This window comes from Yersinia intermedia, assembly GCF_900635455.1.
GTDB classification, from domain to species: Bacteria; Pseudomonadota; Gammaproteobacteria; order Enterobacterales; family Enterobacteriaceae; genus Yersinia; species Yersinia intermedia.
Map to the genome: position 1 here is coordinate 2,595,088 of NZ_LR134116.1, position 115,343 is coordinate 2,710,430.

The window sequence follows — 115,343 nt, forward strand, 5'->3', positions numbered from 1 at the left end:
AACATGAAGCCAAGCCAGAGTAATGCATTAGCGCTTGTTACGATTACGATGCATATCGATGGCGACGGCACTGACAATAATGATGCCTTTGATAATGTCCTGAATGTAGGAGTCCACACCAATAAAAGTAAAACCACTCTTAATCAGTCCTAAAATCACAGCACCAATTACCGTACCGGTAATACGACCAACCCCACCCATCAAGCTGCTACCACCAATAACGGCAGCCGCGATCGCATCCAACTCGTAAGATTGGCCCATGCTTGATTGCCCGCTACTGACGCGCGCTGCCAGCACCACGCCAGCCAAGCCAGCTAATCCCCCGGCAATGGTATAAACCGTTACCAGATATTTATTAACGTTAATACCAGAGACTTTTGCTGAAATCATATTCCCGCCGATGGCATAGACATATTTACCATAACGGGTGTGTTTCAGTGCAATATGGAATATCACTGCAATAACCAAAAAGATGATAACGGGCATGGCACCTTGCCCAATCGCTGTAAAATCATCAGAGAGAAAACTTACCGGATTGCCTTTAGTGTAATATTGGGCAAGCCCTCTGGCAGAAACCATCATCCCTAATGTAGCAATAAAGGGTGGAATACTTGTACGGGTGATCAAAAAGCCATTAATAAATCCGCACAGTATCCCTACCCCTACTCCAGCAGTAATGGGAATAGCAGCAGGTAAATCTAATAAGTGCGGATACATAGGCGAAATACTTTCTGATGTCTGAGCCAGGCTCGCAGCGACGACAGCAGTTAATGCGATTAAAGAGCCTGATGAGAGATCAATACCGGTAGTGATAATAACTTGTGTCACCCCGACGGCAATAATACCTATAATAGACACTTGTAGAACGATTAATAATAATCGATTAGGGTTCAATAAAAATGATTGGTCGCGAATAAACCAACCAAGAAACTCAAAAATCAATGCAATACCGATCATAACAATAAAAATACCGGTATCTTTAGGTAATCTCCCTTTAAATCCAGATATGAATGAATATGCTTTTGTTGACTCAACCGTTAATGATTTCTCAATTTTAACATTACTCATTATCGTTACCTCCCAGTAATTATTCTGAGGCCAGTGCCATTATTTTTTCTTGGCTAGCATCTTGCTTATCGAGTATTCCAGTGATGTGTCCACTGTGCATAACCATGACTCTGTCGCTCATGCCCAGAATTTCAGGTAACTCAGAGGAAACTAAAATAATGGCAACACCACGGTTTGCCAGTTCGCTAATCAAACGGTAAATCTCTGATTTTGCCCCGACATCAATACCTCGCGTAGGTTCATCCAGAATAAGTATTTTTGGCTGAGCTAATAACCAGCGTGCTATGAGCACTTTTTGTTGATTACCACCGCTTAGATTATTAATTATTTGATCCATCGTAGGTGTTTTGATATTTAATCTTTTAATTTGATCCATACAGTCTTGGGCCATTTGCCCGTGACTGACAAACCCTTTTTTATTAATGTACTCCGAAAGATTCACAATGCTCATATTCTCAACTACAGACAAAACTAAAAATAAGCCTGATTTCTTTCGGTCTTCGGTAAGGAAAGCCAGTCCTTGTTCGATAGCCTTTGACGGGGAGTCAATATTGACTGGAAGACCCTCGATAAAGATCTCGCCGCTGTCTGCGGGATGCATGCCAAATAAACTTTCCATAACTTCACTACGACCAGCACCAACCAAGCCAGCAACACCCAATATCTCGCCTCGTTTTATGGAAAAGGAGATATCGCGAAATAACCCATCTCGTCGTAACCCACTAACCCGTAACACTTCTTCACCAATATTATTATTAAACTTTGGGAACATATGGGTGAGTTCACGACCAACCATCATCGTAATTAGTGACTGTTTTGTCAGGTTTGCAGTTTTATCTGTGGCAACAAACATACCATCTCTAAATACACTAACCTCATCAGTAATTTCGAATATTTCATCCATCTTGTGGCTGATATAGATAATGCCTTTCCCTTGCTCTTTTAACTCAGTAATAATTGCAAACAGATGAAAAACTTCACCTTCAGTCAGTGCCGATGTTGGTTCATCCATGATTAAAATATCTGCATCATAAGAAACCGCTTTAGCAATTTCCACCATTTGTTGGCTAGCAATATTCAATTCACCAACCAATATGTCTGGTTTCAAATTTATATTTAAATGTTTTAATAAATCCTTAGTTTTGCTGTTGAGCAAATCATGGTTAACAAAACCATAATGAACAGGCTCACGCCCCAGCCAAATATTTTCTGCCACCGTCATATGAGGGACTAGATTTAGCTCCTGATGAATCATTGCAATACCGGCATGGAGTGCATCTAATGTATCACTGAAGGTAATCGCTTCACCTTTTACTTTTATTGTTCCTTCATCGGGATGATATATTCCTATCAGACACTTCATCAAGGTTGATTTCCCTGCACCATTTTCTCCCATTAATGCATGGACACTTCCTGCTTTTATTTTAATGCCCACTTTATTCAACGCTTTTACACCAGGAAATTGCTTGCTGATGCCTTCAGCCTCGAGAATGTAAGGATGCATATCATCATCTCCGGGGTCATTATAATACGTTTAGTTAGTAAGTGCCGTATTTATCAAATAAATGACAATGATAAATACGGCACAGTCTACTTATTAAAATAGATTTGATTAATGTTTTACTTATTCATGTATAACAGCCGAGTTTCAAGAAATTAAGTTATTCCCTGTGTTTTTATAATTAACTATTCGTCTGGGGAGTAGCGGATATTTTCATTTTTTATTCGCGAAATCTTGATAATTATCTTTCGTGATAAGCTGGTAAGGAATCATAACACTGCTTTCAACTTTTTGGCCGGCAACTAATTTAATCGCGGTATCTACAGCCCCTTCCCCTTGACCTTTAGCATCTTGGAAAATACTAATACTCAAGTCGCCTTTCTTAATAAACTCAAGTGCATCGGGTGTGCCATCAATACCTCCAATCACTACGCCTTTTTTCTTCGCTTGTTTTAAGGCTAAGATAGCACCAATAGCCATTTCATCATTATTTGACGCAATGGCATCTATTTGTTGCCCAGACAAAACCCAATCAGTAGTAACATCCACTGCTTCTTTGCGGAAAAATTTTGCAGTTTGCTTATCAATAATATGAATATCTGGATACTGAGCGGCAACTTTCTCTACTCCCCGAGTTCTATCGCGAGTAGCCTCACTAGAGAGTTCCCCCATCAGGATCATTACGTTACCTTTACCACCCATCAATTTTGCTAATTCCTCCATCTGTAGGCGACCAGCAAGTTCAGAATCTGAGCCCACATAGGCCATACCAGCCGGTAACGTTATTTCAGGACGGCGATTTACAAAAACCAAGGGGATCTTCGCCTGTTCAGCTAATTTGATCATTGGCTTTACACCTTGAGTGTCGACCGGATTCAGAATAATGGCATCTACCCCTTGGCTGACAAAATTCTCTACCTGCTGAATTTGTTGGGCAATATCCCCTTTTGCATCCTCGAATTGGCCAGTGACATTTCCTTCCTCTTTCATTTTGTTTTGCATGGACTGACGTAATATTGTCAGGAAGTTGTCATCGAAGTAAGCCATAGAAACGCCAATTTTTAGATCTTTAGCATAAGCACCCAATGGCAACATACAAATAGCGAGTGAGGTGATAATGATTTTTTTCAGCTTCATGGTCTATATCCTTCAAAAATGGAATGCATTAACATCTCAGTGCCACTTATTGAAAATAATTTTTTACAACTGCCTAACTCAGCAGGAGGTAAAAATAGTTACTGTAGGCACTTCAATGCGCTCCCGTGAATGCAACTGCACCATCCCCGGCCTATAAATCACCAATAACCATTGTTAAACAATAAATTAACTATCTCTTACATCCTACTCAAGCTAACCTCCTTTTTTTAAATGTTTATTTCATAATTAAGATTATTGAAATTTTTAACACCAAACAATCGAAATGTGTGTTTTGCACAGAGCAAATAACAAAAATATGACAGGGATCTAACAAATGCTCGTAATTTGAACACGGAGAGTGACCAAAGACACACCTTGGTAATGAGGAAATCGTCTTAGCTGCAGTTTGAGTGGGAGAGGGATACAGTCAAAAGCATTTGAGTGATGCTCACAGTATCTATGTGAGCATCAGTTATAGGAATCTTGTATGTGATGAAAAGAAATAATCTCAAAAAATTTATCACTTTAGTTTTAATGAAAATTAGCAAAGTGACGGTTTTACCTACAAGGGAATAAATCTACCCATAACAGCATGCTATCCGCAGTAAGAGGCTGCAATTGCCCGCCCTTAATTGCAGGCAACCACCAACAGCCTTGCGAAGCAGTAAGCTGGTGCGTTTCCGTATGGCAAATAAGCCAGTTCCCCTTCACAACGTAGATCAACCCACCATGAGATGTGGGCAGTTCTTGTACTGAACTTACTGACAAAACCGTCGCCTGCCAGCAACCACGCCGTGTCATAATGTTAAAGTCTTGGCTACTTCCCCCTAACAAACGCGCGTGAATAGGAATGTCGCCAGGGAAAGCAAACGGCTGTAATTGCTGGGAAAGAGTATGAGCCTCCCAGCCGGGGCTGGAGAGTTCAACCCCATCACCTGAGAGCAACGTAATTGACCGATCGATATCCGAAAACATTGAGAATGGACCATCTCTTTCAATAGTAGCAATGCTGGCGCGCCAGGCAAAATCATCGCCGCCAACGGGCCAACATGCTATTTCACGGGTTTCGCCGCCACCATTTCGCCAACGACTAACGGGTAAGCTGGCAAAATCAAAAAGGGTAAAGCTCATCAGACCTCCTGTTGACAGGCTTTCAATACCGTCAGAAAATCCTGTGCAGATTGCTGTTGCATTGGATGATATCTATCCACTATTACCGCTTTACCTGCCATATAAACATCGCGAATTTGCGATTTGCCCCCCGCAAATAACCACCGATTCAACAAAGATGCCGATTTTGTACCCGCAATATAGGGATCATCACCATCCAATACTAACCAGTCAGCGCGGTATCCTTCCGTTAACTGGCTAATTTTGCTGGCACAAGCCTGTCGCCCCCCCGCTAAAGCTTGGCTATAAAGTAAGTCAGCAACAGCAGGATGTTGTTCATCAGTCAGACGATTGCGGCGTTGATCTCGCAGGCGCTGCCCATATTCTAACCACCGTAACTCTTCCACTACATCTAACGAGACATGGCTATCTGAACCGATACCCCAGTGCCCCTGACGATGTACATAATCAACACCTGGAAAAATGCCATCCCCAAGGTTAGCTTCTGTTGTTGGACATAATCCTGCCACCGCCTGACTTTCAGCCAAGCGGATAAGCTCGGATTGATCCAGATGTGTAGCATGAACCAAACACCAGCGGCTATCGACAGGCAAATGGTTATACAACCATGCCACGGGGCGCTGGCTACTCCACGCCAGACAATCGTTAACCTCCTTTTGCTGCTCAGCAATATGAATATGTACCGGTAATTGATTATCCGAAGCTTGCAGGATCTCCTGCATTTGGCTTAACTCTACGGCACGCAATGAATGGAAGCATAAACCTTGGTTTTGTAATGGTTGATTAACCAATTGTTTACTAATGATCTGCTGCTGTTTGAGGTAGCTATCCGTGTTCTGAATAAAGCGGCGCTGCCCCTGCTGAGCAGGCTGAGCGCCAAACCCCGCGTAACTGTAAAGTACAGGTAACAACGTCATCCCAATACCGGCCTCTTGCGCAGCCTGACTCAATTGAGCAGTCATTTCACCGGGGCAATTGTATGGATTACCCTCAGGATCATGGTGTAGATAGTGGAACTCTGCAACTTGGGTGTAGCCGCCTTTCAGCATCTCGATATACAGTTGGCGGGCAATCACGCCAACATCTTCCGGTGTTAATTGCTGAACCAAGCGGTACATCAGATCTCGCCAAGTCCAGAAACTGTCCTGCGGATTGCCAGCGACTTCAGCTAATCCTGACATCATGCGCTGAAAGGCATGGGAGTGAAGATTCGGCATACCCGGCACTATTGGGCCGGATAAAACCTGACAACCAGTACCATTGCTATCGGTCACAATGCGCTGAATATACCCCTGTTCGTCAACAGTAATCTGTACGTTATCAGCCCATCCATTCGGTAAGAAAGCACGCTCGGTAAAATAAACTGGCATGGCGATATCCCAATATTTTGTTCAGAGTCAAACCCGCTAAGCAGCAGCGGCGTCAATTAATTAAACCACCCACTTGTATAGACATATACATACGCTAAATTCAACCGTAGACTTAGCATATAAATTTTTTATTTGACGAGGTTAACGCCATGGCGGAACAACAAAAAGTCTTACAATTAAGTGCCGCAATGGACGATACTCCTGCGCCGATTTATCAACGGGTTAAGTTGGCTATTATCCGCCAGATCCGAACCGGGGTCTGGCTGCCCCATCAGCGAGTTCCCTCAGAAAGCGAGCTCGTCACAGAATTGGGGGTTAGCCGTATGACCATCAACCGTGCATTACGTGAATTAACCAATGAAGGTTTCCTTATCCGTATGCAAGGCGTGGGAACTTTTGTTGCTGAAGCAAAAGCGCACAGTGCCTTACTTGAAGTTCATAACATTGCTGACGAGATAACCGCTCGAGGTCATCGTCACAGCAGTAAAATTCTGCAATTAGAAGCTCGCCCGGCAAGCCCTGAAGAAGCGATAGCGTTAGGAATTCAGCCCGGCCAACAGTTGTTCTATTCACAAATTGTGCATTATGAGAATGACTTCCCCGTTCAAGTCGAAAATCGCTGTGTTAACCCAAGCACTGCCCCCGACTATATGAAGCAGGATTTCAATCACATAACCCCTTACAGCTATCTCACACAAGCCGCTCCTCTTACCGAAGGTGAACATATTGTTGAAGCCGTGATCCCGAGCCAGACTGAGCGACAATTACTCCAACTGGATGAGCATGAGCCTTGTCTATTAATTCGCCGCAGAACTTGGTATGGAAAAGCAATCGTCACCGCTGCGCAATTACTGTATCCAGGTTCACGCTATCAACTCTATGGTCGTTTTACCCCACAAGGTACTGTGACGTCCTGATCAATTTTATTTCTCTTTGAGAACTGCGAAGTGTTACGCAATTGTTTAAATCTCTATCTTGCTGATAATGACTTTATGCGCTAGGTTGTCCATGATTGTATATACAACTTAATTTCGCTGCATACTCGCATTGCTCATGCTACAGCAACAAATGAATGAATCTCGGAGCACTGACTCACGTCAGTGATTCAATTGGTGAGCATCGCTGTGGCGTCGGATACCAAGGTATAGCTTGAAGGAGTGAGATGGTGTCAGTAATTCACTGTGACAGTTTGTGGTACGGTGCCGATATCGTGACCATGTGTGGAGGGGAATATCATCTGATACCGCAAGGGGCAATAGCGGTCACAGGCGGTAAAATAGTCTGGATTGGGCCACATAAAGAGTTGCCCGCATTCCATGCCTCACGTGAGGTTGTCTTTCAAGGTGGTCTGATTACCCCTGGCCTAATTGATTGCCATACGCATCTCGTCTTTGGCGGTGATCGCAGCGCTGAATTTGAGCAACGCCTTAACGGGGTTAGCTATGCAGAGATTGCCGCCAATGGTGGTGGAATTATTTCGACGGTTAGGGCAACGCGGAACGCCAGTGAAGAACAATTGCTCGCACAAGCTTTATTTCGGCTAAAGCCTCTACTTGCGGAGGGTGTAACCTGTATTGAGATTAAATCCGGTTATGGCCTTAGTCTTGAAAGTGAAATAAAAATGCTGCGGGTTGCCCGCCGTTTAGGTGAGTTACTCCCCATTACAGTTAAAACAACCTGTTTGGCAGCACATGCTTTACCGCCTGAGTTTGCCGGCAGGGCTGACGACTACATTGACTTCGTTTGTAATACCATAATTCCTAGGGTAGCCGAAGAGGGGTTAGCCGATGCCGTTGATGCATTTTGTGAGCACCTTGCATTTTCACCGGCACAGGTCGAGCGAGTATTCTTAGCCGCCCAAAAAGTGGGTTTGCCGATCAAACTGCATGCCGAACAACTGTCAGCACTTGGTGGCAGTACTCTCGCAGCAAAATTTAAGGCATTGTCGGCCGACCATCTTGAATATGCCACGAAGTCTGATGTTCAGGCGATGAGACAGGCGGGTACAGTGGCGGTGCTGCTGCCGGGGGCTTATTACCTGTTACGTGAAACTCAATGTCCCCCTATTGACCTGTTTCGCCAGTATGGTGTGCCAATGGCCTTGGCCAGCGACGCTAATCCAGGAACCTCCCCTGCACTCTCTTTGCGCTTGATGCTCAATATGGCTTGCACATTATTCCGCATGACACCAGAAGAAGCGCTGGCTGGGGTCACTTGCCATGCTGCTCAGGCACTTGGCCTGCAAGAGACTCAAGGCACATTAGAAATAGGCAAACAGGCAAACTGGGTTCATTGGCCACTATCCCGCCCGGCCGAGTTAGCTTACTGGCTAGGTGGCCAATTACCCGCGACGGTCGTTTTCCAAGGAGAAGTTCGCTCATGAATCTCACCGAACCGCTAAGTTTCCACTCTGGTAAACTGCCTTTATTAATCAGTATTCCTCATGCAGGGACTCAGCTAACACCCGTTGTTGAGGCCGGACTAACGGATGCCGCTCGCCCTTTATCAGATACTGATTGGCATATTCCTCGTCTCTATGACTTTGCCAGAAATATGGGGGCCAGCTTACTAATCGGTAATTACTCCCGCTTAGTCGTCGATCTTAATCGCCCAGAGGACGATCAACCACTGTATACCACCGCGACAACCGGTTTATTCCCCGAAACGTTGTTCGATGGGCGAGCTTGTTTTATCTCAGGCAAAACACCGTCGCCTCAGGAACGTCAATCCTACCTGTCACATATCTGGCGGCCTTATCACCAGCAACTTCAATCAGAATTGGATCGGCTTAAAACACAGTTTGGTTATGCGTTGCTGTTAGATGCACACTCAATTGCATCAGTGATTCCAAGATTATTTGAAGGACAATTACCCGATTTGAATTTTGGTACCAATAGTGGAGTTAGTTGTGACCTTTCATTAAGCGATCAATTAATTGAATGTTGCCAACATCAATCTACCTTCAGCCATATATTGAACGGGCGCTTTAAAGGTGGTCACATAACGCGATCATATGGTCTTCCCCAAAATCAACAACACGCCGTGCAACTGGAGCTATCACAGTTAAACTATATGTCCGAAACTGAGCCTTATCACTACCTGCCTGAACGGGCAGTGCATTTGCAGCAGTTACTCGAACAGTTAATTCATACTATGTTGTCCTGGGGCGAACAACGCTATCAACGCTGAAACGTCACATCCCACTCACTGAGTCTCAGTCGGTAAGAAATGCAAAAAAGGCGGGGTTAATCCCGCCTTTTTAATTCACCTATTTCCGACACAGAAAAGGGTAATAATTGCTGCTAAGTTAACTTAGAAACGGTAAGTCAGGTTAACTGCAACAGTATCATCAGTGCCCAGACCCAGTGGGTTGTTGTCTTCATCCAGCAAGTTAATCTGGTAGTCAACATAGGCAAACATGTTTTTGTTAATATAGTAAGTCACACCGATTTCAGCATATTTCAGTAAGTCTGCATCGCCAACAACGGCCAGTTCTTTACCTTTAGACTGAACATAAGCGATGGACGGGCGAATACCATTTTCGAACTGGTATTGAGCAACCAATTCAACGTTCTGGGTTTTATTTGCAATCAGTGCTTTATATGGCGTCATGTTCAGCGTTTCGCCGTACATTGCTGCGATATAAACTTGGTTTGCATCATATTTCAGCGCAGTAGCCCAAGCCTGAGCTTTATCACCTGTCGCACTGCCAGCCAATGTTTTCTGGCCTAAGGTACGATTGGAAGAAGAATATGCACCTGCGAAGCCGATACCGCTGCCTTCAATGTCTTGGTAATCAACGGACAGACCAAAACCATCGCCATTGGCTTTCTGGATTGCGCGCTCGTTCTTAGTGGTATCACCGTCGTCATTACGGCCTTGATACTGAGCAGCAACATTCAAGCCTTTAACCAGGCCGAAGAAATCAGAGTTGCGGTAAGTTGCCAAACCGGTAGAACGGCCAGTCATGTAGTTGTCGGTATAAGCAATTGAGTCGCCACCGAACTCTGGCAGCATGTCGGTATAGGCCAGCGCATCATAAACTACACCATAGTTACGGCCGTAGTCGAAAGAACCAAACTCAGCAAATTTCAGACCTGCAAAACCCAAACGGGTTTTATTGCCTTTATCGCCCTGAGATTCTGCATTTTTAGCAGCTACGTTATATTCCCACTGGCCGAAACCGGTCAGTTGGCTATTAATCTGTGTCTCACCCTTAAAACCGAAACGCACATAAGTATCGTCAGCGTTATTATGGTTTGAGAAAAGATATTTAGCGGCTACACGGCCATAAAGATCCAGCTTATTGCCGTCTTTATTATAAATTTCTGCTGCGTTTGAAAGAGTAGGAATGATACTCAAGGTGACCGCCAAGGCCAGTACACTGCGCTTCATCATTATTTTTCCTTTAAATTTTAATAAAACTAACCCGCCGGACTGAATTAAATTTTCAGCCTCATAAAAGTTAGCTTTTAATTTTTTATAATTACCTGTCTTGTAAAGCGAAGAGACATTATCACTAAGCACGAAAAGTTAAAACGATAAAATTGAAGAAATACAGGTATAAACAGGTAATCAATTGTAACAAAATATTTTTAATGGAACTTTCCATAACTTACTGATTATCTTTATTTTTAAGCAATTACATATAACCAAAATAGTGCATACGCACCAAAATGGTGCAAATTCATTTCAGCTTGTTTCTTTTTTGTTCTATTTGGGCATCATATTTGTGACATGGGGCGAATATCACAGCTCTAATGTACTTTTTTATATATCCAAAGTGATTAGATGACTATTTAAAGTATAAATAGAGAGTGTTGTCGTATCAGCTTTGGTGCAATAACATAAAAGTTAAACATTAAGTGTGTTAATAGGATTATAGAAAGTATGGGTTTGTCTGGTTATTAATTATCGGAATTTTCATTGGAAGTGGATTTTTTATAAAAATCGCAATAAGAAAAACTTTAATTTAATGCATAAGAAATGAGCTGCCATGGCTAAAAGCTCATTTCTTATAGGTTAGAAACAATATACTACTTAAAATTTGGCTTAAGTCGTAGTTCTGGTGGTGATATTACCCCAAGTAACTATCTATGGCGGGATTGGTAACACAGCCTTATTTATACCGTTGGTATCTCACTCTTATCCATTCGTACCAACATAATCCCTGCACGTAACCCCAAGGCTACTTGAGGGTTTGGAAACAAGATCCACTCCTCGTTATGTTTAACACGATAATGCTCACCTGATTGCTCTGCCAACAATGTTCCTTGGCTAAAACGAGTAAAGTTAACTGTCTCCTCGTCAACCCACAGTTTAAAATCAGGATGCTGTTTTAGCAGTGATTGCACCACGCGATAAAACACCATTCCTCCAGAGGGTTGCACAGGCAATGGTTCTTCGCTAACTAATGAACGTAATCCACCGATGATATGCGTAAATTCAGCAAGCTGATTTTCGCCAAATGGCAGCGCTTTTCCCAACTCAAGGGTACAACTTGCTGCCTGACAGTGCTCACTACTGAAGTGAGCAAAAGTCCCTCCAGCCGAGGTATGCATCACTAATGCATCCAGTTGAATATCTTGTAACCACCGCAGCATTGCTGCGCTATATGGTGTTGTTTGATAAGGCAACAATCCAAATCGAGTATGATGAGATCCGCGAATTGCCGTGTGTAAATCGTAATGCTGACGCGTCAATTGAGACTCTGCCTGGAAAAACGCCAACACAGCTTGCTCAACAATTTCAACCCGTCGGGTTTCATTACCTGGAGGATAACGCCGGTGCCGCCCACCAAACATACGGTTGATATCCGCTGAGAGATAACGTTTCCCTGCACTTATCGCCGCTGGATTGCCAAATATGACTAACAAACGGACGGCCAGCGTTAATTCACCAGCTAACAAATCTGATACCAATTGATTCAAGATTTCAATCGGAGCCGTTTCGTTTCCATGGATACCGGCAGATAACACCACCGACTGAGTACAATTGCCAACAGGTGTCAGCATCAGTATCCCTTCATCGAGCCATTGCCATTCAATACCCGGTGTCGCACCTCGGGTCTGTTTTGGCGGATGGCCTGAAAGTGTTATCGCCAGGAGATCTAGCATCATTGTTCCTTTTAATTCTGCTGGAACGGATATACCGAGCCAATATTAAGTATCCGTGTCAATTCATCTAATGCTTGCCGCCCTTCTTGCAATAACTGAGGGTCAGCCAAGTCTTTAAATTGCAAATGATCACGATAATGTTGGTCAACCCAGTTATTCAGCGTCACAAACAGCGCGGGTGTCATCATTACTCGACTATTAACGGCTTGCAATTCAGTATCGTTTAAGGCAACGCGTAAGCGTAAGCAGGCAGGGCCTCCTCCGTTACGCATGCTCTCGCGCAAATCGAATACCTTGACACTATCAATCGGACCACCGCTATTGATCAATTCCGACAGATATCGCCACACGGCCGGATTGTCTTGTGCTTCCTGCGGGATAACCAACAGCATTTTGCCGTTCGGTTTACTCAATAATTGGCTGTTAAACAGATAGCTTGATACCGCATCAGCAACAGACACCTCAGCGTCAGGGACCTCGATACTGATCAGTTGCTGTTCAATGTTACCCATTTTACGGCGAATCTCATCCATAGCTTGAATGCCAGGGACAAATGCATGCTGATGATGGAATAACACATTCTGATTGCTGACAGCGATGACATCATTGTGAAAAACCCCTTGGTCAATCACGGCGGGGTTCTGTTGCACAAAAACAGTTCGGTCTGGCGCCAGTTGATGCAGCCGAGCCACTGCTTCGCTGGCCTCTCGCGTTTGGCGAGCAGGGTATCGGCTAGGGCTTACTCCGTTTTCCAGCGCGTTGCGGCCATAAACAAAGACCTGAACCGCCGGCGAGTCATACTCTCCCCCCAGACGATTATGATTAGCCGCACCTTCATCACCAAACAATTCCACCGCAGGTAACGCATCGTGATGAACAAAGTGGCGATGGTTATTGAAAACGCTTTTGAGCAAAGCCGACGTAGTTTCCGCCTCAATTGCCCGGTGAAATTTGTTATTTAAATTGGCCACAGTAAAATGAACCCGCCCATCCGCGCTATCCGCAGAAGGTGATACCGTCGCCGCATTCGCCGTCCACATTGATGATGCGGAACTTACCGCAGATAACAGGCGTGGAGATTTACGCGCCACTTCACTCAATACTTGTTCATCTGAACCACTAAAGCCCAACTGGCGCAAAACGCTTATGGCTGGTCGCTCCTGTGGTGGCAAAATGCCTTGCTTATAACCTAAATCGGCTAATGCTTTCATTTTTAGCAACCCCTGCCGCGCAGCGAGACGAGGGTTGGAAATACTATTTTGATGCGCCGTAGAAGCTTCGTTGCCAAATGACAATCCAGCATAGTGATGTGTCAGCCCAACCAATCCATCGAAATTAACCTCATATCCTGCCATCGTATTCTCCGTTCATGGCTCAATGGCTATCGGGCAAATCGAAAGAGATACCCGGTGACAATGTTGCTGGTAGCGTCAAACTTTCGCTTTCGAGTGATGCCATTGGCCAGGCACAATAGTCAGCAGCATAGAAGGCACTTGGTCGATGATTACCTGATGCCCCAACCCCACCAAAGGGCGCAGCACTTGATGCTCCGGTCAACGGTTTGTTCCAGTTAACAATACCCGCTCGGGCTTCCAATAACAGTTGTTCAAATTGTTGCCGGTCCTCAGAAACTAACCCTATCGCCAAACCGAACCGGGTTTGATTCGCAATCTGTAATGCTTGCGTAAAATCACCATAGCGAATAACGCTGACCAGCGGGCCAAAATACTCTTCGTCAGGGACATCACTGATACCGGTAATATCAATGATACCCGGCGTCAGCACCGCACTTTGGCTATCAGGGCGAGTCATGGTTAATAATGACTTACCACCTAAATCCAGCAAATGTTGTTGCGCTGCCAGCATTTTTTCTGCTGCTTGTGATGAAATTACCGCCCCCATAAAGGGTGCTGGCTGCATATCCCAGCGCCCAATACGCAGGGCTTTGGCAATAGCGACAAACCGTTGTAAAAATGCATCGCCTTCAGCGCCAGATTTAACCAATAGACGGCGCGAACAGGTACAGCGTTGCCCAGCCGAGATAAACGCCGACTGAATAGCAAGATTTACTGCCGCATCACAGTCTGCTACCTGCTCAACAATCAATGCATTATTGCCACCCATTTCCAGTGCCAGGATTTTTTCCGGTTGGCCGGCCAGTTGGCGATGTAATTGATAGCCGGTATTAGCGCTGCCGGTAAACAGCAAACCATCAATATCATGTTGTCCAGCAAGGGCTTCGCCCGTTTCACGCCCACCTTGTACTAAGTTTAATACCCCGTCAGGCATACCTGCCTGCTGCCACAATTTGACGGTTTCTTCCGCCGTCTTTGGTGTCAATTCACTGGGCTTAAATACCACCGTGTTACCTGCCAGCAATGCAGGAACGATATGCCCATTAGGGAGATGTCCTGGGAAGTTGTAGGGGCCAAATACTGCTAATACGCCATGGGGACGGTGTCGTAACACAGACATGCCATCAGCCATCGGCATTTGGCTACTCCCAGTTCGGCTTTGATAGGCTTGCAACGAGATAGCCACTTTGCCAATCATGGCCTGCACTTCTGTCAGTGTTTCCCAGAGTGGTTTACTGGTTTCCAAACTGATAGTGCAAGCCAGTTGCTGCTTGTGCCGCTCAAGTAATGCAGCAAAACGCTGTATCACCGCGACCCGCTGTTCCAACGGTGCTCGTGCCCAAGCAGGGAAAGCTTGCCGTGCCGCACGGCAAGCCATTGCGACATCATGGCTGTCTGCGGCGCGCGCCTGCCACAATAATTGCTGATCTATGGGATCAAGTTTATCGAAATGCGCGCCGTTACCGGTGCGCCATTCCCCTTGAATAAACAGTGCTGGGTGAGTCATTTTTTAATCTCCGGGGCAAAAAGGCTGACTATCCGAACCGAATCACCGGCTACGACACCCAGCGCTGCCGCATTTTTAGTCGTTAAATGCAGTAGCTCGTCTGAAAGATGAGTAGTAATCAATATTGAGCGGAAATCTTGATAGTTATCATTAGCCACTAAATAAGCAGTGCCACTCGGGTCAACATCAATGTCATCAATAACCACGATTCGCTTACTACTGTCGCGCACCGCCCGCACTTCATCTGTGTTGGCCTCCAGCGTTGGGCCGCCATCAAAGATATCCACGTATCCCTGATATTGCAGGCCTTCAGTTTCCAGCACTGCACGTGCAGGAGCCGTATGTGGATGGACCTGCCCGATGACTGCCCGCGCCTCTTCTGCCAAAAAATCCACATATAACGGGTGTTTTGGCATTAATTCAGCAATAAACGCTTTCTGCCCGGTACCACTGAGATAATCAGCTTTCGCAAATTCAATGGCAAAGAAGTGCCGCCCTACATTTTCCCAAAATGGCGAACGCCCCTGTTCATCGGTATAGCCGCGCATTTCCGCAATCACTTTGCGGGAGAAATACTGGCGGAATGCGGCAATGAAGAGAAAACGCACTTTTGATAAGAAGGGGCCATTTTTATCTTTACGGTATTCAGGATCGAGAAACAACGTACAGAGTTCGCTATACCCGGTGTGATCATTGCTTAAAAACAGGGTCGGTACCGATTTGTACACATTGAGGGTTTTGGATGCATGAACCAACGTGCCGACACGGAAGTTATACCAAGGGTCATGCAAACCAACGGCCACCTCAATAGCGCTAACGCCCACCACTTTTTCTCGCTCACTGTCTTCCAGAACAAACAGGTAGCCCTGTTCACCCGCAGCCAAAGAACCTTGCCAGGTATTTAACGCACGCTCAATCCGAGCGGCGAGGTGCTCTTCATTTTGTGGCAGTGAAGTCATGCCAACGCCAGTTTTTCCTGCCAACTCAAGGATATCGGCCAGATCACGGCGTTCTACCGGGCGAACTATCATCATAGTCAAGGTCCCTTGCTTACTGCATCAATGTTATGACTTAGCCTGTCGACAAACCTGTTCAATACCCATGGCAAGCCGGGCTAAGCCCTCTTTAATATCCTGTTGAGAAATAATCAGGGACGGAGCAAAACGCACCACATTCGGGCCAGCAATCAGAGCAATAAGCCCGTACTGTGCGGCGGCCTGAACAATCTCTTTAGCCTTCTCGTCATAATCCTTGTGGAGCACACAGCCAATCAGCAAGCCGCGCCCACGGATTTCAGAAAAGATTTTGTAGCGAGCGTTTATTTCAGCCAATCCAGCCAAAAACCACTGATGTCTCTCTTTTACGCCTGCGAGAAGCTCTGGTGTGTTGATAAGGGACAAGACAGTACCCGCCACGGCACAGGCCAGCGGATTACCGCCGTAGGTTGTACCGTGACTGCCGACATTAAGTGCGCTGGCATATTTGGTCGTTGTTAACATTGCCGCAATCGGGAAGCCGCCCCCAAGTGCTTTGGCACTGGTCAGCACATCAGGAATTACACCGTAGTGCATGTAGGCATAGAGTTCTCCGGTGCGGCCAACCCCAGTTTGTACTTCATCAAAAATAAGTAATGCGTTATGACGGTCGCACAAAGCCCGCAAGCCATGCAGGAACTCGCTATCAGCGGGTAGCACACCACCTTCGCCCTGAATCGGTTCCACAATTACGGCACAGGTTTGGTCATTAATCAGTTCCTCAGCCGAGGCGATATCATTGAAAATACCGTGGCTGATCCCCCCCGGTAGCGGAGCAAAGTCTTGCGAATACTTCGGCTGCCCGCCCGCAGAAACGGTAAACAGCGTCCGGCCATGAAACGCATTTCTGAATGCCACAATCTGGTTCTTTTCGCCTGCCAGCCCTGGCTTATTACCAAAATTGTTCAAGGCATATTTACGGGCCAGCTTCAGTGCCGCTTCATTGGCTTCAGCCCCAGAATTACAAAAGAAAACTTTTTCGGCGAAAGTGGCATCAATCAATTGTTTTGCCAGGCGCAGTACCGGCTCATTGGTATAGCCGTTACCCAAATGCCATACTTTGTCGGCCTGCTCAATCAGTGACGCTTTTACTGCCGGATGGCCATGCCCCAAGGCATTTACGGCGATACCACCAGCAAAATCGATATAAGATTTGCCCTGCTGATCCCACAGTGTCGCCCCTTCCCCCCGCACGATAATAAAATCTGCTGGTGCATAGGTTGGCACGATCCATTCATCAAAAGACTGTCGGGTAACGGGGATTGGGTGTTCCATAGTGGCCTCTTTGATCAGCGTAAATATGGGGTTGAGAGACTCATCGTTTGAGGTCACCATGCCTCAACAAAAATCTCTTATTCTGTTAACAATAAAAAATGAAATATATTCACCTGATATAAAGTGTACAGCAGCTTTCATGCCACACCAGATCCAATGTGAATAAATTGTACAAATTCCATTAAAACAATAATTTAAAATGCATAACTATGCAGATTGGTCGCATTCATACTGCATTTTGGTTGATAAACAAGCCGGCCAGGTGGGTTTGAGTAGAAATTATATGCATTTGACATCAATTTTGATTTTTGCTCTGTCAGATCACATTATGGCAACACAAAAATAACAATTAAGGTTTCCAATGCCCTATAAATGGGCAGTGCATGCATCAATTAAGTGCATTTCTTCTGCTAACAAAGCAGGCGATACGAAAGGAATTACGCCGTTTATGCATAATGGAATGAGGGATATTGCAGAAATAGTGGCAGAAGATAATGCTGTTATGGCTCCATTTTCTGGAGCCAGGTAAATAGACTCATAGTGGACATCAGATTGTTATCGACGCGCACGACTATTATCTGTGGCGCTGGTGAGTTGATTAATCAGTTGCGCCAGTATGCGGATGGCTTGTTCGCTTTGTTCCGACCAGGCAAACGAAGCATTCAGGCGGAAACAGTGATCAAACTGATTCCCCGTGGTAAACATTCTCCCCGGCGCGATGCTAACGCCCTGTTCCAAGGCCCGCCGGTATAACTCACTGGCATTAAACGGTGGTTCCAATTCCAGCCAAAGGAAATATCCCCCCGCAGGATGGCTGATTTTGACATTTTTAGGAAAATGCTCAATAACCGCCTGATGCAGCGTATTGAGCCGCTGTTCCATTAAGCGGCGCAGGCGGCGCAGATGAGTGTCATATCCCCCCTGGCTGAGATAATCTGCAATCGCCAACTGAGTTGGCACACTGGCCGAAACTGTACTCATCAGTTGTAAGTGCTGAATTCGCTGCGCATGTTCCCCTGCGGCGACCCAACCGACGCGGAATCCCGGCGCCAGACATTTAGAAAACGATGAGCAATGCAGAATTTGCCGATGCTGATCGAGTGCTTTAGCGGGCAACGGGCGATCCGTGCCAAAGTACAACTCACCATAAACATCATCTTCAATCAACGAGATATTATTCTGCTGTAACAGGGCGACGAGCCGTTCTTTCTGTGACCATGACATCGTGCAACCCAATGGATTTTGAAAATGCGTCATCAGCCAGCAAGCCTTGATGGGATATTGGTTGATCACCTGTTCGAGCGCATCGAGGTCCATACCCTGTTGCGGGTGGGTTGTAATGGCAATCGCTTTTAGCCGCAAACGCTCAATCGCCTGTAATGCACCATAAAATGCGGGTGACTCAATCACTACCCAATCTCCGGGCTGAGTAACCGCCTGTAAACTCAGGCTTAGTGACTCCATTGCGCCCGCAGTGATAACAATTTCTTCGGGAGAGACATTCATTCCACTGGCGGCATAACGCTGAGCAATATTGCGGCGTAAACTTTCGTTACCCGGTGGCAAGTTAGTCACCGAGCTTTGTGGTGATATCTTACGTGCAACGCTGGCCAGCGCCCGTGATAATCGGGGTTGTAGCAATAAACTCGGATCGGGAAATGCCGAGCCAAATGGCATTATTGCTGGATCTTTCCCTGCCTGTAGAACATCAAAAATAAAAGCATTAATGTCTACCTGTTCATCCAGATGCAGTTTTTTCCCTCGCTGTGGCTGGGGTAATTGTGTCGGGCGTGAAGCAACATAATATCCCGACTGCGGCCGGGCCACGATCCAACCCTGGCTTTCTAATAGCTGATAAGACTGCACTACGGTCATCAGACTTAATCCTGATTGTTTACAACTTTCCCGCAATGAAGGCAGCTTGTCACCCGCCTGCCAGACCTTGGATTGTATTTGTGCTCGTATTTGCTGAGCTAACTGTTCATATCGAGTCATAGGCCAACTGTTATAGGTAAGATTGAATTAATTGTCACTATTATAGTCACTTTAACTTATGGTTAACTAACTGCCAAGTTTACACCCCGAAATAATCGCCTGTTGTCACTACCTATTGTCAGGATGACTAATACCGGCGTGATTCATTTTATAGATTGATGAGGCAGTACCATGTTTGCAGCGAGGTCACTATGTTTGGCTTAACCGCTCTTGAGTTGGCCCGAATCCAATTCGCTTTTACCATCTCATTCCATATCATCTTCCCGGCCATCACTATTGGGCTGGCCAGTTTTCTTGCGGTTTTGGAGGGTTTATGGTTAAAAACCAAAAATGAAGATTATCGCGACCTTTATCATTTCTGGTCGAAAATCTTTGCCGTTAACTTTGGTATGGGTGTGGTGTCCGGCCTGGTCATGGCTTACCAATTTGGCACTAACTGGAGCTTTTTTTCCGAATTTGCCGGCAGTATCACCGGCCCGTTGCTGACATATGAAGTGCTGACTGCGTTCTTCCTTGAAGCCGGTTTCCTCGGGGTGATGCTTTTTGGCTGGAACCGCGTTGGGCCTGGTTTACATTTCTTTGCAACCTGCATGGTGGCATTAGGCACGTTGATGTCTACCTTCTGGATACTCGCCTCCAATAGCTGGATGCAGACCCCACAAGGCTTTGAAGTTATTAACGGGCAAGTGGTGCCTGTCGATTGGTTGAAAGTGATATTTAATCCATCCTTCCCTTATCGGTTACTGCATATGTCAACGGCAGCTTTCCTTGCATCTGCATTCTTTGTCGGTGCCTCTGCCGCCTGGCATTTACTGCGTAAACGGGATACTCCCGCCATGCGGAAAATGCTGTCCATGGCAATGTGGATGGCACTGATTGTTGCCCCACTACAGGCGGTTATTGGCGATGCCCATGGCTTAAATACACTGGAATATCAACCAGCTAAAATTGCAGCGATTGAAGGGCACTGGGAAAACAAACCGGGTGAACCCACACCACTGATTCTGTTTGGCTGGCCAGACATGAAGCAGGAGAAAACCCATTTTGCGCTGAAAATCCCTTATTTAGGTAGCTTGATCCTCACTCACAGTTTGGAGAAACAGATCCCAGCGTTGAAATCTTTCCCAGTGGAAGACCGCCCTAACTCGACCATTGTCTTCTGGTCCTTTCGCATTATGGTCGGATTAGGCATGTTGATGATCTTGGCCGGTTGCTGGAGTTTATGGCTACGCTGGCGCGGCGGCTTATATCAATCGCGCCCTTTCCTCTATTTTGTGCTGTGGATGGGGCCATCTGGTTTGATTGCTATTCTGGCCGGTTGGTTCACCACCGAGGTGGGCCGCCAACCATGGATAGTCTATGGTTTGCAACGTACCAGTGATGCAGTTTCATCTCATGGCGAAATGCATATGAGTATCAGCCTGCTGGTCTTTATTGTGGTTTATGGTTCGGTATTTGGTGTTGGTTACGCTTACATGATGCGGCTTATTCGCAAGGGGCCAAAAGCCCATGAAGGTGCCCAGCAAGAATCCGGCGGCCCCGGTCAGCCCAATACGCCATCACGACCGCTGTCGGCAATAAGTGAGTCATTTAGTTCTGACAACCACCAAAACAGGAGCTAATTATGGGTATTGATCTTCCACTGATTTGGTTTGTCATTATCGTTTTCAGTACCATGATGTATGTGGTTATGGATGGTTTTGATTTAGGTATCGGGATCCTGTTTCCACTGGTAAAACACAGCCGTGACCGGGACTTGATGATGAACAGCGTCGCCCCCGTGTGGGATGGCAACGAAACCTGGCTGGTTCTCGGGGGAGCAGCCTTATTAGGTGCTTTCCCGTTGGCGTATGCGGTTATTCTGGATGCGCTGGCGATTCCCCTAACCTTGATGCTGTTGGGTTTAATTTTCCGTGGTGTAGCCTTTGAATTTCGCTTTAAGGCCAGCGCTGAAAAACAGCATATCTGGGATAAAGCCTTTATCGGTGGCTCATTGATTGCCACCTTTACTCAGGGCATGGTAGTCGGTGCTTTTATTCACGGCTTCCCAGTAACGGGCCGGAGTTATAGTGGCGGCCCATTTGATTGGTTGACACCTTTTGCTCTGTTTTGCGGCTTTGGTCTGGTCATAGCCTATGCACTACTTGGCTGTACCTGGCTCATTATGAAAACCGAAGGGCATGTGCAGCAGGTCATGCATAAGCTAGCCATACCACTGACATTCGTGATGTTATTAGTTATTGCCATCATTAGCCTATGGACTCCGCTTGCACATCCACAAATTGCCGCACGCTGGTTTACTTTACCCAATCTGTTTTTGTTCCTACCGGTGCCATTACTGGTAGCACTGGCAAGTTGGGCATTATTGCGATCAGTTAAGCAAGGTGGGCATTATGCCCCCTTCCTATTGACGTTATTGCTGGTGTTCCTTGGTTATAGCGGCTTGGGTATTAGCATCTGGCCTTATCTTATTCCACCATCCATTACTTTGTGGCAAGCGGCAGCTCCGCCGCAAAGTCTGGGTTTTATGCTGGTCGGCGCACTCTTTATTATTCCTATTATTTTGGTTTACACCTTCTGGAGCTACTACGTATTCCGGGGGAAAATCAATCACGATCAAGGTTACCACTGAGTACCAAGTAGATAATAACGATCATGGGCTAGTTCGCTGGCCCTGATATTTTCTTATAGTGAATATTATAATTTGTATGCATGAGACTTATATGTCTGAAAATAAAACGATAAAATCAACAACACCCTCTTTGCCAACTGAACACGTAAAATTACCTTGGTGGAAGAAAATCGGCTGGATGCTGCTTATTTGGTGCGGTAGCGTACTGGCTTTATTAGCCGTTTCAATGCTGTTTCGTATGATGATGACTGCGGCAGGCATGAAGTCCCACTAACGCTAACATTACGTGATTAAAATGCGGTAAGGTTGCCGCGTTTATTGGTCAAAGGAATACTATGCTATGAAACGTTTCCTCATCCCCTTAGTTAATCAGATCGCTTTGCTGATGATATTACTGGGTTTGCTGGGCCTTGCTGGCATGACTATCTCGTCATGGATGGCACAAAGCATTCAAGGTAACGCGCATGCCATCAACAAAGCAGGATCGCTACGCATGCAAAGCTATCGGCTGCTTTCAATGGTACCGTTGGATGAGCGTGATTTGCCCTATTTGGTTGCACTGGAGCAAGACAAAACCAGTGGCGACTTGCAGCAAGCATTACAGCGAGAAGGTTTAACCAGCCAATATCAACAAATAGAGCGTTACTGGCAAACCACGCTAAAAACACAGTTGCTGCAAGCTAAACATCCCGACGAGGTTGCCGCCAATGTGGCCGATTTTGTCCACCAGCTAGATGCACTGGTATTGGCTATTGACCATAAAACTGAACAACGCTTGTTATTAGTTACCATGATCCAACTGGTATTCATTGTTCTGACAATGAGTTTACTACTGGCTACTATCTATTATTTGCGCCGTCGCCTACTCCGCCCATGGCTGCAATTAATTTCTATGGCGAATGCGATTGGTCGCGGTGATTTCAGCAAGCGCTACACGTTGTCTTATCAACGAGATGAAATGGGGACGCTGGGTACCGCATTGAATCGAATGTCGCAGGAACTTTCATTGATATACAGTGATTTGGAGCAGCGCGTCGCCCAGAAAACGGCTGATTTACAACAAAAAAATCAAGTATTGGCCTTTTTGTATCATAGCAGCCGTCAATTACATACCCACCAACCATTAAGCGAGCGCTTAGTTCCAATTATCGAGCAGCTACAAACACTGACACCGCTGGAAAATGTGCAGATCTGTTTATATGAAAATCATCTTTATCGCGCCCATCTCATAGATAATGCCGATGGTGAGTATCTGCCGCCACAGAATCGCCCAACACAATTAACGATTAGCAGCTCATCTGACGGAGTGAGTAGTGCCGTTTTGCGGGAGTCTCTGAGTTGGAGTCTGAGTGATAAGCTTGGTCAATATGGGTTGCTACTGGCAAAATTACCCACGGATAAATCACTCAATTCTGATCAGCAGCAACTGGTCAATATGCTGGTGGAGCAACTGAGCAGCACATTGGCGCTGGAAAGCCAAGCCCGGCATCAGCAGCAATTATTATTGATGGAAGAGCGTTCAGCCATTGCGCGGGAGTTACATGACTCCATCGCCCAGTCTCTTTCCTGCCTCAAAATTCAAATTAGTTGTTTGCAAATGCAAGCGCCCGACATGCCTGAACCCAGTAAACTTTTAGTACAGCAAATGCGCGATGAGCTTAACATTGCCTACCGCCAGCTACGTGAATTACTGACAACCTTCCGTCTGAAACTAAATGAGGCGACTCTACAAGCGGCGCTTCAAACACTGGTAAATGAATTCAGTGAACGGGCCAACTTGCCCATTACCCTTGAGTTTGACTTGCCATCTGACTGCGTTCCCGACCATCAAGCGATCCACATGGTTAACATTGCCCGTGAAGCACTGAACAACATCTATAAGCATGCTCATGCCAGTATGGCGTTGGTTCGGGTCACTTTTGAACAAGGTGATGTCGTCATGTCGATCATGGATAACGGCTGCGGGATTGGGCAGGACAGCGAGCGGCCAAATCATTATGGTTTGATGATTATGCAGGATCGAGCAAATAGCCTGAATGGTGACTGTAACATCCGCCAACGGGACGATGGCGGAACAGAGGTTCAGGTGCGATTTGCTCCAGATAATGACTCTCTTGACTGATGCTTCCGCCTAAATTACCGGCCTATACTACTTAGTTAGCGCCTAGATCTGGTAATCAATCACCACATCATCTGTTGCCTCTGCCAGCACTTTCTCTTTAATATCATGCAAAGAAAGTGTTGGATTACAGAGCTGTATAAAGAACCAAATAAAGTTACGTTGTAACTGGCCTCTTTTTAGTCCTAGCCAGACAGTATTTGCATCAAACAGGTGTTCTGCATTCAGTCGTACTAACCCTTTATCACGATGTGCCTCATAGGACATATCCGCCAGGATGCCTACCCCCATACCTAATTCAACGTAGGTCTTAATAACATCTGAGTCCTGCGCACTGAGCGCAATATCCGGTGTCAGACCGGCATTTTTGAAAGCATTGTCCAATCGTGAGCGGCCAGTAATCCCCTGACGATATGTAATCAATGGCAACGTACTCAGGGTTTCAAGGCTGATATGAGGTTCTTGTGTTAACGGGTGATTTTCGGGCACGACAATTGCGTGGTGCCAACGATAATAAGGAAATGTTGCGACTGATGCGTCACTCATTAGTAGCTCAGTGGCAATACCAATATCCGCTTCACCCGAATGCAGCATAGCTGCAATTTCTTGCGGGTTTCCCTGGCTAATAACCAACTTAACTTGTGGATATAACAGGCGAAATTCTTTAATCACTCGTGGCAAACTATAGCGGGCTTGAGTGTGTGTGGTAGCAATATGCAATTGTCCGCTATCATTATTGCTGAATACATCAGCCAGACGGCGGATTTGATTGGCATCATTCAGCATGCGTTCAGCTACTGTCAGCAACTCCTTGCCCGGTTCAGTCATCCCCAGCAACCGCTTACCCCGTCGAACGAAGATCTCAATACCCAGTTCTTCTTCTAGCTCGCGAATATGCCGGCTAACCCCCGATTGTGAGGTAAATAAGGTATTAGCCACTTCGGTCAGGTTATAGTTGCAACGGGCTGATTCCCGAATAATTTTAAGCTGTTGGAAATTCACATTTAGCCCCTTTCGATTTCACGCTATTTAATAGATAGATTTACGGGGGAAAATGGTTAACAACAAATACAAAAAAACCGTTGCTTATGTTTTTTTGTGCTAAGTAAAGCTTATGACATATGTTAATTACTATATCGTTGCGATAAAAATTGAAATAACCAAATTTATCAAAATGATAGGCAGATAGATGACCGTCTCGTTTTGAGCGAGGTTTGGGATAAACATTAAAGTCAGCTATATTTAATTACTTTTTAATATACTCAGGGTTGTTGGCATTGCCGATAGACCGCCTGCTATCCCCTGCGGCTTCAGGTAGGATCGCACTTTGCCGTTAGACGCCCTTTTAGCTCGGTGCTAGAATCGCCCAATTAAATTCACCTGCCAAGACTTTATCTCCTTCATATTCATGCCAGGGAGTGAGTTGATATTGATGTTATTCAGCCTTTTTATGTATATGAGGCTGATCAGGAGTTATTCATGCCATTGGCTATTATCGCACTCACCATTGCTACATTTGGCATTGGTACCAGCGAGTTTGTAATTATGGGGTTATTGCCGGAAGTTGCCCATGATCTGGGGGTCAGTATCCCTAAAACCGGGATGTTAGTTTCTGTTTATGCCATGGGTGTAGTAATTGGTGCACCTTTATTGGCTATCGCAACGGCACGAATCCCGCGTAAATCCACACTTTTGGGCTTAATTGTCCTGTTTATTATTGGCAATATCCTGTGTGCATTGGCACAAACCTATAACTTGTTGATGGCTGCCCGTATTATTGCAGCCCTTTGCCATGGCACTTTCTTTGGTTTGGCATCGGTGGTCGCAACCGATTTGGTCCAACCTAACCGCCGTGCACGGGCAATAGCATTAGTCTTTATGGGAGTCACCCTGGCAAATGTGCTAGGTGTGCCGTTGGGTACAGCCGTTGGGCAAGCTTTTGGTTGGCGAGCAGCTTTCTGGGGAGTTAGTGCTATCGGTATTGTGGCAATCATCGCAGTGATCGCCTGGTTACCAAATAATATTCCAATGAAGAGAATCAGTCCTAAGCTGGAATTCAAAACTCTGATGCAGAAAAAAGTGCAAACGGCCTTACTGCTATCAGTATTAACCAATACCAGCCTGTTTACTGTTTTCACTTACATTGCGCCATTACTGCGTGAGGTGACTCGGGTTTCTGAACATGGCGTTACCGTGGTGTTATTGATTCTTGGGATTGGCTTGTCCATCGGTAGCGTAATGGGGGGTCGTTTAGGCGACAAAAATCTGGTGGGATCCATGACCCGGCTAATAGCTATACTGATAGCTATCCTACTAGCACTGCATTACACCATTGGTTTTTATTTACCGGCACTACTGACATTGTTTATCTGGAGCATTGTGGCCTTTGCCTTGTGCCCAATGTTACAACTGTTAGTGGTGGATCAGGCCCGCGACGCCCCTAATCTGGCATCAACCTTTAACCAAAGCGCGTTCAATTTAGGCAATGCATTAGGTGCCTGGTTGGGTGGCACCTTGCTGGCATTTGGGCTGCAGTTACAACAGCTTCCACTGGCTGCAATGGTTGTAATGGCAGTCGCACTGGTCACTATGTTGCGTTTAAGATTGCATTTCCGTCGGACGGCAATTGTGCAACCCATCAATTAAGTAATCAATTCATCTTGCCCTACACTTTTGTCGGGCAAATGAGCCTTTGTATTTATCACACTCCTCTCATGCAAATAATTATCATTAACATTGGTTAATGTTATAGTTTATCCCCTTATAAGCCACAACCTCTGCTGGCTAGTGGCTAAGAGTAAAACACCATAGGATAAGAAGGATAAACTGTGACCACAGGATCAACTGCAGCAAAACCCGCGTATCGCCCAGTTCCGCCACGTCTGGTTCAGGTGAAAAAGGTAGTAGATACCTCGCCGCATTTACGTCGAATCACCTTCCATAGCCCGACATTGCAGAATTATCCATCAGATTGTGCGGGCGCTCATTTGAAAATCTTCCTACCTTTGGCAAGCCAAACTCAACCGGAACTGCCAGTATTGGGCGAAAAAGGTCCGATCTGGCCTGCCGCCGAGCGGCGTCCGATTGTTCGTACCTATTCTGTTCGTGCTGTTCGCCCTGATCTGTGTGAGCTGGATATTGAGTTTGCTATCCATGATCACCGTGGCCCGGCGGTCGATTTTGCCCGCAATGCCAAAGTCGGTGATTGGTTAGGGATTACTAATCCCGGTGGGCCAGAAACAATGTTGCCAGCAGCGGCATACAGCTATCTGGTGGGTGACCCCTCCTCACTGCCCGCCATCGCCGCATTACTGGAAACCCTGCCAGCAAATGCCGAAGGCCATGCCATCATCCGTGTAGATAGTCCGCAAGATGTATTGAACCTGATCAAACCTGCCGGATTGGAGCTAAGCTGGGTCATTGGCGGTACGGAAAAAACAGATGATGTGATAACCCAGTTCTGTGCACTCAATTTGCTGATGGAGGCATCAACATTCTGGCTGGCGGGTGAGGATAGTATGGTGGTGAAATTGCGCCGTTATCTACGCCGAGAAAGGGGATGTGAGCGGCAACAACTCTATGCTGTGCCCTACTGGCGCGAAGGCCTGAATGAAGAAGATTATCACCATAAGCGCCATGAAGTTATGGACAATATTGACGAGTAAGATTAATTAATATCTATAAAATCAATGGACATTACCTGTAGTGTCCATTTTCATGGCCGTTTTTTTTTACCCTTTCCAGTTAAAACCTTGTAAATTTTCTGCGACAATTCCCTGTTATTTGTTAGTCTTAAAGCTACTTAGCCTACAATATGGCACTTAATTATCGTTAAATGGCTCTAACGCCCGTTTAATGCAGTAAAGTTATTAGGAGCGCTCTCGAAATGAAGTCGCAAAATGATCCCGGCCGATCTAAATCCCGCCATCACGAATACTCCCTTATTCTGCCAATCATTGCATTGGTTATTCTTAATATCTGGGGTAATACCAGTAATTTTGCTGCTGTTATTATCATCAACCTGATAGCACTGGTAGGTATCCTGAGCAGTGCTTTTAGCGTGGTACGTCATGCAGACGTACTGGCACACCGTCTGGGTGAACCTTATGGTTCCTTAATCCTCAGTCTGTCCGTTGTTGTGCTTGAGGTTAGCTTGATCTCAGCAATGATGGCAACAGGGGATGCGGCACCCGCCCTGATGCGCGATACCCTCTATTCAATCATCATGATTGTAATTGGTGGATTAGTCGGTGTTTCCCTGCTGCTCGGCGGGCGCAAATTTGCTACCCAACATGTCAATCTGGTGGGTATTAAGCAGTATCTGATGGCTATATTCCCGTTGGCGATCATTGTGTTGGTATTACCCAGCACACTGCCCGACGGTAATTTTAGTGTGGCACAATCACTGGTTGTCGCAGCAATTTCAGCAGCGATGTACGGTGTTTTCCTGTTGATTCAAACCAAAACGCACCAAAGCCTGTTTGTCTATGAACATGAGGATGAAGGTGACGACCCGAGTGACCCTCATCATGGTAAGCCATCCTCACACAGCAGTTTGTGGCACACCTTTTGGTTGCTAATTCATTTAGTGGCAGTAATTGCAGTGACCAAATTTGATGCCAACCCATTAGAAGCGCTGCTAACTGAGTTAAATGCACCCGCTAAATTTACCGGTTTCCTGATTGCCCTGCTTATCCTCTCCCCTGAAGGGTTAGGTGCATTAAAAGCGGTGTTGGCTAATCAGGTACAGCGCGCGATGAACCTGTTCTTCGGCTCAGTGCTGGCAACCATTTCACTGACCGTTCCTGCGGTTACCTTGATTGCGGTACTCACCGGGCAAGAGTTGAACTTTGGTCTGGAAGCACCACATATTGTGGTGATGGTGAGCGTATTGATTTTGTCGCAAATATCATTTTCCACCGGCAGAACCAACGTACTTAATGGTACCGCCCATCTGGCACTGTTTGCGGCTTATATGATGACTATCATGCTGTAGCTTCATGCCATTAGGGATAAGCAAAGGGCAAGCGTTTATCGCGCTTGCCCTTTTTTATCGGGTCATCCATTCATAACACTGAGTTATGAATAGGCATTTAGGGTGTGTTGGCAGAGTGCAGAGCGAACACAATCCTGTTTATCAAAGCGGATGATACCAATCATTTCATCCTCAGCAAAACGCTCCAGCGCATCGCTGAGACCTGATTTCACACCACGCGGAAGGTCGCATTGGGTGATATCGCCATTGACAATGACCGTAACATTTTCACCGAGACGGGTCAGAAACATCTTCATTTGGCTGGCGGTTACATTTTGTGCCTCATCGAGGATCACTACCGCATTCTCAAAGGTACGCCCGCGCATATAGGCGAAAGGCGCAATTTCCACTTTGCCGATTTCCGGGCGCAGACAATATTGCATGAAAGATGAGCCGAGTCGGCGTAGCAGAATGTCATACACCGGGCGGAAATAAGGCGCGAATTTCTCAGAGATATCACCAGGCAAGAACCCCAGATCCTCATCTGCCTGTAATACCGGTCGCGTTACAATTATCCGATCAACTTCTTTGTGAATCAGTGCTTCTGCGGCCTTAGCCGCGCTGATAAAGGTTTTACCACACCCAGCTTCGCCGGTCGCGAAGATGAGCAGTTTATTGTCTATGGCTGATAAGTAATGACCTTGAGCTTCCGTACGCGCCTGAATAACGGAGGTATCACGGCTATCCCGTGCCATACCTATTGATTCAACACCGCCCATTTGCACTAACGATGTCACGTTTTCTTCCTCACGCTGACGATGACTACGTGAATCACGTCTAATTACGCGTTTCGCTTCACGACGAGCTTTGATCACTGCTTTCTGTCTTCCCATAGTGGCACCTTACAGTTTGTTTCACCAACCGCAGCAGCGCTTGCCTGCGCGATTATATCCGCCATACTTCAAGCTGCATGTGTGTTGACTCCCTGCAACTCGAATTATTTTGGGTATATGTTTCACATACGGATGAGGTTTTGGCTTCCTTCGCAGCCAATAATAGCCAATTAAAAATGCGAGTATCCTCAGCACCTAAGCCCCAGAATGACTTGGGTAAAAATAGGACAAAGGTGAGAACAGTATCGCAAGGGGGAGTGTTACGTGACATGAATACTTGAAACAATAACGCTGGGAACAAAAATATAGTAGGAATAGATAATGACAGTACTGCGGGAAAATGAGAGTCGGAGGTGGAGCACTCGTAACAACGAGTTGCTGGAGTAAAACAGTGGTCTTGTCTTAACAGCCCAATCATGGACTCTACCATTAGCGATCCCCGCAGTGATAAACAACAGCCTAAGCTATGCACCGTGTGAAAAATACCGCCAGATGATTACAGTATAATGACACTCTTAAGTTTCGCGATCCCAAAATGTAAAAAAATATAATTTTTTTATTTATTCATTTTTTCCTCTAATTATTTTTTACATCGCGCTATACTATTAAGCCCTGTTTTACCAGCCGCATTAAACAATCTGCATAAATTCGCCTTTACCCTTTTTATTTGAGTTATAAGTAAAGACGAAAATAAAAAACATAATTAATACAACTAAATAAACTAAAATGTAATTTACTGAACCCTGCTAGCGGCTGATTCTTAAATCCTGTAAACGCGCTATTTGCTTACCCTGACTATCAAAGTTTTCCATCGCTAGCCAGTCATTAAATGACTGCTTAATTAATGGCCATTCACGGTCAGTTATGGAGTACCAATTGGTATCTCTGTTGCGCCCTTTAATCACAATGGCCTGCCGAAATTGGCCTTCATATTGAAAACCAAATCGAGCCGCAGCAGCATTTGAAGGTTCATTCAATGAATCACATTTCCACTCACAGCGCCGATAGCCTAATTTATCGAAGACATAGTGTAATAGTAAATATATTGCTTCCGTCCCCGCCGAGTTACGTTTTAAACGCGGCGACCAATTCACTGAACCTATCTCAATAACACCATTAACCTCATCAATCCGCTGCAAACCAACCGTCCCCATTGCAAGGCCAGTTTGTGCATCAATAACCGTGTAGTGGAGCGCCCCTTTCGCCTTGATCAGTGTTTGCAGATAGTGATGAAAGTCAGCTTCATTTTCAGGCCGTTCACAATAAAAGTAAGTCCAGTCATGTGCATCTTCCACCATGTGATATGCCTGGTATAACGATGTTTCATGCTTATCTGCATCAACTGGTGCCAGATAACAAAAATGGCCTGGTAAAATTTCACGTTGAGGTTGTTGCGCTGATTGCCAATCCGGTAATTCAGTGCCAATAGTTTGCCCGAAATGATTTTGCTTCACTGTATGATCCCTTTAAACGCAACTGACAGAGGAATATCAATTATCACGATACTCAATGATTTCGCACGCGGTAATCCCTGCTAAATCATAGCAATATATGAAGCAAGAATGGCAAAAGAAAGTGGCGTTTTTTGGCAGGGAATAGTTGAAACAATAGCAGTTGGGTCTGAATACCCGATATAAGCACAGGATGGCTTATTATCAGGTATTCAGAGGTGTTAGTTGTGGCCCATCACCCCCGGCGTAGATTGACTACCGGTGCAACGGTGGGAAGCTGTAGCCCTTCTTTGACTTCCAGCAATTGCCCATGTTCATCGTTATATAACGTGAGGCAGGAGCCGGCTTTAAGCTGAGCAATCATCTCTGCTGAAAGCTCCATACTGCTAGCCAACTCATCGTCATTCAGGTGTGGCCGGTGCCCACGGCGTTCCACCTGGAAACGCACCTGATTGTATTTGGCCCAGATGATGATGACCACGGCGTTGAATACCGCAATTGCCAGATACAATGCCAGGGTAGTAAGACCGCTAATAATATATATTCTGAACGGAATCGGCCCCATATTTGGCGCTCTGCCAATTATATCGAGAAAACCCTTCACGAACAGAAAGATAAAACCGATCCAAGCCAATGCCGTGATAATAATATCAATCCAGCGGGGTATCAGCCGTTGTTCAGTATGAATAAGAGGAGCACTCATGGTTTAACCCTCCCGATCCCACGGTCAGGGCTAACCCAACGCGCACGTTTACGCTTGGTATTGAGCATAACTTTTGGGAACGAAACCACTGTGGTAAACAAACTCAGCATCCAGTAGACCATGGGATACCAGATAATCCAAAACAGTGAATTACCCAGTTTAGGTTCATAGCGCCGTTCAATAACCAAGCTTATCGCGAACTGCATCAGGCAGGTCAACGCCAGAACCATCCCGGTAAAGGCTGGCGGGAAGACGGTTTGAACATGGATACCTGGCGGCAAAGTAATAACCAATCCCAGCAGGAACAGGATAATACTGAACAGGTAAGTAAACGCCCAGGTTATCGACAGTGAATATTCAAGGAACAGTAACCACATACGGCGATTACGCCAGCGCCACAGCTTAAACATATTTTTCAGGAAAACTTCAGCCCCACCCTGCGCCCAACGCAAGCGCTGCTTCCATAAACCACGTAGGGTTTCCGGCATCAAAATCCAGCACAAACCACGAGGTTCAAAGAATACTGACCAGTGCCTGATTTGTAATTTCCAACTGATATCGATGTCTTCCGTGATCATGTCCGGGCTCCAGTAGCCCACATCGGCCAATGCTCGACGGCGGAATGCAGCAACTACACCCGATACCGTGAAGACTTGGCCATAGACACGTTGTGTCCGTTTAATCAGCCCGATGATAGAAGAGAACTCACCAACCTGTACCCGACCAACTAACGTTGAACGCGTACGGATACGTGGGTTACCGGTAACGGCACCCGTGCGTGGATTCGCAATCAGCGGCGCGACCAAATAAGGCACCGCTTTGCTGTCCAGTAAAGCATCACCATCGATACATACCAGATATTCGCTACGTGCCGCTGCCGCCCCCATACGCAGAGCAATAGCTTTACCCTGATTATGAGCCAGATGAATAACACGTAAACGCGGATCCTCGGCCAACAGGCTATCCAGCACTTGCGCAGTATCATCACTGGAGCCATCGTTAATAGCGATAACTTCAATATTGGTGTAAGTCTGCGCCAACGCCGCGTGGATGGTTTCACGCGCATTCTCCCCCTCGTTAAAACAAGGGATTAAAATAGACACTAACGGATTGCCTTTCAGCTCCGGTGCTGGCACATCATCGCCCCATGGCCAGTGTCTTTCTCGGCGTAGCCAAAAATAGACACCACCGGTTATCCAAATACCGGACATAAAGAGCGGATAGAAGAAAACAAAATTCAGTAACACATCACCGGTAAAGAGCAGGATCATACCCGCAGGTATACTCAGTACCAGGCAGAGGATGAGTAACGCAATAATTCTATCGATCATATAAAGGATACCAGGCAGAAGATAGCACAGGGCGGACATCTTTTAGCGGTGGTTCGCCAGTGATAAAGTTATCCGGATAGTAACCAAAATTTTGCGCGCCATTTAACTGCAACTGGCGCATCCATCCCGCCAGTATCGGGCCGCTGATGGCATTGCTGCCCTCAGGCTTAGTCCAGTCTTTCGATTGCAGTTCAAATACGGTTTTATTCAGGGCTCCAGGGCGCTGTGCAACTTTATTAACCAGTTGCGATAGCCACTCATTAGACTCTGATAACGGCACCTTCTCCATTAGCGGCATTGCCATCGGGGCAACCCAATCATAGTTAGCCAGGAAATCATCAAGATTCTGCGCAAACCATGCTTCACTTTCCGGTTCTAAGATCGGCATAGCAAATATATTACGGGCGGATTTTACTTGCGGGCCACGGATATCACGCACCTGGCGTGTTAACTCATTAGTAAAATCAACCAGATATTTACTTTTATATCGCGTCCAGCGGGCCATGGTTTCCGGGTCTTTACGTATTTCTGCAACAGAGCCTGGGAAACCGGCTTTCTCATATGCGCGGATAGCATCCGGCGATGCATCTTCAAAATCAGACATTACAGCATCGTCATGATAGAGAATCCCGTCAATTGGGGCGCTGTAGGCCATATCGCGATAAATATCGATGATGCGCTGCCTGACTTCCGGGTTAAATGGCGATAGGCGACGATATTGATCCGGGTCGATGCTGGTTTTACCTGTCTTCGGATCAATACGTTTAATCCGAGGTAACGACGGGTCCATCTCAAACGCCAGCACGGGCATCCAGGCATAAACATCCACATCAGGGCGTGATGCCAATTGCCAGGCAACGCGGTTAAACAGATCCTGACGCATTGGTATCCAGCGATTAGGGAAGTAAACCTGACGGATATTGCCGTCCCCTTTTGGATCAGAAAAGGCTTGCAGGAACACGGTCGTGACACGTAGATCAGAAATCCGCTGAACCAGTTTATCGAGATTTTCCTTTTCCTGTACCGGGTCTGGATCGTAGAGATAATCCAAATCGACATGCGCTACCCGCATGATGTCTTTTTCCTGCACGGAGGTAACCAACTGGGCAAAGTCTTTCAACGACGGATTATTACTGATCAGAATACGCGGTATATTCATCAGATCATTGACGTTGCCAATGCCCGGCTCCAGCGTCATCGCCATTTGGTAACCGTGTTGGCGTAAGATATTTATCACGGTTCCATTGGCTGCACCGTATGGCCAAACCCACACTCTCGGCTGTTTCCCTGTAGCCTGAATAAGGCGCTGGGTTATCAAGGTTACGTCTTTTTCCATCCGCTGCTTGAAGGCTGCTTCAGTTTCGTATTTCTTCGTTTTAGGGTCATAAATCAAATTGGCTGCTGCCGGCTCGGTATTGCCTTGTGGATTGGCTATCACACCGTAGTGCGAAGCGTAAGTATGAGCGCCTATTTCAATCAGTTTTGATTTAGCCATTTCACTGATCTGTTTCCAGGTAAGGAAACGATCGCGATCGGTACTCAAACCACCAAAGTCCACCTTTTTATCTGATGGTGTATCTATCCAAGTCCCCACCGGAGCCAGTACTGCGCTCAAATTATTGGCTTCTAACAATGGGTAAACACGGTTATAGAAACTGCTATAACCATCATCAAAGGTCAGCAAAACGGCTTTATTCGGCAGTGGTGCACCGCCATTATGGGCCGCTAGAATTTGATCAACGGACACCACGTTGTAGCGGTTATCCTTTAGCCAGGCCAATTGCTCGCTTAATGCGCTGCTTCTTACCGACAGATAACGTTGGTCTGCGGAGTCATCTTCAACGTCGTGATAAGCGATAACCACAAAGGTATTTTTTTGCCACGGCCTTTCACTTAGCGGCAATGCACGCTCAGCCGGGGGAACAAATACCGGTTTCTCTGCATAGCAGACAGAGGCCAGTACCGTTATCATTCCTACTACAAGTATTCGTATAAAAAATAGTATCTTCACCATGACGCTGATCCCTTAGAAACGGTAATTCAAATCGAAAGCGAGCGAGAGATCGTGCTCACGAGCACCATCATAAGGGCGCTTATCGTAGGTCACTGCCACTCCCGTATCCACGACATCATTCCATTGAACACGCTGCCCATAGCCTGCTGTGGTTACCAGACCATTACCGTAGTTTTTCTCCCAATAACCACCGACACCGAACTGAATTTGTTGGCTCCAGACGGTTTTATAATGGCGATACATGATGTGATTTAAGGTAATGGCAGGGACGTAGGTGAAATCACTTTTCGGGTTATAGTAAATTACGTCTTCTTTGGTGTTATGGCTCGACGCTAACCCTAAGCTAAGATCTGCCGTCAGGTAAGGGCCAGTCCAAATACGCTGGCGTGCATTGAACTCATATTCCCACCGGTTGTTGCCGTCAGAGAAACGTGACGGTGTCACGCTAAATTCAGCATCGCGCCGATCATCCGCTTTCCAAAACACATAAGCTGACGCACTGTTAGCGGATATATTATTTTTCAAGGCACGCAATGGGGTCTCTTTGGCCAATCTCTCAACCTGCCCGCCCACCCGCCAGTGATCATTAAAATCGTACCAAGTCGATAACCGAGCACCGGTTTTGTTACCAAAACCGTAATTCTGATTATTCACTTCGGCCTCAACCCAATGGTCACGGGAAGTCCACTCGCCCCCTAACCGCATAGCACGATTAATGCCTTTTCCTTCTTCAAATTGCGCATTGTCGTAGCTACCACCACCGAATACTCGCCAGTTTTCGGCTATCGGAGGGCTATACAGCAACGTTTCAACGCCAAAGTCCTTGTTGCCACTAATTGGGCTATTAGAAGAAATAGTTCGATTACCGGTTACACGCAATTCATACATGTTATGCACTTTGCGCTGGCGATCGAGTTCCTGAGAGGGGACATCTTCAGGAGAACGGGTAATCACATCATCAGTGAGTAACTCCATCTGATGCCATTCCTGCAAGTCCATCGCAGTTTCAGCTTGTGCGCGTTCCAGAATAAGACTGCGCGGGGCCAATGACTCTATTGCTTTCAACTCTTGTTCAGATTTGCGTGGTAAATCTCTTGCCAAATAAACACTGGCTAATGCAATACGTAAATTCTGGTTAGCAGGCGCGGTACTGGATAGCGTTTCCAGTTTTTTCTGTGCCGCAGGCAGATCATTGAGTGCCACCAGGGATTGAACCAGCAAGGTCTGCCCTTCCATCCAATCATCATTGGGCTCTTTACCCGGCAGGCCATAAACCCCCACCTGATACGGCGTTTGCTCGCTGTAGTTTTTAGCGAATTGATGCGCCTTGTCCAATTGCTCACTTTCATTCAACGCGTAATAGAGATCATCCGCATCAAGCAAATCATCGCTGTTACGGAATGTTTTGCCATCGGCGTAATACAAACTGGTCAGGATCGGTGCTGCTTTTTCTGGCATCCGGCGATCGATATAAGCAGATGCCGCCCAGCGACGCGCATAATCCGGCATTTTGTAGCCTTCGGCTTCCATGCCTTCATATTCTTTAATAAGTTGTTCGGTATTACGGCGAACCAATAATGCGCCTAATCTATCGATGCGCGCACGTTGATAGTCGGCCTGTGCTTCAGGATCTTTGCTCCAGCGGGTTAACAAATCCTGGTAATCAGCCAACGCTTGATCAGCGATGTAGAATCGCTCCGTTTCACTGCGCGTTGGTAACACCGCCATACGGACTTGTTCTGCAGCAGCATCTCGCTCAAGTTGTCGATATTGCTCTGCGGTCACTAATTTTGGATTCTCTTTAGCAAGTTGCAACGCAGGATCGGCAATACGGTTTCTTTGCAGAATCTCAAGGTGATTTTTTAATACTTCCTCAGATTCAGGTGCCAGTCGCACCGCCTCGCTGGAGGCCTGCAAAGCATCGTAATTGCGGTTGGTTGCTCGATTAAGATAAGAAAGGGTCATATAGTTTTTTGCGGAAGGGTCACGCGCAGCCAAGTCTTTTGCCTGCTGTAAAGCTTCACCACCACGCCCAGAATCCGCCTGAGTCATTATCATGCCAGTGATAAGGTCTGGGTTGGTTGGGTCTTTCTTTAAACTGCTTTGCCACAATGCCAACGCCTGATCCCAACGTTTTTCATTGCGATATGCACGTGCCGCAGACGCTAAGCCGCGCGAAGAAAGATTCATTGACGAGTGGTATCTTTCGTAAACTTCAATAACCTCTTGATCGCGCCCTGCCCAACCGGCTATTTGTAACCAGTCGTCGACCTGCCCACTATTGAGAGGGCCAGATTTGGATTCTTTTTGTAAGTAGTCAAGGACCGGCGCGGTATCTCCTGATCTGGCTTGGATGATTAACGAATCATACTGTGTATCCGCCAAAACTGGATTAACTGAAAGGCCGGAAATTAATAGCGCTAATAAAGTTATTCTGTGCCGGTGCAACGGGCGCAGTAGTGTCGTAAATGCGTTATACATTATATAACCCTTAAGCCAGCAACTTGTTTGATAATTAAGGAAAGTTACTTCCCGAACGTCCATTTTTCATTATCGATTATGATGAAATGAAGTCCTTAAAATGTATTACAGCATGTTACATAGGATAGTTGAAAGAAAATACTGTTGTCGAATTATTATAGGATATTGTTATTCCAGCGATTAATGGAGGTATAAATGTGTTATAGCGGTTAATTTTGATGAAATCAAGAATAATCCTAGGTTAAAATTCTGCAAAAAGATAAGATTTAGAGATTAAATTTTTTTACTAAGCCAATCCTGCGATACAGTGTTCTGCAAAGCGCAGCACGATTTGATTTTTAGGCTGGTTTGGCCTGTTTTAGCCAGGTTAGATTTTAAATATCTAACATATTCTTTATATTATAATAAAAATACAAGTCTGCTATTATTAGCAATAATGGATTATTACAGACGTTATCATTAAGAATCAAACTGTCAGAAAACCGAGTATCACGGATAGGATCCTGACAATCAAACCGTAACATACCTTTATATTTTAACTCATCATTTCATATAGTTAATTTCCAGTAACATTTAACTATTTGGTATCCATGTCTTTGACGAAATAAAAATAGACTCTGTTAAAATGGCAAGAGTCTATTTTCAAAGATGAATTTAATTCATATAAAACGCAGTGTTCAGCACAGATCAATCACAACGCTGCAAGCCACGATCGAGTTTACTTAAAAATTCATAACCGTTGTCAGTAATCAGAATCATATCCTCCAACATGATCGAACCGATCCCAATACCGTAATAGGGAGTTTCAAGGCTTAACACCATCCCAGGCTGGAAGGTTTCAGTTGCTGATGTGCTAATAAAAGGGGCTTCTTCTAACCCCAAAAATACACCGTCACCATGCCCAAGATGACCGCGATTATAATGTGGTAGGCCAGATTTCTTGATGACATCCATCGTCGAGTCGAAAACATCTTTTAATTTAACCCCCGGAGCTACCCTCGAGAGCATATGTTCATGACCAATTCTAATGGTGTCATATATTTGCTTTGCTAGTGGGTCCGGCTCTCCCAGAACAAAAGTTCGGGCCAGATCGGCTCCATAGCCTGCAACATCCACACCGCAGTCAAACTTAATTAAGTCTCCCAGCTTGGCTGGGGTGTCATCCGCCTGCATTTTTGGCGAGAAGTTATCGCCAACAGAAATAAGATTGAAACGGGAGAAGTTTGTTTCTGGGAACGTCATCACTGCGGCTTTGAATGCCGCTGTCAGTTGTGCTGCAGTACAACCGACGCGAATTTCTTTCACCGCACTGGCAATACCAAACTCGGTGATCTCAGCACTTTTGCGCAGGTGTTTAATCTCCCACTGGCTTTTAATCATCCTTATTTCATTAAACAACGGAGTCGAGTCAACCAATTTTAGCCCTGGCGCTACTTTGTCCAGAACAGTTTTTCCCCCGTTAGACATGGCATGTAATTCAATGGCAATGGTCTTACCCAGCACTCCAGCATCATCAAGAGCGGCTTTCACTAAACTAAAAACAGCTTCAACTGGCGGGCCTATCGGCCGCTCACGCTTTTTCTGGTGATTAAGCGGATTACGTGGAGAGTCGACATCGACCCACACCGGAAAGGTTTTTAGCACCATATTAGGCATATCAAAGTGGGTGCTGGCTGCTTCAAATTCATTCATGATGATTTGCGAAGGAATTGCCGCATCACGGAACATAATCGCAACCGCCGCACCGGTGTGCCGGAAGGTATACATAAAGAAACTGGCGAACCCAGTGAGATAATAGAAATTATCACATACTGTAACCACCAGAGCGTCGAGCCCTTCTCGCTCCATGACCGTGCGGGCTTTGCGACTTACCGCATCAAGATGTGCAATCTTTTCTTTATTCACCACGTTGTCCTTCAAGATTTACTTTATTTGTGTGTTGAATAATATACCTAAAGTCATTGAAGGTGCAGGTACGGAACCAATACAATTTATCGCCGACTAATCAATAGTGTAATTCACCGACATTACCCCTTTTTTCTCCGAAATAGACTGTATAACAACATGGCCCAACTCACGCAGAGAACAAACATGGGTACCGCCACAGGCATACGCCGGTAATTTGCCAAATCCAATTTCGCGGAAATTACCCTGTATCCGCGTCTGTCTTGGTAAATCCTGGTCAATAAATTGCTCTAAGGCTGTCTGAATAATATTGATATCAATAGGATGTTGCTTCTCGGCCCGCTTAAATGAGACTCGCCCCTCCCCTGGCCAATGATGGGCTTTTATTGGCAACCAACCATAGCTTTCGCCAATATTACCAATCACATGTCCAGCGGAATGCATGCGTGTATTCAAGATGCGCCGTTCACGGTCGACATGCGCAGGCTGTTTACCCAAGGCAACAGGCAGGGCCACATAGTGAACCACTTGATTTTGTTGCTGAACCACATGTAATACCGGACTACCGCCAATTGAACCGATATCGGAAGGTTGCCCACCACCTTGCGGATGGAAAATAGTTTCCTGCAATATTAGGGCGAATTGTTCACCGTCAGGCGTGCAGCTCAGGACATTTACATCCGCAGCCAGTGTATCGTTGTCAAAAAATAGGCGAGTTGTCATAGTCATTGTCCTTTTATCATTTCCATTATGATTATATTGATGTCAGTCTGTCGTGATAATCCATCATGAACTCAAAGGACTGTTGCGTTGTGAGCACAAATCAATCTCTGACTCTGCTAAGTGAGATGGCTGTTTTCGTTAAAGTGGTAGAAACCGGCAGTTTCTCTGTTGTCGCACGCCAGCTAGGTGTTTCACCCTCAGCAATCAGTCGCAGCGTCAGCCGGCTCGAAAAAGCACTGGCAACGCGCTTATTACACCGAACTACACGTAAGTTGCGTTTGAGCGAAAGCGGCGAGGAAGTTTTTAAACGCTGTCATATGATGCTTAACGCAGCCAATTCAGTGATGGAGGTGAGTGGTCAGTACAATCAGGAACCGGAAGGACTCATCCGTATCAGTGTGCCAAAAGCTGTTGGCCGCTTTGTCGTTCACCCGCATATACCTGAATTCTTGCGCCGCCACAGTAAAATAGATGTACAACTGATCTTAGATGATCGCTACGTTGATTTAATTGAAGAAAATGTAGATCTGTCAATTCGCATTACTGACCAACCCCCACCGGGAATGATTGGCCGCCAATTGATGACTATCGAACACTTGCTGTGTGCCACACCCGAGTATCTCTCTATTCATGGAGTTCCCCTACATCCTCATGATTTGGCACACCATAGTTGTATTTATCTCGGAGAAACACCGGGGGATGCCCGCTGGAAATTCCGCCAAGGTAGCAAAGCGGCGACTGTCGCAGTACGGGGCCGCTACGCAGCTAACCATACCGGTGTCAGACTAGATGCCGTCTTACAGCATATAGGTATTGGTAGCCTGCCTTATTTTACGGCCAGAACAGCATTGCAACAGGGGTTGATAGTGCAGGTATTACCGGGGTGGCGCTTTACCAGTTCGTATAGCGGCGGCTTGTGGTTACTCTACCCACCAACCCGCTATTTACCCCCCAAACTCCGCGTGTTTATTGATTATATTGTCAATTGTTTACATGATGAACCCAACTTACCCCCCGCTGCGGTTAAACTACCAGCGATTTAATCTGCTGTATTAACCCCCACTAAGTGGCTGGTTGGGTACCTGCGGTACAATTATCGCTTTTTCGCCAGTAATGTCGCAAAGCGCAATTTTATCCGGTTGCCTTGGGCGTCAGTCTTATGTAATTGCCCAACATCTTCGTTGTACTTGATAATATCCCAATCTTTATAGTAATGACTTAACTCACCTGACTTTAATGTAAAGGAGAACGGCACAGTACAAGGGAAGTCATCGGTAGACATGGCAGAGATAATCAAATTATAACCGCCGGGCAAGGTGCACTCTTGCATATTATTAATAATAGAGGGAATTCTTTCCGGTTGCAGGAACATCAGGACCACGGTCGACAGAATAAAATCATAGCGGTTATCTACACTGGCATCATTAATATTGTAAGTGCTGGCGGTAATATTTTGCAGTTCTTCCTGTGCAATAATTTGCTGCAAGTTACTGATACTGTCGCTATTTTTGTCTACCGCCGTGACATCAAAACCCAACAAATTCAGATACAACGAGTTCCGACCGGAACCACAGCCTAAATCCAATGCTTTGCCCGGTTTAACCGTTCTCACCGCTTCAATAACTTCAGAGTGCGTCGCGGTTAAATCGTATTTTTTATGATAAAAATCTTCCGCCGTGCAATAGAAACTGAGCTGGCATTGCAGATCATCTGAACAGGAGGCAATACGGTGCCAGACTTGAGGGTCAATAAACGGCGGTTGCTGCTCACAAGAGAAGCTATGCCTTGCCAGAGTGTTCCCTGCTTCATCGAGGATCAGAAAATCCATCTCCCCACTTAGGATGGTCAGTTTGGCCCAAGTACCTGCCTTGGTATTGTGTTTTTCCCGAAACATCGCCGGTACAGCGGCGCTGTTCCAGACAGGTAACTCTTTATAACACAGCAGCGCTGATGTATTTTCCATACTGATACTCCTCAGATAACTTAAAGATGCATTTAATATGCAACATATAGTACAGCATTAACATTATCAAATGAAGCCGTCGGAACAAACAAATTCGGCACGGGCTTTGGTTTGTTTAAATCAGTCAACAAATTGAAATAAAAGATAATATTACATCAAGGCATCGTGCGTTTAATCGTTTTTAAACTTTCGATATGGCTGGCCAGTTTTTGAATATCGTCATCCGTCAGATGTGCTTTGGCCTTATTGCCTCGGCCAACAATCTTGCCATCGCGGCGAGCAGTTAGACCATCAACAATCTCATCACGCGATAACGATATCAGTGGCGGCGCTTTATCCAAGCCTTTGCGATCAGCCGAGCGCCCATGGCAACTTGAACAAGTTTGTTTATAAATATGTTCACCGTCAGTGGCTGCCTGAACCGTGACACTGAGCAGCAGAACACCGGCGGTTAACAACAGCACTACCTTCATTATGCACCCGCCGCCCATTGTTGGAACAACGTAACCAGCGCCTGCTCATTACGTGCGCCCTGATGCAGTTGCGTCACTTTACCACTGCGGTCAATCAGGAAAGAAGTGGGGGTGCCAATAACCTGGTAACGTTCTTGTGTGATACCTAATTGATCACGAATGACCGGATAGCTAATATTCCTCTGAGCCAGCACCGGATTGATATCCACCTGCTCAGGATCGGTGTTAATCGCCACAACCACGATATCATTCCGATACTCCTGACTCAGTTTATCCAGCGCCGCCATTTCAGCCAGGCAACCGCCACAGCTAGCTGACCAGAAGTTGAGGTACACCTGCTTACCTTTCCATTGATCAAGTGCTACCGGCTTGCCTTGCAGGTCATAAGCCGCCAATTGAGGGGCAACTTCCCCCACCACTAACTCTTCTTGTTTACATGCGCTAAGTAGCAATAACACACCACACACACCGATAATTTTTAACCGATTACGCCACATGATGACGGCTCTCTTCATTAAGATATTTGCCGTGCTGGAGCCGGATTACCCGATCAGCAACACACCCTAAATCTGGATTGTGGGTGACCATGACAATGGTTCTACCCTGACGATGAATATGATTTAGCAGATCCAGCACCCGCTGTTCATTCTCTTCATCAAGGTTGCCGGTCGGTTCATCCGCAAAAATGATAGGAGGCTGATTAACAAGTGCACGCGCAATACATACCCGCTGTTGCTCACCACCAGAGAGTTGGCTAGGTAAATGCCCCATACGCGGTGTCATCCCGACTTGTTCCAAAACCTGCCGCGCCGCGTCTTCATCAACCACACTGTGATAATGCTGCGCTAACATAATGTTCTCTAACGCGGTCAGGTAAGGGATCAGGTGAAACTGTTGAAAAACCAGCCCTATCTTGTCAGCCCGAAACTGTCTGCGGCCTTCTTCGTCTAAGCCTGCGGCATCAATACCATCAAGTAACACCTGCCCTTCGCTAACGGTATCCAGACAGGTCAGGATATTCATTAATGTTGTTTTACCTGAACCCGATGCCCCCATAATCGCCACAAACTCACCACGATTAATGCGGATATTAATGTCTTCCAGCGCTGTAACTTGCCCAAAACGCTTATATAAATGTCGGGTTTCAATGACGGCATCCGTGGGGTGTTCAGGTTTCACCCGTGTTAGTGGCGATGTCATTTGCTACTCTCCTTTCAGGACTTTAGCGGGTTCAATATGAATAGCCCGGCGGGTGGGAACAATTGCCGCCACGGCGGCGACTAACAATGACAATACCAGGGTCAATGGCAGTACTGGTGCCCGCAAAGCGATTGCCGCACTGAACACCGTCTGACCCAATACTTGCGCCAATACATAGCCAAGCAGAGCACCGCAGACTGCGGCAGCCAGTGATATAATCAGCGTTTCAGTCAGCATCTGACGAATAATATCGGCATCACTGGCACCCAATGCTTTTTGCAGGGCGAACTCTTTCGAACGCTCACCCACTATCGCCATTAAGGTGGTGTTAACGCACAGGGATGACAAAATAAGGATCACTACGGAGACCAGCCCCATCAGCCCTTTTATTTTATCAAGCACCTGACCTTCAGAAGCGGAGACCTTACGGATTGGCCGAATTTCAAGATCAGGATATTGTTCACGCAGATGGCTGGCGAATGTTTCAACCTGCCCCACATCATTACTGACGCTAAGAAGCGCATTGCTGATATGCCCCGGTTGATTGAGCCATTTTTGCGCCAGTTCAAGATTGACGATTAACATGTTATCCGTGGCGTCACCCGCTTCAACAATACCTTTGACCTGTAGACGCTGGCGAGTCGCTCCATTCACTAATGTAATGCTATCGCCTACTTTGACGTGCAAGCGTTCGGCAAGTTTGACACCAATCATGGCATTGCGATCATCAAAACTGACGCCGATCCAGTTGCCGGTTACTTGCCAGTAGGGAACGAGCTGTTGTAGAGATTCAAACCACACCCCCATCAGCACCACTTTTTCTAATTCGGTACGGGCCATACCATAAATATAGGGGCTGGAGGCATTGATAAGCCCTTTTGGGGCCGCATCTATAATCGGTTGAAATCGCTGTTGTTCAAAAGAGTTACCATGCCCTGGGCCGATATAGAAATTGGCACCAAAGGTTCTTAACTCCTGGCTCATCTTGGCATTAATATCGAAATAAACTGCCGACATCGCGGTGACAATTGCCGCGCCAACAGTGAGTGCGGCAAATACCACACTGACCCGTTGCATCCGCAGGCGCAGTGCACGTAATACCAATCGCCAGAACATACTATTACTGCCTTTATGCTGTATTGCGCGATGATTAGCGGCCATAAAGCACCTCCACTGGATAGAGACTGGCAATACGCCGGGCAGGGAACCAGGTACCTATGATGGCAATCAACACGGATATCACCAGCACACAAGGCACCACCATCCAGGCAAAACTAAGCGGAGCGCCGAACAACATCAGGCCAATGGTTTTTGCCAAGCCCCAGCCAGCCAAACAGCCCGCTAAACCACCAATCAAGCCACTGATTGCTGCTTCAAGATAAAACAGCATCAAAATTTGCCACTGACGCGCCCCCAATGCTTTCATCAAACCAATCTCTTTAGCACGTTCCATAATCGTGCTGGTCATCAGCGATGCTATTCCCATTGCCGCAGCTATCAACGCAGCCAGCGTAACCACCGCCAACAGGAGTTGTATTTTTTCAATCACCACGCCTTCAGATGCAGCAACCTGCCAGATAGGCCGCACTACTGAGCCGGAAATCGCCTCCTCCAGTTGGTGCGCAATTGAAGAAACGTAGGCGGTGCAATACCACAGGTCATATTCTTCGGCATTGAGGGCTTCAAGGTTTTCGCGCGCTTTACGCGACAACTCATTTTCCGGCACAGTCAATGCTGAAACCCGCACCGCTTGGATTTTCCCTGGTAGACCGAGTAGTGATTGTACTGCGCTTAGGGGTAACACCAGGCGGCTCTCTTCTTCACCACCACTACTCAGCACCCCACTTATCTTCACCGTTAGTGGGCCAGAGGCACCGTTGAGGTGCAACTCATCACCGACTTTCCAGCCAGTTTGCTGTGCCAGTTGTTTACCTAACAACGCCTCAACCGCTATAGCATCGGCTTTAACTGGCTCCTGCGGCCAGTTACCCTTAACCTGCCAATACGGGCTGATAATTTGCTGACCGGTGTGATAGTCCTCTTCATCGGGTACATCAACCGGCTGATTAAAATAGGTCCCCAGCAGCGGAATAATCTGGCCTTTAACATCAGTTTCACCGCTCAGTAGTGGCGCAAAACCGACAATATTGTTACGCCAAAAAATATCTTTGATATTGGGTAACTCAGCTTGATCAAGGAAATCCTGCCCGCTAAGTGGGTTACTCTGCTCACCGAACAGTGAAGGTAGTGCCACCTGTCCAGCAGGCTCAATCAAAATATTGGCACCATAAGACTTCAACTCACGCGACATTTTATCGCCAATATCTATCGACACCGCCAACAATGACGAGATGAGTCCGGCAGCGAGGAAGACCGTAAATACCGCCAGGGATTTACGCCGGACATTCCTGAACCAAGACTGCTTGAGCATGCGCCATAGCATAATTATGGATTCTCCTGCGTGTCACTGCCTTCACTACTGGCAACGGATGTCACAAACAGCTCCGGGTGTTCGCGGAAACGGTTGTAATTCGCCTCAGAGGAGAAGAAGTAGGTTTTATCGCCATAGCTGTACTTAAATTCTGCCTTTTGATTGGTGAGGCGAGTCTTATCAACCGGATCAATTACATCAAGCGTCACTACCGTGGTGAAGTAATTGACTCCCGCCTCTAAAGAGGCTTTGGGAATCACTAACTCTTTATCATCACTTTTCCAACCCTCCAACGGTATCGGGTTACAGCCCCCTGCTTTACCGATCGACGGAATGAAAATATGCACTGCGCAGGCAACGCAAATAACCTGGTTGCCTTCCATGACATACCCTTGATCACCACACAACAAGCAGGCATCGAAGACCACACTCAGGCGCAGACGATCGGGATAACGGTTAATAATAAAGAAACGCACTGCTTTGCCATCCTCGGCGACCCAGACAAAACGATGCAACTTACCATCGCGTACCTGCTCGACTGGTATACGGACTAAACCATCAGCCGAGAGTGTCACAGGCAAGGCCTCAGACAACTGCGGTGGTTGAGAGGCGACGTTATCCCAGTACAGTTGAGCGCCGGCGACCATAACCCATGCCAGCAAGGAAAAAACAAAGATTCTGCGTACATTACGGTAATCAGCTAAGGCTTTACGGTGAGCAATCGGGTCTAAATTTTCACCGACAACCCGGCGGAAATTACGTAACGGTATCAAGTAACAAAAGGTCGTAAAGGCCAGAAGCAGCGCACAAATGTAACTCAGCCAGGCATGCCCATTGGTAACTAAAGCGACATAGCTGAGTAGTGATTTAGCCAGTGGCACAACCTGTAACTTCATTAATAACAGAATGCCATTGCCACTAAGTGGCAAAATCAGTAATACCGTGATAAGTATCAATAACGGCCAACGGCAACGAGGCAACTGCCTGACCATCATCAGCAATAATACGGCACTGAAAATAACCCAGCCGAATGCCACGACAATAGCCGCCAGATTGAGCAGTAAATCGGTGTTGATGACATGGGTATTGGTAAAGGCACCGAGATTCGGGTTATTGCCCCAATTGAAGGCCGCCCCCAATACCAACAGGGCTTGCCAGGCATAACCTAACGACTGGCGGAGCGTAAATTGACTTAACAAGAATAACAGCAGTGCGAGAAGTTGCCCTCCCGCCAGAACTAGCTGCAATTGCTGCGATTTTGGGTAATGAGTACCGGCCCAAATACCCACGATAGCCATGAGTACCGTTATCCATACCACCCGGTTCAATGCAGGGGCTGGCCTGAATGCCCAACTTAACCCCAATAACAACGCTACCGGTAAAAAGGCTTGTAGCACGGAAACAAAAAAATAACTCATTAGCACACACCTTGGGCAAGAAAATCACAACACCTGCCAGTTATCACTGACCAGCTTTTACATCGCGCTGATAACAATGCTCTAATAAAAACGCTCTAATAAAAACGCTCTGACCGTCTAGCATTAAGAAAAAACCGCGATAACTGTTTAAGCCATCGCGGTCATTGCTATCAATTCAAACCGGTATATTTAAAGTCATAACTCACATCAAACGGTTTCCACCAGCGGCCAACACCGGTTTCGCTATCAGTATGGCGATGTAGCCCAGCTTTAGATGGCTCACTGATGTGGTAAGTGACTTTATAGTTACCTACACCCATCATTTTAATGTTGGCACCGTAGTGTGGACCGTCGCTGGCAACCATCGGCATGAATGTGCCTTCTTGTTTTGCGCCAGTGTCCGTGTTCACCAAGGTATAAGCGATAGTCAGGTACGGCATCCATTCACCCGCACCAAACCCATTTTTATTGCCTTCGGTGGCATGGATATCTGCCTCCAGATGAATGTCAGCTTTCGCGGCTGGCAACCCCATACCACGCGGTTCCATATCGATTGGCTGCAAGTAAACCGCAGCAATTTCCATATCATTAATCTTGATAGGCTCGCCAGCCGGATACTCTTTAAAGGCGAAAGCTGCAGGCGCTGCAAAAATGCTGGCGATAATGCTGCTGGCAATAATCGTTTTCTTCATGGTCATGTAGCACACCCTCTGGTATCAAATGATAATTACATTGTCGTTATTCACACCGGCATCATGCCGGACCATTACGCTAAGACAGTACGACCACGCCGTTGCATTACCCAAAGAGCAACCAGCGCAGCAATCAGTAATATCCCTTGAGGGATCAGGGTTTCCAGATATGGATAGATCCCCAACCAACTGATTTCAGGTATGCCAGCTAGCAGTGTCGGCTCAAATAATTTACCTTCAATTAGTTCAAGGACACTCTTACCGGCAAACACAAACGCCATCAGGTACATAAAACCGCCGGTAAACATAAAGAAGGGTTTAATTGGCAATTTGACGACGGTAAAACGCATGACCAGATAAGCGGCCAACAAGAATACGCAGCCAACGCCAAAACCCGCCAGAATGGACAAGTGGCCGCTGGTGGTGCTGGCATCGCCCATCAGGGCCAAATAGAACAGTACGGTTTCAGCCCCTTCACGGTATACCGCCAGGAAGCTTGTCAGCCATAACCCGACCATCGAACCACTACTGAGTGATTTAGAAAATTTCCCTTCAAGATAGGCTTTCCATTGGCGCGCTTCAGTCTTCGACAGTAGCCAGTAACTCATTGAGAACAGCATCACCACGGCAATCATCATGGTGAAACCTTCTAATAGTTCCCGGCTTTGCCCTGAATTGGCAAATAGCCACTGGAAGACGAAAGCGGTTAGCACGCTGGCGATTAAGGCCACTACGACGGATTGGCGAATGAGCGGCAATTTATCCTGATGGTTGTTTTTCACCAGATAAGCCACTATTGCTGCAACAATAAGTAAGGCCTCCAGACCTTCACGCACAATAATCAGCAGGCTATAGATGAACAGACTCCAGTTAGTTTCATCCCCCCCACCCAGCATCTCTACAGCGCTGGCCAGATCCTTTTGCAACGTGACGGCTTCAGCTTGTAACTGTTCGACTGGCTGACCGGCTTTCATCAGACTAACTAAACGGGTGAAATGCCCTTCTAACGTCGATTTAAACGCAGCATCACGTGAACCAACTTTATTCTCCATGCCACTGGCTTCGAACAAATCAAAGTAGGTATCCTGCACCGCCATCATTGCGGGTGTGGTCTGGCCCTTTTGGTACTGACCGATAGCCCGGCTAATTGCCTGATCTATTTTGCTGGAAACCGCCGCCCAATCCGCATTCGCTTGCCCATCAGCATTGGCATCTGACGCCGATGATTGCCCAACATTGGCTTGATCTGCGGTGACTTGTTGTTGTTCTCGCGTTGTTGGTAAGCCCGGAAGGGTATCTTCGATAGTTTGCAGTAAAGCGGTGACACGATAGGCCACGTCGGTCATTTGGTCTGGCTTGCGGGTGAGATCGATTAATGCGGTAAATTGTTGGTTAATCGCTGCCGCTGCTTGTGCGGAACGGTTGCCCCGTACTGACATTTCCATTTCAGAGTTTTTAAAACCTTGATAATGAGCCTGTTGCACGCTGTTACTGGCTGCGGCGAACTTCCCTTCTTGATATTCACTGATGGCTTGTGCCAGCAAGTCATCAATGATTTTGAAACTCTGCTGCCAGTACAGCGCAATCTCGCTGTTTTCATAGGCAGCATGTTGCTGTTCTGCGTTAAGTCTATGCCCATCGGCCAATACCGGCAGCACCGCCGTTAGCTCACTTTTAAGCCAATCGATTTTACTATCAACATCAGCTTGTGGCTTGCCCTCACCAATCATGCGCCGGATTTCGCCAAATGCGGCTTCCATCTGGTAGCTCTTCTGGGCGGAGATATTGATACGAATCGGGCCTTCGAGGTTCTCAAATACCTCAAAATAAGCCATCTGCACCGTAGTACGGGCTTCATTATTGTTCTGTTGTTGGTACAACTGAGACGTTTTATCAAGACGGGATTGGATATCATTAACCAACTGCGGGTAATCCACAGCAGCCCAGGTTACTGACGCAGATAGCCACCAACAGCAGCAAAGTAGAAAGAGCTTGTGCCAAATTCGCATATTTAAGTAACGCACATGATGTTGATAATGAGATTTATTTACATTACCACTAAACAATTGAAATGTGTCTTGATCCGCATCAAAAAATATTTGGTTTCTTGAATTTTTGTTTAAAAATGCGGAGCACCCCGCAATTTCATATTGGGAAAGAGTAAACGCAAGGCAAACAGCAGATTTTTTCATTCAGTGAGTTGCGGTGAGGCAGAAAATCACCTGGCCTGCTGCGGAAGTACCACAGGCGTGCATAACCTAATTCCGCAGACAGGCGTTTATGTAAGTGAAATATTTATCTGAGTAAAAATACTTAATGGTTAATTAAAGCACCTGGTCGCCAGTAACCTATTAGAAGAAATATTTAAATCTGGCACGGACACCATAGCGGTCATCGTTTTCAGCATTGACCACTTTATTGTCAGGTGATACTTCCAATTTAGACCAGTAAGCACCAAGATATAAATTAAAGTTATTCATATCCATAATATTGGCAATTTTATAGGAAGTATGAATCGTGTGAACATCATATTTATCTGGCGAGGTCAATAATCCTGAAGTAACCAACCCTGCATTTGCACTGTTGAAATATTCGATGTCGTTGTGTGCGTAAATATAACCAATTTCAAAGTTTCGCCATAAGATATTAGCCCCCGCACTGAAGTTCTTCTCATTGGTAGCATCCATATAAGCTGAACTCAGATTAGCGACAATACCATTCTCAGGATCTTTATCCTGATTATTCCAAGTCAATGTTGCCCCATAACCATTACGTTTCGATTGATCCTGGAACTGACCCTGATCATCACGATAACCATAGGCATTACTGATAACGTTACTTTCCATTGCTATAGCCGCAGAAAGACTATCTTGTTTCCACGAAATCACTGGGCGAATATATGCCACATTTTTTTCGTTTTCCAACGTATTGCCATGATAATTTTTATCAGCGAATAACGTGGTTCCGTCTTTTAGAATGGTGTTAACTTCAAAATACCAGTTACCCAGATATTTACTCACCAGGAAGTTACCGCCATTGTTGCTGCGCCCACGGCCTTCTTTCATCATATAGATGTAGCCATAACCATCGCTGTAGAGATCATTCGCGGTATTCCCCGAATGTTGGACGAAAGTATCCTGATTTAGCGGGAACATATCATAGGCTTCAAAGCGACCGACTTTAACTTTCCAATCTTTTTCATTACCAAAGAAGAACGCTGCGTCATCGAGGTTCATATGTCCACCAATATCAGCCAGTGGCTGTACAGTGAAACCTGCGAAATTGCCGTTATTCATGCGCCGATAACCATCCAGGCCAATCAATATCCGTCCATTAATATCCCATTGTTCTCTACTGCCTGCTTTCCAGTCCTTATTTGCACTGGTGCGTAGAGATGTGAGTTGCCCGCTCTTACTGGCAGCATCCATATTAATCTCAACATCACCGTATAATTTCAGATTCCCTTGTGGGGTTTCCCAGGATACTTCAGCTAACGCAGGCAATGATAAAAGACTGGTAAGTCCAACCAGTATAAACTTATTCATAATAACCATCTCTATTTAGGATAATGTGAAGTGAAATATTACTCATTTAAATAAGGATGATACTTATCCCCCCTTAATTTAAAGAGTTAATGATTTATTTATTTTTTATACCCAGAAGTATCTTTTGGCAAATAATGACCAATGGCTAAATATTCATATTTGACCTCAATGCAATAATTGATTTGAATTTTTATTTGACTTATACAATTAATTTAATTTTAAGAATAAAGTTTATCCTCGCTGATATAACAACACTAATTCATTGGTTAATTCACGGGCTAATAACGATGTCATTAAATGATCTTGAGCATGGACCATTATCAATGTCATCGGTGCTTTGGCTTCACCGGCATCTTGCTCGATAAGCATGGTTTGCATCCGATGAGCCGCTTTGGTAAAACCATCTGATTCCGATAACAGTGCATGCGCTTGAACAAAATCACCTTCGCGGGCGGCGCGCAATGCCTCAAAGCAAAGACTTCTGGCCTGACCGGCATTGACAATGATCTCCATTACGGCTTCTTCCAAATCAATCATTTCTCTCTACCTCATCAAAACCTTGATTGCTTGCTGTTGCTGCAAACCATTCGCCGTTTTTTTTCACAATACGTTGCTGTGTTTTCAAATCTAACTGCACAAAGCCATAGCGGTTTTTATAGGCATTACACCATGACCAGTTATCAATAAACGTCCACATATGATAACCAAGGCAATGACTCCCTTGCGCCAAGGCACGATGCACCCATTTTAAATGCTCAGAAACAAACTCAATACGATAGCTATCATCGATCTGGCCGTTGTGGCTAAATCGCTGTTCATTTTCAACCCCCATACCGTTTTCTGAAATAAAACAGCGTGGATTACCGTAGTTTTTGCGCAAGTTAGTCAGGATATCGTAAATACCTGGTTCATAAATTTCCCAACCCCGGTACGGGTTCATTTTACAGCCTGGCATCTGATAATAATCAAACAGCCATTCTGGCATAAAGGGAGATTCTGGATTGACTCGACTATCGCGACATTTAATTCTACGTGGCTGATAATAATTAATACCGAGTAAATCTACTTTACCCTCAACGATTAATTCACTGTCTCCGGGTTGGCAGGCAGGCAGTTGATCATAATCTTTCAGTAATGCGATCAACTCAGCCGGATACTCACCGCGCAATACCGGATCAAGGAAACTGCGATTAAATAGCAAGTCGGCGATATTAGCTGCTTTTACATCCGCAGGATTTTCAGAACGCGGATACGACGGTGTAAGATTTAAAATAATACCAATCTCACCACCTAACTCACGTTGACGGTATTTTTTTACCGCTAAAGCATGAGCCAGCACAGTGTGATAAGCCACCGTTGCCGCCCGTTTGAAATCCACAACATTCGGATAATGGAAATCATAGAGATAGCCACCTTCGACTGGCACGATAGGTTCGTTGAAGGTAAACCAATGTTGTACCCGGTCACCAAATAAACGGAAACAGGTATCGGCATATTCAGCATAGGCGTCCACCACATAGCGGCTCTCCCAGCCCCCCAACTCTTGCATGACTGTTGGCATATCAAAATGAAACAGATTAATAAATGGTGTTATCCCCTGCGCCAGCAGTTCGTCAATGACACCGTTATAAAAATCCACGGCCTGCGGATTTACTTCACCTCGTCCATTAGGGATCAGCCGTGCCCATGAGATGGAGGTGCGGAAACTGTTGTGATTTAACTGTTTCAACAAAGCAATATCTTGCTGCCAGTGCTGATAAAACGTTGATGTCTGTTGCGGCCCAATCTGCTGATGAAAACGACCTGGCTGTTTATCAAACCAAGTGTCCCAGACAGTAGCACTTTTGCCACCATTCAAGCTTTCACCTTCGGTTTGCGGGGCTGAGCTGGCACTGCCCCACCAAAAATCACGTGGAAATTGATACTTCATCATACTCTCCGTAAAGATTAATCGAATCACGACTTAGCGAGTTTCGGCTGATTCAGCAAAGCTCTGTTGTTGCTCTTTTTCCTGCTCAGTTTTCAGCAGGCTGCGCTCATAAGCTTTGAGGAACGGGTAATACATCACCGCAGAGAACACCATGCATAACAGGCACATAACTACCGGACTAAATGCCCAGTTAGCAGCCCAGGAGGCACCAATCGGCGCAGGCGTCGTCCAAGGCGTTAATGACACAACTTGAGCGATCCACCCCAATTTGGTCGCTATATAGGCCAATGTGGCGTTGATCATCGGAACGAAGATAAAAGGCAGGAAGAACACCGGGTTCATGATGATGGGGGCACCAAACAGAATCGGTTCATTAATATTAAAGAAGCTTGGGACTATCCCCATTTTACCAATAGTGCGCAGATGAATAGCTTTGCTGCGTAATAGCAGGAAGGCCAGAGGTAAAGTCGAACCCACACCACCGATCAATAAATAGTGATCCCAAAAACCTTGCAAATAGATATGAGGTAACGGCGCTCCGGCAGCTAAAGCCGCTTGATTCAACGCTAAATTGGTCATCCAGAACGGGTTCATGATACCAGTGACAATCAATGCACCATGGATACCGGCGAACCACAAAATTTGGCATAACAGAACCGACAACAAAATGGCAGGCAGCGAATCCGAGGCAGAAACTAAAGGTGCCAACAGGTGCATAATCGCTTCAGGAATAATCATTCCTGTGGAGGATTCGATAAATAAATTCAGTGGATGCAATGTCGCAACCACTGCCACTACGGGGATCAGAATTTCAAAAGATCGTGCAACCCCAGTCGGCACCTCTTTCGGCAAGCGGATAGTAATATTGTGGCGCTTTAGGAATGCATACAACTCTGTGGAATACACCGCTGTAACGATGGCGGTGAAAATCCCTTGCCCTGAGAAATATTGGGTTGAAATGTGCCCATCAGCATAAGGTGCTGCTACCAGCAAAAAGGACATCAATGCCAGTAGTCCGGTCATGATCGGGTCCAACTTATATTGCCGCCCAAGGCTGGCACCAATCCCAACCGAGATAAAGAAGGTCATCACCCCCATGCTGAGATTGAAAGGCAACATCAATTGCTCACGGTAGGTGCTAGAGAAGTTCAACCAGCCACGGGCAAACCCCCATGTGGTATCCGCAGAAAACGGCGGAAATATAAACACCAACATAAATGAGCCGATAATCATAAACGGCAGTGCCGAGGTGAATCCATCACGAATAGCGATTATGTACTTCTGTTGCCCCAGCCGCCCGGCCAGTGGTGTGATGGTTTGTTCAATCATCCCAACCATTGTTTGGTAAAGAGAACTCATTGCAGATACCTTTTATTTCACTGCATTAATAAGAGATAAGGCAAAATCGAGCACCTCATCACCACGTTGCATACCGTAATCCATCATGTCGATAGTCATCACCGGAATGCCCAAAGGCTCAGCGATTGCAGCCAAATCCCGTTGCATATACTTCACTTGTGGCCCCAATAGCACAACTTGATAGCGGCTAAACTGTTCATTGAATTCACTGGCACCAAAAGCATCAATCTGAACCTCAAGTCCGCGCGTTGCTGCCTCAGCCAACATCTTTTTCACTAACATGCTGGTAGACATCCCGGCGGAGCAGCACAACATTATCTTTTTCATTACGTTTCGCCTCAGAGTAACTTTGTCATATTGAGCCTCATTGGAAACAAAATGGAAACCGGTTTCCATTCAAACAGAATAGATATGAGAGCGCGCTCAAATATTTAACCACTGAAAGATATGCAGTTGTGAAAGACGTCACAAAAAGCTAAGCACCGGATGCTGTTTTATTGGATACTCTCGCGTAACAACGGTTTCCGTTATGATCATCACGGTATAGAATAGATGCAGTAAGACTGGAACCAAGGAAATAGGGAACTGACCAGGCCCTCTGGCCATTGATCAGATAAAGTGGAGTTAAGTTATGTCGACTATTAATGATGTATCGCGGTTAGCCAACGTATCTAAAGCTACAGTGTCCCGGGTGTTAAGCGGTTCACGCGGCGTCAAGGAAGAGAGCCGCCTGGCAGTGATGAAAGCCGTTGAAACCTTAAATTATAAACCGAACGTTATCGCTCAGTTTCTGACCGCACAGTCAACCGGGTGTGTCGGTGTGATTTGCGCTACTGAACACATTCAGCAAACAACCAGTTATCTGTTTGCCTTGGAAAAACAGTTCAGCCAGCATCAAAAGCACTTATTACTGCGCTTTGCCGACAATAGCGTCGGGGTGGCAAATGCCGTCGCTGAGTTAGCCAATGGTTTGTGTGATGCCATTATCATCATCGGCGCGCGCTTTCCGCTGCCATCTCCTGATGAAAATACCATCATGATTGATTGTCTTGAGTCCTCGACCCCGAACAGTATTTTATTCGATCATTCATTTGCGGCAGAAACGGCCTGCCACTATTTGGTCAGTCAAGGCCGCCGCCATATTGCGCTGCTAAATCATGCCTCTGGCACGGTAGCGGAACAGACGCTACTGGGTTATCAACGGGCGCTGGAAAATTACCTGATTCCCTATAACCGTAGTTTAGTCATGGGTAACGTTCACTCCTCTTCAGAGGCGTTACAGACGCTATTGAATAACGGCGCACAATTTAATGCGCTGTTGGTAATGGATGAAATCGAAGCGCAAAAAGCCATCTCGTTATTGCATGTCTTCAAGCGTACCGTTCCTGATAAAGTGATGGTTTTCAGCCTGGATGGTTCAGTACAATTACCCGGTATCCCGGCAGTACCGGCAATAGAGTATTCATTAGAAACATTGGCGAGAAAGGTTGTCGACTTAATTGATGCCCGCGCGGGTAAACATGTAAATCCGCAGGTTTTCCGGGGTAATTTGGTTGTTCCACACGGATTAATAGAGTAACGCTAGCCCTTTAGGTGGTAGATGATGCATCGCATTCAGACAGAATATGAAACTCTCCGCGCTTCGCTCAGTGATAGCGCGCAGATCACCCTGCTGCACATTGGTCGTGATACAAGCACCGTAATCACTGACCCAACTAGCCCACAATGGCAGCTTACCGTGGGTGATACCAATACCGCTCAACACTATTTCCACCACAATCCTCCGACGGCTGATGAGATGGAAACCGCCATTATGGTGGTTGAAGATGAAGTTATCCGTATTAGCCCTGCGGTGAATAAAACCTCGCAATTAGTCACCACCGATAGCGAGATAGCCGAGATAGCTCAACTCGCGGGTTTGTCATTACAGGGTGAAACGCACTTATCACTTGAGGCCGTAGAGCGGATGTTTGACAGGCTGGCGGCGGTGATGATGGGCAGGCCCGCAGCATCTGAAGGGATACCGGCAGATAATGTGTTTGCCGCACGCCTGCTGATCCTGCGTGAGTTTATGCATCATTTGCAGTTCCCGTCGATTACGATATTGACGTTGTAAAACGAGCGTCACTCATCAGCGCCGCCACAGGGTCAGCAGCTATGATTGATAAGGTTTTATCCAACTTAACCCTGCCACCGTATTAGCTCGTGGTTGGTACTCGCAACCAATCCAACCGCGATAGTTAATGCTATCGAGCAAATCGAATAGGTACGGGTAATTAATTTCCCCTTCATCCGGTTCATGACGATTCGGCACCGACGCAATTTGAATATGACCATAGCGGCCAGCTAAAGAGGTAATTAAGTGACTGAGATTGCCATCCACTATTTGCGCATGGAAGAGATCCAATTGAGTAAATACATTAGGGCGATCGATAATATTAACCAGTTCTATGGTCTGATACTGACTGGAAAAAAGATAATTAGGCTTTATTTTCGGATTTAACGCCTCGATCATTACCTTAATATTATGTTCGGCAAAGCGGTCTGCCGCATAGCGAATATTGTCAACAAACGTCTGCTGATAAGGTGCCCGATCAGCACCCACTGGCACTACACCGGCCATCACATGGACTGACGGGCACTCCAGCACTAATGCATACTCCAACGCCAAATCAATATCGCGCCGTGCATCCTGCTCCCGCCCAGGTAGTGCAGTCAGCCCCCATTCACCGCGACGGGTATTTCCGGGTGCAGTATTAAACAGCACTTGCTGCAAGCTATTTTCTGCCAGTTTCTGTGCAAGTAGTGCCGCCGGATAGTCGTATGGAAATAGGAATTCCACCGCACTGAAACCGGCATCTTTAGCCGCTTTAAAGCGCTCAAGGAAAGGAACTTCGGTAAACATCATTGATAGATTAGCAGCAAACTTAGGCATTTTTAACTCCTTAACTCTGCAATTTCGTCATCCGTCAAATAGCGAACAGGCCGGTCACCCAGTGTAAATATCAGGCGGGCGGTTTCCTCTAGCTCTTCCATATTATCAGCGGCTTCCCGCAGGCTTTTACCCACCACAACCGGGCCATGATTTGCCAACAGGAAAGCACGATAGTACGGGGCCAACATTGCCAGTTCCTCCCCCAACCGAGCGTCGCCAGGACGGTAATACGGCACCACCGGAACATCGCCGACCCGCATCACCACATAAGGTGTAAAGGGCTTGATGGCATTACGGCTATCCAGCCCTTGTAAGCAGGACAGCGCCGTCAGATAGAGGCAATGGAGGTGAACAACCGCTTCACACGCAGGGTTATTAAGGTAGATTGCGCGATGAAAACTGACCTCTTTTGACGGCTTATCACCTGAGATCCATTCACCTTCCAAACTGACTTTTGATAACCGCTCCGCATGCAACTCACCCAGACAGGAACCTGTTGGCGTGGCCAATAATGTGCCATCAGCCAGTTTCATTGACAGATTTCCCGCAGAGCCTGTGGCGTAACCCCGTTGGAAAAAGGACGCACCTAACTTAACCATCTCTTCCCGCGCTTGCTGCTCATTCATACTGCGAACTCCGTTTGTGCTCTGGCAAAAAAGTTTTCGTCACCAAAATTACCTGACTTCAACGCCAGTGAAACCGGATGATCTGTAGATTTTACCCAAGGGACTCCCGGTGAAATTGCCGGGCCGATATGGAAAGCTTGAATACCCAAAGATTGCGCGACAATCCCCGAAGTTTCGCCACCTGCAACTATAAAACGTTGGAAACCAAGTTGTTGTAAACGGCGTGCAATGGTGCCGAACAACCACTCGACCGCCTCACTACTGGCGGCCGCCCCCCATTGCTGTTGAATTTTTTGTAACACCTCAGGTTCAGTGGTGGCATACAGTAACGGCGCCAGCGGACCGACAGCATTTTCCATTACCCATGCGCATAACTCTTCAGCATAAGATTCAGGCTCGGTTAGACAACGGGCGATATCGACTGATTGGCAAGGTGCTTGCTGTGCATAACGAGCCACCTGACGGTTGGTCATCACCGAGCACGACCCCGACAGAACCACACACAGTTTACCTTGTGGTGCGCCAGCAGATGTGGCTTGCGGTTGATGGCGCTCATTAGCCGCCCATTGCCGGGCCAGACCGATGGCCAAGCCGGATCCCCCGGTCACCAGTACCATGTCGCGTACTGCTTCACCCTGTGTTAGCAAGTGACTCTCATTTAAGGTATCCAGCACCACATAACGTATGCCCTCTTCCTTTAAGCGAGCGAGCTGTGACCTCACCGCCTGAACCCCTTGGTCCATCACCGTACTATTGATTAATCCACTGCGGCCACGCCCCTGCGCGTCCATCAGACGCAAGAGATTGCTGTCTGTCATCGGTGTTACCGGGTGGTTACGCATTCCCGACTCCGACAGCAGTTGCCCCATCACAAACAGGTAGCCCTGATATACCGTCCTTCCATTCACCGGTAGCGCCGGAGAGATGATGGTTTGTTGCTGATCCAGTGCATCGAGTAATGCATCAGTGACCGGGCCAATGTTGCCTTGCGCGGTGCTGTCGAACGTTGAGCAGTATTTGAAGTAGAACTGTTCGCAGCCCTGCGCTTGTAACCATACCAGTGCCGCCAGTGAGTCCGCCACCGCTGTTGTCGTTGGGCAAGAGCGTGATTTCAGGCTAACCACGGCCGCATCAGCATCCACATGATAACCGGCATCGGGCACACCGTTGATTTGAACCGTCGACATACCATTTTCCACCAGAAAACTGGCGATATCCGTCGCACCGGTAAAGTCATCCGCAATAACACCGAGTCGCATCAGATATTCTCCTGTTTTTCCGGCCAGGTAATGTATTTTCCCTGGGTGGCATTCACCACCGGCACGACGACCGCATCCAATTTGTTGGCAAAATCATCCGCGCTGACTTGTGCGCTAATAGCGCTATTTTTTTGTAAGGTTTCCAATGCCACCGGATTAAAATCAACACCGTAGGTCTGTAGCCCGGCGTTAATACAAGACTGTGCTGCCCCCATCCCCATAGAGCCTAGCCCAATAACGCATACTGATAATGTTTCTGCGTGAGTCATATTCTCTCCATGTTAATTTTGGTGATAATTTGATTTCTTATGTTAAGCATAGCGGCAAGAAGGGGTAACCGTCGTGAGTTGAATCACAGTAATTAACACTAAAAAACATTAAATCACATCATTTCACATCTCATCACTCTGCAATGCACCTCTATATTCAGCAGTTAAATTAATCAATTAGCCATTTTTGACTGTATTCTTTAGCCATTTACCTCGCGAATTTCACTGCTCCACGTAACATTTACGTTAAAAAATGAGAAAGAAATTTTCACTCTTGGCGTATAATCACATTAATTACCATCCTATCCCCGAAAGGGGCGAACCTGGCGAGGAGTTAATGTGATACCGGTTGAACGTCACCAACAGATACTGGCACTGGTTGCCGAGCGTGGTGTGGTTAGCATTGCTGAATTGACCGATCGTTTAGGCGTATCGCACATGACGATTCGCCGCGACGTGCAGAAACTGGAAGAGCAAGGTGCGGTATTATCGGTGTCAGGCGGAGTACGCTCCACTGAGCGCCTGGCCGCCGAACCTTCACATCTGGATAAGACACAGATGTACAGCAGCCAAAAAAATGCCATTGGCATGTCAGCCGCGCTGCATATTCCCCGTAATAGCTGTATTTATCTTGATGCTGGAACAACCACACTGGCACTGGCGCGCCAATTGGAAGCCAGAGATGATTTATTGGTAGTGACTAATGACTTCGTCATCGCCAACTTTCTGATTGAATCCTGCCAATGCAGAATGATTCACTCCGGCGGTACGCTGTGCCGTGAAAACCGTTCATGTGTCGGGGAGGCAGCGGCACGAGCACTACGAAACTTATCTATTGATATCGCGTTTATTTCGGCTTCCTGCTGGGGGTTGCGTGGCATATCTACGCCAGACGAAGATAAGGTGGTGGTCAAACGGGCCGTTTGTGACGTCAGCAGTAAACGCGTGCTACTGGCTGATGCATCAAAATACGGCAAAATAGCTACCTATCTGGCATTACCCCTTGCAGACTTCGATGTGGTCATCACTGATAGCAGTTTATCGGCAACTGCCCATGAAGAACTGGCCGATAAAGAGATTGAACTGATCATCGCCCCCGCCCTCCACCAGCCGAACTGATGTTAAAACAGCCTCTGGCGGTCCCTTTTGGGGCAAATGATAAAACCACCTGACCGTGTTCAGTTTGAATAATTATATAAATCGTTATGTAGTTAAAGTAATTCTAAGTCTTAGCATCCTAATAAATAAACGGCGTAAACTAAGCAATCATTGAGTTTGACCGTTTATTTAGCTTACTGCTGATTCGCACCATACCCATTACCTCAATTTAGCGGTCTATGCATCACCCTGGCCAGTATCTCTGGAGCATGACATGAACAACGCAACAACGGCAGCAAAGCAAAAAGTGCCGTTACGGCTCAGCACCACCATTACCTTGATGGTTTCTGGGGTAATTGTCTCGGTGCTTTTGGTGGTTCACACATTGTTCTTTATTCAGCTCAGTCAAATGGCACAGGATAGTTTGCAAAACAAAGCCGTCGCCGTTGCACGCGCATTATCTTTCTCGCCAACCATTATTAACGGATTGAGTGACCCGGCTGCCGGGCAACAGATTCAGGCTTATGTCAGTGAAGTTCAAAAAGCCAATGGCCTGTTGTTCATCGTAGTGACCGATATAAAAGGTATCCGTTACTCACATCCTAATCCTGAAATGATCGGTCAGCACTTTATCGGTAATGACCTGCTACCGGCATTAGCCGGGAAAGAGAATATTGCGATAAACCGTGGGGTGCTTGAACGGGCATTGCGTATTTTTATTCCGGTCTATGAACCGCACGGCAAACAGATAGGTGTAGTTGCTATTGGTATCTCACTTACCAGTATTGATTCGGTGGTGAGCGAAACGCGTTGGACCATCCCGTGGACCATATTATTTGGTGCGTTGATTGGTTCCTTGGGTACCTGGTTTTTGGTCAAAGCACTTAAACGAATTATGCTGGGCTTCGAGCCCTATGAAATATCGAATTTATTCGAACAGCGCAACGCTATGTTGCAATCAATTAAGGAAGGCGTCATCGCGGTTGACACCAACTCACGCATTACCGTCGTTAACCATGAAGCGCGGCGCTTATTTAAACAAAGTGGGCCGATGGAGAACTTATTACTCAGTAATGCCAGCAAATATTGGCCGGTGCGCTTGTACTTACAGCAGGTATTGGAAACGGGCATCGCTCGCCGTGACGAAGAGATAAACTTTAATGGCAGCATATTACTGACCAACACCGTTCCGGTAATAGTAAAAGGCGATATTATCGGCGCAATCGCCACCTTCCGCGATAAAACTGAAGTGAGCCAACTGATGCAACGTTTGACCGGTATGGTGCACTATGCCGATGCGTTGCGGGCGCAGTCACATGAATTTATGAATAAACTTCATGTCATTCTGGGCCTGTTGCATATGAAGTATTATCAGCAACTCGAAGATTATATTGTGAAAACCTCCAATAATTATCAGGCAGAAATTGGATCACTATTGCGTAAAGTAAAATCGCCGGTGATAGCCGGTTTTCTGTTGGGGAAAATTAACCGTGCACGCGATTTGGGGATAACCTTATCCATCAGCGACGATAGCCTGCTCCCCGATACGGATAATGAACAAGTGACCACCACCTTGATTACGGTGTTGGGCAATCTGATTGAGAACGCTATGGACGCCATCGGTAACCTGAGTCAACGGGAGATCAATGTCAGCTTCCACTATCAAAATGGCCGGGTACATTGTGTTGTCAGCGATGATGGGCCAGGTATTGCATCAGAATTGCAAAGCCGTATTTTTGATAATGGTTTCTCCACCAAAGGGACTGAACACGGTATCGGTTTGAGTCTGGTCCGCCAGAGTTTAGAGAGTATTGGTGGCAATATAGAATTTGATTCTGAAGCTGGCGTTTTTACCCAGTTCTTTATCAACCTTCCTTACAACATCAGCGCGGTAAATCATGATTAATGTATTGATAGTAGATGATGATGCAATGGTAGCTGAGCTGAACAAGTGTTATCTGAGCCAAGTGGCAGGCTTTAACTGCTGTGGTACAGTTTCCAGTTTACAGCAAGCTAAAGAACATTTGATGACGACAGAACAACCCATTGACCTGGTGTTGTTGGATGTTTTTATGCGCCAAGACAATGGGTTGGATTTGCTGCCAGTGTTGCGTGAATTCAGCGAACATACTGACGTGATTGTTATTTCATCTGCCACTGATGTGAATACCATCAAGAAAGCGCTGCAATACGGCGTAGTGGACTATTTAATTAAACCCTTCCAGTTTTCGCGTTTCGAAGAGGCACTCTCCACTTACCGTGAAAAACAGAGTTTGCTGGGGCAACGTGAATATTGTGCTCAAGAAGATGTCGACTCATTACTGCGGCGTAGCAATGCGACACCAACCGAGCGCAAGAAGTTACCAAAGGGGCTGACAGCACAAACACTGCGCACGGTGTGTGAATGGATTCAGGGCATGCAGGATGGGGAATTTTCAACCGAGCAGATGGCGAACGCCATTGGTATTTCACGAGTTTCTTGCCGCAAGTATTTGATTTACCTTTCTGATACTGAAGTTTTGAGTACTAAGGTACTTTACGGTGCGACAGGTCGGCCAGTTTATCTCTACAAGTTGCTACCCAGCCAGCAAGAAGTATTAAAGCAGTATTGCCAGTAATGAGCCACGCTGCCCGGAACCTGTTTTTATAAAACAACATACGCAAAAACTGTCTTCATAAAAAACAAGCGGCATCCGTTAAGGGATGCCGCTGATGACGTCAGTCTTATTGGGCGATTATTTACATAATCCAACCCAATAGTAACGTAGCCCCAATGACGGTAGATGCGCCGCCGATACGGGTTGCTATCTGGGCAAATGGCATCAGTGACATCCGGTTCGAAGCGGACAAAATAGCGACATCCCCTGTACCACCAAGCCCACTGTGGCAACTGGTGACGATAGAGGCTTCAACCGGGTACATATTCAGATAGGGCGCAATAATAAAACTGACTGCGGCCATCGACAACACCACGGCACCACACACCACCACGTAACCAACAGAGAATACGGCGACGACACTTTCCAGTGGGACATACAGCATCCCCAACCCAATCATCAACGGCCACACCAGTGTGGTGGAGACAAACTTATACCAACTGTGCGCGCCTTGCTCCATTTTCGACGGAATAACCTGCGCATATTTACACATCACCGCAATTAGAATCATCAGCACCGGGCCGGGAATATGAACAATCTTTTCAAACAAGCCCCCGACAATAAAGAAAGCACAGGTCATCAGTAGCCCGCCCCCCATCAGTTGGAAATCGGCTTGCTTTGGCGCTTCTTGGGCGGTGAACACTGCGTTATCTTGTGCCGAGCGAATTAACATCCCCTCGCCATTGAGATCCTTACGGCGCATACCAATGCGAGCCAGCACCCCGGCACAAATAATAGCGAAAATATTCCCCACCACCGCAGCCGGTGCCAGTTGGGCAACATACACATCAGGAGCTTGCCCAAGGATAGCCGAATAAGCCAACGACAATGGCAAGATACCCTCACCAATACCGCCACCGATGATAGGTACAATGATGAAGAAGAAGGTGTGATAAAGGGTAAAACCAAATAGTTTACCGACCAACAAACCCGTAACCACCGCCGTAATGGTGCCCACCACCAGCGGGACAAACATCCGGGTCATCCCCTGAATAAGCACCACACGGTTCATCCCGAGAATACTACCAACCACCAGACTGGCGATGACAAAATAGAGTAAGTTCGCCTCTTTCATCAGCAAGTGGACCGTATCCAAAGTGTTAGTTTGGAAAATGCCAAAGTAAACCAAAACCGAGGGTACCATTAAACACAAAATAGCTGGCCCACCGATATCTTTCAACACAGGTATATGACGGCCAATATGTGATAAAACAAAGCCCATTGTCATGATCACGGCCAGACCACCAATCATGTTTTTCGGTAAATAGCTCGCATAAGCCGAAATGAATACAATGGCTGAAATAGTCATAAATAATGCCATTGGCATAGTATTTATGCTCATTTGATTTACATGCGCAATAAATCTCTTGATTGCAGGTTTCCCCGTCATGTCAATCTCATCAACGGGAGTAAGAGCGATATCCTGATTTATTTTTTTCATTTTAGACCTACTGTTGGGTAGCACCTAAGGAACGGGAGGTAATGGATCTACTGCTTTAGCCAGTTATAGTGGTTTGATATTCTTTTGACTGATGTTTCTCTGAGAAACATCCACCAATCTGGCATTCAAAAATCATCATTGATGTTAAAAACAACACAAAAGATTAAAATGTGAATATAGAATGGCAAACTACCACTCTCTTTAAAATAAAAGAACAGTTAAGCTGTGGCGATGTATTGTATTTGCGAGGATATCGTCAAGTTTATTTTAATTAACTTAACTTGGTGTTTTGTAATTAAATAATCTGAAGATGATGAGATTTGTCTGTTATACTTTTCAGTCGCTGACAGACACACCCACACTGAATACGACCTGTTGTTATTTGGTGCTACTCTTCGTCTATTGGTGAACCTGTGATACACACTAAATGAATGATTAGTTGACTGCGACAAAATCCTACCGCCCAGTGACTGGATTCCACTGCCCCTTTCCACGTTGAGCGCTAACCCACGATCTTACAAATTAAGAGTTTCTGCAACTTATCTATTAGATGGACTCGCGTTAATACAACAATCTAGTTGCTAGATAAATATCATACTGAATATTAACTGTGCTACATAAAAATAAATTATAAATTCACAAATAAATATCTATAAAACCCATATCTGATTTTTATCTTTAATAAGATAAGTTGCAATTCTATGTCAAGAAATAGTCTTAAAAAATAAACTCAGTACGAAAATGATTTAGAGCTAAATTATATGTAGTCAAGATATATTTTCGGGAAGTAATTCTTCTATTTTCACGGGCGTAACAATGAGTTACGATTTTTTTACTTTTCATCCTATAAATACAACCAATACATGAGCACCGAGGCATTCCCACTGCACATAAATTAACCATTCACTTGCAATTACTGATTACAGTAATAGAACAAAAAAAATAATTTATAAGTGAATATTTTTTTGCCTCATCTCGATAGAAACGATAGCATGCCCTCCCAGAATCCAGTGGCAGCAATAAAAACCATAATAACCGAAGGCGCTAAGACGCTATTTATGCATTAACCTTTAGCAATCAGTTGCTGTAATACATTCACGATGATTGCACGACAGACAGGAAAATAGGGAAAGCTATGATGTCAGGAAAAAACACTGTGGAGGCCCATCAAGCCGCTAAAAAACGCTGGCTAGATTCTCATGAAACGGGCTATCACAAAAGTATGGGGCGGCGTCATATACAAATGATAGCCATCGGCGGTTCTATTGGTACGGGTTTATTTTTGGGTACCGGTGCCCGTTTGCAAATGGCTGGCCCTGCACTGACCTTAGTGTATCTGGTATGTGGAATTTTCTCGTTTTTTATTCTTAGAGCGCTCGGTGAATTAGTTATGCACCGCCCAACCAGTGGCAGCTTTGTTTCTTATGCCCGCGAATTCCTCGGTGAGAAAGCATCCTATGTTGCCGGATGGATGTATTTTCTCAACTGGGCAATGACCGGGATCGTCGATATCACCGCAGTAGCTCTTTATATGCACTATTGGGGAACCTTCTCTGATGTTCCCCAATGGTTATTTGCGCTGGGCGCACTCTCAATTGTCGCCACCATGAATATGATTGGCGTTAAATGGTTTGCAGAAATGGAATTTTGGTTTGCGTTGATCAAAGTCGCAGCCATTTCAATCTTTCTGGTGGTCGGTGTGGTCTTCCTCGGCACAGGGCAAAGTGTTGCCGGGCACTCTTCTGGTCTAAACTTAATCACCGACAATGGCGGGTTGTTCCCTCACGGGCTATTACCTGCGCTGATACTGGTTCAAGGGGTGATATTTGCCTTTGCTGGTATTGAATTAATTGGTACGGCGGCCGGTGAATGTAAAGACCCAGAAAAAATGCTGCCAAAAGCCATTAATAGTGTAATTTGGCGGATTGGGCTCTTTTACGTCGGTTCCGTGGTGCTGTTGGTGTGCCTACTACCATGGAATGCTTATCAGGCCGGTCAAAGCCCTTTCGTTACATTCTTCAGTAATTTAGGCGTCCCCTATATCGGGACCATTATGAATATCGTGGTGCTCTCTGCTGCACTTTCCAGTTTAAATTCTGGGCTTTACTCTACAGGACGAATTCTGCGCTCATTATCCATGGGCGGATCAGCACCTAAATTTATGTCTAAAATGAGCCCACAATCTGTTCCCTATGCCGGCATATTGGTTACGGTGGGTATCTATGTCTTCGGGGTATTACTTAACTATCTGGTACCATCACAGGTATTTGAAATTGTTCTTAATATTGCCTCTTTGGGCATAATAAGCTCATGGGCATTTATCATCGTCTGTCAGATGAAATTACGTCAGGCAATAAAACAGGGAACGGCAAAACCTGTCTCGTTTAAAATGCCCGGTGCGCCAGTCACATCCTGGCTAACACTATTTTTCCTAGCGGGTGTTTTAGTGATGATGGCTTTTGACTATCCAAATGGGACTTGGACCATAGCCACATTACCGGTGGTGGCCCTATTATTGGTTGCTGGTTGGTTTAGCTTACGTAAACGCGCCACTGAGGTCGCTGCTGCACCGATAGATACAATGCCCAAACAGCGCCCGCGGGAAGATATAAGCGCTTCAGCAGTGGCTCTGGCTAAGTTACGCGAACAAAACTCCACCAGTTAAAGCCCATCGTTAGCCCGTAGGTCGATAGCACGATACCTACGGGCTGGATCGACACGCTTAGTGGCGGTTACGCACCAGTTGATAACGGCGAGTTAAATATTCGATGGGTACGCTCCAGATATGTACCAAGCGTGAGAACGGGAACAAGACAAAAAGAGTCAATCCCAAAACAATATGCAACTTAAAAATCAAGGCTACATCCGTCAGATAGCCAGAGGCACCGGTGCGGAAAGTCGCAATTGACTGCGCCCAACCGACCAATTTCATCATTTCGCTACCATCCATATGCTGAGCGGAAAACGGAATACTCAGTAGCCCCAAGCTAACTTGCACCACCAGCAATATCAGAATCAGGATATCTACCCGGGTACTGGTTGCCCTGATCCTGGCGTTAGTCAAGCGGCGGTGTAGCAACATGGCACCACCGACTAACATCATAAGACCGCAAGCACCGCCAGCAATCATCGCCATTTTTTGTTTTATCTCTATCGGTAAGAAAGATTCATACATCCAATGTGGCGTCAGCATACCCAGCACATGGCCGAAGAATATCCCCAGAATACCGATGTGGAATAAATTAGATGCCAGCCATACACCTTTCTTATCTAACATCTGACTGGAACCTGCTCGCCAGCTATATTGCCCATAGTCGTAGCGCAACCAACTGCCCACAAAGAAAATCACCATAGCCATGTAAGGATAAATATCAAAAAAGAATTTATTCAGAAAGCTCATAAGATGGCTCCTTTATTGTCCGCCACCAAATGGGACTGAACGACTTTTTTGCCCTCTGATGCAGACTGAATACTGAGATATTGTGGTAGTACGGCATCAGCAACGTATTTTGGCGGCATCCCCTGTTGAGCTGATGCACACCCCTGTGTGCCGAGGAATTTCACTTGCTCCTCTTCCCATACCGCATCCAGTGCTTTGGCTGTGTCATCCCGGCTTTCACTCGCTACTTTATCGCCAAGATTTTCACTGCGGATAGCACTGCCAGACAGCACTAACAGCAGATCAAATAACTGAGCATAGTCGCTATCCCGCTGATGTAACCGTGCCCCCAGCAGCGCCAAAATGGGTGCGATATCCTGCAAACCCAAGGTGATATCCTGCGCTGGCTGATTAGCCAAATACTCAAGATAAAGAGGCAGGAAATCAGGCAACTCTTTACAGTCGAGTACTAACCCCGCACGTTGATACTGTGCCATGAGGTCCACCATGGCCTGACCACGATCGCGCGACTCACCATGCACATGTTCAAATAACAACAGTGAGGTGGCTCGTCCCCGGTCAAATAAGCCACAATAGCTAGCCTGACACTCAAGCAATTCGTTCTGACATAATGTGTTGATAAATTGCCTGAGCAGATGAGCCTGTTCCGTCGTGAGCTCGTCGGCGTTGTCGAGCGCCTCAACAAGTTCTTGCCGGTTTTGCCACAGATCAACATCCGGGTATTCCAGCAAACGTGAAATTATTCTCAAACTAATCATGAGCGGCCCCCTGGTCAGTCTTACGTGTGACATCAACGGCATCAATGCGGCGGCTATTGAACAAATTGAAACGGCTGTCACTGCCATGGCAACCATCACCGAAACTGAAACCGCACCCCTTACTTTCCGGGAACGCGTCACGGGCTATTTCACGGTGGCTGGATGGTATGACAAAGCGATCCTCATAATTAGCAATCGCCAGATAGCGGTACATCTCCTGCGCTTGAGCCTCCGTCAGCCCAACCGCCTCCAGTGCACTGAGATCGGTTTTACCCTCAACGGTTTCAGCACGTTTATAGTGCCGCATTGCCAACATCCGTTTCAGTGCCATTAATACCGGTTGGGTATCACCGGCAGTCAGTAAGTTGGCCAAATACTGTACCGGGATACGCAGGCTTTCCACATCCGGTAGCACGCCGCTGTGGGGCAGCGCGCCAGAGTCTGCCGCTGACTGAATGGGCGATAACGGCGGGACATACCATACCATCGGCAAGGTTCGGTATTCGGGGTGCAACGGCAGCGCCAATTTCCATTCCACTGCCATTTTGTAAACTGGGGAGCGTTGAGCAGCCTCAATGACACTCAAGGGAATGCCCTGTTTCTGCGCTTCGGCAATCACCAGCGGATCATGGGGATCAAGGAAGATATCCATTTGCCGTTGGTAGAGGTTCTTCTCATCAGTAGCCGCAGCGGCTTGTTCAATGCCATCCGCGTCATACAACAGTACCCCCAGATAACGGATGCGCCCCACACAGGTTTCTGAACAAACGGTCGGTTCACCAGACTCAATGCGCGGATAGCAGAAAATGCACTTCTCTGACTTGCCGCTTTTCCAGTTAAAATAGATTTTTTTATACGGACAACCGGTCAGACACATACGCCAGCCGCGGCATTTATCCTGATCAATCAGCACAATACCGTCTTCAGCGCGTTTATAAATTGCCCCACTAGGGCAAGTTGCGACACAGGCGGGGTTAAGGCAGTGTTCACATAAACGTGGCAAATACATCATGAAGGTATGTTCAAATTGCCCATACATCTCTTTCTGAATATGGGCGAAGTTCTGGTCTTTGGAACGTTTAGAGAATTCTCCGCCCAGGATCTCTTCCCAGTTAGGACCATTCTCGATTTTCTCCATTCGTTGACCCGTAATCAGCGAACGCGGGCGAGCTACTGGCTGATGTTTCCCAGCTGGTGCGTTGTGCAAGTGCTGGTAATCAAAATCGAAAGGCTCGTAATAATCATCTAATGCTGGCACATCAGGGTTAGCAAATATCTTGGCGAGGACACCGACTCGGCTCCCCATGCGCGGGGTCAGTTTGCCATTAATCTTGCGGATCCAGCCTCCCTTCCATTTATCCTGATTCTCCCAATCGTGCGGATAACCCAGTCCCGGTTTGCTTTCAACGTTGTTAAACCAGGCATATTCCATACCTTCACGGCTGGTCCAAACATTTTTGCAGGTTACTGAACAGGTATGACAGCCAATGCATTTGTCCAGATTCAGAACCATGCCGACTTGTGAACGGATTTTCATAGTTTGCCCCCGGTTTTGCTCTCGTTCTGCTGTTCGTCATCCAGCCAATCAATCTTATTCATCTTGCGCACCACCACGAATTCATCGCGATTGGACCCTACCGTGCCGTAGTAGTTAAAGCCGTAGGCTAATTGCGCATATCCACCAATCATATGGGTTGGTTTCGGACTGATACGGGTGACTGAGTTATGAATACCACCACGTTGGCCGGTAATTTCAGAACCGGGGATATTAATAATGCGCTCCTGCGCGTGGTACATCATGGTCATGCCTGACGGAATTCGCTGACTGACGACGGCACGAGCAGTTAATGCGCCATTGCTGTTAAACGCCTCAATCCAGTCGTTATCTTCTATCAGTAGATCTTTGGCATCATCTTCACTCAGCCAAACGATAGGGCCACCTCTCGACAATGTCAGCATCAACAGGTTGTCACTGTACGTTGAGTGAATGCCCCACTTCTGATGTGGTGTCAGGAAATTAAGTGCTTTCTCTGGGTTACCGTTCGGCTTCTTATTAAGCAAAGGCTGAGCCGCACGGGTATCTATTGGCGGGCGATAGCACAGCAAACTCTCACCAAAAGCACGCATCCATTCATGATCCTGATAAAGTTGTTGCCGGCCTGAAAGGGTGCGCCACGGGATCAACTCATGAACGTTGGTGTAACATGCATTATAGGAAACATGCTCATCTTCCAAACCGGACCAGGTTGGGCTGGAAATGATTTTGCGCGGTTGCGCCTGAATATCGCGAAAACGAATCTTTTCATCTTCTTTATTCAGCGCTAAGTGGGCATGTTGGCGACCGGTAAGTTGTTCCAAAGCCTGCCAGGCTTTTACCGCCACCTGGCCGTTGGTTTCAGGGGCCAAGGATAAAATCACCTCTGCGGCATCAATAGCAGTATCAATTCTTGGTCGTCCGGCGGCAGGGCCGTCAGGCTGGGTATGGTTAAGTTTTTTGAGGAAATCAATTTCAGTCTGAGTATTCCAGTTAATCCCTTTGCCGCCATTACCTAATTTATCCAATAGAGGACCCAAGGCAGTAAAGCGAGCATAGGTTGCTGGATAATCGCGTTCGACCACCAAAATGTGCGGCGCGGTTTGGCCCGGTATCAGCTCACATTCACCTTTTTTCCAGTCCTTCACACCATATGGCTGTGCCAGTTCGGCTGGCGAATCGTGCTGGATGGGTAAGGTCACCACATCAGTTTCCTGACCTAAATGGCCGATGCAAACGCGAGAGAAGGTTTCGGCAATACCTTTGTAGATATCCCAGTCACTTTTAGACTCCCAGGCGGGGTCTACCGCCGCAGACAACGGGTGAATAAACGGATGCATATCCGAAGTATTCATGTCGTCTTTTTCGTACCAGGTTGCGGTGGGTAAAATGATGTCTGAATAGAGACACGTACTGGACATGCGGAAATCCAATGTCACAACTAAATCCAGTTTGCCTTCCCCCCCCTGATCCTGCCATTCAACCTCTTCCGGCATCACCCCACCTTGCTGGCCCAGATCTTTACCCTGAATACCATTTTCCGTACCCAACAAATACTTGAGCATATATTCATGCCCTTTGCCGGAGGAACCCAGTAGGTTGGAACGCCAGACAAACAAGTTTCGTGGGAAGTTTTGTGGATCATCAGGCTGTTCGGCGGCAAATCTCAGTGACCCATTTTTAAGGCTATCGACGGTATATTCCACCGGTGTTTGACCGGCTTGTTGGGCGCTGGCGGCAAGGGTTAATGGATTGCAATTCAGTTGCGGGGCCGAAGGCAACCACCCCATACGTTCGGCGCGCACATTAAGGTCAATCAGACTTGGGCTAAAGCGCGAACTGTCGGCCAACGGAGAGAGTAATTGGGTGGTACTGACGGTCTCATAACGCCACTGACTGGAATGATTATAGAAAAATGACGTACTGTTCATATGGCGCGGTGGGCGCTGCCAATCGAGGCCAAATGCCAAAGGTAACCAGCCGGTTTGTGGTCGCAGTTTTTCCTGTCCCACATAGTGCGCCCAACCGCCACCACTTTGCCCGACACAGCCGCAGAAAATCAGCATATTAATCAGTGCACGGTAGGTCATATCCATGTGATACCAGTGATTAATACCGGCCCCGACGATAATCATCGAACGGCCATGGGTCTTCTCTGCATTATCCGCAAATTCACGCGCAATACGGATAATATCCTGACGTGCAACGCCAGTAATTTTTTCAGCCCAGGCAGGGGTATAAGCTTTTATATCGTCATAACTACTGGCGCAGTTGTCATCAGCCAAACCACGATCCAGGCCATAGTTTGCCATCATCAGGTCATAAACACTGGTCACCAGTGCTTCACTGCCATCGGCTAATTGCAACCGTTTTACCGGCAACTTGTGTTGCAGTACTTCCTCAAGTGCAACACTTTGAAAATTCTCACTGATTTCGCCACCAAAGTAGGGAAATCCAACGTTAACAATAGCATCATGTTGACCCAATAAACTGAGTTGCAATGAGACTTCCTGCTGCGTTTTGCCATCGCGCTGCTCAAGATTCCATTTGCCCTTCTCACCCCAGCGATAACCGATAGATCCTTGCGGCGCGACTAACTGCCCGCTGTTGCCGTCAATGGCAATGGTTTTCCATTCTGGGTTATTCCCCTCTCCCAGATTATCCACCAGATCGGCGGCGCGCAGTAAGCGCCCGGCGGCATAATCGCCGCTATGACGAGGCTCAAGTAATACCAACATCGGCATGTCAGTGTACTGACGCATGTATTCAACAAAGTAGCTGCTTTGTCGTTGTAGATGGAATTCATTGAGGATCACATGCCCCATTGCCATAGCCATGGCACTGTCTGTTCCTTGTTTCGGATTCAGCCATTGATCACACAATTTAGCGACTTCCGCATAATCCGGCGTCACTGCTACAGTTTTGGTCCCTTTGTAACGGACTTCGGTAAAGAAGTGGGCGTCGGGTGTACGGGTCTGCGGAACATTTGACCCCCAGGCAATAATGTAGGATGAGTTGTACCAGTCAGCGGATTCTGGCACGTCAGTTTGCTCACCCCAGGTCATCGGTGATGCCGGAGGCAAATCACAATACCAGTCATAAAAACTGAGGCAAACACCGCCGATCAGCGAGAGATAGCGCGCACCCGCCGCGTAGGAAACCATCGACATTGCCGGAATAGGTGAAAAACCGATAATCCGATCTGGCCCATACTGTTTGGCGGTATAGACGTTAGCGGCGGCAATCAGTTCATTCACTTCCTGCCAGTTCGAACGGACAAAACCTCCCCGACCGCGGGCTTGCTTGTAATCCTTTGATTGTACGCTGTCACCAACAATTGAAGCCCATGCATCCACCGGATCACTGTGCAGCACTTTGGCGGCACGCCACAATTGCAACAGATTCTTACGCATCATCGGGTACTTCAGCCGATTAGCACTGTACAAATACCAAGAGTAACTGGCTCCTCGTGGGCAACCACGGGGTTCATGATTAGGTAAATCCGGGCGGGTACGCGGGTAGTCAGTTTGCTGGGTTTCCCAAGTGACCAAACCATTTTTGACATAAATCTTCCAGCTACATGAACCGGTACAATTCACACCATGAGTTGAACGTACCACTTTGTCATGCTGCCAGCGGCTACGATAGCCATCTTCCCAATCACGATTGGTGTCCAGTGTCTGGCCATGGCCTTGTGCAAAAGGCTCAGCAAGTTGTTTAAAATAACGAAATCGGTCAAGAAATTTGCTCATCGGGAGATCTCCTGATTGGGGACATAACAGCCCTGTTTATTTTTATAAGTGGATTAACATTGCTCAATGTTGCTTATTTATCGGACCGTACCGGTCAACGTGGTTTTTTGGTCGCCATACCCGCGTTGAGCTTGCGCCCGTAGACAAACCAGGTGATCAATACGCAAACCACATAAAAAACCACGAATAGCTTCATCGCGCCGGCCGGTGAACCGGTCAGGGCCAGCGACGTACCAAAAGATTTAGGAATAAAGAAACCGCCGATAGCGCCAATGGCTGAGATGAAACCCAGTGCCGCCGCTGACTCTCTAACGGCATCGTGCTGCGCTTGTTCATCACTCCCCCCCGCGAGGGTCACCCGATCGACAGTTAGCTTGCGAAAGATCACCGCAATCATCTGAAACGTTGATCCGCTGCCCAGTCCCGCCGTCAGAAACAGCAGCATGAATACGCCAAAAAAGGCAAAGAAGGAGCCGTTAACATTGGCACCCGGTAAGGTGAGGAAGAGTAATGCCGCAAATATTGCCATCAGGATAAAATTGACTAAGGTGACGCGAATGCCGCCAAAGCGATCAGAAAGCGCACCGCCCATCGGGCGAGCCAGTGCACCCAATAGCGGGCCGAAGAAGGCGTAATGCAGGATAACGACATCAGGGAATTGTGTTTTTGCCAACATAGCAAATCCAGCTGAGAAACCAATGAATGAGCCAAAAGTTGCCAGGTATAACACGGCCAAAATCCACAAATGCCCACGTTTTAGGACCGGTAATTGCTGGATGATCGAAGCTTTGGCAGCAGACAAATCATTCATCCCAAACCAGGCCGCCACACTGAATATCAGCAAAAATGGGATCCAGATATAGGCGGCATTTTGCAACCAGAGCTGGCTACCATCCGCTTGCGGATAGCCACTCCCCATAAAGGCACTGAACACCCCAACTGAAATAGCCATAGGGGCGATAAGCTGCATCACACTAACGCCAAGATTCCCCAATCCCCCGTTGAGGCCCAACGCTCCCCCCTGTTTTGCTTTCGGGAAGAAGAAACTGATATTAGCCATGCTGGAGGCAAAATTCGCACCAGCAAAACCACACAACAATGAAATCAATACAAATGTTCCATACTGGGTATCGCTGTCTTGTACCGCGATACCTAACCAAAGGCAGGGAATAACCAGAAACAGTGTGCTAATAGCCGTCCAGCGACGGCCACCAAAGACCGGTATAACAAACGAGTATGGAACACGTAACAGCGCCCCCGATACCGAGGGTAATGCTGTCAGCATGAACAGTTGATCGGTGGTGAAGTTAAAGCCCACTTTATTCAGATTTACTGCAACCGCACTAAACAGCATCCAGACACAGAAACTCAGTAACAATGCCGGTACTGAAATCCACAAATTTCGCCGGGCGACACGATGCCCTACCTGTTGCCAGAACTGTGGATCTTCCGGGTACCACTGCTGTATTGATTGGCCACCGGCCAATTTTGTCGGGGTAGCTGAAGGTGATGAGTTAGTTAATGGCGTCGGAGAGTGCGACATAAAAACCTCAGTCAGGGTGACCACAAACGGGAAGTAATGCGTCACCCTAGGCACCAGAGGCTATTTCAAAGTTGATTTACATCAAGAGGATGTGAAGTTAACTTTCAGCTAACAATAACCATACATCATTTGTGGGTAGTGGCTTTTTTGGCAAAAAACAGCCTATTTTCATTTGGTTGCCGATGCGAATATTTTCTTGAAACTGAGTAATACACCTGCTGGCTATTAGGGAGTACTCCCTATTGGTTATGGGGTAATAGTCAAGTATGAGGAAGAATATCGATAAGTCATTCCGTTCGAGGTATTTACCCTCTCAGCTACAGGAATTATTCATGAGTGAACAAGACGCCGCGACCATTCTGTTGATTGACGACCATCCGATGCTAAGGCACGGTATTAAGCAATTAATCAGCATGGCACCTGGATTATCCATCGCAGGTGAGGCCAGTAACGGTGCTCAGGGCATTATTCTCGCCACCAATCTTGATCCTGATTTGATCATGCTGGATTTAAACATGCCAGGCATGAATGGATTGGAAACACTGGATAGATTGCGTCAGCAGCCACTATCCGGGCGAATCGTTGTGTTTACCGTTTCTGACCATCAAGATGATGTCATCAGTGCCTTAAAACGCGGGGCCGATGGTTATCTGCTAAAAGATATGGATCCTGAAGATTTGTTGGTCTCATTGTATAATGCGGCAGCAGGGCAAATGGTTCTTAGCGACGCATTGATGTCGATACTGGCGATCAACCTACGCGAGAATCGGTCTGATAATGAGCGCGATATTAACACCCTCACCCCACGCGAACGTGACATCCTGAAGCTCATTGCCAAAGGATTACCGAATAAAACCATTGCCCGGAAACTACTGATTGCAGAGAGCACCGTTAAAGTTCATGTCAAACATCTGTTGAAAAAAATGAAGCTGAAATCACGGGTTGAAGCCGCAGTATGGGTATTACAAGAGAAAATACTATAGCTTGCTAAGCAGAAAATCACGCAACACCACCGCCTGATTCTGTTGCGCATCACGACTGCCATACAGTAACGTAATTGGCTGCTGTTTCAGTACGTCCAGTAAAGGTTGCCAGGCCGTTGAGCTATCAAGCTGGGCCTGATAACGCACCACAAACTCTGGCCAATCTAAACATTGATGAAACCATTTTCGTAATGCATTTTCTGGTGCGACTTCTTTTAACCATACCACCCCTAGCAGGCGGGTTTTGCTAATGCCTCGCGGCCACAGCCGATCAGTCAGAAAAGTATTAGCTTGATATGGTGGCTGAACATCGTAAACTCGCGCTAAAGTGATGCGATTTTCCATCGTTGTACTCCTCCTTTGTCCGGTATATGCACCATGTTAGCAACCCTATCAACAAGAGTCTGTCGCCCAACCACAGATTTTATTCATTCGGTTAGTCTCATTAATAACCTCAAAGCTGGCATGCCACGGTTCAGCGCTTATTTCTCAACCACTCTTCGCGACTGATTTCCCATATTTCCGTCTGGAAATGCCCACTAACGTAGTCTCGCTCCTGCGTTGCAACCAAACGCATACCATTTTTACGTGATATGGCGGCTGACGCCTTATTCGATACGGCCTTTGTCACTCGTAAATAAGGCTGGTCCAATTGTGTAAACCAGAAGTGTGTGACGGCATCACTGGCTTCCGTTATTAACCCCTGCCCTTGCCACACAGGGCTTAACCAAAAGCCACGGTGATCGTCTGTATCACAGGCCAAATTAATAACACCAATCAAGGTCTCTGGTGAAACCTTCGGCCTGATTGACCAGAAAAAACGGCTACCACATTGCATCTTAGGTAATGCAATATCACGGACAAAGGTCAGGGCACCATCGGCCGGGTAAGGCCAAGGTACGGCAGAAGCATCTAAATACTTCACCACTTCCCATACCGGAAATTTTAGCTGAATCTGGTCAACATCCTGTAGGGTCAAGGGTATTAATAGCAAACGATCCGTGAGTAACGATTCCATCAAATAGTCCTTTTACAAGACAGTCTCTGAAGCATCAATGTCGTGAAGTGTGATAGTCACGAAAACAGAAAACACTACTGAATATTATATCTCGACAAATGTACTCATTTATAGCAAAGTTTAATCGCCACGTCCTACAGGTAAATGCCATGATAATTATTTCTTCATAAAAACGAACATGTTATATTTATTTCAGTTGAATCATTGGTGAACAAAATGACCACAATACCGATTAATACCACTCGGCAGATGAAACAAAAAAATATCATGCTAGTTGCGAGCACATTAAAATCGCTGTCATCGGCAACCAAAGGCGATATATCTGCTCAAACTGGATTAAGTTTGGCTACATGCGGCACCATTTTGAATGAATTATGCTCAAAGGGTGAAATCATTGAAGAATCCATTGATGAATCACGTGGTGGTCGGCCAGCAAAGCGTTATATATATAATTCAAATTACTTTAGCATATTAAGCATTTATATTGAAGGGAACGATACCTCCGGCGTTATATCGTCATCCCTAAGATCTGCAGATGGTAAAACTATTGTAGAGCACGATAAAATATATACTGATTTAACTGAAGATACGTTACTCGCGAAAATCCAAGAATTCGCAGATAAATTCAGTAATATCAAAGCAATAGGCTTAGGTCTGCCCGGAGTTATTGTGGATGGAAAAATACTTACTTGCGATATTACCTGCCTGGAGGGATTGGCAATAACTGAATTATTAAGTAACCGATTCGGTGTTTTTGTTCAGGTTGGAAATGACATGAATTATACCGCATTTGGCTTTTATCGTAATCACTGCCGTAATATAAATGAGCCTATCGCCTATGTTTTTATGCCGCCGAGACATTGTGCCGGTTGTGGCATTGTTATTTCAGGTAAAATGCTGCGTGGTGCAAGCCAATTTGCAGGTGAAGTGTCGAAACTGCCATTTTATGACAATTTGGGAAGCAAAATAAATTCTCACTATGAACTGGTGCAACAAAGACTTATTTATATTACTTCATCGTTGATCGCCATGATTAACCCTGTAACCATAGCTATCTCGGGGGAGCATATCAGTCAGAATTGTATTGCAGAATTATCGGCTCAATTACTCAAAAAATTTGATTGCAAACACATACCCCGTTTTGTCTATCGCGACGACATTAAATACGATTATCACAATGGAATATCAGAATACACTCTTGATGCCTATAATAATTTTCGGGTATTTGAGATCTAGTGCCCACCGGTATCTATGATGAGAAAATTTTCTAGAACCCCCTTTCGCGCCTTCAGGCTATCCTAACCGCCGTATCCCCTGCTCTCTAGTCTGTAAACCACCTTGATAGGCAAAAATGTTCTTGACAGGCCATGTGTCCACTGTATATTCCATAACTTAATATAAGTCTTTTATTAAGTGGTTTGTACTCATTAATTGCATGCTGCCACTGACCAGAAAAAGGTGCTTAAATGTCTAGCAATGTCATCGACTACCCTCTGGATACACAGGCTAAGCGCACATCGACACGCTCAATATTCTTTGTAGCCGGATTTGCGATGGGCCTTTGGGCATCGTTAGTACCCTATGCACAGAATAGACTTCATTTTGATGCAGGTTCTTTGGGGATGTTATTGCTTTGCCTGGGAACGGGCTCCCTGCTCGCTATGTTATTCTCTGGAAAACTGATCGGCCGCTTCGGGTGTAGAAAAATAATACTATTAGGCATCGCTTTTAGTGCTGTTTTCCTGCCCACATTAGCAATTATTGATCAGTTCCCTTTCATGGCATTATGCCTATTCCTTTTTGGTGCAGGTATTGGTTTAGTGGACGTCGCAGTTAATGTCCAAGGCTCTCTGGTTGAACAATCCTCGGATAAACCACTGATGTCAGGCTTCCACTGTTTATTCAGCATGGGTTCAATTGCAGGTGCTGGCGGTGGTGCAATTTTATTTACTCTTGGCTTGATGCCCCTCCCTGTAACACTCATTGCCGTTGCAATAATGGTTATAATCACATCCGTCGTTTTCAAGGAATTAATCCCTTTTGGCGATCATAAAGAACCTAATGAACAACCCAAAGCAAAACCACGTCCCAACTTCCGGCTCATATTAATGGCACTTATGTGCATGATTTGTTTTATGGCAGAAGGCGCAGTATTAGATTGGAGTGGCGTATTTCTAACCAATAACCGTGGTCTTGATATAGCACATGCTGGCTGGGGGTTTGCTATTTTCGGTGGCACCATGTCTGTAATGCGTTTTACTGGTGATAAAGTTGTCAGTATTTTGGGACGTAAGCAGGTGCTGATTTTTAGCAGTGTCATCGCCATGATCGGTTATGCCATTGCCGTCATCATACCTGACTGGAAATCCACATTGCTTGGCTTTGCTCTGGTAGGTATAGGAGCAGCTAATATTGTTCCGGTACTTATCACTCTTGCTGGGCAGGAAAAAGTAATGCCGGTAAACATGTCAGTCGCCATGGTAGCAACACTGGGTTACTTCGGTATCTTGGGCGGACCGGCACTGATCGGTTTTATTGCGCACTTAACTGACCTTTACACGGCATTCACCGTTGTTGCTCTGACATTTATTGTCATAGCAGTAGGAGCATTTAAACTGAAATACCCCACTGACTAAACATTTCTCTACCGAGAATAAAGTAGCAGGATTGTGGGGCAACCCGTTTTTTGAAGATAAAAATTTGACTGAGTATGGTAATTTTACCTGCTAGCAAAATTATGCTAGCTTTTTTTTCAATGGACTATGCCAAAATATTTTCTATCAAACCAATATGTTAAAGAGGGAATTTATATGAGCATTAAAATAATTGCCGTTGATATGGACGGAACCTTTCTCAATGATCAAATGAGTTTTGATAGGGCGCGGTTTAGTACTCAATATTCACAACTAAAGGAGAATGGAATAAAATTTGTGGTTGCCAGTGGCAATCAATATTACCAGTTAATTTCCTTTTTCCCTGATATAGCCAATGAAATCGCTTTTGTTGCTGAAAATGGGGCTTATGTCAGTAACGAAAATACTGAAATTTTCTGCGGTGCAATCTCCGCGGAAAAGGGCAATAAAGTGCTAAAAACGCTACTACCCATCCCCTATCTTGATGTGATTGTTTGTGGGAAAAATAGCGCTTACATGCTGCGTTCCTCAGATAACTATTTCTATACGACCATGAGTAAATACTACCATCGTCTCAAAATCATCGATGATTTCGAACAAGTGACAGAGCCTGCATTCAAATTTGCGATAAGTTTACCCAATGAGAAACTGGCAGACTTTATGATATTTATTGAGCAGGAACTCGCAGGTATCGTAACACCAGTCTCAAGTGGGCATGGTTCTGTAGACCTTATAATACCGGGTATTCACAAAGCCAATGGCATTAAATTGCTCCAAAAAATGTGGAATGTAACTGATCAAGAGGTTGTCACTTTTGGCGATGGTGGTAATGATATTGAGATGTTGCAGTACGCAGGCTTTGGTTATGCTATGGCAAATGCGCCAGATAACATTAAACAAATAGCAAAATATCAGGCCGAATCAAATAACGACTCTGGTGTATTAAATATAATTGATGAAATTCTAAAAAAACAACCTCCTTTCGTATAAGCCGTATTTAATGACCGGAAATAAATTGGCGGGAATGGCTCCCGCCTATTAACCATTTTTCTTTGTTATTGCAGCTTTCGCCACTCTATTTGTAGTCTATTTTAGAATATTAACAATACTCTCTCACCAACGCTGCTAGTACCTGTAAACCCATATCAGCCTGCTCCTCTGTTGCATGACTGAAGTTAAGTCGTAACTGTCCACAGCCTTCTGACGGATAGGGCAAGAACGACTCGCCCGGCATAAATGCAATATTTCTTTCGAGTGCTTTAGGCAATAGCTTACGAGTATCAATACAATGATTAAGCGTCAGCCAGAAAAATAGCCCACCAGCAGGTTTCTCCCAAGAGGCAAGAGAACCAAAATGGCGCTGTAAAGAGATCTCAAATGCATCACGACGACTTTTATAATATGCAGCAAGTTCATTCATATGCTCAGCATGATTAGGAGCACGCAACTGTTGTAATACCAGCCATTGACTGATTCGGCTACTGTGCAAATCAGCCGCCTGCTTTAACCGTGTCAGATAGGGAATTAACTCTGGCGAAGCAACAAGATAGCCTAACCGCAGTGCCGGGGATAAACTTTTGGAAAAGGACCCCTGATAAATCCACGGTGCGTGCTGTAATAAGGCGCATACCGGTTTTCGCTCGCACGGATCATAAACCAGGTCATGATAAGGATCGTCTTCAAACAGTGGCAACATAATGTCATCACATGCCTTTGCCAATGTCGCTCGCTGCGTACTATCAAGACAGTGACCACTTGGATTCTGGAACGTTGGAATGCTGTAGGCAAAAGCCGGTTTTTCTGTTTTAAGTTTATCAATATCCGGTTGCGCCGAATCATAGGCTACAAACTGTGCCCCGAAGAAGCGAAATACCTGCAATGCGGCTAAATAAGTGGGCGACTCAACAGCGACAGGTGTTCCTGCATCAATAAATAACTTAGCGACCAGATCAATTCCTTGTTGCGAGCCTGAAATAATCAGTACCTGCTCCTCAGTGCAAGATAAACCGCGCTTACATAAATTCTGCGCAATATCCCTGCGCAATTCTGTTTCCCCTTCACTGGCCCCGTATTGCAACATCGATTGCGGCATTCCTTCCAGATGCAAGTGCGGGAAACTCTCAACCGCAGGCAAGCCGCCAGCAAATGAGATCATCCCAGGCCGTTCAATAACAGAGAGTATTTCCCGTATAGGCGAGGGGTGAAGATCGTGCAGCCGTGAGGAAAATCGATTATTCTGATCCACTACAGTCTTATTCATGGCAGTCCTTCCATAAAGGTCAACACATTTGACCTTTATGGACAGTAAATTGGGCGGCTAATTACGTCAATACCATTGACCTAATTATTTTTTTAATTTGTGATAAAAATCCGATGGCAACCTCCAAAAAAGCCCCACAACAGGAACATCTATTACTTCATCAAGCCATCGAACAGTTCTATTTTGGTTATCGGAAATTTACTGAACTGCCGGATAAATTACTGGCCCAGCGAGGATTAGGTCGGGTGCACCACCGCATCTTGTACTTTGTCGGACACAATCCTGATATCGCCATCAATGCCTTGTTGGGTATTTTAAAAATCAGTAAACAAGCACTTAATGCGCCATTAAAACAATTAGTTAAAATGGAGTTAATCACGGTTACCACCGCCGAATATGATCAACGAGTGCGGCAGTTGTCTCTCTCCCCTGCCGGTAAAAAGCTTGAATCTCAATTAACAGATACACAAATACAACTGCTACAGCAGGTATTCCAACAGTTGGGAAAAGAAACAGAAACAGCCTGGCTGCAAGTTATGCAATGTCTTAATAAGGATTGAGATTAGCATCAAATTATAAGATGTTCAGTGTGAGTTATACTCTGGTGAGATTAATGGCTAGCATTTAACCAAAGGAATAAAAAGTGATAGACCATACTGGGCTTAATGTAACTAACATATTAATAAGCAAGGATTTTTATAGCGCCATTCTTGCACCTCTCAATTACGAAATACGTCTAAACCTTGGTGATGCTTATGGTTTTGGTGTAAAAATCTCAGCAAATGGGGATGACCCCGGTGGCGACTTTTGGATCATGCAAGGTATTCCTTATACCCCAAGAAGCCATATCGCTTTCCGTGCTGCAAGCAAAAATGAGGTCAATCAATTCTATAGTGCTGCCATGGAAGCTGGTGCAGTATCGAATGGGGAACCAGGCTATCGCCCTCATTACCATGAAAACTACTATGCTGCATTTATTCTCGATCCTGATGGTTACAATATTGAAGCGGTTTACCATGGTAAATAGTCTATAAAGGCTAGATCTAATCAGAATGCCTATTCCCCGATGATATGCTTGGCCTTTGCTCATCAATTTTGATATCCGCCATCGGTACTAAGCAAAAATCTTAATCACTATGTCGCATATCGATTATGCTTTTAATATCTGCTAGCATCCCTGTCAGCGCTACCACACAACTTAATTGATTAGAAAACGCGCACAATCCAGCAATGTCGGGCGTTATGCGCTATTTTATTCGTTACTCTACCGCGATGAGTAATAGTACCACTTTGAATAAGGCTATTCGGGAATTGAAGATAACGTTGATAATAGTCGGTGTGGTTGTGGTCATCGCGGTGATAATCTGGCTCGTCCTTCGCTCAGCCGCTAAAGACGTTGAAGATGATTACTGAATGATGGCCTATGATTATCTTCTGATTTAACCTCATCAGGTTGAAGTATCAAAGCGAAGGTTGTAATCCTTCTATACCCCCTGAAAAACCATTCAGCAAAGTAATGCTTAAATGCACCCTACATATATAGCTCACCCCGATACCTTGAGTGGGCCCTGCCGTATAAACAATCTGACCAGCCAGTAAACTTGCCGTTATGTGATATGTATCATTTCAAACTCATTGATACTGATCATTTTTTGATCAATCATCTCAGTGCCAAATCCACAGCGCTTTCATGTCTGTCAACCTGCGAGCACGCTATAAGACCCTGTAAAAGGTTATGGATTCGGTTTTTCTTCCGCCACGAAACATCGTACCCACTGGTAACCCGGTGCTAGTGGCGGTCTTTTGCATTTATAATCGAACAATAGTTTCTACGTACCCAACCCATCCCCCACCAGAGTAATCCCCATTAACAGGCCGTGTGACCGTACCATTCCCAACAGATTTTATATTGCTATCGATAGGGCTGACTTAAATAAGTCGCGCTTTATTTCGAACTATCTCGCAGTAGTGTAAATCCAATTTATATTATGAATAAGAAACTAAAGTGATGCTTACATTATTGATATTGCCCACATATCGGTAACTCCGAAAAACTGTCTGGTGGCATTTGGAATATCGTGAACCGCAGACCAGAAAACGCTTTAAGATGGCCCCCTCCCACTCATGCGCCAAGCCGCCCCTCCACACTGCTGTATCTCCGCCAACAAAATACAGCCTGCGTGCGCAATGTGCACAAAATTGCCGTTCAACAGCAGCACCACTCAGAGTATTTTTTCTCTGTAAGCCTTTAGATGAGAGGCGAGAGATGATTAATAAGCAAAATAACAGCGCCAACAATGTTTTAATTTATATTTTTTTGTAGGATATTTCACATTTTAACTGTAGGAATCAAAATGTTATATTGTAACAATAATGGTTCATAATTGGCCATCTTTATCATTAAAATATGACCGCGTAAAAAAATAATACCTTACAAAACAAAGAGATTATTTATCCGTAGCGAGTTGCAGTGTTTAAAAAACAGGCCAATACATATTATCACGGACGTTTTCTTATTATCATTTTAGGGAGGGGACAATGAAATACATATTTAGTTTTAAATCTTTCAATTGTTTCGTTATACATTCTATAGATCTATATACTTTATAGTATATAGTTTTTTATTTTGTAAAAACACGTAATAGCATCTTTATTTAGAATTTTATATCGCACAATTTGCGCTATCGATCTGATCTTTCGCGAAAAGGATGTTTACTTGTATAATCTGTCGCAATGAGTACGAATGGATGGATAAATCGTGTAAGCGTGTAAAAGGTGCGATGTGTGTGATAGCTACGTTAAAAGTTTACTACTGAGACCTATCACCACAATCTCTATATTCAGGAAGTCGGCTATTTATGATTGCTAATTAGCACCTTCCGTTATTGCCCTATTCAGTAACAGATAAAACTTATCTGTTAAATATTCTTATTGCATTGCCTTATTTAACAACCTGACTCGCAGGTTATTCCGCAGGGTGGAGATATGTTTAATTGTACAATAGCAATGACAGATAATTACTTTCGGCACGGCCTGTTGCTCTTGATCAATGAAGCTCTGGCGAAATACCCATTTGAATCGACAGCTATTCTTACGGATAAGTTAAATGAAAAGACCCAAGTGGCGTTTATTGATGCCGATTCTGCCTCTTTTTATTCGGTATTTGTGCAGGCCAGTTACCTTAAGCTGACCTATCCGTTGACTATTTTCATTATTTCCAGTTCAAAAAATGCCTTCTCGCCGTGGGTTGCTTCGCCCAATGCCGTCGCAGGCATCCTGTATAAAACGGACGAAAAAGCTGAGATTAAGCACAAAATCAGACAGGTATTAAACCGGCAAGGCTCTCGGGTGGTTGACCCGTTAACACCATTACGTGAAAGGCCAACACCAGCCACAGCGAATTACTTTACGCCACTTACACCCTGTGAGTCGGCTGTTATTGACCTGCTTAAACAGGGATTTACGGGAAAAGATATTTCCAAAATTCTGGGCAGAAGTGAAAAGACCATCAGTGGTCAGAAACGGTCAGCCATGAAAAAGCTTGGGGTGTGCAGTAATGCAGAGCTTTTCCGTCAAATTCATTGATCTTTGCAGTAACGAATGTGGGCTGACGACCCTATCAGTATGCCCCATATGAGCATGGATTGAATGGGAGCACTGACGGCTTCCTACCGCTGTTTATCTAGGTAAGAGCGGACCTGATAACCATGCCAGAAGAAGATTTAATACGCTATCAGGCAGTCCTGAATGGTTGACCACACGAATTTTGGGAGCAGGCAGTCTGGGTAATGTATGCAGGGCAAAGAAAGGCGGCTTAGCTCTGCACTTTAGAATTGAATCCGCCACTTTTAATTAAATTTAATGAATCTTTTAAGGATGAAATATGAATATGAATAAGATGGCGCTGGCTACTATGCTGATGTGTGGTTCTATATCACTGGCAAACGCAGCGACCGGAGGACAGGTTAATTTCGAGGGTTCAATCACTGATACCCCCTGCTCCATACATCCTGACAGTGTAAAACAAACTGTGAAGTTAGGGGCTGTGTCTAAACCTGGCTTAGCTAGCGGTATTAGTGGTCCAGAGCAGAAGTTCAAGATTCAACTATTGAACTGCTCATTCGCGATGTCAACTCCTGCGCCAGGATCCCCGATAGGCAATAATGTAAGTGTAACCTTTACCGGTCCTCAAGGTGGGTACCCAGGTACAGGGGTGACCAACACCTTACTGGGCATCACCGGTTCAGCAAAAGGTGCCAGCATCCAACTTATTGATTATTCCAGTAAACCAGTAATTTTGGGTCAAAAAACCACCCTGCAAGAACTCGCTCAAAGCAGTAACACAGATTTGGAGTTCACCGCCTATCTGAAACCAAATCCAGGTGTAGCGGCCTCAGACATTGTGGAAGGCAACTTTACCTCTACAGTTAACTTCATTATGAATTACGAGTAATTGGCACAGTAGTTTGTAGTTCTTGGCCGTACTGCATCCGAATGGATGTCTATTCTGTTTGCAGTACGGTCAGCTATGGAGCCGTTGTATGTTCTGGAAAATGTCGACTTTAGCCATGATTTCTTCGCTGTGCATGTTAGGTGGAAGTGCCCTATTCAAAAACTGCCAGGCTGGAGAAGTCACGCTATCTGGTTCGATTATTGATGTGCCCTGCTCCATTGATACCGGCAGTTTTGATCAGACACTGGACATGGGAGTCTTATCAACCAAGAGAATCCTCCGTGAGGGTCAGGGGTTTTCCCAGGAATTTACAATAAAACTCATGAACTGCCTTTTATCTCAGATTAATAATCAACTGCCTGAATGGCGTTTTTTCCGAATCACCTTTGATGGTCGAAATGATAATGGAAAATTTGGTATCGAAGGAAATGCTAAAGGGGTGGCAGTGCAAATTTCTGATCGTCAAGGGAATATTGCTGTCCCAGGTATCCCTTTACCAATCGGGCAACTCAGTTCCGAGGATATGGCCCTAAAATATAATGTACAACTGGTGAGTAACTCACAGCAACTACAAGTGGGAGGCTATTCCTCGGTTATACGATTCAAAATAGATTATTACTAATACTGAATTTGTTTTATTTCGACACTACCTAATAACTATAAAAGATAGGCGATATTGCCCTGCACGGCAGTCGCGTTCGTAAAACAAATAATGGTTGGATTATTAATTAATATAATTAAAGGTCAACGGATAATGATGATCTCACCCTACTTCTCGTTACCAATCTTTCAGTCTCGATTGTTACGTGGATTCATTTTCCTTGTCTTATGGGGAGGAAACTGTCGGGTGAATGCTGAAGATGTTCAGTTCAATACTGATGTCTTAGATTTAAAAGAAGATACTCAAATCGATCTGGGCCAGTTTTCCCGAAGTGGTTACATTATGCCCGGCGAATACAGTATGGCAGTGCAGATTAATGACGTGAGCTTACCAGAACAGAGCGTACCGTTTTACCCACCGGAAGATGACCCGAAAGGCAGTGAAGCCTGTATTTCTCCCACGCTAGTAGAACAACTCGGGTTTAAAACCTCAATTGTGGCCAATCTGGGTTGGTGGCATCAAGGGCAATGTTTGCTGGTCGGCAGCCTTGAGGGGATGAGTGCACGAGGGGATTTAGCGACATCAACACTTTATATCAGTATTCCGCAGGCCTACCTCGAATATGTTGCGGCTAACTGGGAGCCGCCGTCACGATGGGATAACGGTATCCCTGGCATATTGTTGGATTACAACATCAATGCGCAGTTGCAGCGACAGAATCAACAAGAGGGTAGCCAAAACCAGAACCTGAGCGGTAACGGGGTTCTGGGAAGCAATCTGGGAGCCTGGCGGCTGCGCGCCAATTGGCAGAGCCAACTGGAACATAAGACCGGAACTGGGCAATCAAGCAACAGGAACTGGGATTGGGAACGCCTCTACGCATACCGAGCGATCGCGCGACTGAAAGCACAATTGACGTTAGGTGAGCAATTTCTGGATTTTAATCTTTTTGATAGCTTTCGTTTTACCGGCATTAACCTGACCACAGATGACCGAATGTTACCGCCAAACCTCCGCGGTTATGCACCAGAGGTACGGGGAATTGCTCGCACTAATGCCAAAGTGATTATCAGTCAACAGGGGCGCGTACTGTACGAGGCGTTAGTGGCTGCCGGCCCATTCCGCATTCAGGACCTCAACAGTGCGGTTTCCGGCCAGCTTGATGTGCGCGTGGAAGAGCAAGATGGCACTGTGCAATCTTTCAGCATGAGCACGGCTAACATCCCCTATCTGACCAGAGCTGGGACGTTAAGATACAAACTGGTTGCAGGGCGTCCGTCCAATGCCCAGCACAATATCAATGGCTCAGTTTTTACTGCTGGCGAGTTTTCATGGGGGGTGAGTAACGGCTGGTCACTTTATGGCGGCAGCATGGTGGCAGAAAAATACAACTCACAAGCGTTAGGTATAGGTCGCGATTTGAATATATTCGGTGCGCTGGCATTTGATGCGACCCATTCGCGTGCAAACCTGACTAAACCAAATAATACGCTCTCAGGGAATTCGTATCGCCTCAGCTATTCGAAACGCTTTGATGATTACAACAGTGAAGTGGCATTTGCCGGATATCGCTTTTCACAAGAGGGTTTTATGAGCATGTCTGAGTTTCTGGATATGCGTAATTCCGGTGGCATTCGGTCGAAGAACAGTAAAGAAATGTACACGGTGTCACTAACCAAACAGTTTATAGAATCAGGGGTGAGTGCTTACCTGAACTATGAACATCAGACGTATTGGGATCGTGCTGACAACGACCGCTATAGCCTGTCTTTGGCACGCTATTTTGATATAGGACGTTTCAAAAACATTAGTTTGTCACTTAACGCCTACCGTAATCAATACAACAATGCCAATGACGATGGCGCGTTTATATCACTCGCCCTGCCGTGGGGAAATGGCGATTCGATAAGTTACAGCAGTACGTACTCTAAAGAAAATAACGACCACCGCGTGAGCTATTTTGGCCAAATTAATGAAGAAGACAATTATCAGCTCAGTAGTGGTGGCGACCGTAATGGCGTGAAACTGGCAGGATTCTATAACCACTATGGAGACAGTGCGTTGATGAGTGCCAGTGCCAGCTACTCGCAAGGACTTTACACCTCATTGGGCATGTCGTTACAAGGGGGGGCAACCATGACAGCGCAAGGTGGTGCTTTACACCGCGTCGGTTCTATGGGGGGGGCTCGCTTGCTGTTGGATACCGATGGTGTCCCGAATGTTCCTATTTATGGTAACAGCGTCGGCCGTACTCGAAGTAACTATTTCGGCAAGGCGGTAGTGGCCGATATGACCAGTTACTACCGTGACAATGTCAACATTGACCTGAATCGGCTATCGGACGATACCGAAGTCGTCAGTTCAGTGGTCCAGGCCACCCTGACCGAAGGCGCTATCGGTTATCGTCGCTTTGACGTCGCCTCCGGTGAGAAAATTATGGCACTGATCCGTTTAGCTGATGGTTCGTCACCCCCATTTGGTGCAACCGTGGTTAACCGGAAAGAGAAAACGACCGGCATGGTAGGTGATGGGGGGAGCACGTATCTGAGTGGGGTCTTGCTTGGGGATGAACTGACCGTTTATTGGAGTGGTAGCGCCCAGTGCGTCATTTCGCTACCGCAAACATTACCCAACAACGCCATGGCGGAGCTATTGCTGCCTTGCCATCAGATGAAAGAAAGCAAGCCATCTTAATCATGCTGTGAAAGGGATGGTGTCATTCCCGTACATAGCACAGATGGGTTATTGAAAACGTTACTAATGAGAAAAATGATGAAAATGCATGTAGGTGTCATATCAACGTTGAGTGTACTGATTTATGCAGTGGCGTCACAGTCAGCACTGGCAGCCATAGCACTCGATCGGACACGGGTAGTTTTTAATGGCGGCGATAAATCTGTCAGCCTCAACGTCAGCAACGACAATAAACAGTACCCCTATCTGGCACAAGGGTGGATTGAAAATGCAGAAGGTCAAAAGATAAAAAGTCCATTGATGGTACTGCCACCGTTGCAACGGATTGAACCTGGAGCAAAGAGTCAAATAAAGGTTCAGTCACTGCCAGCCGTCGCACAATTGCCGCAGGATAGAGAGTCCGTGTTTTACTTCAACTTACGTGAAGTCCCGCCACGTAGTGAGGAGGGAAATACACTGCAAATTGCCCTGCAAACGCGTATCAAATTGTTCTACCGCCCAAAAGCCATTGAAGTTACCACAGCAAACCAAGCTAATCCTTGGCAAGAGCAGGTAACGCTGACGCGGATTGGAGATAGGTATCAGGTCAATAATCCCACACCTTACTATGTAACGATCGTCGATGCCGCCGCCAAAAAAGGTGCGGGGAGTATAAAAGGTTTCGAGCCATTGATGGTTGCACCCAAAGATAGTGGGACGCTTAACATCAGTGCAAATACGCTGGGCTCAGCCCCAGTGCTGACTTATGTCAATGATTACGGTGGCAGACCAGCGCTTACATTCAGTTGCCCTTCGACGACTTGTCATGTGATACCAGAAAAGCGCAGTTAATAATGCGGAAATATTCCGTATTGCAAGGAGAGAGTATGCAAATGACATTCCTCGCATTACCCGCGCGATGGTGGGGATTAAAAGGATACGCTGCAAAAGCGGTAAACCTAAGGGTAATCCCTATCCGAATTTTATGGGTGTACCTCTCTCTATTACAGCCAGTACAGGCAGCAAGCACAGACATAAAACCACTGATTGTGACGGCGAATATCCTGGGGGGAGTACCCTGTACGATTGACGTCAGTAAGGTCAACCCACTGGATTTGGGTGAAATGGTCACGACTCAAGTCAACGGGATTAGCGGAAAAATGCTGATCCCTTATGAAGTGAAATGCACGACCCCGACCAACCTGAAGATGACCATCCTCACCAGCAGTGCTGCAACATGGTACGGAAACGGAACATTAGCGACGGTTGGATTAAATAATCAAAACCTGGGTATCCAGTTGTTGAAGGAAGGCGGTACAGCCGTGGTTTTTAATGATGCCATGCCGTTTAACTCTTCGACGCCACCGAAATTGTATGCTGTGCCGGTAAAACGCACCGGTTCTTCGTTGAGTGCAGCCGTTTTTTACTCTGCCAGTGCAACGATGAGAGTTGAATTCCCTTAGGAAGATATTAACAACAGGAGCATGTTTGCAATGAAACAATACACCATAGTACTGACATTACTTTTTTCGGGTGCAATCAGTCATTCCGCACATGCGGTTGATGCCGCAATGTCTTTCACCGGGAACCTGGTGGAAGCTCCATGTGTGATTAATAACGGGGGGCCAATTACCGTAGCTTTTGGCAACGTCGTGACGACCCAGGTCGATGGAACCTATAAAAGAATGGAGGTGCCATACACACTGACTTGTCAGGCCTCCATTCCGATCAATATGAAGATTTCGGGAACCGCAACAAGTTTTACGTCCTCTGGAACCCTACAAACCTCGGTGAGTGATTTAGGTATTCAACTGCAACTAGGGTCAACGCCCATTACCTTAAACACCGCCTGGTCATTTAATCCTGCGGGAACTAAACCGGCACTCTATGCAGTACCGGTAAAAAATCCAACAGGCACATTAGCAGCTCAGGCTTTTACAGCATCAGCAACGATGTCAATTGATTATCCATAAAGGGGGCATGCTGCAATGAGGTTACATTCTTTTAAACCTGCTTTATTGCTCGCGGGCACTCTCATCTGCAGCAGTTCGGTATTTGCGGCCAATATGGCATTTTCCGGTGAGTTAATTGAGCCTGCCTGCTCCCTTGATAAAGACACCATCCCGGTCAATATGGGTATGACATATACACAATATCTGTATAAATATCAGAGGACGGTAGGCACGCCATTTGAGCTACTTCTAAAATCTTGCGATCTTACCCATACCAATAAGGTGAAAATAACATTTGATGGTGTGCGTAATGCAAATTTACCCACATTCTTGATTGTCAATGGCTCAACGGTTCGCGGCGTAGCAATTGGCCTGGAGACACCTAGCGGGCAAGCATTAACGTTGGGAAGTAGTGAAAATTATGCCCTGCTGGCAGGAAATAATGTACTTAAGCTGAATGCCTATCTTCAGGGAGAACCTAATGCGCTGCTTAACCAGACTATCAGGCCGGGATCATTCACGTCCACAGCCACGTTTACCCTTGAATACTTCTAGCCGGTCATAACAGCAGATTAATGCGCGCTGCTCAAGAGTTGCAGGCATAGATAATAATATTCTGACTCTTAAAATAAATACCTGGAACCAACTGTTTACAGGTTAATTAATTAACAGATCTTATCTTTCACGATAATTAACTGGTGGAACGATGACTATATTTTCATTCTTAAAAATACCAACGTTTTTGCATATATTTATCACTTTTTTGCTGGTATTTGCCTCGAACTGCCAAGCGTCATATATGTTAGGTTTTATCAGTTCCAGCGTCTCTAATGGGGTTGTGGTATTTAGATACGCCGCGCAAACCACATTGCCAGTGCTGTGTATGGGTGATGGTTCCCCGACAAACCCCGGTGGATCATGGGATATCGGTTATCCAGGATATGGCTACCCAGGGCCAAACGCATACGCACAATGTACCTGGAATGGTTGGCAGTATAGTAGCCAATGGCTGATGGACATTGTAGAACTGAGAGTACCACTCGGTCTGGTTAGGGAGAACGTATGCCCTACGGTAAGGTATCTGGATTACGGAATATTGAATGAATATAATTTGGCTTGCCAAACCCCCCCGATAGTTCAACCGCTGAGTTGTAATTTCGGTTCAACCTCAAGTTTTATTATTGCCCACGGGGATGTATCTATTACTGATATCAAAAATAACGCTAACAATGCCATAAAAACGATCACAGGCAACATTGTTTGTACCGGAAGTGGGAGTGGTACAGTCAATTTATCCGTGCCTAACACTGGTTTCCTCAGTCTTGCCACTGACTCGGGGGGGACTTTACGCACTATGCTGGTACTCAACGGTACGTTGGGGAGTACTCAGGTAAATGTCACCACTGGCACAACAAACTTTGAGATCCGCAGTATGTTGAATATTGTAAATAACTACACATCATCTGGTGCGGTCTCTGGCTCTACCACACTAACGCTGTCGCTCCCCTAAGGTACAGGGATTGAACTCGGGATCTATCGTTGTCCTCAGTAAGAGAGCTGTCTGGTGTACACTGTTTCCCTGATTTAAGGCTGCTTTCAGCGAAAACATTTTCCTGTGTTGCTCTTCGAAACAGGGCTTAAGGACAAGTTTATGACAAGAATGCAGTCGAAGAGAAAACTAATAGCGATATCCGGCCAGCCCTCATGTCGTAGTATTATGTATACCCAAGGAGCCAATGCACTCGCCTGTCGGTGATCTCGCGGATACGCAGTCACACGGCGCTGTTCTCCGCTTAACTAACTGGTAGCATGCTGAATTTGGGTAGATTCTAAGCGCAAAAAAACTGCCACTGGCTGGCAACATACCATACCTGCAAATCCCTGATCCTAGCCAGCGTCAGCGCTTTTGACATTACATCCTACAGCATGCTCTTGTCGAGGCGCAGGTCTGCGACCAGTGCCCTCGGTCGCAGATGCTTAGATTTAGCCGCCGATGCGTATTCTTAGTTAACTATTTAATCAAATACGCCGTTTATAACGGATGCAACAATGGCCGTGCTTAATGCAATAAGCACTAAGTCATTACCAGCAATACGCCACTCATACCCTGGATAAGAAGGTAGTTGTTCCAGTAAAGATGCAGGAACTGCTTTTTTAGCAATACCGGGAGGAAGTGGCTTACCACGGGCTAAATTTTTAGCGATGCCCGGAGGTAATGATTGATACCCAGTTAACCCGTAATTAACAGCCAATGGACGTATGCGGTCATAGGTTACATTCACTGACACCAAATTATCACGCCCTGTCTTAGCTTTACTCCCCTTATTAGCGGGACCATCGCCCCCACTATTACCGTGATTCCCGCCGCTGTTTCCGTGCCCACCACCATTCCCGTTCCCATTGCCGGGGTTAGCCATGGAAGGGGCTGAAGATAGCGATAGAGAAGCAATCAGCGCTAATGCAATAACAGACAAACGTTGCTTAAACATTCTTTACTACCTTCAATGGTCATCAGATATAGCTTAAATCTAGTCAATACTATCTATATAAGCTATATGGAATGGTCCTATTTTAAAATAATATAGCTACCAATAGAACTGAGGTAGTTCATTATATCCCCTTGGTGTTCAGCCGCCCGCTAATGACCTCATCGAATCACCCCTTACAGATTCCGCAATTCACGTTTCACAGCTAGCGTGCAGTCAAAAGCCGCCTTACTTGGCGGCTATGCTATTCAAGAGAGCGTTAAGAGTTCAGTGTCACGTTAAAATCATTATAGCGTTATCACTTCAGTTGCTTAACAAAACGCTTTCGGACTTCTTTAAAGCCATTAGATTCATAGAATTTATGAGCTTTCGTTCTAACTTCGCTACTCGAAAGTTCAATATGCGTACACATTTTATCTTTTGCAATAGACTCTACTTCAGTAAGAAGTCTCTGGCCAATCCGCTTCCCACGGTATACTTCATCGATTACCAGCGCAGAAATTACGCCCCAAAGCCCCTCTTCATGAACAGGTATAATGAAGTTAATAACAATCACACCGCATATATTTTTACCAGATACAGCAACTAACGTGCATCGATTATCGCTTTCCCTCTTAAGTTGGGATTCAAGATTTTCACATTTTGTTTGATACCCTAACTGTAGGAAAAGATCCTGTAACAGTGTTGCATCACTCACTATTGCTACTCTGATAGAAATCATATCACCAAACCTTTATTTATTGATTCACATACATATTCAGGAAACTTTGAATATCTCTGGCGGTAATAAGATCAATGAGTATCAGTTCTGCGGAGTGTTTGTGTACTTCAATACAAATACATCCTCTTTTTGTAGCAATATCTACTGAGTAGTGGTCAACAAAAATTGGTCACCACCATAAACTGTTCATGAAATAACCACCAAGATGCATTTTAGCTATTTGCAACTGCAATACCACAGCTATACGGCTGATAAGCGCAAAAATCCCGAAGACGCGGCATTGCCTCCTCAGGTGTAGTCAGTGGTGCAATGCAAAATTACTGGCCGCAAAAACATTTCCTGAATTGGATTTTGATTTCACGTTTCATGATTTAAAGGCAAAGGAAATATCCGATTTAGAGGGAACGCTCGAAGAGAAGCAAGCCATTTCAGGGCATAAGAATACGGCTCAAACAGCAACATATGATAGAAAAACAAAAATCGTGCCAGTGGTAGGCGGACAGAAAAAGTGAGCTTTTATTCAGATTACCAAAATCATGTTAGGAAATGACGTTAGGAACATCTTAGGAATGAGATTTCAGGCACAAAAAAACCGCCCTTTTCAATGCATGTTTAAATGCATCATAGGATGGAGTGAATAAAGCGCCGCGATAAGCAAGAACGTATCAAACGCAAGATGTTTACTAAGCTGCGCACCACCCGTTATATCAAAAACGAATCCAACGCCGATGAAGCTGTCGTTACCCTTAGCGGTAAGGTCAATAATCTGGCGCGAGTGCATCACTACGGCTTGCGCGATAAAGTCACAAAGAACGGGCCAACAGTGAAATACGAACGCCGCCAGTTGCTAGGCTTTACTGACGGCGATAGTGAATGGATTGGGGATTTAGCATTAGAACACATCGCTAACTAGTTATTCCTGCTTAAGTTATTTATTTTTTCTCATTAAATAAAAAATCACTTTTGTCATTAGATATGACAGAATAAGAGCAAGAATAGCCATTTCGTAATAGAGCGCTATCAGAATATTCGTATTAAGAAAGTTAAAATAACTGATTGCATCGCCAAACTGATCGCTTGACAATACCAAGACTAGCACCTCTGGAATAAGGAAGGTCAAGATAACAAATAAAACGAGAAAAGTCCCAAATTTAGCCAATCGCATCATACAGCTCCTTTGTAGTATTTAAAATCCATAATTATAACGTATAGTACACGATTATTAACAATCAATGGAGTGCTAGTTAATGAATGCTTCTATTTATTTAAAAGAAAAGCTAAATGCAGATAGTATGTTATCACTCTCACTAGATCGTGGGATAAAAGGAACTATGAATTCTGCCAAGGGAACAATCGAGAGTGTATACAGTGGCGTAGAGAGAGCCAGTTGGTATACATCTTGTTTCTTTGAAAAATATGCGAGTGAATGTCAGGAGATAAAGGCTGAGGATGCAAGAATAATAAAGGCAATATCAGAGATATACAAAAGATCTGATGTTATCTTTGATATGATAAAGCTTTATGTCGAGTATGTCCTTGATAAACATACGCCGCGTGAGAATGCGCAGAGTTCTGCTTATCACTCATCCCATGTGGGTGCCAATCTCGCAGTTTCAATGGCTACAAAAAAATCAATGGCTTACTCTATAGCTAAAGCGGTTTCTGGGTCACTCTCTGTATCGAATATTGTTCGAGCGGAAATAAATAAAAAAGGTTTGTTTTTAATTAATGCTGCTGATTTATATGGCAAAGTTCAGAAATCTGCCATGGCAGCCAGGAAGCTGCAAATCATTGACCTTGGGTATTATAATTTATTACGAATCAATAATATAGAAATGCTTTATGTATATATCGATCCGGTTATTTCTAAAGCCATGGAGAAGATACGTTCGAACTCCAATTTAAGTTTTGACGAAGTTGTGAATATACTTAATGGCATGGGAAGGTAATGAAAAGGATATTATATAATATATTATTTTCGACGATTCCATTTATTGTTATCGTTTTATTCGCAGTATTCTATTTAGAATTCATTCCTAATCACTTTGGTAAGCTGACATTAGTAACAATTGTGATTGTATTTTTTTTATCATGTGAAATAATGCCTAATAAATATATCTAAAATCAAAGGATGACTGTTTACTGTCATCCTTTGATTAATTCATGTAATAAGTAGCTCTTCCTTTCTATTATCCTACCCAATACCTCTTATTTTTTCCTTTGTGCCATCCCTCACACAAAACCCATCACATGCCGCACGCGCCCGTAGACGGCACACTGGCCGCATGAATATCCTTATTGCTGGTCTTAAACGCCTGTTGGCTAACATTATCCGTATTGGTATCGTTTCCGACGTCGATCTCACCAACGGATTATGCCGGGTCAGAATAGGCAACCTTGAAACCGATTAGCTCAATTGGTTAACCCTACGCACTGGTCGGGTGCGTTTTTGGTCTGCGCCGTCAGTGGGTGAGCAAGTTATGGTGCTCAGTATCGGCGGTGAACTCACCACCGGCTTTGTGCTGTCCGCCATCTTTTCGGATGCTAATTCCGCGCCGTCACAATCGGCGGATGCTGTGGTGATCATTTTTCCTGATGGTGCTCGCTTTGAATATGAACCGGAAACCAGCCACCTGACAGTAACCGGGATCGCAACGGCAGTGATTGACGCCAGTAAATCGGTGGATGTTATCGCCCCCAATATCACCAGTACTGCCTCGGTAAAAATCACACTGTAGCGGCGTTAAAACATTACCGCGTCGCGTTAATGCGCATCAACACCAGCGCTGTGCCAGAGATTGACTGGCCGGAGTTGCCGCAATAAGGGGTGATTTTAATGGGGGAATTTTTGTCCTAATTTGGGATTAAGTCTGTGCTCAATAGAGACTCATGGAGCTAATATTGTATTCAGTGAAAACGCTATGAAACTCCTTTAATTACACCTGTAACTCGTTATTTTAACGTGGGAAAATGTTTGTCCTAAAGTGGCGTTGCCTAATTGCTCGACAGAATCTCATCGGGTTATAGTCACACCGCAGCGGTAAAATCCTTTACCGGATTTGGCAGTCCGGCATAGACCAAAGCGCATGATATAGATACGGTTACATGGTAATAAGCAAGAAATGGTGAGCTGGGTGGGGGCATTGCAAGATGCACCGGTTTCTTGGTGGCCGGTAGTTCCAACCTCGCTCAGTTCACCACCCATAGAGATGAAAATCTCAAGATGGTGAGTATCAACACCGTCAACTGTGAAAGACTAATAGCAACTCGGCGTAGTACAAGGAAGCACTGATGGCAATTGCAGAATCACTTGAACTAGAAGGCTATCTGAAAGGATACACTGAAAGCTATCAGGAAAGTCAGCGGGAGACGATACTGAAAATCGCCCGGTCTTTACTGGCCGAAGGTGTTGATCGCACTCTGGTAAAGGAAGTCACTGGCCTACGTGATGAAGACCTGACGCAATAACGCGTTAACCCCCATTCTAACGGGCGATGTTGTGTTAGACGTTGCCTTATTTCTGCCAGTTTTTCGCACCCTATTTATTCCGCTCTGTGATTGTTTTTTCTCTCTTATTCATATCTATAACTCATTATTTTAAATAGAAAAAATGTTTATCCTAAAGTGGTGTGGAGTGATTGCTCACACTGATACCCATGACTATTATCGCCCGATGAAAACGACCCCTACACCCCATGATGCACTTTTTAAAAATTTCGTCACCAAACCCGAAACGGCTTATGATCTGCTGGATATTCACTTGCCACCCGCCCTGCGGAAAATCTGTGACCTGAAAACACTGCGGCTGGAGTCGGGCAACTTTATTGAAAATGACCTGCGAGCCTACTACTCTGACGTGCTTTACTCACTAAAAATGCAGGGACAGGATGGCTATGTTTACGCGCTGATCGAGCATCAAAGTTCTCCCGACAAGCATATGGCTTTTCGCCTGATGCGCTATGCCATCGCCGCTATGCAGAGCCATCTTGATGCCGGACACGACAAACTGCCTCTGGTCATTCCCATGTTGTTCTATCATGGGATGGTCACGCCGTACCCGTATCCCATGAGCTGGTTACAAGCATTCAGTGCACCCACGCTTGCGGGGGAACTGTATGGCGGCAACTTTCCGTTGATTGATGTGACCGTTATCCCCGATGACGAAATCATGACACATAAGCGTGTCGCCTTACTGGAGCTGTTGCAGAAACACATTCGTCAACGTGACCTGTCCGAATTATCGGATGAACTGGTCAGGTTGTTATCGAACGGTTACACTAGCAAAGATCAGCTAATCTCTGTGATACATTACATACTACAAAATGGTGACACGGCTGAGCCGGAAAGGTTTATCCGCGATCTGGCCCACCACCTGCCACAGCACGAGGAGGAACTTATGACGATTGCACAGAAATTGGAATATAAAGCCCATCAAGCAGGCCGAGTGGAAGGGGTACAAGAAATGGCCCTGAAGATTGCCAGCTCGATGCTCGCTAATGGTTATGACCGCACTGAAGTCATGAAGTTGACAGGTCTAAGCGATAAAGAACTGGCACAAATTTGCCATTAAGTTGCTAGCTAAATCCCTACTTTTAACAGGCGATGTTGCCTTAAACGTCGTCTGTTTGCGCTGTTTATCACTCCTTTCCCTTTTTATTTCTTACTCTTTGTTGCCTCATCCATTCTTTAACGCATCATCACGATAACCCCCTATTTTTCCACAAAAAATGTTTGTCCTAAAGTGATGCTGGCTGATTGCACGGCAGAACGTCGCTGGGCTATAGTCACGCCGCAACGGCAAAATCCGCGGTCGAGTTTGGAACCCCGGAAATTACCAAAGCGCACGACCGTAGACACGGCTATTATGTGCGGGCACAGTGACACCTGTAATATGCAAGAAACGGTGAACTGGGTGGGGGCATCGCAAGATGCGCCGGGTTCTTTGGTAACCGGTAGTTCCAACCTCGCTCAGTTCACCACCCATAAAGAGATTGGAACCTCAAGGTGGTGATTAGTCCCCCTACCAAAGAGGTAGTCATCATGGATCTGACGACTAAACACCTGTCATTATTTACCAGCAATATCATTGTTATTCCCACACCTGTTTCTTCATCTGCCCCTCTGCTACCGGAGGTGCGCTATGTACGATGACACCCCTGCGAAGTAGAAGAGCTTATCGACCACTGCCGTGCGCTGATTTACGCCATCGTTACCCTTGATCGTGCCGATGCTAAAGAGGTTCTTTCTCTTATTTTGTGGCAGCAAATTGATGCGTTGCACAGTACTTATCTACGGGACAGCGAGGAGCCACTCGAAGTAGTGTACGCCCTCTAACACAACAGATAGGTCACCACTGAAATAGATTTATTGACGGTGAGCCTATCCACAATAATCTTGAAGCTGTAGGAGTTGATCCGTAAATACAATGAGATATAAAGGTTACACCGCAAAAACCGGCTACAACACGAAACACTGCATAATACTAATATTCGTGATGTAGTCGGTTTTCATGCAGATAATATCGCTGATCTGCGTATCTGGTTTTTTGTGTCATCCCTCACACAACCCCATCACCTGCCCCACGCGTAATTATCCGGCATCATAGTATCCGGCATCATAGCGAATGAACGCTTAACCGGAGAAAAACGCATGTCTGCAACCGATTACCACCATGGTGTGCGCGTCATTGAGATTAGCGAAGGCACTCGCCCGATCCGCACTGTCAGTACGGGGTGGTCGGGATGGTCTGTACCTCCGATGATGCTGACGCCCCCCTGTTTCCACTCAATACCCCGGTATTACTCACCGATGTGCTGGCCGCTAGTGGCAAAGCCGGTGAAACCGGCACATTGGCCCATTCACTGGATGCCATCAGCCACCAAACCAAGCCACTCACCGTAGTTGTTCGTGTGGCGCAGGGTGAAACCGAAGCTGAAACCACGTCAAACATCATTGGTGGATCCACACAGGATGGCCGCTATACCGGCATGAAAGCGCTGTTAACCACGCTCATGCCGTGATTGTCCCGGCTTATGCCGCTTCCAGCCATCACTCGCATGTTCAGGCTTATGCTTATCACAGTAGCCCGTTATATCAATAGTTAGAGCTGCGCAGCCGCTGTGCCTACAGGGCTTCTTTATTCTTGGGGGCATCATAACATCTGGTGTTAGGTGCAGTAGCTCGAACGGTCAGTGGTAGTATGACGGCAACCATGCTTACATCAGGCTCGCGGTCGCGGTATTGTGGGTGGCATGGTATTACTCAAAATAGAAAAGCCTCGGGCTATGCCGAAGCTCTGAAATACTTGCTAAGATGTCTCGATGGCTTGGTATTACTATTTCTTTTAACGAGTTTTTTGCATGCATATTGATACAAAGTATCGACTATTTCTATTCATCTATCTAACAGCAGCCTATGCTGCCGCTATCCCAGCAATGTATCTGGTACTAGATCTGATTATTGGTGGTGATCTGGTTGATATATGGAAAGGTGAATACTCATTTTTTGAGTTTCTTACAAACCGAAAAATAACTTGTTTCAAGCTTTCTGCTGTCGGGGGCTTGATGGGACTAGCTTACTGGTTAGCTTTCTACAGAAAGTACAGATACTTCGATCCACTAGATAAATATTTCAAATGAAAAGCCACCAGCTTATAAGGCCAGTGGCTTGGATTGTTCGTTAGATGACAGCGCTCAGTATAGTATACTATACCGTTCGAGGAGTACCGCCTTTGCCACTACAACTAGAGAAGAGAACGCCTAAACGCCCTACATCAATCAACGATCTGGGATTTTGTATTATTGATGATGTGAACAGTCTTTAGCTTCCATGATGGAAAGCATTGCAGGGGCGGTAATCTGCATTATGTGGTCATGCTCAACTGCCAAGATACTCTTTTCCTTCTTCCTCTCATTCATCAGGCGACTGCCAATAGTACCTTTCAATTTTGACCGAGTTTCTTTAATAGCAAACCGATGCTGCATTTCCTCACCGATAGACATGCGGCGATTTAGTTGCTGGAGAATGGTATACTTATACAACAGAGCAAAACTGGCGTTGCCCAAATTAAAGCTTGGACACCTAGGCTGCATGAGTCTATACGGCAGGCGGGTACCCTTCCTCTAAACCACGGTGTTATGAGTATCTATTTGTTACACCAGCAATCGGGATCACGCTTCACCCGCGATAGTTTTAACGCACACTGGATGAAAGCAAAAAAAGCGGCTGCTGTGAAATATCCAGAACTGGAGTTTAATTTCACGTTCCATGATCTGAAAGCAAAAGGTATCTCAGATCTAACTGGTTCGCTATATGACAAGCAGGCAATCTCAGGGCACAAAAACGCATCACAGACCGCAAGATATGATAGAAAAATTAATATTGTTCCAGTTGTGGGCGGGCAAGATGTGGCGAAGTGATATGGCGAAACAATGGTGAAAGGTGATTTCAGGCACAAAAAAACCGCCTCTCGGCGGTTAACGACATACTCATACTACTTTGTTTTACTTAGAATATTTTCCATGGTGCCCGGGGCGGGACTTGAACCCGCACAGCCATAAGCCGAGGGATTTTAAATCCCTTGTGTCTACCGATTTCACCACCCGGGCTCTGGAAAACTGGAGGCGCGTCCCGGAGTCGAACCGAGGTAGACGGATTTGCAATCCGTAGCATGGCCACTCTGCCAACGCGCCTTATTCTTCTTTGCCTTTACAGCTTAGATCCGCTTTTAAGCCAACCTATTAATTTGGAGCGGGAAACGAGACTCGAACTCGCGACCCCGACCTTGGCAAGGTCGTGCTCTACCAACTGAGCTATTCCCGCAACATCAGAACTTACTGATTCTTTTGCTATCTTTCGACATTTGGTTGCTGCCGTCTGATGCGATGCATTCTACTTACCTGACGCAATGAGTCAATAAAATTATCTGACTAATGTGTTCGTTTGCTGCTTTTTGCGGCGCTTCGATCAAGGTTCGAGCAAATCATTCCAGGCAGCGTTTAAATATTGAAACATTGACCAGAATGTCAGTACCGCAGCAATGTAGAGAAGAACAAAACTGGCAAGCTCTATGTTATGGTCAGGACGCCAAAGTAACCCCACCAAAGATCCCATTTGAGCCGTTGTCTTCACTTTACCAATCCATGATACCGCAACACTGCTGCGTTTACCGATTTCAGCCATCCACTCACGCAGGGAAGAAATGATAATTTCACGGGCAATCATCGTTGCCGCCGGTAGAGTGATCCACCAGACATGATAATGCTCAGCAACCAACACTAATGCGATGGCAACCATAACTTTATCCGCTACAGGGTCAAGAAAAGCCCCAAAACGGGTAGTTTGTTTCCAGCGGCGGGCTAAAAAGCCATCAAACCAATCGGTTGCTGCTGCAAACACAAATATGATGGCACAAACCATCGGAGCCCAAACGAATGGCAAATAAAACGCCAGAACGAAGAATGGGATGAGTACAACACGAAACAGGGTAAGCCAAGTCGGTATATTCAATTGCATAATGCTACGATAACTATCTGGCTGGGGTGGATATTATGAGTATGGTGCAACATTAGCCTCAGTGTTTCAATGCATTGTAGATCTTTTCTGCCAATGCTTGTGAAATACTCGGCACTTTTGCAATTTCCTCGACGCTCGCATTAAGTAAAGGTTGCAGTCCCCCCATATACTTCAGCAAAATTTGCCGCCGTTTAGGGCCAACTCCCTCTATCGTTTCTAATGCACTGGTATTTTTTACTTTAGAACGACGCTGTCTATGTCCGGTTATCGCATGATTATGCGAGTCATCACGAATATGTTGAATCAAATGCAATGCTGGTGAGTCTGGCGGCAACGAGAAACCCTCCCCTTGAGCCTCCAGAAACAATGTTTCCAACCCTGCTTTGCGATCACTGCCCTTGGCAACACCAACCAATAAAGGCTTTTGCTTATCCCAAGGAACAGTAAGAGAAGCAAATACGTCAAAAGCCTGAGATAACTGGCCTTTCCCGCCATCAATAAAAATAACATCAGGAATTTTTTTGTCATCTAATGCCTTACCATATCGGCGCTTAAGCACTTGAGACATAGCCGCATAATCATCACCGGGCGTTATACCACTAATATTGTAGCGCCTATATTCCGAACGTACAGGACCATTTGCATCAAATACGACACAAGACGCAACAGTCTGCTCTCCCATCGTATGGCTGATATCAAAACACTCCATACGGTTGATCTCATCAATATTAAGAATCTTAGCTAGCTCTTTCATTCGCTGATGTATTGTTGACTGCTGTGATAAGCGAGTTATCAATGCGGTTGAGGCATTGGTGCGTGCAAGTTTAAGATAGCGTGCTCGGTCCCCCCTCGGGCGGCTTTGAATCTGAATTTTTCTTCCGGCCAGTTCAGAAAGTGAGGAGGCCAACAGATCCTTTTCCTCAAGGGTGAAATCCAGCAAAATCTCACCAGGAAGCGTTCGCCCTTGACTTCCTTGCAAGTAAAATTGCCCGACGAAGGTCTGGACCACTTCGCTTAGTTCAGTCCCTGCGGGAACTTTTGGGAAGTAACTTCGACTGCCCAGCACTTTTCCTTGTCGGATAAATAGCACATGAACGCAAGCTAATCCGGCATCAAACGCCACACCGATAACATCCAGATCTTCACTGTCGCCAGAAACAAACTGCTGTTCCGTAACACGCCTTACAGCCTGTATTTGATCTCGAATACGTGCCGCATCCTCGAAATGTAACAATTTACTGGCTTCTTCCATACGGGAAATCAGTTGTGTTAGCACCTGTTGGTCTTTGCCCGAAAGGAACAAACGCACATAATCGACCTGACGTTGATACTCGTCATCACTCACCAACCCCGCGACACAGGGGCCAGAACAGCGGCCAATCTGATACTGTAGACAAGGCCGCGAACGGTTGCGGTAGACACTGTTTTCACACTGTCTTACTGGAAAAAGTTTTTGCAATAATGCTAATGTTTCGCGGACAGCATAAGAGTTTGGGAACGGACCAAAGTACTCCCCCTTCTCATGCTTAGCTCCACGGTGAATTGCTAAGCGCGGATGAGTATCCGCACTCAAGAAAATAAGAGGATATGACTTATCATCACGCAACAATACGTTGTAACGAGGCTGATAAAGCTTGATATAGTTATGCTCAAGCAGTAATGCTTCCGTTTCAGTATGCGTCACGGTCACATCAATTTGAGCAATATTCTTAACCAAGGTCTCCGTTTTTCGGCTGGCAACCTGAGCACGAAAATAGCTCGTCAGACGCTTCTTAAGGTCTTTTGCTTTACCAACATAAATAACTGTCCCCGTTTTATCATACATACGGTAAACGCCAGGCTGGCTGGTGACAGTTTTCAAAAACTCTTTAGAATCAAAACAATCAGTCACTATTAGACAACGTCTCCGCGTTAAACAGACCGTGCCGAATGGCCAGATGGGTCAATTCAACATCACCACTAATATTAAGTTTGCTAAACATCCGGTAGCGATAACTGTTCACCGTTTTCGGGCTCAGATGAAGTTGCTCCGAGATGTCATTCACCTTTTGCCCTTTTGTGATCATCAGCATAATTTGTAACTCACGCTCTGATAAACAACTAAAAGGCGTCTCCACCGGAGGTTCCAACTGGCCCAGCGCCATCTGCTGTGCAATGTCAGAAGCTATGTAACGTTGCCCCGAATGAACAGCACGGATCGCCGTAACAACATCCTGAGGTGCCGCACCCTTGCTCAAATACCCACCGGCGCCAGCCTGCATGACTTTTGCGGGCAATGGGTTTTCAGTATGGATAGTTAGCATAATAACTTTAGTATCTGGAGAAAAACGCAAAATCTTGCGGGTTGCTTCCAACCCGCCGATACCGGGCATATTCATATCCATCAAAACGATATCGACAGCGTGGCTACGGCACCATTTTACCGCATCTTCACCACACTGCATCTCGCCCGCTATTTTGATACCCTTGATATCTTCAAGAATGCGTCGAATCCCTGCGCGCACCAGTTCGTGGTCATCAACAAGAAGAACGCTAATCAAAGAAAATTCTCCAAAAATAAGGGAGTAACCTAATCACGCTATGTTTACGACAATGATATTACTTGTTTTCGGCCAAAGAATGAATACAGAATAATTGCAAATTCATATCTATATTGTTTGACAGATATTATTTTTATCATCATTTTGACTATGTACATAAAATCGCTGACTTATCAATTAACGACATGATAAAAAAGAAAAGTTTTTTTGAGAGTTTTCTTGGCACAGCGCCGTTTTTCATAAAAATGCTAATTGCTGACATTCTGAAAATTATTTTCACGAAAAAAAGCACAACATATTGATACCACATAGGATCGGCTATTTCTACGCTATAGGAATTATTCTTAGTTTTGTTTATTTATTGTTTATCTCATATTCACTCTCAAAATGAGTGATTTTTTGACACCAATTATGTATTCAGAAATGATATGATTTTTATGAACAAATCTTACTTAATTAAGATAATACTCACATGATCGTAGGAATCATCGTTCAAGCATTCACCTCCCTGCCCGCCACCAACCCAGTTTTTAACCACGAAATAAAGATTGAGCACAGGTTATCAAAGCTGACCATCAGTTTATGATATAATGGTATAACTGTTTAATAATGCCGCGAATGTTCACTGCGATGCTGGGTTAACCCAAATCACTTTGTCCACAGGCAAGCTCTCACTTCAGGAAAAAAAATGAGTAATCCAGACTTTACCACTTCTGCTGACCCAGAAACTTTAGCAAATGAAGTTGCGTGCTTGAAAGCAACATTAACGCTAATGCTAAAAGCGATCGGCCAAGCCGATGCTGGGAAAGTAATCTTGAATATCGAACGTTCCATTGCCGGTATCGAAGACAGTGCTCAAGCTGAAGTTTTCACCAATACCCTTGCGCAAATCAAAAACGGCTATCGTCAATAAGCAACAAGATGCAATAGTCCTATTCTATTATGCTGCCAGATATAGGAATTTCTTTTTTTTCATTGAGATATATTCTATTGGCAGCTTCTTTTTTAATCTTTCGAGATAGTGATGGGACTGTTACTTAAAGCGTTAATCGGGGCTGCGGTTGTAGTATTGATTGGGTTATTATCAAAGACACGCAATTACTATATTGCCGGTTTAATCCCACTATTCCCTACGTTTGCTCTCATCGCACACTATATTGTAGCCAGTGAACGTAGCATCGAAGCACTACGCACAACAATTATATTCGGCTTATGGGCTATAATTCCTTACATTATCTATTTGATATCACTTTATTTTCTAATTAACCATTTACGCTTACCACTTGCCTTGACCGCTGCCGTTTTATGCTGGGTCATCGCTGCCTGGATACTCATATCCGTTTGGAGCCAATGGCACCGTTAGCGAAAACCATACCATTTTCAGCGTAGTAGTAATAAAACGAGGGCATGAATAGCCAGCATGATCACAGAGAAGGTCAGGTTCAAATTACTGATAGATCTTGATCTTAATTCATCAGAAGGCTCATCACTTACTTGAATTTTTCTGATTCTGTAAACCCAGTACCCACCGAGCACCACAAAAAACAGAGCCAGAAACACTGCCAACAGTGGATACCCCCACACCAGATACTCACTTAACCCTGCAATAGCAAACCAAAGAATGACAAAGACCATGATGAACCACCTAAAGTTTTGATACTTCGAGCTTAGCACACTCCTTAAAAACGATTAAGGCCCACAGACAAGATAAAGGAAGGGATGCGGAAAATATAAAATATCTGTCTAAAAACATCATAAACACCAGAATAACGTTAATAAATAGTTAATTTAAAAATACAGCAGTATCAAACCCTCATAATTTTAAAGCAGAAGATAGAGCAATAACTAAATTATAAGACTAATCATCTGCACCTAATATAAAAAACGATAAAAAAGCCTAAAAATGTAACATTACTCTATGTTTTGTAATGACATGAAAAATGTTTAAAAAATTAAATTAAGTAGTTTTATTACATCAAGAATTCATGTCATTTGCCGTTATACATTATACCTAAATTTAATATGCGTAATGTTTATGAAAAAGTTCTCCGACCTCTCCATTCTGACAAAGTTACTCTCAGGTTTCTCTGTCGTTATTGTCATGATGTTATTGCTAGGTGCAGTGGCCCTATCGCAGTTAAGCAATAATAACTCCAGACTGGAAGCTTACCGTGACAGTTGGTTACCAGGTGTTCGCTATGCATTAGAAATGCGGGGCGTCTTAGCAGAATTGCGCCTACAGCAAGTTCAGTACATCGCTTCATCGACAGAAAAAGAGCGTGAAGGGCATCGTCTGGAGATATTACAAGCTGTAGACAATTTCCGTGCTGCACAAGATAGGTTTATAAAATTACCGGAAGGTTACAATCACTCAATGTTATTCAAGAGAATAACGTCAGATTTTGACCATTTCTCTCAGGCAAACAGTCTCGTTATTGATGCGGTTAATAATAATCAATTAGCTGAAGCCACTAAAATTAGTGGTGATACATCAAGAAAATACCGTACGCAGTTGATGAAAGATCTCGCTGAATTAGTCGTACTGGAAGTTCAGGGTGGAGAACAAGCTGCAACGGATGGTCAACAAAGTTTTAATACCGCCAAAAACGTACTCATCGCTTTATTACTTTTCGCTGTTTTCATCTCCGCACTGCTTGCGGTCATGATTGCCCGTAATTTGTCTCGTTTATTAGGGGGCGAACCGGCCTACGCGGTAGCTATTATGGGGCATATCGCAGCCGGGAATTTATCGACTGAAATAAAACTTCGCCCAGGAGATAATCATAGCTTGCTGGCTTCTCTGAACATCATGAACCAGCAATTGAAGAAAACCATTAATGAGATCATGCACGGCAGTGAATCAATTTCTGTCGCCTCGAATCAGATTGCTCAGGGAAATGCGGACTTATCACAACGAACTGAAGAGCAAGCATCCTCTCTGATTCAAACCTCCGCTAATATGCAAGAATTAACCCAAACTGTACGTCAGAATGCGGATAATGCCCGACAAGCAAGTGAGCTGGCGGTTAATACAGCAGCGACCGCGACTGAAGGCGGGGCTATTGTTGATGAAATGCTACTTCGCATGCAGGAAATAACGAAAAGCTCGAAGAAGATTGTCGATATAATTGCTGTTATTGAAGGTATTGCCTTTCAAACCAATATATTAGCGCTAAATGCTGCAGTTGAAGCCGCACGAGCTGGCACTGAAGGTAAGGGATTTGCCGTTGTCGCAAGCGAAGTGCGCACTTTGGCTCAGAAAAGCGCAAATGCAGCCAAAGAGATAAAACAATTAATTGTCGGTACTGTTGAAAAAATTAATGCGGGTTCAGAACGCGCTGACCATGCCAGTCAAGCGATGGGCGAGATTGTCGATTCGGTGGGGAAAGTTGCCCATATTGTCGGGGAAATATCTACTGCATCACATGAACAACATATTGGTATTCAAGAGATCGGTATTGCCGTAGAGCAAATGGATCAAGTTACTCAACAAAATGCGGCGTTGGTTGAGCAGGCTGCTGCTGCTGCTCAATCATTAACTGAGCAAGGTGCAGAATTGCGTCAGATTATCCGCTTCTTTCAAATTAATCAGCCATCATTGAACTAAGAAAATAATGACTGAGCGCTAAGTCGTGCAAAACATAACGGCTTAGCGCTTCATTTAAGGTGATATTTCATCTTATTATATGAAAATGTTCATTCCCATTTGCTACAGAAGCTCTTTCAATACCCAAAGGCTAACACTCCCACCATTGACAGGGAATATTGCCCCACCACCCTCATCGGTAGTAATAATATCCTGACGATTACCTAAATAGTCAGCAAACTCTTTATTTTCAAAACCTTCGCCAAAGGTGATTGTTTTTTCACTTTCAGCACCATTAGAAAGAATCACTACGCAACCCGGTGCCTCCGCCGTGCCTGCACGCACAAAAGCAATACAGTTTTTATCATCAAAATAATCAGTCTGTGCACCATGGGCAAAACGTTGCCTGGCTTGAATTAACGCCTCCAATTCAGCAACAACCGGCATTTCTATCTGATAAGTCCCCCCATCTTCGCCATTATCTTGATAATTAGCACCAAACAGGTCGGGATAAAAAATACATGGGATACCTTGTTCTCGGATTAAAATCAACGCGTAAGCTAAAGGCTTAAACCAAGGTTCTACCGGTGCTTCCAGTGATTGAAGTGGCTGAGTGTCATGATTGGCCACCAAAGTAATGGTATGTAACGGGTCAACTTCAAGCAAGGACCCGTTGAATATTTGCGTCAGGTCAAAATCTTCACCCTGTTTTGACGCTTCATGAAACGTGTGATGTAAAGCAACGTCGAACAACATTACATTGCCATCTACCCGTGCCAAATATTGTTGTAACTTTTCGATGTCAGGGGACCAATACTCCGCAATAATCAGTAAATCATGGTCTATTTCATTTTGTATATATTCTATCCACGCTTTAAAAAACCATGCTGGGATATGTTTTACTGCATCCAGTCTAAAACCATCAATTGGCAGTGTCTCCAGCAACCATTTTCCCCAGTATTTTAACTCCGACATGACGTCAGGGTTACGAAAATCTATATCTGCCCCCATCAGATAGTCAAAATTACCTAACTCATCATCAACCTCTGTATTCCACCCCTCATCGCTGTAATCGTTTACTATCTTAAAAATACCGTCATCTGAAGGTTCTTCAATATAATCGACTCCGGTAAAACACTGTTTATCCCAAACAAAGGATGAATAAATTTTATTGCGACCAGGAAAGGTAAAACGGGTGTAGGCTAGAGCGTCAATAATATCATCGTCTATTTCAGTTCGGTTGTCAGGATTGACTTTACGGACACTTACCTGTTCTTTTTCATCCGCCCCCATTTTGTGATTGAATACCACGTCAAAAAGAACTTTTATGCCATTTTCCTTCAATCGATTAATTGCATTCTGTAAACCTTCTCTATCGCCATATTTAGTTGCCTGAGTGCCCTTTTGATTGAATTCCCCTAAGTCAAACAGGTCATAGGTGTCATATCCTACAGAATATCCTCCTGAAGCACCTTTATATGCGGGAGGAAGCCAAACGATATTAATTCCTAGTTGGCTAATATGTGCAGCTTGCTCTGAGACTTCCTGCCATAACTTACCACCATCAGGATAGTACCAATGAAAAAACTGGAAAATTGTCGGATTATTCATAGACTTGATGACTCCATTTAACCGTATATCTCACAGTATGGCCCACTTTATAAAAGTTGGATTGGTAATAAAGTAATAGACTGTGTATTCGTTTTAATAGTGAGTTAATGTAAGGTTTGCCAGCATTAACAAGAGGTAATTTAAATGAGAATAGTGGATATCCCCTTCGGTATCACCGATTGGTCAGTAATAGAAAAAACTGAGCATAAAGGGGAGCAAGGGGTCGCCTACTGGCGAACACAGTTTTTCGGAAGTGTTCGAGTCCGTATGGTTGAGTACAGTGCCGGATACAACGCTGACCATTGGTGTTCTAAAGGGCATATTTTGCTATGCCTCGACGGCGAACTGAGCACTGAATTGAACGATGGTCGAGTTTTCGTATTGAAAGCAGGTATGAGTTATCAGGTTGCTGATGACGCAGAAGCACATCGTTCATCAACAGTCTCAGGGGCCAAACTTTTCATTGTCGATTGATACAGCTTTTGAAAATGCCTATGGGCCCGCTATATTCGGCTAGCAGTCAGTCCTTCGACTGTTAGCCAAAATAGGCATTCTTACTGTCCTTCAGGCAATGAATCAACCGGATTATCAGGGTATAAGACCCGAATACGCCGCCTGACAATTTCAACCTGAAATGCTGCCATTATTGCAATCATGATCAGGATTTCACCAAATCCACCTTGCTCAGTCGGTTGATTATAAAGATATTGCAGTGTCCCTATAATCCATTTAGAACCAACCAGTAACAGAAATAAAGTTATCGTCAATGGTGTACCCTTGCAAAAAATACGTCCATCAGGTTCACGCCAAATCTCTATAAGGCGGCCTTGCAAAACACCAACAACAACACTAAATAAAACAGCGCTACCTAGAACTACCCAGGAAGTCATTGTAGCTGGCATATATGTTCCACCAACTACCAGACCGACCATCCCGTAAACCCAGGCCCATTTAAAACGGGCGGGGCCTAAAGACATCTCATGGCTGACCGACTGGCGGTACAATGCAAAGAGTGTTAGCACCAGAATAATCAGTATTTGTGCGGGAGTCATCGCTATCTCCTTCAAGAGAAGCATCTAATCAGGGATAAAGTGCCTTAATCTGGCATAGTGACTACCTGCCCTCGCAGTATATTCACGCTTTATCAGTCTTTGGGAAACGCCAAACGGAAGGAACCCCTTCCAGAACGGTTAACCAAGGTCGTCAACACGCACTGTATAAAGTTTAGGCTATTTTCCGATAAATAACAGAATCCGAATAGTGATAATCTTATCCCACGGCCCATATTAAATAGTTTTAACTATTCGATATTCTATTTCAATAGCATCTGGCTAATCTCAGACATCACGTATTTACAACGAAAGAATAACATTCGTTTCCCTCCTGCATATTTAATATCCTACTATTAGTGCTAAACTATTGATTATTTTCATTCAGTCGTTAGAAGTTAATTTAAAGGGAAAGCGATATGACTCAGAATATTTATGACAATCAGGCTGTTTTCCAAATTATGTAAAACGTAACCGTTCCGTTGATAGATTAGCTGGCGCGCCAGCGTGGGAAACCATTCGTCAGATGTTGCCGCCGCTGTCAGTAGAATAAAATTGTAGATCTTGGTCGTTACAATTTGATCCACTCTCTCATTATAAACACCCTTAATAGGGTTAAATGACCTATAGTATAGATTGAATCTAACACGAGAAGGGAGTGCAGTATGCCTGATAAAAATCACGAAGAAACAACAGTTAATGAAGGGTTAGCCAAAATTCATGAAGCTTCAGAACAACTTACTGAAGAGCAAATTGAGCAGTTGGCTGAAGACGCCAAAGCAGCGGCCAGAGAAAATGTACAAAAACATACTCACGACTAGTGAACTAAAATGAGGGTTGTATATGAACACTATACCGCCAGATGGATTACCGATGTACCGATTGATTACCGGCCCCGATGACTCATCATTTTGTAACCGAGTTTCAGATCAATTGATGCTTGGTTATGTATTATACGGCTCCCCCTCAATCGCTTATGACACAGAGAAAAAGACGATAATTGCGGCACAAGCGATCATTTGGCCGGGGAATTGAGTCTGATGACAGTGAACACTGCATGGTTATGGTTGCCAACGTGTGATGTTTTAAATCGACTTTTGGATTGAGTTTACGGCGACTAAGTGTTGTCTCATAGTTGATAAAATTCTTTATTTTTCAACGCGTTTATTTTCTTTTATGATACTAATTTGTGTCCATGCCAAATAATTATTGTTCACTGTAGCTAATCCTTGTTAGCAACCTTCTGCGCTTAGTGGGTAGGGTA

At 45.5% G+C, this 115,343-nt stretch carries 101 protein-coding genes, 3 tRNA genes and 6 pseudogenes; 50 read left to right on the forward strand and 60 right to left on the reverse strand.

Annotation, left to right across the window (positions count from 1 at the left end):
• Nucleotides 1-27: 27 nt before the first annotated feature.
• From EL015_RS11870 to EL015_RS11890, 5 genes are all read right to left on the reverse strand, one after another.
• On the reverse strand, nucleotides 28-1,068 hold the full coding sequence (locus tag EL015_RS11870; RefSeq protein ID WP_005185121.1) for an ABC transporter permease: 1,041 nt from the start codon (nucleotides 1,066-1,068) through the stop codon (nucleotides 28-30).
• A 19-nt stretch (nucleotides 1,069-1,087) separates the two neighbouring features.
• Complete coding sequence (locus EL015_RS11875; protein WP_005185120.1) at nucleotides 1,088-2,572, reverse strand: sugar ABC transporter ATP-binding protein; 1,485 nt, start codon at nucleotides 2,570-2,572, stop codon at nucleotides 1,088-1,090.
• Nucleotides 2,573-2,782: 210 nt separating this feature from the next.
• Nucleotides 2,783-3,706, reverse strand: coding sequence for a sugar ABC transporter substrate-binding protein (locus EL015_RS11880; protein WP_005185119.1), 924 nt, complete (start codon nucleotides 3,704-3,706; stop codon nucleotides 2,783-2,785).
• A 558-nt stretch (nucleotides 3,707-4,264) separates the two neighbouring features.
• Nucleotides 4,265-4,837 carry a HutD/Ves family protein gene (locus tag EL015_RS11885; protein WP_032906307.1) on the reverse strand — a complete coding sequence of 191 codons (573 nt, stop codon included), beginning with the start codon at nucleotides 4,835-4,837 and terminating at the stop codon, nucleotides 4,265-4,267.
• Complete coding sequence (locus EL015_RS11890; RefSeq protein WP_005185118.1) at nucleotides 4,837-6,207, reverse strand: formimidoylglutamate deiminase; 1,371 nt, start codon at nucleotides 6,205-6,207, stop codon at nucleotides 4,837-4,839. The genes EL015_RS11885 and EL015_RS11890 overlap by 1 nt, the downstream gene beginning before the upstream one ends.
• A gap of 149 nt (nucleotides 6,208-6,356) precedes the next feature.
• Here EL015_RS11890 and hutC point away from each other — a divergent pair, with 149 nt between their 5' ends.
• From hutC to hutG, 3 genes are all read left to right on the forward strand, one after another.
• Nucleotides 6,357-7,124, forward strand: a complete 768-nt coding sequence (gene hutC / locus EL015_RS11895) for a histidine utilization repressor (protein ID WP_005185115.1) — start codon at nucleotides 6,357-6,359, stop codon at nucleotides 7,122-7,124.
• Nucleotides 7,125-7,369: 245 nt separating this feature from the next.
• Nucleotides 7,370-8,590 (forward strand): imidazolonepropionase, encoded by a 1,221-nt coding sequence (gene hutI, locus EL015_RS11900; RefSeq protein WP_005185112.1) that lies wholly within the window; start codon nucleotides 7,370-7,372, stop codon nucleotides 8,588-8,590.
• On the forward strand, nucleotides 8,587-9,396 hold the full coding sequence (gene hutG, locus EL015_RS11905) for an N-formylglutamate deformylase (RefSeq protein WP_032906306.1): 810 nt from the start codon (nucleotides 8,587-8,589) through the stop codon (nucleotides 9,394-9,396). Before hutI ends, hutG begins: the two co-directional genes overlap by 4 nt.
• A gap of 123 nt (nucleotides 9,397-9,519) precedes the next feature.
• On the opposite strand, the gene EL015_RS11910 is transcribed toward hutG, so the two are convergent.
• The 6 genes from EL015_RS11910 to EL015_RS11935 all read right to left on the reverse strand — a co-directional run bounded on the left by EL015_RS11910 (nucleotide 9,520) and on the right by EL015_RS11935 (nucleotide 17,494).
• Entirely contained in the window at nucleotides 9,520-10,605 is a 1,086-nt protein-coding gene (locus EL015_RS11910; protein WP_032906304.1) for a porin, read from the reverse strand.
• A 725-nt stretch (nucleotides 10,606-11,330) separates the two neighbouring features.
• A complete protein-coding gene (gene astE, locus EL015_RS11915; protein WP_032906302.1) occupies nucleotides 11,331-12,323 on the reverse strand; it encodes a succinylglutamate desuccinylase in 993 nt (330 codons plus the stop codon).
• A gap of 11 nt (nucleotides 12,324-12,334) precedes the next feature.
• The gene (gene astB / locus EL015_RS11920) at nucleotides 12,335-13,678 is read right to left on the reverse strand and encodes an N-succinylarginine dihydrolase (RefSeq protein WP_005185101.1); all 1,344 of its coding nucleotides are present in this window, start codon (nucleotides 13,676-13,678) and stop codon (nucleotides 12,335-12,337) included.
• A 19-nt stretch (nucleotides 13,679-13,697) separates the two neighbouring features.
• Nucleotides 13,698-15,185 carry a succinylglutamate-semialdehyde dehydrogenase gene (gene astD, locus EL015_RS11925; protein ID WP_032906299.1) on the reverse strand — a complete coding sequence of 496 codons (1,488 nt, stop codon included), beginning with the start codon at nucleotides 15,183-15,185 and terminating at the stop codon, nucleotides 13,698-13,700.
• Nucleotides 15,182-16,219 (reverse strand): arginine N-succinyltransferase, encoded by a 1,038-nt coding sequence (gene astA, locus EL015_RS11930; RefSeq protein ID WP_005185088.1) that lies wholly within the window; start codon nucleotides 16,217-16,219, stop codon nucleotides 15,182-15,184. The genes astD and astA overlap by 4 nt, the downstream gene beginning before the upstream one ends.
• 30 nt (nucleotides 16,220-16,249) lie before the next feature.
• On the reverse strand, nucleotides 16,250-17,494 hold the full coding sequence (locus tag EL015_RS11935) for an aspartate aminotransferase family protein (RefSeq protein WP_032906297.1): 1,245 nt from the start codon (nucleotides 17,492-17,494) through the stop codon (nucleotides 16,250-16,252).
• Between the two features lie 361 nt (nucleotides 17,495-17,855).
• Between EL015_RS11935 and EL015_RS21710 the strand changes: the two genes are divergently transcribed.
• Nucleotides 17,856-18,023, forward strand: a complete 168-nt coding sequence (locus tag EL015_RS21710) for a hypothetical protein (protein ID WP_153802299.1) — start codon at nucleotides 17,856-17,858, stop codon at nucleotides 18,021-18,023.
• A gap of 26 nt (nucleotides 18,024-18,049) precedes the next feature.
• On the opposite strand, the gene EL015_RS11940 is transcribed toward EL015_RS21710, so the two are convergent.
• Nucleotides 18,050-19,489 (reverse strand): aminotransferase-like domain-containing protein, encoded by a 1,440-nt coding sequence (locus EL015_RS11940; protein ID WP_005185079.1) that lies wholly within the window; start codon nucleotides 19,487-19,489, stop codon nucleotides 18,050-18,052.
• Nucleotides 19,490-19,680: 191 nt separating this feature from the next.
• Here EL015_RS11940 and EL015_RS11945 point away from each other — a divergent pair, with 191 nt between their 5' ends.
• From EL015_RS11945 to narX, 4 genes are all read left to right on the forward strand, one after another.
• Nucleotides 19,681-21,111: a cytochrome ubiquinol oxidase subunit I gene (locus EL015_RS11945; RefSeq protein WP_005185076.1), complete on the forward strand. Its 1,431-nt coding sequence runs from the start codon at nucleotides 19,681-19,683 to the stop codon at nucleotides 21,109-21,111.
• A 2-nt stretch (nucleotides 21,112-21,113) separates the two neighbouring features.
• Complete coding sequence (gene cydB, locus EL015_RS11950; RefSeq protein WP_005185074.1) at nucleotides 21,114-22,121, forward strand: cytochrome d ubiquinol oxidase subunit II; 1,008 nt, start codon at nucleotides 21,114-21,116, stop codon at nucleotides 22,119-22,121.
• 91 nt (nucleotides 22,122-22,212) lie between these two features.
• Nucleotides 22,213-22,395 carry a DUF2474 domain-containing protein gene (locus EL015_RS11955; protein ID WP_050072674.1) on the forward strand — a complete coding sequence of 61 codons (183 nt, stop codon included), beginning with the start codon at nucleotides 22,213-22,215 and terminating at the stop codon, nucleotides 22,393-22,395.
• 66 nt (nucleotides 22,396-22,461) lie between these two features.
• The gene (gene narX / locus EL015_RS11960; RefSeq protein ID WP_005185067.1) at nucleotides 22,462-24,243 is read left to right on the forward strand and encodes a nitrate/nitrite two-component system sensor histidine kinase NarX; all 1,782 of its coding nucleotides are present in this window, start codon (nucleotides 22,462-22,464) and stop codon (nucleotides 24,241-24,243) included.
• A 42-nt stretch (nucleotides 24,244-24,285) separates the two neighbouring features.
• On the opposite strand, the gene cbl is transcribed toward narX, so the two are convergent.
• On the reverse strand, nucleotides 24,286-25,242 hold the full coding sequence (gene cbl, locus EL015_RS11965; RefSeq protein WP_005185064.1) for an HTH-type transcriptional regulator Cbl: 957 nt from the start codon (nucleotides 25,240-25,242) through the stop codon (nucleotides 24,286-24,288).
• Nucleotides 25,243-25,719: 477 nt separating this feature from the next.
• On the opposite strand from cbl, the gene EL015_RS11970 reads away from it, so the two are divergent.
• The 3 genes from EL015_RS11970 to chaA all read left to right on the forward strand — a co-directional run bounded on the left by EL015_RS11970 (nucleotide 25,720) and on the right by chaA (nucleotide 29,236).
• Complete coding sequence (locus EL015_RS11970; protein WP_005185061.1) at nucleotides 25,720-26,886, forward strand: MFS transporter; 1,167 nt, start codon at nucleotides 25,720-25,722, stop codon at nucleotides 26,884-26,886.
• A 182-nt stretch (nucleotides 26,887-27,068) separates the two neighbouring features.
• Nucleotides 27,069-27,905 carry a siderophore-interacting protein gene (locus EL015_RS11975; RefSeq protein ID WP_005185058.1) on the forward strand — a complete coding sequence of 279 codons (837 nt, stop codon included), beginning with the start codon at nucleotides 27,069-27,071 and terminating at the stop codon, nucleotides 27,903-27,905.
• Between the two features lie 221 nt (nucleotides 27,906-28,126).
• Complete coding sequence (gene chaA / locus EL015_RS11980; RefSeq protein ID WP_005185050.1) at nucleotides 28,127-29,236, forward strand: sodium-potassium/proton antiporter ChaA; 1,110 nt, start codon at nucleotides 28,127-28,129, stop codon at nucleotides 29,234-29,236.
• Between the two features lie 83 nt (nucleotides 29,237-29,319).
• Here chaA and phoH read toward each other — a convergent pair whose 3' ends face one another.
• The 8 genes from phoH to EL015_RS12025 form a co-directional block, all read right to left on the reverse strand.
• Nucleotides 29,320-30,108 (reverse strand): phosphate starvation-inducible protein PhoH, encoded by a 789-nt coding sequence (phoH, locus tag EL015_RS11985; protein ID WP_032906294.1) that lies wholly within the window; start codon nucleotides 30,106-30,108, stop codon nucleotides 29,320-29,322.
• 746 nt (nucleotides 30,109-30,854) lie between these two features.
• Nucleotides 30,855-31,562 carry a GNAT family N-acetyltransferase gene (locus EL015_RS11995; protein ID WP_005185044.1) on the reverse strand — a complete coding sequence of 236 codons (708 nt, stop codon included), beginning with the start codon at nucleotides 31,560-31,562 and terminating at the stop codon, nucleotides 30,855-30,857.
• A 232-nt stretch (nucleotides 31,563-31,794) separates the two neighbouring features.
• Nucleotides 31,795-32,262: a poly-beta-1,6-N-acetyl-D-glucosamine biosynthesis protein PgaD gene (gene pgaD, locus EL015_RS12000; RefSeq protein ID WP_032906293.1), complete on the reverse strand. Its 468-nt coding sequence runs from the start codon at nucleotides 32,260-32,262 to the stop codon at nucleotides 31,795-31,797.
• The gene (gene pgaC / locus EL015_RS12005; protein WP_032906292.1) at nucleotides 32,259-33,593 is read right to left on the reverse strand and encodes a poly-beta-1,6-N-acetyl-D-glucosamine synthase; all 1,335 of its coding nucleotides are present in this window, start codon (nucleotides 33,591-33,593) and stop codon (nucleotides 32,259-32,261) included. The genes pgaD and pgaC overlap by 4 nt, the downstream gene beginning before the upstream one ends.
• A complete protein-coding gene (pgaB, locus tag EL015_RS12010) occupies nucleotides 33,583-35,607 on the reverse strand; it encodes a poly-beta-1,6-N-acetyl-D-glucosamine N-deacetylase PgaB (protein WP_032906290.1) in 2,025 nt (674 codons plus the stop codon). Before pgaB ends, pgaC begins: the two co-directional genes overlap by 11 nt.
• A 12-nt stretch (nucleotides 35,608-35,619) precedes the next feature.
• Nucleotides 35,620-38,088 (reverse strand): poly-beta-1,6 N-acetyl-D-glucosamine export porin PgaA, encoded by a 2,469-nt coding sequence (gene pgaA, locus EL015_RS12015; protein ID WP_005185033.1) that lies wholly within the window; start codon nucleotides 38,086-38,088, stop codon nucleotides 35,620-35,622.
• 687 nt (nucleotides 38,089-38,775) lie between these two features.
• Complete coding sequence (locus EL015_RS12020; RefSeq protein ID WP_032906288.1) at nucleotides 38,776-39,993, reverse strand: M24 family metallopeptidase; 1,218 nt, start codon at nucleotides 39,991-39,993, stop codon at nucleotides 38,776-38,778.
• 96 nt (nucleotides 39,994-40,089) lie between these two features.
• Entirely contained in the window at nucleotides 40,090-40,716 is a 627-nt protein-coding gene (locus tag EL015_RS12025) for an alanyl-tRNA editing protein (protein ID WP_005185019.1), read from the reverse strand.
• An 89-nt stretch (nucleotides 40,717-40,805) separates the two neighbouring features.
• On the opposite strand from EL015_RS12025, the gene EL015_RS12030 reads away from it, so the two are divergent.
• Nucleotides 40,806-41,759 carry a LysR family transcriptional regulator gene (locus EL015_RS12030; protein ID WP_005185017.1) on the forward strand — a complete coding sequence of 318 codons (954 nt, stop codon included), beginning with the start codon at nucleotides 40,806-40,808 and terminating at the stop codon, nucleotides 41,757-41,759.
• A 50-nt stretch (nucleotides 41,760-41,809) separates the two neighbouring features.
• Here EL015_RS12030 and tehB read toward each other — a convergent pair whose 3' ends face one another.
• The 14 genes from tehB to EL015_RS12100 form a co-directional block, all read right to left on the reverse strand.
• Complete coding sequence (tehB, locus tag EL015_RS12035) at nucleotides 41,810-42,679, reverse strand: SAM-dependent methyltransferase TehB (protein ID WP_005185015.1); 870 nt, start codon at nucleotides 42,677-42,679, stop codon at nucleotides 41,810-41,812.
• 155 nt (nucleotides 42,680-42,834) lie between these two features.
• Nucleotides 42,835-43,152 (reverse strand): c-type cytochrome, encoded by a 318-nt coding sequence (locus EL015_RS12040; RefSeq protein ID WP_032906286.1) that lies wholly within the window; start codon nucleotides 43,150-43,152, stop codon nucleotides 42,835-42,837.
• On the reverse strand, nucleotides 43,152-43,649 hold the full coding sequence (locus EL015_RS12045) for a TlpA family protein disulfide reductase (protein WP_032906284.1): 498 nt from the start codon (nucleotides 43,647-43,649) through the stop codon (nucleotides 43,152-43,154). Before EL015_RS12045 ends, EL015_RS12040 begins: the two co-directional genes overlap by 1 nt.
• Nucleotides 43,639-44,352: an ABC transporter ATP-binding protein gene (locus EL015_RS12050; RefSeq protein WP_032906281.1), complete on the reverse strand. Its 714-nt coding sequence runs from the start codon at nucleotides 44,350-44,352 to the stop codon at nucleotides 43,639-43,641. Before EL015_RS12050 ends, EL015_RS12045 begins: the two co-directional genes overlap by 11 nt.
• Before the next feature lie 3 nt (nucleotides 44,353-44,355).
• Nucleotides 44,356-45,468, reverse strand: coding sequence for an ABC transporter permease (locus EL015_RS12055; RefSeq protein ID WP_005185005.1), 1,113 nt, complete (start codon nucleotides 45,466-45,468; stop codon nucleotides 44,356-44,358).
• A gap of 34 nt (nucleotides 45,469-45,502) precedes the next feature.
• Entirely contained in the window at nucleotides 45,503-46,795 is a 1,293-nt protein-coding gene (locus EL015_RS12060; protein WP_032906276.1) for an ABC transporter permease, read from the reverse strand.
• Nucleotides 46,796-46,797: 2 nt separating this feature from the next.
• A complete protein-coding gene (locus tag EL015_RS12065) occupies nucleotides 46,798-48,201 on the reverse strand; it encodes a Fe-S-containing protein (RefSeq protein ID WP_005184999.1) in 1,404 nt (467 codons plus the stop codon).
• Nucleotides 48,202-48,371: 170 nt separating this feature from the next.
• Nucleotides 48,372-48,899, reverse strand: coding sequence for an iron transporter (locus tag EL015_RS12070; RefSeq protein ID WP_004390794.1), 528 nt, complete (start codon nucleotides 48,897-48,899; stop codon nucleotides 48,372-48,374).
• A gap of 68 nt (nucleotides 48,900-48,967) precedes the next feature.
• A complete protein-coding gene (locus EL015_RS12075) occupies nucleotides 48,968-50,902 on the reverse strand; it encodes an FTR1 family iron permease (protein ID WP_032906356.1) in 1,935 nt (644 codons plus the stop codon).
• 342 nt (nucleotides 50,903-51,244) lie between these two features.
• Nucleotides 51,245-52,447, reverse strand: a complete 1,203-nt coding sequence (locus EL015_RS12080; protein WP_005184993.1) for a carbohydrate porin — start codon at nucleotides 52,445-52,447, stop codon at nucleotides 51,245-51,247.
• Nucleotides 52,448-52,669: 222 nt separating this feature from the next.
• Nucleotides 52,670-52,975: a PTS lactose/cellobiose transporter subunit IIA gene (locus EL015_RS12085; RefSeq protein WP_032906274.1), complete on the reverse strand. Its 306-nt coding sequence runs from the start codon at nucleotides 52,973-52,975 to the stop codon at nucleotides 52,670-52,672.
• Entirely contained in the window at nucleotides 52,968-54,368 is a 1,401-nt protein-coding gene (locus tag EL015_RS12090; protein WP_032906272.1) for a glycoside hydrolase family 1 protein, read from the reverse strand. The genes EL015_RS12085 and EL015_RS12090 overlap by 8 nt, the downstream gene beginning before the upstream one ends.
• A gap of 33 nt (nucleotides 54,369-54,401) precedes the next feature.
• Nucleotides 54,402-55,727, reverse strand: a complete 1,326-nt coding sequence (locus EL015_RS12095; RefSeq protein WP_032906271.1) for a PTS sugar transporter subunit IIC — start codon at nucleotides 55,725-55,727, stop codon at nucleotides 54,402-54,404.
• A 12-nt stretch (nucleotides 55,728-55,739) separates the two neighbouring features.
• Nucleotides 55,740-56,054 carry a PTS sugar transporter subunit IIB gene (locus EL015_RS12100; RefSeq protein ID WP_032906269.1) on the reverse strand — a complete coding sequence of 105 codons (315 nt, stop codon included), beginning with the start codon at nucleotides 56,052-56,054 and terminating at the stop codon, nucleotides 55,740-55,742.
• A 304-nt stretch (nucleotides 56,055-56,358) separates the two neighbouring features.
• Here EL015_RS12100 and EL015_RS12105 point away from each other — a divergent pair, with 304 nt between their 5' ends.
• Both EL015_RS12105 and EL015_RS12110 read left to right on the forward strand, forming a co-directional pair.
• Complete coding sequence (locus tag EL015_RS12105; protein WP_032906268.1) at nucleotides 56,359-57,306, forward strand: LacI family DNA-binding transcriptional regulator; 948 nt, start codon at nucleotides 56,359-56,361, stop codon at nucleotides 57,304-57,306.
• 24 nt (nucleotides 57,307-57,330) lie between these two features.
• The gene (locus EL015_RS12110) at nucleotides 57,331-57,843 is read left to right on the forward strand and encodes a hypothetical protein (protein WP_032906266.1); all 513 of its coding nucleotides are present in this window, start codon (nucleotides 57,331-57,333) and stop codon (nucleotides 57,841-57,843) included.
• 39 nt (nucleotides 57,844-57,882) lie between these two features.
• Here EL015_RS12110 and EL015_RS12115 read toward each other — a convergent pair whose 3' ends face one another.
• From EL015_RS12115 to EL015_RS12130, 4 genes and pseudogenes are all read right to left on the reverse strand, one after another.
• Entirely contained in the window at nucleotides 57,883-58,662 is a 780-nt protein-coding gene (locus tag EL015_RS12115) for an HPr family phosphocarrier protein (RefSeq protein ID WP_005184974.1), read from the reverse strand.
• Between the two features lie 2 nt (nucleotides 58,663-58,664).
• Nucleotides 58,665-59,288 (reverse strand): 3-oxo-tetronate 4-phosphate decarboxylase, encoded by a 624-nt coding sequence (gene otnC / locus EL015_RS12120; protein ID WP_032906265.1) that lies wholly within the window; start codon nucleotides 59,286-59,288, stop codon nucleotides 58,665-58,667.
• A complete protein-coding gene (gene otnK, locus EL015_RS12125; RefSeq protein ID WP_005184968.1) occupies nucleotides 59,285-60,547 on the reverse strand; it encodes a 3-oxo-tetronate kinase in 1,263 nt (420 codons plus the stop codon). Before otnK ends, otnC begins: the two co-directional genes overlap by 4 nt.
• Nucleotides 60,548-60,561: 14 nt before the next feature.
• Nucleotides 60,562-60,816: pseudogene (locus EL015_RS12130) on the reverse strand (NAD(P)-binding domain-containing protein); the annotation flags it as partial.
• 339 nt (nucleotides 60,817-61,155) lie between these two features.
• Between EL015_RS12130 and ygbI the strand changes: the two are divergent.
• The 3 genes from ygbI to dcuR all read left to right on the forward strand — a co-directional run bounded on the left by ygbI (nucleotide 61,156) and on the right by dcuR (nucleotide 64,532).
• Nucleotides 61,156-61,935, forward strand: a complete 780-nt coding sequence (gene ygbI, locus EL015_RS12135) for a DNA-binding transcriptional repressor YgbI (protein WP_005184965.1) — start codon at nucleotides 61,156-61,158, stop codon at nucleotides 61,933-61,935.
• 253 nt (nucleotides 61,936-62,188) lie between these two features.
• The gene (locus EL015_RS12140) at nucleotides 62,189-63,820 is read left to right on the forward strand and encodes a sensor histidine kinase (protein ID WP_005184962.1); all 1,632 of its coding nucleotides are present in this window, start codon (nucleotides 62,189-62,191) and stop codon (nucleotides 63,818-63,820) included.
• Entirely contained in the window at nucleotides 63,813-64,532 is a 720-nt protein-coding gene (dcuR, locus tag EL015_RS12145; RefSeq protein ID WP_032906262.1) for a two-component system response regulator DcuR, read from the forward strand. The genes EL015_RS12140 and dcuR overlap by 8 nt, the downstream gene beginning before the upstream one ends.
• 121 nt (nucleotides 64,533-64,653) lie before the next feature.
• Here the strand turns inward: dcuR and EL015_RS12150 are convergent, their stop codons facing one another.
• On the reverse strand, nucleotides 64,654-66,012 hold the full coding sequence (locus tag EL015_RS12150) for a 2-hydroxycarboxylate transporter family protein (protein ID WP_005184957.1): 1,359 nt from the start codon (nucleotides 66,010-66,012) through the stop codon (nucleotides 64,654-64,656).
• 1,135 nt (nucleotides 66,013-67,147) lie between these two features.
• Between EL015_RS12150 and ansP the strand changes: the two genes are divergently transcribed.
• Nucleotides 67,148-68,677 (forward strand): L-asparagine permease, encoded by a 1,530-nt coding sequence (ansP, locus tag EL015_RS12155; protein WP_005184952.1) that lies wholly within the window; start codon nucleotides 67,148-67,150, stop codon nucleotides 68,675-68,677.
• A gap of 57 nt (nucleotides 68,678-68,734) precedes the next feature.
• Here ansP and narI read toward each other — a convergent pair whose 3' ends face one another.
• The 5 genes from narI to EL015_RS12180 form a co-directional block, all read right to left on the reverse strand.
• Complete coding sequence (gene narI / locus EL015_RS12160; protein WP_032906261.1) at nucleotides 68,735-69,412, reverse strand: respiratory nitrate reductase subunit gamma; 678 nt, start codon at nucleotides 69,410-69,412, stop codon at nucleotides 68,735-68,737.
• On the reverse strand, nucleotides 69,409-70,170 hold the full coding sequence (gene narJ, locus EL015_RS12165) for a nitrate reductase molybdenum cofactor assembly chaperone (protein ID WP_032906260.1): 762 nt from the start codon (nucleotides 70,168-70,170) through the stop codon (nucleotides 69,409-69,411). Before narJ ends, narI begins: the two co-directional genes overlap by 4 nt.
• Entirely contained in the window at nucleotides 70,163-71,707 is a 1,545-nt protein-coding gene (gene narH / locus EL015_RS12170) for a nitrate reductase subunit beta (protein WP_032906258.1), read from the reverse strand. The genes narJ and narH overlap by 8 nt, the downstream gene beginning before the upstream one ends.
• Complete coding sequence (locus EL015_RS12175; protein WP_005184935.1) at nucleotides 71,704-75,456, reverse strand: nitrate reductase subunit alpha; 3,753 nt, start codon at nucleotides 75,454-75,456, stop codon at nucleotides 71,704-71,706. The genes narH and EL015_RS12175 overlap by 4 nt, the downstream gene beginning before the upstream one ends.
• Nucleotides 75,457-75,550: 94 nt before the next feature.
• Complete coding sequence (locus tag EL015_RS12180) at nucleotides 75,551-76,999, reverse strand: NarK family nitrate/nitrite MFS transporter (protein WP_032906354.1); 1,449 nt, start codon at nucleotides 76,997-76,999, stop codon at nucleotides 75,551-75,553.
• Between the two features lie 332 nt (nucleotides 77,000-77,331).
• Between EL015_RS12180 and narL the strand changes: the two genes are divergently transcribed.
• Complete coding sequence (gene narL, locus EL015_RS12185) at nucleotides 77,332-77,982, forward strand: two-component system response regulator NarL (protein WP_005184921.1); 651 nt, start codon at nucleotides 77,332-77,334, stop codon at nucleotides 77,980-77,982.
• Here narL and EL015_RS12190 read toward each other — a convergent pair.
• Nucleotides 77,977-78,327: a DUF488 domain-containing protein gene (locus EL015_RS12190; RefSeq protein WP_032906256.1), complete on the reverse strand. Its 351-nt coding sequence runs from the start codon at nucleotides 78,325-78,327 to the stop codon at nucleotides 77,977-77,979. The two genes, narL and EL015_RS12190, sit on opposite strands and share 6 nt — an antisense overlap.
• Before the next feature lie 130 nt (nucleotides 78,328-78,457).
• Nucleotides 78,458-79,000: a GNAT family N-acetyltransferase gene (locus tag EL015_RS12195; protein ID WP_005184917.1), complete on the reverse strand. Its 543-nt coding sequence runs from the start codon at nucleotides 78,998-79,000 to the stop codon at nucleotides 78,458-78,460.
• Nucleotides 79,001-79,216: 216 nt separating this feature from the next.
• Here EL015_RS12195 and EL015_RS12200 point away from each other — a divergent pair, with 216 nt between their 5' ends.
• The 3 genes from EL015_RS12200 (at nucleotide 79,217) to EL015_RS12210 (ending at nucleotide 82,623) form a co-directional block, all read left to right on the forward strand.
• Nucleotides 79,217-80,236 (forward strand): ROK family protein, encoded by a 1,020-nt coding sequence (locus EL015_RS12200; RefSeq protein ID WP_032906254.1) that lies wholly within the window; start codon nucleotides 79,217-79,219, stop codon nucleotides 80,234-80,236.
• Nucleotides 80,237-80,466: 230 nt separating this feature from the next.
• Entirely contained in the window at nucleotides 80,467-81,636 is a 1,170-nt protein-coding gene (locus EL015_RS12205) for an MFS transporter (RefSeq protein WP_032906252.1), read from the forward strand.
• A 174-nt stretch (nucleotides 81,637-81,810) separates the two neighbouring features.
• The gene (locus tag EL015_RS12210; RefSeq protein ID WP_032906251.1) at nucleotides 81,811-82,623 is read left to right on the forward strand and encodes a Cof-type HAD-IIB family hydrolase; all 813 of its coding nucleotides are present in this window, start codon (nucleotides 81,811-81,813) and stop codon (nucleotides 82,621-82,623) included.
• Between the two features lie 109 nt (nucleotides 82,624-82,732).
• Here the strand turns inward: EL015_RS12210 and EL015_RS12215 are convergent, their stop codons facing one another.
• On the reverse strand, nucleotides 82,733-83,893 hold the full coding sequence (locus EL015_RS12215; protein WP_032906250.1) for an aminotransferase-like domain-containing protein: 1,161 nt from the start codon (nucleotides 83,891-83,893) through the stop codon (nucleotides 82,733-82,735).
• 113 nt (nucleotides 83,894-84,006) lie between these two features.
• Between EL015_RS12215 and EL015_RS12220 the strand changes: the two genes are divergently transcribed.
• From EL015_RS12220 to EL015_RS12270, 11 genes are all read left to right on the forward strand, one after another.
• A complete protein-coding gene (locus tag EL015_RS12220) occupies nucleotides 84,007-84,453 on the forward strand; it encodes a MarR family winged helix-turn-helix transcriptional regulator (RefSeq protein ID WP_005184901.1) in 447 nt (148 codons plus the stop codon).
• A gap of 83 nt (nucleotides 84,454-84,536) precedes the next feature.
• On the forward strand, nucleotides 84,537-84,920 hold the full coding sequence (locus tag EL015_RS12225; protein WP_032906248.1) for a VOC family protein: 384 nt from the start codon (nucleotides 84,537-84,539) through the stop codon (nucleotides 84,918-84,920).
• A gap of 1,958 nt (nucleotides 84,921-86,878) precedes the next feature.
• On the forward strand, nucleotides 86,879-87,478 hold the full coding sequence (locus tag EL015_RS12230) for a LuxR C-terminal-related transcriptional regulator (protein ID WP_080547908.1): 600 nt from the start codon (nucleotides 86,879-86,881) through the stop codon (nucleotides 87,476-87,478).
• Between the two features lie 298 nt (nucleotides 87,479-87,776).
• Complete coding sequence (locus EL015_RS12235) at nucleotides 87,777-88,346, forward strand: fimbrial protein (RefSeq protein ID WP_032906247.1); 570 nt, start codon at nucleotides 87,777-87,779, stop codon at nucleotides 88,344-88,346.
• A gap of 88 nt (nucleotides 88,347-88,434) precedes the next feature.
• A complete protein-coding gene (locus tag EL015_RS12240) occupies nucleotides 88,435-88,968 on the forward strand; it encodes a fimbrial protein (RefSeq protein WP_005184885.1) in 534 nt (177 codons plus the stop codon).
• Nucleotides 88,969-89,100: 132 nt separating this feature from the next.
• Nucleotides 89,101-91,641 carry an outer membrane usher protein gene (locus EL015_RS12245; protein WP_032906245.1) on the forward strand — a complete coding sequence of 847 codons (2,541 nt, stop codon included), beginning with the start codon at nucleotides 89,101-89,103 and terminating at the stop codon, nucleotides 91,639-91,641.
• 78 nt (nucleotides 91,642-91,719) lie between these two features.
• Nucleotides 91,720-92,472, forward strand: a complete 753-nt coding sequence (locus EL015_RS12250; RefSeq protein WP_050089194.1) for a fimbria/pilus periplasmic chaperone — start codon at nucleotides 91,720-91,722, stop codon at nucleotides 92,470-92,472.
• Nucleotides 92,473-92,507: 35 nt separating this feature from the next.
• A complete protein-coding gene (locus EL015_RS12255) occupies nucleotides 92,508-93,083 on the forward strand; it encodes a fimbrial protein (RefSeq protein WP_050297487.1) in 576 nt (191 codons plus the stop codon).
• A gap of 30 nt (nucleotides 93,084-93,113) precedes the next feature.
• On the forward strand, nucleotides 93,114-93,593 hold the full coding sequence (locus EL015_RS12260) for a fimbrial protein (RefSeq protein WP_050413744.1): 480 nt from the start codon (nucleotides 93,114-93,116) through the stop codon (nucleotides 93,591-93,593).
• A gap of 15 nt (nucleotides 93,594-93,608) precedes the next feature.
• A complete protein-coding gene (locus EL015_RS12265) occupies nucleotides 93,609-94,127 on the forward strand; it encodes a fimbrial protein (protein ID WP_050072700.1) in 519 nt (172 codons plus the stop codon).
• A gap of 244 nt (nucleotides 94,128-94,371) precedes the next feature.
• Nucleotides 94,372-95,082, forward strand: a complete 711-nt coding sequence (locus EL015_RS12270; protein ID WP_126286788.1) for a hypothetical protein — start codon at nucleotides 94,372-94,374, stop codon at nucleotides 95,080-95,082.
• 505 nt (nucleotides 95,083-95,587) lie between these two features.
• On the opposite strand, the gene EL015_RS12275 is transcribed toward EL015_RS12270, so the two are convergent.
• Entirely contained in the window at nucleotides 95,588-96,061 is a 474-nt protein-coding gene (locus tag EL015_RS12275; RefSeq protein WP_005184857.1) for an anti-virulence regulator CigR family protein, read from the reverse strand.
• A 295-nt stretch (nucleotides 96,062-96,356) separates the two neighbouring features.
• A complete protein-coding gene (locus tag EL015_RS12280; RefSeq protein ID WP_032906242.1) occupies nucleotides 96,357-96,779 on the reverse strand; it encodes a GNAT family N-acetyltransferase in 423 nt (140 codons plus the stop codon).
• A 320-nt stretch (nucleotides 96,780-97,099) separates the two neighbouring features.
• Here EL015_RS12280 and EL015_RS22080 point away from each other — a divergent pair, with 320 nt between their 5' ends.
• The 10 genes and pseudogenes from EL015_RS22080 (at nucleotide 97,100) to EL015_RS12335 (ending at nucleotide 103,417) form a co-directional block, all read left to right on the forward strand.
• Entirely contained in the window at nucleotides 97,100-97,291 is a 192-nt protein-coding gene (locus tag EL015_RS22080; protein WP_144405150.1) for a site-specific integrase, read from the forward strand.
• A gap of 125 nt (nucleotides 97,292-97,416) precedes the next feature.
• Nucleotides 97,417-97,692, forward strand: coding sequence for a phage virion morphogenesis protein (locus EL015_RS12290; RefSeq protein WP_261371937.1), 276 nt, complete (start codon nucleotides 97,417-97,419; stop codon nucleotides 97,690-97,692).
• A gap of 334 nt (nucleotides 97,693-98,026) precedes the next feature.
• The gene (locus tag EL015_RS12300; protein WP_005184849.1) at nucleotides 98,027-98,728 is read left to right on the forward strand and encodes a hypothetical protein; all 702 of its coding nucleotides are present in this window, start codon (nucleotides 98,027-98,029) and stop codon (nucleotides 98,726-98,728) included.
• 336 nt (nucleotides 98,729-99,064) lie between these two features.
• Nucleotides 99,065-99,514, forward strand: a pseudogene (locus tag EL015_RS12305) (phage baseplate assembly protein V); the annotation flags it as partial.
• Complete coding sequence (locus EL015_RS22175) at nucleotides 99,457-99,603, forward strand: tail fiber assembly protein (protein WP_269057145.1); 147 nt, start codon at nucleotides 99,457-99,459, stop codon at nucleotides 99,601-99,603. The pseudogene EL015_RS12305 and the gene EL015_RS22175, both read left to right, overlap by 58 nt.
• Nucleotides 99,604-100,070: 467 nt before the next feature.
• A complete protein-coding gene (locus EL015_RS21715) occupies nucleotides 100,071-100,247 on the forward strand; it encodes a hypothetical protein (protein WP_005184841.1) in 177 nt (58 codons plus the stop codon).
• Between the two features lie 205 nt (nucleotides 100,248-100,452).
• Nucleotides 100,453-101,349, forward strand: a complete 897-nt coding sequence (locus EL015_RS12315; RefSeq protein ID WP_072103853.1) for an Rpn family recombination-promoting nuclease/putative transposase — start codon at nucleotides 100,453-100,455, stop codon at nucleotides 101,347-101,349.
• A 570-nt stretch (nucleotides 101,350-101,919) separates the two neighbouring features.
• Nucleotides 101,920-102,113, forward strand: a pseudogene (locus EL015_RS12320) (hypothetical protein).
• A 315-nt stretch (nucleotides 102,114-102,428) separates the two neighbouring features.
• Nucleotides 102,429-102,784: pseudogene (locus EL015_RS12325) on the forward strand (phage tail protein); the annotation flags it as partial.
• Between the two features lie 354 nt (nucleotides 102,785-103,138).
• Nucleotides 103,139-103,417, forward strand: coding sequence for a hypothetical protein (locus EL015_RS12335; protein WP_032906236.1), 279 nt, complete (start codon nucleotides 103,139-103,141; stop codon nucleotides 103,415-103,417).
• Nucleotides 103,418-103,576: 159 nt separating this feature from the next.
• On the opposite strand, the pseudogene EL015_RS12340 reads toward EL015_RS12335, so the two are convergent.
• A pseudogene (locus EL015_RS12340) lies at nucleotides 103,577-103,795 on the reverse strand (Rha family transcriptional regulator); the annotation flags it as partial.
• Here EL015_RS12340 and EL015_RS12345 point away from each other — a divergent pair.
• Nucleotides 103,793-104,197, forward strand: a pseudogene (locus EL015_RS12345) (site-specific integrase); the annotation flags it as partial. The pseudogenes EL015_RS12340 and EL015_RS12345 overlap by 3 nt on opposite strands.
• Before the next feature lie 103 nt (nucleotides 104,198-104,300).
• On the opposite strand, the gene EL015_RS12350 reads toward EL015_RS12345, so the two are convergent.
• The 6 genes from EL015_RS12350 to uvrY form a co-directional block, all read right to left on the reverse strand.
• Nucleotides 104,301-104,386: transfer RNA gene (locus EL015_RS12350), tRNA-Leu, on the reverse strand.
• 10 nt (nucleotides 104,387-104,396) lie between these two features.
• A tRNA-Cys gene (locus EL015_RS12355) sits at nucleotides 104,397-104,470 on the reverse strand.
• A 54-nt stretch (nucleotides 104,471-104,524) separates the two neighbouring features.
• Nucleotides 104,525-104,600, reverse strand: a tRNA-Gly gene (locus tag EL015_RS12360).
• Between the two features lie 144 nt (nucleotides 104,601-104,744).
• Nucleotides 104,745-105,293: a CDP-diacylglycerol--glycerol-3-phosphate 3-phosphatidyltransferase gene (pgsA, locus tag EL015_RS12365; RefSeq protein ID WP_005189490.1), complete on the reverse strand. Its 549-nt coding sequence runs from the start codon at nucleotides 105,291-105,293 to the stop codon at nucleotides 104,745-104,747.
• A 58-nt stretch (nucleotides 105,294-105,351) separates the two neighbouring features.
• Nucleotides 105,352-107,184: an excinuclease ABC subunit UvrC gene (gene uvrC, locus EL015_RS12370; RefSeq protein WP_032907175.1), complete on the reverse strand. Its 1,833-nt coding sequence runs from the start codon at nucleotides 107,182-107,184 to the stop codon at nucleotides 105,352-105,354.
• Nucleotides 107,177-107,833: a UvrY/SirA/GacA family response regulator transcription factor gene (uvrY, locus tag EL015_RS12375; protein ID WP_032907172.1), complete on the reverse strand. Its 657-nt coding sequence runs from the start codon at nucleotides 107,831-107,833 to the stop codon at nucleotides 107,177-107,179. The genes uvrC and uvrY overlap by 8 nt, the downstream gene beginning before the upstream one ends.
• 688 nt (nucleotides 107,834-108,521) lie before the next feature.
• On the opposite strand from uvrY, the gene EL015_RS12380 reads away from it, so the two are divergent.
• Together EL015_RS12380 and EL015_RS12385 are read left to right on the forward strand one after the other, a co-directional pair.
• Nucleotides 108,522-108,746 carry a DUF2594 family protein gene (locus EL015_RS12380; protein WP_005189477.1) on the forward strand — a complete coding sequence of 75 codons (225 nt, stop codon included), beginning with the start codon at nucleotides 108,522-108,524 and terminating at the stop codon, nucleotides 108,744-108,746.
• A 111-nt stretch (nucleotides 108,747-108,857) separates the two neighbouring features.
• On the forward strand, nucleotides 108,858-109,196 hold the full coding sequence (locus tag EL015_RS12385) for a GlpM family protein (RefSeq protein ID WP_005189474.1): 339 nt from the start codon (nucleotides 108,858-108,860) through the stop codon (nucleotides 109,194-109,196).
• Nucleotides 109,197-109,213: 17 nt separating this feature from the next.
• On the opposite strand, the gene EL015_RS12390 is transcribed toward EL015_RS12385, so the two are convergent.
• On the reverse strand, nucleotides 109,214-109,468 hold the full coding sequence (locus EL015_RS12390; RefSeq protein WP_005189472.1) for a hypothetical protein: 255 nt from the start codon (nucleotides 109,466-109,468) through the stop codon (nucleotides 109,214-109,216).
• Between the two features lie 400 nt (nucleotides 109,469-109,868).
• On the opposite strand from EL015_RS12390, the gene EL015_RS12395 reads away from it, so the two are divergent.
• The gene (locus EL015_RS12395) at nucleotides 109,869-111,440 is read left to right on the forward strand and encodes a methyl-accepting chemotaxis protein (RefSeq protein WP_032907171.1); all 1,572 of its coding nucleotides are present in this window, start codon (nucleotides 109,869-109,871) and stop codon (nucleotides 111,438-111,440) included.
• A 102-nt stretch (nucleotides 111,441-111,542) separates the two neighbouring features.
• Here EL015_RS12395 and amyA read toward each other — a convergent pair whose 3' ends face one another.
• Entirely contained in the window at nucleotides 111,543-113,030 is a 1,488-nt protein-coding gene (amyA, locus tag EL015_RS12400; protein ID WP_005189466.1) for an alpha-amylase, read from the reverse strand.
• A gap of 144 nt (nucleotides 113,031-113,174) precedes the next feature.
• Between amyA and EL015_RS12405 the strand changes: the two genes are divergently transcribed.
• Nucleotides 113,175-113,504: a DHCW motif cupin fold protein gene (locus EL015_RS12405; protein WP_032907169.1), complete on the forward strand. Its 330-nt coding sequence runs from the start codon at nucleotides 113,175-113,177 to the stop codon at nucleotides 113,502-113,504.
• A gap of 80 nt (nucleotides 113,505-113,584) precedes the next feature.
• Here EL015_RS12405 and EL015_RS12410 read toward each other — a convergent pair whose 3' ends face one another.
• Nucleotides 113,585-114,082 (reverse strand): hypothetical protein, encoded by a 498-nt coding sequence (locus tag EL015_RS12410; protein WP_005189458.1) that lies wholly within the window; start codon nucleotides 114,080-114,082, stop codon nucleotides 113,585-113,587.
• Nucleotides 114,083-114,744: 662 nt separating this feature from the next.
• Between EL015_RS12410 and EL015_RS21725 the strand changes: the two genes are divergently transcribed.
• Both EL015_RS21725 and EL015_RS12420 read left to right on the forward strand, forming a co-directional pair.
• Nucleotides 114,745-114,900, forward strand: a complete 156-nt coding sequence (locus EL015_RS21725) for a hypothetical protein (RefSeq protein ID WP_005189453.1) — start codon at nucleotides 114,745-114,747, stop codon at nucleotides 114,898-114,900.
• A 22-nt stretch (nucleotides 114,901-114,922) separates the two neighbouring features.
• Nucleotides 114,923-115,114 (forward strand): DUF1737 domain-containing protein, encoded by a 192-nt coding sequence (locus tag EL015_RS12420; RefSeq protein ID WP_032907168.1) that lies wholly within the window; start codon nucleotides 114,923-114,925, stop codon nucleotides 115,112-115,114.
• The last annotated feature ends 229 nt before the right edge of the window (nucleotides 115,115-115,343 follow it).

Excerpts from the sequence above, each read along its gene's own strand:
- EL015_RS11870 (WP_005185121.1), bottom strand. The coding sequence starts at position 1,068 with ATGAGTAATGTTAAAATTGAGAAATCATTAACGGTTGAGTCAACAAAA.
- EL015_RS11875 (WP_005185120.1), bottom strand. The coding sequence starts at position 2,572 with ATGCATCCTTACATTCTCGAGGCTGAAGGCATCAGCAAGCAATTTCCT.
- EL015_RS11880 (WP_005185119.1), bottom strand. The coding sequence starts at position 3,706 with ATGAAGCTGAAAAAAATCATTATCACCTCACTCGCTATTTGTATGTTG.
- EL015_RS11885 (WP_032906307.1), bottom strand. The coding sequence starts at position 4,837 with ATGAGCTTTACCCTTTTTGATTTTGCCAGCTTACCCGTTAGTCGTTGG.
- EL015_RS11890 (WP_005185118.1), bottom strand. The coding sequence starts at position 6,207 with ATGCCAGTTTATTTTACCGAGCGTGCTTTCTTACCGAATGGATGGGCT.
- hutC (WP_005185115.1), top strand. The coding sequence starts at position 6,357 with ATGGCGGAACAACAAAAAGTCTTACAATTAAGTGCCGCAATGGACGAT.
- hutI (WP_005185112.1), top strand. The coding sequence starts at position 7,370 with ATGGTGTCAGTAATTCACTGTGACAGTTTGTGGTACGGTGCCGATATC.
- hutG (WP_032906306.1), top strand. The coding sequence starts at position 8,587 with ATGAATCTCACCGAACCGCTAAGTTTCCACTCTGGTAAACTGCCTTTA.
- EL015_RS11910 (WP_032906304.1), bottom strand. The coding sequence starts at position 10,605 with ATGATGAAGCGCAGTGTACTGGCCTTGGCGGTCACCTTGAGTATCATT.
- astE (WP_032906302.1), bottom strand. The coding sequence starts at position 12,323 with ATGCTAGATCTCCTGGCGATAACACTTTCAGGCCATCCGCCAAAACAG.
- astB (WP_005185101.1), bottom strand. The coding sequence starts at position 13,678 with ATGGCAGGATATGAGGTTAATTTCGATGGATTGGTTGGGCTGACACAT.
- astD (WP_032906299.1), bottom strand. The coding sequence starts at position 15,185 with ATGACTCACCCAGCACTGTTTATTCAAGGGGAATGGCGCACCGGTAAC.
- astA (WP_005185088.1), bottom strand. The coding sequence starts at position 16,219 with ATGATGATAGTTCGCCCGGTAGAACGCCGTGATCTGGCCGATATCCTT.
- EL015_RS11935 (WP_032906297.1), bottom strand. The coding sequence starts at position 17,494 with ATGGAACACCCAATCCCCGTTACCCGACAGTCTTTTGATGAATGGATC.
- EL015_RS21710 (WP_153802299.1), top strand. The coding sequence starts at position 17,856 with ATGCCCTATAAATGGGCAGTGCATGCATCAATTAAGTGCATTTCTTCT.
- EL015_RS11940 (WP_005185079.1), bottom strand. The coding sequence starts at position 19,489 with ATGACTCGATATGAACAGTTAGCTCAGCAAATACGAGCACAAATACAA.
- EL015_RS11945 (WP_005185076.1), top strand. The coding sequence starts at position 19,681 with ATGTTTGGCTTAACCGCTCTTGAGTTGGCCCGAATCCAATTCGCTTTT.
- cydB (WP_005185074.1), top strand. The coding sequence starts at position 21,114 with ATGGGTATTGATCTTCCACTGATTTGGTTTGTCATTATCGTTTTCAGT.
- EL015_RS11955 (WP_050072674.1), top strand. The coding sequence starts at position 22,213 with ATGTCTGAAAATAAAACGATAAAATCAACAACACCCTCTTTGCCAACT.
- narX (WP_005185067.1), top strand. The coding sequence starts at position 22,462 with ATGAAACGTTTCCTCATCCCCTTAGTTAATCAGATCGCTTTGCTGATG.
- EL015_RS11970 (WP_005185061.1), top strand. The coding sequence starts at position 25,720 with ATGCCATTGGCTATTATCGCACTCACCATTGCTACATTTGGCATTGGT.
- chaA (WP_005185050.1), top strand. The coding sequence starts at position 28,127 with ATGAAGTCGCAAAATGATCCCGGCCGATCTAAATCCCGCCATCACGAA.
- phoH (WP_032906294.1), bottom strand. The coding sequence starts at position 30,108 with ATGGGAAGACAGAAAGCAGTGATCAAAGCTCGTCGTGAAGCGAAACGC.
- pgaD (WP_032906293.1), bottom strand. The coding sequence starts at position 32,262 with ATGAGTGCTCCTCTTATTCATACTGAACAACGGCTGATACCCCGCTGG.
- pgaC (WP_032906292.1), bottom strand. The coding sequence starts at position 33,593 with ATGATCGATAGAATTATTGCGTTACTCATCCTCTGCCTGGTACTGAGT.
- pgaB (WP_032906290.1), bottom strand. The coding sequence starts at position 35,607 with ATGGTGAAGATACTATTTTTTATACGAATACTTGTAGTAGGAATGATA.
- pgaA (WP_005185033.1), bottom strand. The coding sequence starts at position 38,088 with ATGTATAACGCATTTACGACACTACTGCGCCCGTTGCACCGGCACAGA.
- EL015_RS12025 (WP_005185019.1), bottom strand. The coding sequence starts at position 40,716 with ATGACAACTCGCCTATTTTTTGACAACGATACACTGGCTGCGGATGTA.
- tehB (WP_005185015.1), bottom strand. The coding sequence starts at position 42,679 with ATGGAAAATACATCAGCGCTGCTGTGTTATAAAGAGTTACCTGTCTGG.
- EL015_RS12040 (WP_032906286.1), bottom strand. The coding sequence starts at position 43,152 with ATGAAGGTAGTGCTGTTGTTAACCGCCGGTGTTCTGCTGCTCAGTGTC.
- EL015_RS12045 (WP_032906284.1), bottom strand. The coding sequence starts at position 43,649 with ATGTGGCGTAATCGGTTAAAAATTATCGGTGTGTGTGGTGTGTTATTG.
- EL015_RS12050 (WP_032906281.1), bottom strand. The coding sequence starts at position 44,352 with ATGACATCGCCACTAACACGGGTGAAACCTGAACACCCCACGGATGCC.
- EL015_RS12055 (WP_005185005.1), bottom strand. The coding sequence starts at position 45,468 with ATGTTCTGGCGATTGGTATTACGTGCACTGCGCCTGCGGATGCAACGG.
- EL015_RS12060 (WP_032906276.1), bottom strand. The coding sequence starts at position 46,795 with ATGCTATGGCGCATGCTCAAGCAGTCTTGGTTCAGGAATGTCCGGCGT.
- EL015_RS12065 (WP_005184999.1), bottom strand. The coding sequence starts at position 48,201 with ATGAGTTATTTTTTTGTTTCCGTGCTACAAGCCTTTTTACCGGTAGCG.
- EL015_RS12070 (WP_004390794.1), bottom strand. The coding sequence starts at position 48,899 with ATGACCATGAAGAAAACGATTATTGCCAGCAGCATTATCGCCAGCATT.
- EL015_RS12075 (WP_032906356.1), bottom strand. The coding sequence starts at position 50,902 with ATGCGAATTTGGCACAAGCTCTTTCTACTTTGCTGCTGTTGGTGGCTA.
- EL015_RS12080 (WP_005184993.1), bottom strand. The coding sequence starts at position 52,447 with ATGGTTATTATGAATAAGTTTATACTGGTTGGACTTACCAGTCTTTTA.
- EL015_RS12085 (WP_032906274.1), bottom strand. The coding sequence starts at position 52,975 with ATGATTGATTTGGAAGAAGCCGTAATGGAGATCATTGTCAATGCCGGT.
- EL015_RS12090 (WP_032906272.1), bottom strand. The coding sequence starts at position 54,368 with ATGAAGTATCAATTTCCACGTGATTTTTGGTGGGGCAGTGCCAGCTCA.
- EL015_RS12095 (WP_032906271.1), bottom strand. The coding sequence starts at position 55,727 with ATGAGTTCTCTTTACCAAACAATGGTTGGGATGATTGAACAAACCATC.
- EL015_RS12100 (WP_032906269.1), bottom strand. The coding sequence starts at position 56,054 with ATGAAAAAGATAATGTTGTGCTGCTCCGCCGGGATGTCTACCAGCATG.
- EL015_RS12105 (WP_032906268.1), top strand. The coding sequence starts at position 56,359 with ATGTCGACTATTAATGATGTATCGCGGTTAGCCAACGTATCTAAAGCT.
- EL015_RS12110 (WP_032906266.1), top strand. The coding sequence starts at position 57,331 with ATGCATCGCATTCAGACAGAATATGAAACTCTCCGCGCTTCGCTCAGT.
- EL015_RS12115 (WP_005184974.1), bottom strand. The coding sequence starts at position 58,662 with ATGCCTAAGTTTGCTGCTAATCTATCAATGATGTTTACCGAAGTTCCT.
- otnC (WP_032906265.1), bottom strand. The coding sequence starts at position 59,288 with ATGAATGAGCAGCAAGCGCGGGAAGAGATGGTTAAGTTAGGTGCGTCC.
- otnK (WP_005184968.1), bottom strand. The coding sequence starts at position 60,547 with ATGCGACTCGGTGTTATTGCGGATGACTTTACCGGTGCGACGGATATC.
- EL015_RS12140 (WP_005184962.1), top strand. The coding sequence starts at position 62,189 with ATGAACAACGCAACAACGGCAGCAAAGCAAAAAGTGCCGTTACGGCTC.
- dcuR (WP_032906262.1), top strand. The coding sequence starts at position 63,813 with ATGATTAATGTATTGATAGTAGATGATGATGCAATGGTAGCTGAGCTG.
- EL015_RS12150 (WP_005184957.1), bottom strand. The coding sequence starts at position 66,012 with ATGAAAAAAATAAATCAGGATATCGCTCTTACTCCCGTTGATGAGATT.
- ansP (WP_005184952.1), top strand. The coding sequence starts at position 67,148 with ATGATGTCAGGAAAAAACACTGTGGAGGCCCATCAAGCCGCTAAAAAA.
- narI (WP_032906261.1), bottom strand. The coding sequence starts at position 69,412 with ATGAGCTTTCTGAATAAATTCTTTTTTGATATTTATCCTTACATGGCT.
- narJ (WP_032906260.1), bottom strand. The coding sequence starts at position 70,170 with ATGATTAGTTTGAGAATAATTTCACGTTTGCTGGAATACCCGGATGTT.
- narH (WP_032906258.1), bottom strand. The coding sequence starts at position 71,707 with ATGAAAATCCGTTCACAAGTCGGCATGGTTCTGAATCTGGACAAATGC.
- EL015_RS12175 (WP_005184935.1), bottom strand. The coding sequence starts at position 75,456 with ATGAGCAAATTTCTTGACCGATTTCGTTATTTTAAACAACTTGCTGAG.
- EL015_RS12180 (WP_032906354.1), bottom strand. The coding sequence starts at position 76,999 with ATGTCGCACTCTCCGACGCCATTAACTAACTCATCACCTTCAGCTACC.
- narL (WP_005184921.1), top strand. The coding sequence starts at position 77,332 with ATGAGTGAACAAGACGCCGCGACCATTCTGTTGATTGACGACCATCCG.
- EL015_RS12190 (WP_032906256.1), bottom strand. The coding sequence starts at position 78,327 with ATGGAAAATCGCATCACTTTAGCGCGAGTTTACGATGTTCAGCCACCA.
- EL015_RS12195 (WP_005184917.1), bottom strand. The coding sequence starts at position 79,000 with ATGGAATCGTTACTCACGGATCGTTTGCTATTAATACCCTTGACCCTA.
- EL015_RS12200 (WP_032906254.1), top strand. The coding sequence starts at position 79,217 with ATGACCACAATACCGATTAATACCACTCGGCAGATGAAACAAAAAAAT.
- EL015_RS12205 (WP_032906252.1), top strand. The coding sequence starts at position 80,467 with ATGTCTAGCAATGTCATCGACTACCCTCTGGATACACAGGCTAAGCGC.
- EL015_RS12210 (WP_032906251.1), top strand. The coding sequence starts at position 81,811 with ATGAGCATTAAAATAATTGCCGTTGATATGGACGGAACCTTTCTCAAT.
- EL015_RS12215 (WP_032906250.1), bottom strand. The coding sequence starts at position 83,893 with ATGAATAAGACTGTAGTGGATCAGAATAATCGATTTTCCTCACGGCTG.
- EL015_RS12220 (WP_005184901.1), top strand. The coding sequence starts at position 84,007 with ATGGCAACCTCCAAAAAAGCCCCACAACAGGAACATCTATTACTTCAT.
- EL015_RS12230 (WP_080547908.1), top strand. The coding sequence starts at position 86,879 with ATGTTTAATTGTACAATAGCAATGACAGATAATTACTTTCGGCACGGC.
- EL015_RS12235 (WP_032906247.1), top strand. The coding sequence starts at position 87,777 with ATGAATATGAATAAGATGGCGCTGGCTACTATGCTGATGTGTGGTTCT.
- EL015_RS12240 (WP_005184885.1), top strand. The coding sequence starts at position 88,435 with ATGTTCTGGAAAATGTCGACTTTAGCCATGATTTCTTCGCTGTGCATG.
- EL015_RS12245 (WP_032906245.1), top strand. The coding sequence starts at position 89,101 with ATGATGATCTCACCCTACTTCTCGTTACCAATCTTTCAGTCTCGATTG.
- EL015_RS12250 (WP_050089194.1), top strand. The coding sequence starts at position 91,720 with ATGAAAATGCATGTAGGTGTCATATCAACGTTGAGTGTACTGATTTAT.
- EL015_RS12255 (WP_050297487.1), top strand. The coding sequence starts at position 92,508 with ATGCAAATGACATTCCTCGCATTACCCGCGCGATGGTGGGGATTAAAA.
- EL015_RS12260 (WP_050413744.1), top strand. The coding sequence starts at position 93,114 with ATGAAACAATACACCATAGTACTGACATTACTTTTTTCGGGTGCAATC.
- EL015_RS12265 (WP_050072700.1), top strand. The coding sequence starts at position 93,609 with ATGAGGTTACATTCTTTTAAACCTGCTTTATTGCTCGCGGGCACTCTC.
- EL015_RS12270 (WP_126286788.1), top strand. The coding sequence starts at position 94,372 with ATGTTAGGTTTTATCAGTTCCAGCGTCTCTAATGGGGTTGTGGTATTT.
- EL015_RS12275 (WP_005184857.1), bottom strand. The coding sequence starts at position 96,061 with ATGTTTAAGCAACGTTTGTCTGTTATTGCATTAGCGCTGATTGCTTCT.
- EL015_RS12280 (WP_032906242.1), bottom strand. The coding sequence starts at position 96,779 with ATGATTTCTATCAGAGTAGCAATAGTGAGTGATGCAACACTGTTACAG.
- EL015_RS12300 (WP_005184849.1), top strand. The coding sequence starts at position 98,027 with ATGAATGCTTCTATTTATTTAAAAGAAAAGCTAAATGCAGATAGTATG.
- EL015_RS21715 (WP_005184841.1), top strand. The coding sequence starts at position 100,071 with ATGGCAATTGCAGAATCACTTGAACTAGAAGGCTATCTGAAAGGATAC.
- EL015_RS12315 (WP_072103853.1), top strand. The coding sequence starts at position 100,453 with ATGAAAACGACCCCTACACCCCATGATGCACTTTTTAAAAATTTCGTC.
- EL015_RS12335 (WP_032906236.1), top strand. The coding sequence starts at position 103,139 with ATGCATATTGATACAAAGTATCGACTATTTCTATTCATCTATCTAACA.
- pgsA (WP_005189490.1), bottom strand. The coding sequence starts at position 105,293 with ATGCAATTGAATATACCGACTTGGCTTACCCTGTTTCGTGTTGTACTC.
- EL015_RS12380 (WP_005189477.1), top strand. The coding sequence starts at position 108,522 with ATGAGTAATCCAGACTTTACCACTTCTGCTGACCCAGAAACTTTAGCA.
- EL015_RS12385 (WP_005189474.1), top strand. The coding sequence starts at position 108,858 with ATGGGACTGTTACTTAAAGCGTTAATCGGGGCTGCGGTTGTAGTATTG.
- EL015_RS12390 (WP_005189472.1), bottom strand. The coding sequence starts at position 109,468 with ATGGTCTTTGTCATTCTTTGGTTTGCTATTGCAGGGTTAAGTGAGTAT.
- EL015_RS12395 (WP_032907171.1), top strand. The coding sequence starts at position 109,869 with ATGAAAAAGTTCTCCGACCTCTCCATTCTGACAAAGTTACTCTCAGGT.
- amyA (WP_005189466.1), bottom strand. The coding sequence starts at position 113,030 with ATGAATAATCCGACAATTTTCCAGTTTTTTCATTGGTACTATCCTGAT.
- EL015_RS12405 (WP_032907169.1), top strand. The coding sequence starts at position 113,175 with ATGAGAATAGTGGATATCCCCTTCGGTATCACCGATTGGTCAGTAATA.
- EL015_RS12410 (WP_005189458.1), bottom strand. The coding sequence starts at position 114,082 with ATGACTCCCGCACAAATACTGATTATTCTGGTGCTAACACTCTTTGCA.
- EL015_RS21725 (WP_005189453.1), top strand. The coding sequence starts at position 114,745 with ATGCCTGATAAAAATCACGAAGAAACAACAGTTAATGAAGGGTTAGCC.
- EL015_RS12420 (WP_032907168.1), top strand. The coding sequence starts at position 114,923 with ATGAACACTATACCGCCAGATGGATTACCGATGTACCGATTGATTACC.